The organism is Patescibacteria group bacterium (assembly GCA_023473585.1).
Classification (GTDB): Bacteria; Patescibacteriota; Microgenomatia; order JAMCYU01; family JAMCYU01; genus JAMCYU01.
The window spans coordinates 56,944-170,595 of the sequence record JAMCYU010000004.1 but is presented as its reverse complement, the minus strand read 5'-3'; the positions used below and the strand labels follow the sequence as shown (position 1 = coordinate 170,595).

119 protein-coding genes, 16 tRNA genes and 1 pseudogene (2 of these 136 cut by a window edge) are annotated in these 113,652 nt (G+C 41.3%); 50 read left to right on the top strand and 86 right to left on the bottom strand.

Annotation, left to right across the window (positions count from 1 at the left end; genetic code table 11):
• The 3 genes in view from dnaB to M1575_01960 are tightly spaced (at most 7 nt apart) and all read left to right on the top strand, a layout consistent with a single transcriptional unit that may run on beyond the window.
• Positions 1-473: the end of a replicative DNA helicase gene (dnaB, locus tag M1575_01970; GenBank protein ID MCL5095469.1), read on the top strand. 862 nt of this gene lie to the left of the window's left edge; only the last 473 of its 1,335 coding nucleotides appear in the window; its start codon lies beyond the left edge, outside the window; the stop codon is at positions 471-473.
• Positions 474-480: 7 nt separating this feature from the next.
• The gene (locus M1575_01965; protein MCL5095468.1) at positions 481-948 is read left to right on the top strand and encodes a nucleoside deaminase; all 468 of its coding nucleotides are present in this window, start codon (positions 481-483) and stop codon (positions 946-948) included.
• Positions 938-1,357 (top strand): hypothetical protein, encoded by a 420-nt coding sequence (locus M1575_01960; GenBank protein ID MCL5095467.1) that lies wholly within the window; start codon positions 938-940, stop codon positions 1,355-1,357. The genes M1575_01965 and M1575_01960 overlap by 11 nt, the downstream gene beginning before the upstream one ends.
• A gap of 358 nt (positions 1,358-1,715) precedes the next feature.
• Here M1575_01960 and M1575_01955 read toward each other — a convergent pair whose 3' ends face one another.
• Positions 1,716-2,657, bottom strand: a complete 942-nt coding sequence (locus tag M1575_01955) for a hypothetical protein (GenBank protein ID MCL5095466.1) — start codon at positions 2,655-2,657, stop codon at positions 1,716-1,718.
• Between the two features lie 36 nt (positions 2,658-2,693).
• Positions 2,694-2,780: transfer RNA gene (locus M1575_01950), tRNA-Leu, on the bottom strand.
• A 66-nt stretch (positions 2,781-2,846) separates the two neighbouring features.
• Between M1575_01950 and M1575_01945 the strand changes: the two genes are divergently transcribed.
• Positions 2,847-4,328: a leucyl aminopeptidase gene (locus tag M1575_01945; GenBank protein ID MCL5095465.1), complete on the top strand. Its 1,482-nt coding sequence runs from the start codon at positions 2,847-2,849 to the stop codon at positions 4,326-4,328.
• The gene (efp, locus tag M1575_01940) at positions 4,325-4,888 is read left to right on the top strand and encodes an elongation factor P (protein ID MCL5095464.1); all 564 of its coding nucleotides are present in this window, start codon (positions 4,325-4,327) and stop codon (positions 4,886-4,888) included. The genes M1575_01945 and efp overlap by 4 nt, the downstream gene beginning before the upstream one ends.
• Before the next feature lie 25 nt (positions 4,889-4,913).
• Here efp and M1575_01935 read toward each other — a convergent pair whose 3' ends face one another.
• Positions 4,914-5,354, bottom strand: coding sequence for a hypothetical protein (locus M1575_01935; GenBank protein ID MCL5095463.1), 441 nt, complete (start codon positions 5,352-5,354; stop codon positions 4,914-4,916).
• 94 nt (positions 5,355-5,448) lie between these two features.
• Here M1575_01935 and M1575_01930 point away from each other — a divergent pair, with 94 nt between their 5' ends.
• The 9 genes from M1575_01930 to M1575_01890 all read left to right on the top strand — a co-directional run bounded on the left by M1575_01930 (position 5,449) and on the right by M1575_01890 (position 13,087).
• The gene (locus tag M1575_01930) at positions 5,449-6,672 is read left to right on the top strand and encodes an MFS transporter (GenBank protein ID MCL5095462.1); all 1,224 of its coding nucleotides are present in this window, start codon (positions 5,449-5,451) and stop codon (positions 6,670-6,672) included.
• An 85-nt stretch (positions 6,673-6,757) separates the two neighbouring features.
• Positions 6,758-7,573 carry a prolipoprotein diacylglyceryl transferase gene (locus M1575_01925; protein ID MCL5095461.1) on the top strand — a complete coding sequence of 272 codons (816 nt, stop codon included), beginning with the start codon at positions 6,758-6,760 and terminating at the stop codon, positions 7,571-7,573.
• Positions 7,566-7,928, top strand: coding sequence for a TraR/DksA C4-type zinc finger protein (locus M1575_01920; GenBank protein ID MCL5095460.1), 363 nt, complete (start codon positions 7,566-7,568; stop codon positions 7,926-7,928). The genes M1575_01925 and M1575_01920 overlap by 8 nt, the downstream gene beginning before the upstream one ends.
• Positions 7,925-8,662, top strand: coding sequence for an RluA family pseudouridine synthase (locus M1575_01915; protein ID MCL5095459.1), 738 nt, complete (start codon positions 7,925-7,927; stop codon positions 8,660-8,662). Before M1575_01920 ends, M1575_01915 begins: the two co-directional genes overlap by 4 nt.
• 12 nt (positions 8,663-8,674) lie before the next feature.
• Positions 8,675-10,402 carry a cation:proton antiporter gene (locus M1575_01910; protein MCL5095458.1) on the top strand — a complete coding sequence of 576 codons (1,728 nt, stop codon included), beginning with the start codon at positions 8,675-8,677 and terminating at the stop codon, positions 10,400-10,402.
• Positions 10,403-10,404: 2 nt separating this feature from the next.
• Entirely contained in the window at positions 10,405-10,719 is a 315-nt protein-coding gene (locus M1575_01905) for an RNHCP domain-containing protein (protein MCL5095457.1), read from the top strand.
• A gap of 9 nt (positions 10,720-10,728) precedes the next feature.
• Positions 10,729-11,895 carry a tRNA guanosine(34) transglycosylase Tgt gene (tgt, locus tag M1575_01900; protein ID MCL5095456.1) on the top strand — a complete coding sequence of 389 codons (1,167 nt, stop codon included), beginning with the start codon at positions 10,729-10,731 and terminating at the stop codon, positions 11,893-11,895.
• 23 nt (positions 11,896-11,918) lie between these two features.
• Positions 11,919-12,065, top strand: coding sequence for a hypothetical protein (locus M1575_01895; protein ID MCL5095455.1), 147 nt, complete (start codon positions 11,919-11,921; stop codon positions 12,063-12,065).
• A 2-nt stretch (positions 12,066-12,067) separates the two neighbouring features.
• Positions 12,068-13,087 carry a LytR C-terminal domain-containing protein gene (locus tag M1575_01890; protein ID MCL5095454.1) on the top strand — a complete coding sequence of 340 codons (1,020 nt, stop codon included), beginning with the start codon at positions 12,068-12,070 and terminating at the stop codon, positions 13,085-13,087.
• On the opposite strand, the gene M1575_01885 is transcribed toward M1575_01890, so the two are convergent.
• Entirely contained in the window at positions 13,084-13,848 is a 765-nt protein-coding gene (locus M1575_01885) for a tetratricopeptide repeat protein (GenBank protein MCL5095453.1), read from the bottom strand. The two genes, M1575_01890 and M1575_01885, sit on opposite strands and share 4 nt — an antisense overlap.
• Before the next feature lie 76 nt (positions 13,849-13,924).
• Between M1575_01885 and M1575_01880 the strand changes: the two genes are divergently transcribed.
• The 5 genes from M1575_01880 (at position 13,925) to M1575_01860 (ending at position 18,285) form a co-directional block, all read left to right on the top strand.
• Positions 13,925-14,680, top strand: coding sequence for a YebC/PmpR family DNA-binding transcriptional regulator (locus tag M1575_01880; protein ID MCL5095452.1), 756 nt, complete (start codon positions 13,925-13,927; stop codon positions 14,678-14,680).
• Complete coding sequence (ruvC, locus tag M1575_01875) at positions 14,677-15,150, top strand: crossover junction endodeoxyribonuclease RuvC (protein MCL5095451.1); 474 nt, start codon at positions 14,677-14,679, stop codon at positions 15,148-15,150. Before M1575_01880 ends, ruvC begins: the two co-directional genes overlap by 4 nt.
• Positions 15,134-15,952, top strand: a complete 819-nt coding sequence (locus tag M1575_01870) for a hypothetical protein (protein MCL5095450.1) — start codon at positions 15,134-15,136, stop codon at positions 15,950-15,952. The genes ruvC and M1575_01870 overlap by 17 nt, the downstream gene beginning before the upstream one ends.
• Before the next feature lie 1,096 nt (positions 15,953-17,048).
• Positions 17,049-17,978: a tyrosine-type recombinase/integrase gene (locus M1575_01865; GenBank protein ID MCL5095449.1), complete on the top strand. Its 930-nt coding sequence runs from the start codon at positions 17,049-17,051 to the stop codon at positions 17,976-17,978.
• A 52-nt stretch (positions 17,979-18,030) separates the two neighbouring features.
• Positions 18,031-18,285: a hypothetical protein gene (locus M1575_01860; GenBank protein ID MCL5095448.1), complete on the top strand. Its 255-nt coding sequence runs from the start codon at positions 18,031-18,033 to the stop codon at positions 18,283-18,285.
• A 218-nt stretch (positions 18,286-18,503) separates the two neighbouring features.
• Here M1575_01860 and gyrA read toward each other — a convergent pair whose 3' ends face one another.
• The 5 genes from gyrA to M1575_01835 all read right to left on the bottom strand — a co-directional run bounded on the left by gyrA (position 18,504) and on the right by M1575_01835 (position 26,035).
• On the bottom strand, positions 18,504-20,987 hold the full coding sequence (gene gyrA / locus M1575_01855; GenBank protein ID MCL5095447.1) for a DNA gyrase subunit A: 2,484 nt from the start codon (positions 20,985-20,987) through the stop codon (positions 18,504-18,506).
• A gap of 5 nt (positions 20,988-20,992) precedes the next feature.
• The gene (locus M1575_01850) at positions 20,993-21,145 is read right to left on the bottom strand and encodes a hypothetical protein (protein MCL5095446.1); all 153 of its coding nucleotides are present in this window, start codon (positions 21,143-21,145) and stop codon (positions 20,993-20,995) included.
• A gap of 35 nt (positions 21,146-21,180) precedes the next feature.
• Positions 21,181-23,208 (bottom strand): sodium-translocating pyrophosphatase, encoded by a 2,028-nt coding sequence (locus tag M1575_01845; GenBank protein MCL5095445.1) that lies wholly within the window; start codon positions 23,206-23,208, stop codon positions 21,181-21,183.
• Between the two features lie 28 nt (positions 23,209-23,236).
• Complete coding sequence (locus M1575_01840; protein ID MCL5095444.1) at positions 23,237-25,195, bottom strand: type IIA DNA topoisomerase subunit B; 1,959 nt, start codon at positions 25,193-25,195, stop codon at positions 23,237-23,239.
• A gap of 108 nt (positions 25,196-25,303) precedes the next feature.
• Positions 25,304-26,035: a hypothetical protein gene (locus tag M1575_01835; GenBank protein MCL5095443.1), complete on the bottom strand. Its 732-nt coding sequence runs from the start codon at positions 26,033-26,035 to the stop codon at positions 25,304-25,306.
• Between the two features lie 94 nt (positions 26,036-26,129).
• Between M1575_01835 and M1575_01830 the strand changes: the two genes are divergently transcribed.
• From M1575_01830 to pilO, 16 genes are all read left to right on the top strand, one after another.
• On the top strand, positions 26,130-27,836 hold the full coding sequence (locus tag M1575_01830; protein ID MCL5095442.1) for a GspE/PulE family protein: 1,707 nt from the start codon (positions 26,130-26,132) through the stop codon (positions 27,834-27,836).
• Positions 27,837-27,883: 47 nt separating this feature from the next.
• Complete coding sequence (locus tag M1575_01825; protein MCL5095441.1) at positions 27,884-28,945, top strand: type IV pilus twitching motility protein PilT; 1,062 nt, start codon at positions 27,884-27,886, stop codon at positions 28,943-28,945.
• A gap of 2 nt (positions 28,946-28,947) precedes the next feature.
• The gene (locus tag M1575_01820) at positions 28,948-30,156 is read left to right on the top strand and encodes a type II secretion system F family protein (protein MCL5095440.1); all 1,209 of its coding nucleotides are present in this window, start codon (positions 28,948-28,950) and stop codon (positions 30,154-30,156) included.
• A 32-nt stretch (positions 30,157-30,188) separates the two neighbouring features.
• Positions 30,189-30,593, top strand: coding sequence for a four helix bundle protein (locus M1575_01815; GenBank protein MCL5095439.1), 405 nt, complete (start codon positions 30,189-30,191; stop codon positions 30,591-30,593).
• 53 nt (positions 30,594-30,646) lie between these two features.
• Positions 30,647-31,066 carry a type II secretion system GspH family protein gene (locus tag M1575_01810; GenBank protein MCL5095438.1) on the top strand — a complete coding sequence of 140 codons (420 nt, stop codon included), beginning with the start codon at positions 30,647-30,649 and terminating at the stop codon, positions 31,064-31,066.
• Positions 31,067-31,149: 83 nt separating this feature from the next.
• Positions 31,150-31,911: a prepilin peptidase gene (locus tag M1575_01805; GenBank protein MCL5095437.1), complete on the top strand. Its 762-nt coding sequence runs from the start codon at positions 31,150-31,152 to the stop codon at positions 31,909-31,911.
• Complete coding sequence (locus M1575_01800; protein ID MCL5095436.1) at positions 31,881-32,405, top strand: prepilin-type N-terminal cleavage/methylation domain-containing protein; 525 nt, start codon at positions 31,881-31,883, stop codon at positions 32,403-32,405. Before M1575_01805 ends, M1575_01800 begins: the two co-directional genes overlap by 31 nt.
• Entirely contained in the window at positions 32,341-32,964 is a 624-nt protein-coding gene (locus tag M1575_01795; protein MCL5095435.1) for a type II secretion system GspH family protein, read from the top strand. The genes M1575_01800 and M1575_01795 overlap by 65 nt, the downstream gene beginning before the upstream one ends.
• Positions 32,965-33,013: 49 nt before the next feature.
• A complete protein-coding gene (locus M1575_01790; GenBank protein ID MCL5095434.1) occupies positions 33,014-33,703 on the top strand; it encodes a prepilin-type N-terminal cleavage/methylation domain-containing protein in 690 nt (229 codons plus the stop codon).
• A 1-nt stretch (position 33,704) separates the two neighbouring features.
• Positions 33,705-34,181 (top strand): type II secretion system GspH family protein, encoded by a 477-nt coding sequence (locus M1575_01785; GenBank protein ID MCL5095433.1) that lies wholly within the window; start codon positions 33,705-33,707, stop codon positions 34,179-34,181.
• Complete coding sequence (locus M1575_01780; GenBank protein MCL5095432.1) at positions 34,153-34,560, top strand: hypothetical protein; 408 nt, start codon at positions 34,153-34,155, stop codon at positions 34,558-34,560. The genes M1575_01785 and M1575_01780 overlap by 29 nt, the downstream gene beginning before the upstream one ends.
• A complete protein-coding gene (locus M1575_01775; GenBank protein MCL5095431.1) occupies positions 34,557-35,063 on the top strand; it encodes a prepilin-type N-terminal cleavage/methylation domain-containing protein in 507 nt (168 codons plus the stop codon). The genes M1575_01780 and M1575_01775 overlap by 4 nt, the downstream gene beginning before the upstream one ends.
• A 56-nt stretch (positions 35,064-35,119) precedes the next feature.
• Positions 35,120-35,956 (top strand): hypothetical protein, encoded by an 837-nt coding sequence (locus M1575_01770; GenBank protein ID MCL5095430.1) that lies wholly within the window; start codon positions 35,120-35,122, stop codon positions 35,954-35,956.
• A 1-nt stretch (position 35,957) separates the two neighbouring features.
• On the top strand, positions 35,958-36,989 hold the full coding sequence (locus M1575_01765; protein ID MCL5095429.1) for a pilus assembly protein PilM: 1,032 nt from the start codon (positions 35,958-35,960) through the stop codon (positions 36,987-36,989).
• Positions 36,986-37,531, top strand: a complete 546-nt coding sequence (locus tag M1575_01760; protein MCL5095428.1) for a hypothetical protein — start codon at positions 36,986-36,988, stop codon at positions 37,529-37,531. Before M1575_01765 ends, M1575_01760 begins: the two co-directional genes overlap by 4 nt.
• Positions 37,528-38,232 carry a type 4a pilus biogenesis protein PilO gene (gene pilO / locus M1575_01755; protein ID MCL5095427.1) on the top strand — a complete coding sequence of 235 codons (705 nt, stop codon included), beginning with the start codon at positions 37,528-37,530 and terminating at the stop codon, positions 38,230-38,232. Before M1575_01760 ends, pilO begins: the two co-directional genes overlap by 4 nt.
• Here pilO and trmD read toward each other — a convergent pair.
• The 9 genes from trmD to M1575_01710 all read right to left on the bottom strand — a co-directional run bounded on the left by trmD (position 38,225) and on the right by M1575_01710 (position 44,794).
• Positions 38,225-38,920, bottom strand: a complete 696-nt coding sequence (gene trmD / locus M1575_01750; protein MCL5095426.1) for a tRNA (guanosine(37)-N1)-methyltransferase TrmD — start codon at positions 38,918-38,920, stop codon at positions 38,225-38,227. The genes pilO and trmD overlap by 8 nt on opposite strands.
• Positions 38,917-39,153 (bottom strand): KH domain-containing protein, encoded by a 237-nt coding sequence (locus M1575_01745; protein MCL5095425.1) that lies wholly within the window; start codon positions 39,151-39,153, stop codon positions 38,917-38,919. Before M1575_01745 ends, trmD begins: the two co-directional genes overlap by 4 nt.
• Complete coding sequence (gene rpsP / locus M1575_01740; GenBank protein MCL5095424.1) at positions 39,150-39,377, bottom strand: 30S ribosomal protein S16; 228 nt, start codon at positions 39,375-39,377, stop codon at positions 39,150-39,152. The genes M1575_01745 and rpsP overlap by 4 nt, the downstream gene beginning before the upstream one ends.
• Before the next feature lie 31 nt (positions 39,378-39,408).
• The gene (gene rnc / locus M1575_01735; GenBank protein MCL5095423.1) at positions 39,409-40,092 is read right to left on the bottom strand and encodes a ribonuclease III; all 684 of its coding nucleotides are present in this window, start codon (positions 40,090-40,092) and stop codon (positions 39,409-39,411) included.
• Positions 40,082-40,453 (bottom strand): transcription antitermination factor NusB, encoded by a 372-nt coding sequence (nusB, locus tag M1575_01730; GenBank protein ID MCL5095422.1) that lies wholly within the window; start codon positions 40,451-40,453, stop codon positions 40,082-40,084. The genes rnc and nusB overlap by 11 nt, the downstream gene beginning before the upstream one ends.
• Before the next feature lie 3 nt (positions 40,454-40,456).
• Positions 40,457-40,663 carry a 50S ribosomal protein L32 gene (gene rpmF / locus M1575_01725; GenBank protein MCL5095421.1) on the bottom strand — a complete coding sequence of 69 codons (207 nt, stop codon included), beginning with the start codon at positions 40,661-40,663 and terminating at the stop codon, positions 40,457-40,459.
• A gap of 14 nt (positions 40,664-40,677) precedes the next feature.
• Positions 40,678-42,708: an ATP-dependent DNA helicase RecG gene (recG, locus tag M1575_01720; protein ID MCL5095420.1), complete on the bottom strand. Its 2,031-nt coding sequence runs from the start codon at positions 42,706-42,708 to the stop codon at positions 40,678-40,680.
• A gap of 129 nt (positions 42,709-42,837) precedes the next feature.
• Positions 42,838-44,061 (bottom strand): tyrosine--tRNA ligase, encoded by a 1,224-nt coding sequence (gene tyrS / locus M1575_01715; GenBank protein MCL5095419.1) that lies wholly within the window; start codon positions 44,059-44,061, stop codon positions 42,838-42,840.
• A 34-nt stretch (positions 44,062-44,095) separates the two neighbouring features.
• Positions 44,096-44,794 carry an amino acid racemase gene (locus M1575_01710; protein ID MCL5095418.1) on the bottom strand — a complete coding sequence of 233 codons (699 nt, stop codon included), beginning with the start codon at positions 44,792-44,794 and terminating at the stop codon, positions 44,096-44,098.
• Positions 44,795-45,009: 215 nt separating this feature from the next.
• Here M1575_01710 and M1575_01705 point away from each other — a divergent pair, with 215 nt between their 5' ends.
• Both M1575_01705 and M1575_01700 read left to right on the top strand, forming a co-directional pair.
• Positions 45,010-47,661, top strand: a complete 2,652-nt coding sequence (locus tag M1575_01705; GenBank protein MCL5095417.1) for a PBP1A family penicillin-binding protein — start codon at positions 45,010-45,012, stop codon at positions 47,659-47,661.
• Between the two features lie 62 nt (positions 47,662-47,723).
• Positions 47,724-48,089, top strand: coding sequence for a hypothetical protein (locus M1575_01700; protein ID MCL5095416.1), 366 nt, complete (start codon positions 47,724-47,726; stop codon positions 48,087-48,089).
• On the opposite strand, the gene pheT is transcribed toward M1575_01700, so the two are convergent.
• From pheT to M1575_01600, 20 genes and pseudogenes are all read right to left on the bottom strand, one after another.
• Positions 48,090-50,105: a phenylalanine--tRNA ligase subunit beta gene (gene pheT / locus M1575_01695; GenBank protein ID MCL5095415.1), complete on the bottom strand. Its 2,016-nt coding sequence runs from the start codon at positions 50,103-50,105 to the stop codon at positions 48,090-48,092.
• 3 nt (positions 50,106-50,108) lie between these two features.
• Positions 50,109-51,134: a phenylalanine--tRNA ligase subunit alpha gene (gene pheS, locus M1575_01690; protein MCL5095414.1), complete on the bottom strand. Its 1,026-nt coding sequence runs from the start codon at positions 51,132-51,134 to the stop codon at positions 50,109-50,111.
• Positions 51,135-51,207: 73 nt separating this feature from the next.
• Positions 51,208-51,555 carry a 50S ribosomal protein L20 gene (gene rplT, locus M1575_01685; protein ID MCL5095413.1) on the bottom strand — a complete coding sequence of 116 codons (348 nt, stop codon included), beginning with the start codon at positions 51,553-51,555 and terminating at the stop codon, positions 51,208-51,210.
• A 152-nt stretch (positions 51,556-51,707) separates the two neighbouring features.
• Positions 51,708-51,899, bottom strand: coding sequence for a 50S ribosomal protein L35 (rpmI, locus tag M1575_01680; GenBank protein MCL5095412.1), 192 nt, complete (start codon positions 51,897-51,899; stop codon positions 51,708-51,710).
• A complete protein-coding gene (gene infC, locus M1575_01675; protein ID MCL5095411.1) occupies positions 51,874-52,368 on the bottom strand; it encodes a translation initiation factor IF-3 in 495 nt (164 codons plus the stop codon). Before infC ends, rpmI begins: the two co-directional genes overlap by 26 nt.
• A 32-nt stretch (positions 52,369-52,400) precedes the next feature.
• Positions 52,401-54,152 (bottom strand): threonine--tRNA ligase, encoded by a 1,752-nt coding sequence (gene thrS / locus M1575_01670; GenBank protein MCL5095410.1) that lies wholly within the window; start codon positions 54,150-54,152, stop codon positions 52,401-52,403.
• A gap of 3 nt (positions 54,153-54,155) precedes the next feature.
• Positions 54,156-54,229, bottom strand: a tRNA-Val gene (locus M1575_01665).
• A gap of 46 nt (positions 54,230-54,275) precedes the next feature.
• On the bottom strand, positions 54,276-54,863 hold the full coding sequence (locus tag M1575_01660) for a DUF5660 domain-containing protein (GenBank protein MCL5095409.1): 588 nt from the start codon (positions 54,861-54,863) through the stop codon (positions 54,276-54,278).
• Between the two features lie 11 nt (positions 54,864-54,874).
• Positions 54,875-55,750, bottom strand: coding sequence for a hypothetical protein (locus M1575_01655; GenBank protein MCL5095408.1), 876 nt, complete (start codon positions 55,748-55,750; stop codon positions 54,875-54,877).
• A gap of 20 nt (positions 55,751-55,770) precedes the next feature.
• Complete coding sequence (locus tag M1575_01650) at positions 55,771-56,922, bottom strand: replication-associated recombination protein A (GenBank protein MCL5095407.1); 1,152 nt, start codon at positions 56,920-56,922, stop codon at positions 55,771-55,773.
• A 105-nt stretch (positions 56,923-57,027) separates the two neighbouring features.
• Positions 57,028-57,402, bottom strand: coding sequence for a hypothetical protein (locus M1575_01645; GenBank protein ID MCL5095406.1), 375 nt, complete (start codon positions 57,400-57,402; stop codon positions 57,028-57,030).
• Positions 57,389-58,171, bottom strand: coding sequence for a hypothetical protein (locus M1575_01640; protein MCL5095405.1), 783 nt, complete (start codon positions 58,169-58,171; stop codon positions 57,389-57,391). Before M1575_01640 ends, M1575_01645 begins: the two co-directional genes overlap by 14 nt.
• A 14-nt stretch (positions 58,172-58,185) precedes the next feature.
• A complete protein-coding gene (locus M1575_01635) occupies positions 58,186-59,394 on the bottom strand; it encodes an ABC transporter permease (GenBank protein MCL5095404.1) in 1,209 nt (402 codons plus the stop codon).
• The gene (locus M1575_01630; GenBank protein ID MCL5095403.1) at positions 59,378-60,055 is read right to left on the bottom strand and encodes an ABC transporter ATP-binding protein; all 678 of its coding nucleotides are present in this window, start codon (positions 60,053-60,055) and stop codon (positions 59,378-59,380) included. The genes M1575_01635 and M1575_01630 overlap by 17 nt, the downstream gene beginning before the upstream one ends.
• Positions 60,052-60,795: pseudogene (locus M1575_01625) on the bottom strand (efflux RND transporter periplasmic adaptor subunit). Before M1575_01625 ends, M1575_01630 begins: the two are co-directional and overlap by 4 nt.
• A gap of 66 nt (positions 60,796-60,861) precedes the next feature.
• Positions 60,862-61,101, bottom strand: coding sequence for a hypothetical protein (locus M1575_01620; protein ID MCL5095402.1), 240 nt, complete (start codon positions 61,099-61,101; stop codon positions 60,862-60,864).
• Between the two features lie 4 nt (positions 61,102-61,105).
• Positions 61,106-62,620, bottom strand: a complete 1,515-nt coding sequence (locus M1575_01615) for a hypothetical protein (protein MCL5095401.1) — start codon at positions 62,618-62,620, stop codon at positions 61,106-61,108.
• Positions 62,621-62,630: 10 nt separating this feature from the next.
• Positions 62,631-62,712: transfer RNA gene (locus M1575_01610), tRNA-Leu, on the bottom strand.
• Between the two features lie 18 nt (positions 62,713-62,730).
• The gene (locus M1575_01605; protein ID MCL5095400.1) at positions 62,731-63,273 is read right to left on the bottom strand and encodes a hypothetical protein; all 543 of its coding nucleotides are present in this window, start codon (positions 63,271-63,273) and stop codon (positions 62,731-62,733) included.
• Between the two features lie 231 nt (positions 63,274-63,504).
• The gene (locus M1575_01600) at positions 63,505-64,098 is read right to left on the bottom strand and encodes a hypothetical protein (GenBank protein ID MCL5095399.1); all 594 of its coding nucleotides are present in this window, start codon (positions 64,096-64,098) and stop codon (positions 63,505-63,507) included.
• A gap of 79 nt (positions 64,099-64,177) precedes the next feature.
• Here M1575_01600 and M1575_01595 point away from each other — a divergent pair, with 79 nt between their 5' ends.
• From M1575_01595 to M1575_01575, 5 genes are all read left to right on the top strand, one after another.
• On the top strand, positions 64,178-64,789 hold the full coding sequence (locus tag M1575_01595) for an MBL fold metallo-hydrolase (GenBank protein MCL5095398.1): 612 nt from the start codon (positions 64,178-64,180) through the stop codon (positions 64,787-64,789).
• Between the two features lie 69 nt (positions 64,790-64,858).
• Positions 64,859-64,930, top strand: a tRNA-Arg gene (locus tag M1575_01590).
• A 37-nt stretch (positions 64,931-64,967) separates the two neighbouring features.
• The gene (locus M1575_01585; protein MCL5095397.1) at positions 64,968-65,234 is read left to right on the top strand and encodes a GIY-YIG nuclease family protein; all 267 of its coding nucleotides are present in this window, start codon (positions 64,968-64,970) and stop codon (positions 65,232-65,234) included.
• Between the two features lie 55 nt (positions 65,235-65,289).
• Positions 65,290-65,362 (top strand) — tRNA-Lys (locus M1575_01580).
• A 46-nt stretch (positions 65,363-65,408) separates the two neighbouring features.
• The gene (locus tag M1575_01575; protein ID MCL5095396.1) at positions 65,409-66,347 is read left to right on the top strand and encodes an NAD-dependent epimerase/dehydratase family protein; all 939 of its coding nucleotides are present in this window, start codon (positions 65,409-65,411) and stop codon (positions 66,345-66,347) included.
• Here the strand turns inward: M1575_01575 and M1575_01570 are convergent.
• Positions 66,336-67,151 (bottom strand): HD domain-containing protein, encoded by an 816-nt coding sequence (locus M1575_01570; GenBank protein ID MCL5095395.1) that lies wholly within the window; start codon positions 67,149-67,151, stop codon positions 66,336-66,338. The two genes, M1575_01575 and M1575_01570, sit on opposite strands and share 12 nt — an antisense overlap.
• A 180-nt stretch (positions 67,152-67,331) precedes the next feature.
• Here M1575_01570 and M1575_01565 point away from each other — a divergent pair, with 180 nt between their 5' ends.
• Complete coding sequence (locus M1575_01565; GenBank protein ID MCL5095394.1) at positions 67,332-68,375, top strand: 50S ribosome-binding GTPase; 1,044 nt, start codon at positions 67,332-67,334, stop codon at positions 68,373-68,375.
• Here the strand turns inward: M1575_01565 and M1575_01560 are convergent.
• The 3 genes from M1575_01560 to M1575_01550 are packed head-to-tail and all read right to left on the bottom strand — an operon-like array spanning position 68,359 to position 70,713.
• Positions 68,359-68,919: a dTDP-4-dehydrorhamnose 3,5-epimerase family protein gene (locus M1575_01560; protein ID MCL5095393.1), complete on the bottom strand. Its 561-nt coding sequence runs from the start codon at positions 68,917-68,919 to the stop codon at positions 68,359-68,361. The two genes, M1575_01565 and M1575_01560, sit on opposite strands and share 17 nt — an antisense overlap.
• 4 nt (positions 68,920-68,923) lie before the next feature.
• Positions 68,924-70,030, bottom strand: coding sequence for a DegT/DnrJ/EryC1/StrS family aminotransferase (locus tag M1575_01555; GenBank protein ID MCL5095392.1), 1,107 nt, complete (start codon positions 70,028-70,030; stop codon positions 68,924-68,926).
• Positions 70,027-70,713: a glycosyltransferase family 2 protein gene (locus tag M1575_01550; protein MCL5095391.1), complete on the bottom strand. Its 687-nt coding sequence runs from the start codon at positions 70,711-70,713 to the stop codon at positions 70,027-70,029. The genes M1575_01555 and M1575_01550 overlap by 4 nt, the downstream gene beginning before the upstream one ends.
• A gap of 42 nt (positions 70,714-70,755) precedes the next feature.
• Here M1575_01550 and M1575_01545 point away from each other — a divergent pair, with 42 nt between their 5' ends.
• Positions 70,756-71,874 carry a hypothetical protein gene (locus tag M1575_01545; protein ID MCL5095390.1) on the top strand — a complete coding sequence of 373 codons (1,119 nt, stop codon included), beginning with the start codon at positions 70,756-70,758 and terminating at the stop codon, positions 71,872-71,874.
• Between the two features lie 569 nt (positions 71,875-72,443).
• Here M1575_01545 and M1575_01540 read toward each other — a convergent pair.
• The 10 genes from M1575_01540 to M1575_01495 all read right to left on the bottom strand — a co-directional run bounded on the left by M1575_01540 (position 72,444) and on the right by M1575_01495 (position 74,540).
• A tRNA-His gene (locus tag M1575_01540) sits at positions 72,444-72,515 on the bottom strand.
• A gap of 121 nt (positions 72,516-72,636) precedes the next feature.
• Positions 72,637-72,710, bottom strand: a tRNA-Arg gene (locus M1575_01535).
• A 323-nt stretch (positions 72,711-73,033) separates the two neighbouring features.
• Positions 73,034-73,285: a GIY-YIG nuclease family protein gene (locus M1575_01530; GenBank protein ID MCL5095389.1), complete on the bottom strand. Its 252-nt coding sequence runs from the start codon at positions 73,283-73,285 to the stop codon at positions 73,034-73,036.
• A 66-nt stretch (positions 73,286-73,351) separates the two neighbouring features.
• A tRNA-Gly gene (locus M1575_01525) sits at positions 73,352-73,423 on the bottom strand.
• Positions 73,424-73,472: 49 nt separating this feature from the next.
• Positions 73,473-73,549: transfer RNA gene (locus M1575_01520), tRNA-Pro, on the bottom strand.
• Positions 73,540-73,965, bottom strand: coding sequence for a hypothetical protein (locus M1575_01515; GenBank protein ID MCL5095388.1), 426 nt, complete (start codon positions 73,963-73,965; stop codon positions 73,540-73,542). Before M1575_01515 ends, M1575_01520 begins: the two co-directional genes overlap by 10 nt.
• A gap of 58 nt (positions 73,966-74,023) precedes the next feature.
• Positions 74,024-74,109, bottom strand: a tRNA-Leu gene (locus M1575_01510).
• A 34-nt stretch (positions 74,110-74,143) separates the two neighbouring features.
• Positions 74,144-74,214 (bottom strand) — tRNA-Gln (locus tag M1575_01505).
• Between the two features lie 65 nt (positions 74,215-74,279).
• Positions 74,280-74,350: transfer RNA gene (locus M1575_01500), tRNA-Gly, on the bottom strand.
• Between the two features lie 117 nt (positions 74,351-74,467).
• Positions 74,468-74,540, bottom strand: a tRNA-Phe gene (locus tag M1575_01495).
• A gap of 90 nt (positions 74,541-74,630) precedes the next feature.
• Between M1575_01495 and M1575_01490 the strand changes: the two genes are divergently transcribed.
• The gene (locus M1575_01490; protein ID MCL5095387.1) at positions 74,631-75,491 is read left to right on the top strand and encodes a DUF4349 domain-containing protein; all 861 of its coding nucleotides are present in this window, start codon (positions 74,631-74,633) and stop codon (positions 75,489-75,491) included.
• 61 nt (positions 75,492-75,552) lie between these two features.
• On the opposite strand, the gene M1575_01485 is transcribed toward M1575_01490, so the two are convergent.
• The 11 genes from M1575_01485 to uvrB all read right to left on the bottom strand — a co-directional run bounded on the left by M1575_01485 (position 75,553) and on the right by uvrB (position 87,286).
• A tRNA-Val gene (locus tag M1575_01485) sits at positions 75,553-75,625 on the bottom strand.
• Positions 75,626-75,758: 133 nt separating this feature from the next.
• Positions 75,759-75,845 (bottom strand) — tRNA-Leu (locus M1575_01480).
• A 5-nt stretch (positions 75,846-75,850) separates the two neighbouring features.
• Positions 75,851-75,937: transfer RNA gene (locus tag M1575_01475), tRNA-Leu, on the bottom strand.
• Positions 75,938-75,990: 53 nt separating this feature from the next.
• Complete coding sequence (locus M1575_01470) at positions 75,991-77,331, bottom strand: ABC transporter substrate-binding protein (protein MCL5095386.1); 1,341 nt, start codon at positions 77,329-77,331, stop codon at positions 75,991-75,993.
• A gap of 9 nt (positions 77,332-77,340) precedes the next feature.
• Complete coding sequence (gene secG / locus M1575_01465; GenBank protein ID MCL5095385.1) at positions 77,341-77,556, bottom strand: preprotein translocase subunit SecG; 216 nt, start codon at positions 77,554-77,556, stop codon at positions 77,341-77,343.
• Positions 77,553-78,563, bottom strand: a complete 1,011-nt coding sequence (locus tag M1575_01460; GenBank protein ID MCL5095384.1) for a YvcK family protein — start codon at positions 78,561-78,563, stop codon at positions 77,553-77,555. Before M1575_01460 ends, secG begins: the two co-directional genes overlap by 4 nt.
• Positions 78,560-78,961 carry a phage holin family protein gene (locus M1575_01455; protein ID MCL5095383.1) on the bottom strand — a complete coding sequence of 134 codons (402 nt, stop codon included), beginning with the start codon at positions 78,959-78,961 and terminating at the stop codon, positions 78,560-78,562. The genes M1575_01460 and M1575_01455 overlap by 4 nt, the downstream gene beginning before the upstream one ends.
• A gap of 30 nt (positions 78,962-78,991) precedes the next feature.
• Positions 78,992-80,284, bottom strand: coding sequence for a GIY-YIG nuclease family protein (locus M1575_01450; protein MCL5095382.1), 1,293 nt, complete (start codon positions 80,282-80,284; stop codon positions 78,992-78,994).
• Positions 80,266-82,065 (bottom strand): transglutaminase-like domain-containing protein, encoded by a 1,800-nt coding sequence (locus M1575_01445; GenBank protein ID MCL5095381.1) that lies wholly within the window; start codon positions 82,063-82,065, stop codon positions 80,266-80,268. The genes M1575_01450 and M1575_01445 overlap by 19 nt, the downstream gene beginning before the upstream one ends.
• 9 nt (positions 82,066-82,074) lie before the next feature.
• The gene (gene uvrA, locus M1575_01440; protein MCL5095380.1) at positions 82,075-84,990 is read right to left on the bottom strand and encodes an excinuclease ABC subunit UvrA; all 2,916 of its coding nucleotides are present in this window, start codon (positions 84,988-84,990) and stop codon (positions 82,075-82,077) included.
• Positions 84,991-85,303: 313 nt separating this feature from the next.
• Positions 85,304-87,286 carry an excinuclease ABC subunit UvrB gene (uvrB, locus tag M1575_01435; protein MCL5095379.1) on the bottom strand — a complete coding sequence of 661 codons (1,983 nt, stop codon included), beginning with the start codon at positions 87,284-87,286 and terminating at the stop codon, positions 85,304-85,306.
• Between the two features lie 65 nt (positions 87,287-87,351).
• Between uvrB and lexA the strand changes: the two genes are divergently transcribed.
• Complete coding sequence (lexA, locus tag M1575_01430; protein MCL5095378.1) at positions 87,352-87,978, top strand: transcriptional repressor LexA; 627 nt, start codon at positions 87,352-87,354, stop codon at positions 87,976-87,978.
• Between the two features lies 1 nt (position 87,979).
• Here the strand turns inward: lexA and M1575_01425 are convergent, their stop codons facing one another.
• The 21 genes from M1575_01425 to glmS form a co-directional block, all read right to left on the bottom strand.
• Positions 87,980-88,600, bottom strand: a complete 621-nt coding sequence (locus M1575_01425; protein ID MCL5095377.1) for a DedA family protein — start codon at positions 88,598-88,600, stop codon at positions 87,980-87,982.
• Positions 88,601-88,624: 24 nt separating this feature from the next.
• A complete protein-coding gene (acsA, locus tag M1575_01420) occupies positions 88,625-90,331 on the bottom strand; it encodes an acetate--CoA ligase (GenBank protein ID MCL5095376.1) in 1,707 nt (568 codons plus the stop codon).
• Positions 90,328-91,431: a fructose-1,6-bisphosphatase gene (locus M1575_01415; GenBank protein ID MCL5095375.1), complete on the bottom strand. Its 1,104-nt coding sequence runs from the start codon at positions 91,429-91,431 to the stop codon at positions 90,328-90,330. The genes acsA and M1575_01415 overlap by 4 nt, the downstream gene beginning before the upstream one ends.
• Positions 91,432-91,458: 27 nt before the next feature.
• Positions 91,459-93,084 carry a 2,3-bisphosphoglycerate-independent phosphoglycerate mutase gene (gene gpmI / locus M1575_01410; GenBank protein MCL5095374.1) on the bottom strand — a complete coding sequence of 542 codons (1,626 nt, stop codon included), beginning with the start codon at positions 93,082-93,084 and terminating at the stop codon, positions 91,459-91,461.
• On the bottom strand, positions 93,081-94,346 hold the full coding sequence (eno, locus tag M1575_01405) for a phosphopyruvate hydratase (GenBank protein MCL5095373.1): 1,266 nt from the start codon (positions 94,344-94,346) through the stop codon (positions 93,081-93,083). Before eno ends, gpmI begins: the two co-directional genes overlap by 4 nt.
• Positions 94,334-96,637, bottom strand: coding sequence for a phosphoenolpyruvate synthase (gene ppsA / locus M1575_01400; GenBank protein ID MCL5095372.1), 2,304 nt, complete (start codon positions 96,635-96,637; stop codon positions 94,334-94,336). The genes eno and ppsA overlap by 13 nt, the downstream gene beginning before the upstream one ends.
• 32 nt (positions 96,638-96,669) lie before the next feature.
• A complete protein-coding gene (locus M1575_01395) occupies positions 96,670-97,722 on the bottom strand; it encodes an SIS domain-containing protein (protein ID MCL5095371.1) in 1,053 nt (350 codons plus the stop codon).
• Between the two features lie 6 nt (positions 97,723-97,728).
• On the bottom strand, positions 97,729-99,114 hold the full coding sequence (locus M1575_01390) for a phosphomannomutase/phosphoglucomutase (protein ID MCL5095370.1): 1,386 nt from the start codon (positions 99,112-99,114) through the stop codon (positions 97,729-97,731).
• A gap of 10 nt (positions 99,115-99,124) precedes the next feature.
• Positions 99,125-99,820, bottom strand: coding sequence for a hypothetical protein (locus M1575_01385; protein ID MCL5095369.1), 696 nt, complete (start codon positions 99,818-99,820; stop codon positions 99,125-99,127).
• The gene (locus M1575_01380) at positions 99,817-100,191 is read right to left on the bottom strand and encodes a metallopeptidase (GenBank protein ID MCL5095368.1); all 375 of its coding nucleotides are present in this window, start codon (positions 100,189-100,191) and stop codon (positions 99,817-99,819) included. Before M1575_01380 ends, M1575_01385 begins: the two co-directional genes overlap by 4 nt.
• A gap of 5 nt (positions 100,192-100,196) precedes the next feature.
• Positions 100,197-100,619: an NUDIX domain-containing protein gene (locus M1575_01375; GenBank protein ID MCL5095367.1), complete on the bottom strand. Its 423-nt coding sequence runs from the start codon at positions 100,617-100,619 to the stop codon at positions 100,197-100,199.
• 94 nt (positions 100,620-100,713) lie between these two features.
• Complete coding sequence (locus M1575_01370) at positions 100,714-100,965, bottom strand: hypothetical protein (protein ID MCL5095366.1); 252 nt, start codon at positions 100,963-100,965, stop codon at positions 100,714-100,716.
• A gap of 43 nt (positions 100,966-101,008) precedes the next feature.
• Entirely contained in the window at positions 101,009-102,115 is a 1,107-nt protein-coding gene (metK, locus tag M1575_01365; GenBank protein MCL5095365.1) for a methionine adenosyltransferase, read from the bottom strand.
• A gap of 353 nt (positions 102,116-102,468) precedes the next feature.
• Positions 102,469-102,906, bottom strand: coding sequence for a DUF1295 domain-containing protein (locus M1575_01360; GenBank protein ID MCL5095364.1), 438 nt, complete (start codon positions 102,904-102,906; stop codon positions 102,469-102,471).
• Positions 102,907-103,194, bottom strand: coding sequence for a hypothetical protein (locus tag M1575_01355; GenBank protein MCL5095363.1), 288 nt, complete (start codon positions 103,192-103,194; stop codon positions 102,907-102,909).
• A gap of 17 nt (positions 103,195-103,211) precedes the next feature.
• Positions 103,212-104,024 (bottom strand): glucosamine-6-phosphate deaminase, encoded by an 813-nt coding sequence (locus M1575_01350; GenBank protein ID MCL5095362.1) that lies wholly within the window; start codon positions 104,022-104,024, stop codon positions 103,212-103,214.
• 61 nt (positions 104,025-104,085) lie between these two features.
• Positions 104,086-104,796: a hypothetical protein gene (locus tag M1575_01345; protein MCL5095361.1), complete on the bottom strand. Its 711-nt coding sequence runs from the start codon at positions 104,794-104,796 to the stop codon at positions 104,086-104,088.
• The gene (locus M1575_01340; GenBank protein MCL5095360.1) at positions 104,793-106,034 is read right to left on the bottom strand and encodes an aspartate aminotransferase family protein; all 1,242 of its coding nucleotides are present in this window, start codon (positions 106,032-106,034) and stop codon (positions 104,793-104,795) included. The genes M1575_01345 and M1575_01340 overlap by 4 nt, the downstream gene beginning before the upstream one ends.
• Positions 106,027-106,476 carry a hypothetical protein gene (locus M1575_01335; GenBank protein MCL5095359.1) on the bottom strand — a complete coding sequence of 150 codons (450 nt, stop codon included), beginning with the start codon at positions 106,474-106,476 and terminating at the stop codon, positions 106,027-106,029. Before M1575_01335 ends, M1575_01340 begins: the two co-directional genes overlap by 8 nt.
• A complete protein-coding gene (locus tag M1575_01330; GenBank protein ID MCL5095358.1) occupies positions 106,460-106,750 on the bottom strand; it encodes a methyltransferase in 291 nt (96 codons plus the stop codon). The genes M1575_01335 and M1575_01330 overlap by 17 nt, the downstream gene beginning before the upstream one ends.
• Positions 106,751-106,762: 12 nt before the next feature.
• Complete coding sequence (gene glmS / locus M1575_01325) at positions 106,763-108,532, bottom strand: glutamine--fructose-6-phosphate transaminase (isomerizing) (GenBank protein MCL5095357.1); 1,770 nt, start codon at positions 108,530-108,532, stop codon at positions 106,763-106,765.
• Between the two features lie 681 nt (positions 108,533-109,213).
• Here glmS and M1575_01320 point away from each other — a divergent pair.
• From M1575_01320 to M1575_01310, 3 genes are read left to right on the top strand one after another with little or no spacing between them, the layout of a single operon-like run.
• Positions 109,214-110,176 carry an MBL fold metallo-hydrolase gene (locus M1575_01320; protein MCL5095356.1) on the top strand — a complete coding sequence of 321 codons (963 nt, stop codon included), beginning with the start codon at positions 109,214-109,216 and terminating at the stop codon, positions 110,174-110,176.
• 6 nt (positions 110,177-110,182) lie between these two features.
• On the top strand, positions 110,183-111,199 hold the full coding sequence (locus M1575_01315; protein ID MCL5095355.1) for a hypothetical protein: 1,017 nt from the start codon (positions 110,183-110,185) through the stop codon (positions 111,197-111,199).
• Positions 111,196-111,936, top strand: a complete 741-nt coding sequence (locus tag M1575_01310; protein MCL5095354.1) for a hypothetical protein — start codon at positions 111,196-111,198, stop codon at positions 111,934-111,936. Before M1575_01315 ends, M1575_01310 begins: the two co-directional genes overlap by 4 nt.
• Here M1575_01310 and M1575_01305 read toward each other — a convergent pair.
• Positions 111,908-112,108, bottom strand: coding sequence for a hypothetical protein (locus M1575_01305; protein MCL5095353.1), 201 nt, complete (start codon positions 112,106-112,108; stop codon positions 111,908-111,910). The genes M1575_01310 and M1575_01305 overlap by 29 nt on opposite strands.
• Positions 112,109-112,119: 11 nt before the next feature.
• On the bottom strand, positions 112,120-112,515 hold the full coding sequence (locus tag M1575_01300; protein MCL5095352.1) for a hypothetical protein: 396 nt from the start codon (positions 112,513-112,515) through the stop codon (positions 112,120-112,122).
• Positions 112,516-112,705: 190 nt separating this feature from the next.
• On the opposite strand from M1575_01300, the gene M1575_01295 reads away from it, so the two are divergent.
• Positions 112,706-113,652, top strand: the 5' portion of a protein-coding gene (locus M1575_01295) for a glycosyltransferase family 9 protein (protein MCL5095351.1). Its footprint extends 88 nt past the window's final position; 947 of the gene's 1,035 nt are visible here — the first part of the coding sequence; it begins with the start codon at positions 112,706-112,708; its stop codon lies beyond the right edge, outside the window.

Here is a 113,652-nt window from a genome sequence, read left to right as displayed (position 1 = left end):
ACGATACGCCGGGCGCCAATATTTTGGAGATCAGAACCAAAGCCAGAAGACTCCAGGTTCAACAAAATGTTCAGCTTCTGGTTGTTGATTATCTGCAGCTTATTGATTCAGGGAGAAGGTTTGATAACCGGGTGCAGGAGGTTTCCTTAATCTCGGCGGCTTTAAAAAACTTAGCCCGTGAACTTAAAGTGCCGGTTCTGGCCGTTTCCCAGCTTTCCCGGGCGGTTGAATCACGGGGAACCAGGGTGCCGCAGTTGGCCGATCTTCGGGAGTCGGGGGCGATTGAACAGGATGCCGACGTCGTCATGTTTTTATATCGGGAAGAAGAACCGGAAAAGTGGGGCGAGCAGATTTTAACCAAACTTTTAATTGCCAAACACCGAAACGGGCCCTTGGCGGAAATTGATCTTCTGTTCCGCGGCGACCGCATTAGATTCTACGGAGTTGAGAAGAAGAGAGAAAAAGAAAGCTAAGAAAATTATGGATGATAAAGAATATTTGAAACTAGCCGTAGAACAAGCTAAGAAATCAGTTGAAGAAAGTGGGTTTCCCGCCGGTGCGATAATTGTTAAAAATAACGAAATTATTGCCGAAGGTGTTAGTTTAGGGTTTAAACTGAATGATCCTACCAGCCATGCGGAAACTTCTTCCATCAGGGAAGCGTGTAGAAAATTACAAACAACAGATTTAACAAGCGCTACTCTTTATGCTTCTCTACAACCATGTTTAATGTGTTTTAGTGTTGCGAATTGGGCTGGAATTACAAGAATAGTGTTTGGTTGTAAAAAGACCGAAGAGATGGCTAAAAAAGGATATTATGAAGGTATGACAGATATTTATAAAGTAAACAAAGAAAACAATCGACAGGTTGAAATTGAATACTTACCCGATTTTGAACAAGAAATGCTTGAGTTGATTAAAAGTTGGGAGCAGAAAGATGGACACTAATCTAAAGGTCGATTTGGACAAGTTCTTGAAGGAGCGTCTTGATCCGATTAATAAGACAATGGTTGAACAGGAGATGGTTAGGCATAAACAATTCATGGAGCGACATTTTGAGAAATACGACCTTCTTGCAGAGATGCACAATTCCTACATATCACAGCTTATTACCCTTGAAGGAGTTATTTTTGGTGCAGTTATTATCTTTACAAATTCTCAACAGATTACTATTTGGCTTATATCAGCTGTTTGTTTAATTCTCGTAAGTTTGATTTTTGGAGTCTGGAGACAAAACATCTCGATTCAAGCTAATTATCAGTCTCACGAATGGAATTACTATCAAGAGTTAAAAAATCATTGGTGGACGAGGGAACTTTGGGAAGATGAAACAGTGAAAACAGAGAGAGGTCATTGAGCCCAATTTAGAGAAACAAGAGGATGCGTATAAAAAGAAACTTGAACATAAAGTTCTAAAACTCCTTAGACTTAATGCAGATAGGATAGAAAATATCTTTGTGATTAGCCTCATCTTTTCGTTGTTTTTATTGATTTTACATTTGCTTTTTAAAACACCTGTTCTACTAAACCCATCAGTTGGTAGTTAGACACCAAGTTGTAAAAACTTGTTTATTTCTTTAGTAGTAAGCTCCGGGTATTCAAGGTAATTTACCCAGTCATCCTTCGATCTTACTCAAGATGATGCTGGGCAGAGTCGAAGCATCAAGTTCTCAACAATAGTTTTATCCTGCGCGGGGTTGCCAATCCAGCCTAGTTTATTTCTTCAGAAGTGTAAGACGAAAGTTTTCTTCAATTTCTGCTAGTTGTTGTAGGGTATCAACGGTCGCATTCCAATCTTTTCTAACAGCTAAAGAATGGGCTTTGCCAAATAAATCTGCCTGTTTTATTTTCAGATTTGCTAATTCAACGTCATAAGAATCAAAGAAATTAGCGTAGTCAAGTGCTCTTTTGGCCCCTAGGGCAAGAACAAAGCATGTAAGCTGTTCTATCTCGTCTTTGGTAGCTTTTCTATCTTTCAGTCGATTAGCGAAGGAAATAATCGCTTCTTTACTGATTATCCAACCTTCCTTTTCAGATTTTTGTTGGCTGTGATTATAGAGAAATTGAAACATTTTAACGGCCGATTTGTAAATATCTTCTTCTGTCGGATTATCAATGCGTTTAGGAGCTGTCCAATATCGATAATACTGTTTACTATAATCGACTCTTTCTGCTTTCCAAGCAACTTTTAACTTATCTAGAGATAGCGATACGCACGGGAATCCTGCTGGGTCATGGATTCTGATTTCGTTATTGTCCATAGAGTAAGAGACAATAAAGTGGTCAGCGCCACCCAGCGACCGGTGAAGCGGATTGTAAACAAGATAGCCCATATCAAGAGGGCCAAGAACGACAGGACTTTTCTGTAAATCTTTTCTTAGTGTTTCCAAAGGAGCAGGTTCTGTCTTTGGAATCTTTTCTGCCTTACAACTAAATCCTAATAGCTTTAAGGCGTTATCGATTCCATTATCCGGTATCTCCCAACCAAAGAATAAAAGATTAGTACCTTTTAAAAGACAAGCGCCTAATCCAACACCGGAGAGAACTTCAATAGTGGATGGAGGAATTTGCTCACCGATAGAAGCTAACAACATTGAGACGGAATTGGCATAGCAATAGGCACAATTTCCCATATAGGGAATAATCTGCATTTTCATAAAGTTTTTGGCCGAAAGTCTACGAATGGGCATCGGTGCCAAGAGGGGGAGTCGAACCCCCAAGCCCGTTTAAGCGGGCACAGGTTTTTGAGACCTGCGTGTTTACCGTTTCACCACCTTGGCTTAAGCGTTATTTTAGCATAGCCCGGCTTGTAAAGTCTACCTTTTTTTGTTAGAATTAAGCCTCTTATGAAATTTACTCTTAAGATCGGGAGTCTTGAGCAAGCCCAAACCGAAGCGATCGCTCTTTTTGTTTGGGAAGAAGGTTTTACTCCTTATGCCGACCAAATCGACCGGGTTTTGGGAGGTTTTTTAAAAAAAGAAACTCTTCGCCGTCAGTTTAAGGCCGAAACGGGCAAATTTCTTATTGTTCCTTCATACAAAAAACTTTTCGCCGAAAAAGTCATTCTTCTCGGTTTAGGTAAAAAAGCCGATTTTAATGCCTTAAAAGCCCGTCAGGTGTTTGCCGCCTTAGCCAAGAAACTTAAGGAAGAGGGGATCGAGAGTCTGGGTTTCGCTAATCAGGCTGATTTTGAATTTGTACAGGCCTTAGTTGAAGGAATAACGTTGGGAAGTTACCAGTTTGGGAAATACAAGTCGGTTGGGCCTTCAAAAGAAAAAGAAACGGAAAAAGAAATCGTTATTTTGGTCAAAGACGCCCGGGAATTGGTGTCTTTAAGAGAGAAGTTAACCAGGGGCGAAATTTTGAGTCAGGCGACAATTTTCGCCCGAGACTTGGTTAACGAACCTTCCTCGGTGACGACGCCGACCTATTTGGCTTCTTTAGCGGAAAAAATCGGCAAAAACAGCAAATTTCTTTGCAAAATTTACGAAAAGGAGGATTTAAAGAAATTAGGCATGGGAGCCCTTTTGGGCGTGGCCCAAGGCTCTGATGAGCCTCCTAAATTAATTAGACTGGAATACAACCCGCCTTCGCCAAGGCTTCGGCGGGCGAGGAAAATCGTTTTGGTCGGCAAGGGCATCACTTTTGACACCGGCGGTTTGTCCTTGAAAAAACAAAACGAGATGGAAACGATGAAAATGGACATGGCCGGAGCGGCCGCGATTTTGGCCGTTTTTTCGGTTTTGGAAAAAATTAAACCCCGAGTTCATATTATCGGTTTAATGCCCGTGACCGAAAATATGCCCTCCGGCAAAGCGATTAAGCCCGGTGATATTGTTAAAGCCTATAACGGCAAAACCATCGAGGTTGTCAATACCGATGCCGAGGGCCGGCTGATTTTGGCCGACGCCCTGGCTTTTGGTGAAACCTTAAAACCCGACCTTATTTTGGACATCGCCACCCTGACCGGAGCTTGTCTGGTCGCTTTGGGCGAGGACATTGCCGGCATCTTTTCCGACGAGCAAAAATTAGTCAAAGAAATAAGCCAAGCGGGCGAGGCGGTCGGCGAAAAATTCTGGCCGATGCCGCTTGAAAAAACCTATCGGGAGCTTTTAAAATCGGAAACCGCCGATTTAAAAAATGTCACCGGCAGACACGTTGGCGGCGCCATCACGGCCGCGCTTTTTTTACAGGAATTTATTTCCAAAACGCCATGGGCCCATTTAGACATCGCCGGTCCGGCCTGGCAGGAGAAAGGGACTGATCTTTTGCCTCGGGGCGGAACGGGCTTTGCCGTTCGCACGATTTTAAATTTTTTGGAGGCATGATGATTCCGGTTACTAATTTACGCACCGGTGCTTGTTTTACTGACGGTAAAGATCTTTTTTTGGTCTTGACCTATGAACATGTCAAAATGGGTCGTGGCACAGCGACAATTCGGGTTAAAGTCAAAAACTTAAAGTCGGGGGCAACCACGGAGAAATCCTTTATTTCCGGGGCTAAAGTTGAAGAAGCGTCGCTTGCCAAAAAAGAAATGCAATATCTTTACAAAGCGACCAATTTCGTTTTTATGGATCCGCAAACGTTTGAACAGATTGAGCTTTCGGCCGAAAAAATTGCAGACAGCGCCCCTTATCTTCAGGAAGGCATGACCGTCAAAATTCTTTTTCATCAGGAGGAGCCTTTAACCTTAGAATTACCGATTAAAATGGAGTTTACCGTTGCCGAAACCGAACCGGGGATCAGGGGCAATTCGGCGACGAACATTTTTAAAGACGCCGTCCTTTCTAATGGGTTAAAAATTAAAGTCCCTCTTTTTGTCAAGTTAGGTGATCGGATTTTAGTAGATACGAGAACGGGAGAATACGAAGAAAGAGTAATGAAATAGTTCTTTTACGAAGTAAAAGCCTTGTTTATCTTGACAAAGCGAGCCAGACGAGAGGTAAAATCACGACGACCTGCGTTACGACGCCCCGAATTGTTCCATCCCGGCCGTGAAACCTTGATTGAACTCGATAAAGCCAGTTAAAGGGCGGAAAATCCCAGTTTAAGAAAATATAAGGCGCCTCAATCCAGTCAGGTAAAGTTGCGGCAAAAATAACGATTAAAAGATAAAGGGGATTGACGGTTGAGGAAAAAAGCCACCAGCTTAAAACAAGTCCCACAAAGACATCAAGGCCGGTTATCAGAAAAGTGATGATTTTCGGCCGGTGGTGCCAGCCCGTTCCCGTATCCCAATGAGGGATAAAATCCAGGGCAAAATTAGAAAATAAGGCCAGCGGTATCGCCAGATAAGGATTAGGGATTAATTTAGCCAGGGAAGCGCCCGCTAATGAATGACTGGTTGCTGTCATATAAGATCTATCATATAATGAGCGAACGAATTAATCAAAGAAATCTTTGATATAATCAATATACAGGAAGTTTACCATAGGTTGTCAACCCCATATGAATTCACCAATTTTAAGCGTTATCAACAATAAACACTTCCGTAATCTTTGGCTGGGTCAGATAACTTCTCAAGTGGCGACAAACATGTTAACTTTTGTTTTGGTTTTACGAATTTATCAAACCACCGTTTCCAATACCGCGGTTTCCCTTTTGATTTTAACGCTGGGTTTACCGGCGGTTGTCGTCGGTATTTTGGCCGGAACCTTGGTTGATTCCTGGGACAAAAGGAACGTTTTAATTGTCACCAACTTATTGCGGACGATTCTTATTTTGGGTTTTTTCTTTTCTTCGGAAACGCTTCTTTGGGTTTATCTTTTGATTTTGGCAATTTCCATAACCACCCAATTTTTCGTGCCGGCGGAAGCGCCGACCATTCCCAGGCTTATTTCTAAAGAACTCTTATTGCCAGCCAATTCGCTTTTTACTTTTACTTTTTATACCTCGATGGTTATTGGTTATATTTTTTCCGGGCCGGCCCTGCGGTTTTTCGGCAATCACAATGTCTTTTTATTTTTGTCAGCCCTTTTAGCCCTGGCGGCCTTTTTTGTTTCGCAAATTCCCGGTGAGGTTAAAAAAGCCCAGGCCAAAATGAAATTTGACAAAGACGAGGCCGTAAAGATTTACCGGGATTTTTTAAGCGGCCTAAAATTTATTAAAGAAGACAAAAAAGTCGGATTGGCGATCTTTTTGCAAACCGTGGCGCAGGCTTTATTCGTTTGTCTGGCGACTTTAGCGCCCGGCTTTGCCGATACCGTTTTAAAAATTGAGGTCAGCGACGCTTCGTATATCATTTTAGGGCCCGCCGGAACAGGGCTCATTTTGGGCGCTTTGCTGGTTGGGCAATTCGGCCAAAGATTTCCCAAAGAAAGATTAGTTAATATCGGGATTGTCTGCGCTGGCGTTTTACTTTTCCTTTTAGCCATTTTAGCGGGTTTGGGCGGTTTAGTGGTGGTTCTTTTTCTCTTAGGTCTTTTAGGCGTTTTCACGGCTTTCGTGACGGTTCCCTCCAGCACGATGCTGCAGGAATATACACCTTCGGCCCTTCAGGGTCGGGTTTATGGTTTTGTGACCGCTTTTGTCGGCGGCGCGGCCATTTTACCCGCCATTTTCACCGGTTTAGCCGCTGATCTTTTCGGCATCAGGGTCGTTATCCTTTTTCTGGCTCTTTTAGTTTTAGCTTTTGCAATTTACAGATTGGATAAAGCAAGATATAATGAGTGAAACGAATTAATCAAAGAAATATCAATAATTTCACTCATTTTTTACAAAGTAAAAGCTTGTCTTATCTTTGCTATAATAAATAATTATGTACCCGATTCTTTTAACGATCGGTCCAGTCAGAATTTATTCTTTCGGACTTTTTCTGGCCTTGGGAATCATCATGGGGAGTTTTGTGGTTTGGCGTGAAGGCAGAAAGGCCAAGCTAGACGAGCAAAGAATAGTTGATTTTCTTTTGGCCGAGCTTTTCTTTGGTCTTATGGGTGCCAGAATTTATTATTTGATTCTTCATTTTTCTGATTTCGGTTTAGCCCCCTTTAAATGGTTTTTGTTTTTTCATTTTCCGGGGCTTTCCTTTATCGGTGCCATTTTCGGCGGTTTAATCGGGGCTTTAATTTTTGCCAGGCGTCAGAATTGGTCTTTTTGGCAACTGGGCGATTTTTTAGTCTTGGGCTTAAGTTTGGGCGAGGCCATTGGGAGAATTGGTGCTTTCTTGGGAGGATCGGCTTATGGAGAAATAACTAATCTGCCTTTGGGTGTTCCCATGATCGGACTTCTCGGTAAACGCCATCCGACGCAAATTTACGAGCTAATCGCGGCCATCCTTACTTTTGTTTTGTTAGTAAAATTAGAAAAAAAATGGCGAGAGAGACAGTTGCCGACGGGTCTTAATTTTCTTTTCTATTTTCTTATTTTTGGAATCACCAGATTTTTTCTTGAAATCCTCAGGGGTGATAGTGTATACTTCTTGGGTTGGCGAACAACACAAATAGTTTGCCTCTTTTTTATTTTAAGCGCAACTGTTTTTTTGTTTCGCCGTTTAGGCAGAAATCTCAAAACGGATTTCTTGGTCGTTTTAACAAAAATTAAAAATCTAAAATTTAAGAAAGGCAATTATGTTTAAATTTCCGATTAACATCTTAAAACCGATTGAGGAACATCTTAAAAGACAAAAAGAAGATACGGAAAAGAAAATGGCGAATTTGGCAAAAGAAGATCCGTTTTCGGATACCGACCGCTTAATTGATAATGCCTCTATTGATACCGAGGTTAAGGAACAGATCGGTCATCAGCGGATTGAGGCGATTAAATTCGAACTTTCCCGAAACTTGGTCAGGATCAGAAAAGCCCTAACGAAAATTAAAATCGGTAAATACGGCATTTGCGAAAAATGCGGGAAAATGATTGACACAGATAGATTGGCGGTTATGCCCACGGCGGAACTTTGCCTTGAGTGCGAAAAAAAGAAACAAAAGTGAACCTTTCCCCGAAAATTCTTTACGAAGACGAAGAAATTCTAGTAATAGATAAACCCTCCGGTATGATCGTTAATAAGGCCGACACGACAAAAGATCTGGAAACAGTGCAGGATTGGGTTGAGAAAAAATTTAAAATTCACAATTTAAAATCTACAATCGGGGACAGTGACTTTGTTAAAAGAGCGGGAATTGTTCATCGAACTGATAAAGAGACAAGCGGCCTACTTTTGATTGCCAAAACCGAAGAAGCTTTTTTAAACCTCCAAGCGCAATTTAAGGAAAGAAAAGTTAAAAAGACCTATCTTACGTTGGTTCACGGCCAAGTTGCGCCCGAGGAAGGTGAAATCAAGGCGCCTATCGGTCGGCTTCCTTGGCAGAGAGAACGTTTCGGTGTTTTTCCCGGCGGCAGGGAAGCGGAAACCAGGTATAAAGTATTAAGTATAAAGTATAAAGTTACAAACGGAGACAGGGAGCCTTTAACGTTTCTTGAAGTTTGGCCTTTGACTGGGCGGACGCATCAAATTCGGGTTCATTTAAAATATCTCGGTTTTCCCATTGTCGGTGACGAGTTTTACGCGGGCCGAAAAAGAGGAAGAGACGACCGGAAATTTTGTCCCAGAGTTTTTTTACACGCCGCTTCGATTGAATTTCTTCATCCGGCAACCGGAAAATTATGCAAAATGGAAGCAAAATTACCGGAAGATTTGCAGCAAATTCTTTCATCTTTGATATAATCAATTTAGAGCATGGAAAATTTTTCTTTTACGCGTGATTTAATTTTGGTTTTGGGCACGGCTTTTTTGGGTGGCTTTTTAGCAAAAAAGTTGCGCCAGCCGCTTTTAACCGGTTATATTTTGGGCGGTTTGATTATCGGGGGTCTTTCTTCACAATTTATCGCTCCCGATCGTAATTTAGCCAGTTTTTCTCAAATAGGGGTGGCTTTTTTAATGTTTACCTTGGGTTTGGAGTTTTCGTGGAATAAGTTTAAAAGAATCGGCAAGGAACTTCTTTTTGCCGCGATTTCGCAAATCTTAGGCACCATTCTTTTTGGTCTTTTCCTTTTTCCCCGGTTTGGCTTTGATTTTTATGCCTCATTTTTCTTAGCCTGCTGTTTTTCTTTGTCTTCAACGGCGGTTGTGGTTAAGATTTTGTCGGATCGGGGCGAAATTGATAAATTGTCATCGGAATTAACCGTCGGCTGGCTTTTAATTCAGGATTTAGCCGTTTTGCCCATGGTGATTATCCTACCGGCCTTGGCCAACAATTTAAAAAACGGGGAAAGCCTGATGGTTTCCTTGCTGATTTTCGGCCAAGCCCTTTTAAGGGCCACAATCCTTCTTTTTTTCGTGGTTCTTATCGGCAAAAAATTGGTTCCCCTGATCACGGAAAAAATCCTGAAAACCCAATCCAGAGAACTTCTTTTGTTGTCGGTTGTGGCTCTCTGCCTGATTTTGGCTTTTGGTACGGCCAGTTTGGGTTTGTCCTTTGCTTTGGGCGCTTTTTTGGCCGGATTTTTGGTTTCTGACATGGGGATTTCCGCTTCTATCTTTGGCGAAATCAGACCCTTACGGGATATTTTTGCCGTGATTTTCTTTGTAACTTTGGGTTTTTTGGTTTACCCGCAATTTTTATTAGAAAACTGGGTGATGATTTTAACAATTAGTTTACTGGTTATCGCTTTTAAATTTCTTCTGGTTTCGGCTATTGTTTTGTATTTAGGCTACCACACAAAAACCGCCTTTATGACCGGTATCGCTCTGACCCAGGTAGGGGAGTTTGCCGCGGTTTTGGCGCAGATGGGGTTGGCGACCCAGATTATTTCTCAAGAACTTAATTTTTTAATTATTTCCGTAACGCTTCTGACGATTATTCTTACTCCCTGGATTTTTAATCTTGCCCCTTCTTTTTACAAAAAAATTAAAAATCAAAGTTCCCGCTTCCCGGCTTTGGCCTCGTTTTTTAATACTTACGACAAAAAACCGCTTAAGGAGGAATTGCCTTTTGCCGACCATGTCGTTATCTGCGGTTATGGCCGTGTCGGCAGATATATCGGTCGGGCTCTGGAGATGGAAAAAATTCCCTTTGTCGTCGTTGACTATAATTATCAGGTGGTCAAAGAGCTTAGAGATAAGGGCTTAAAGATCATTTATGGTGATCCGGCGGAAATCGATGTTTTGGATTACGCCCAAGTTGATAAGGCTAAAACCGTCATTATCGCCATTCCTGATCGGCAGAGCCAGGAAATGATTATTGCCAACGCCCAAACGTTGCGGCCGGGGATCAAAATTATCTGCAGGACTCATCATGAAGAGGACCAGCCGAAGCTTAGAGCTTTGAAAGTTGAAACCATTATTCAGCCCGAATTTGAAGCCGCTTTGTCAATTGTGACCAAACTTTTGAGTGACTTCGGCGTGGCCGGAAATGACATTGATGGCAAAATTAAACGCTTAAAAATTGAACACGGGATGGGGTAATTATGATCGCTCGTAATGATCCTTTTATTTGTGAGAACTGCCAAAAAAAAGTTAAGCCTCTTCAATACGGCGGTTCTTCCCGAAATCATTGCCCTTATTGTCTTTGGAGCAAGCACGTTGATGAAGATGAGCCGGGGGACCGAAAATCAGATTGTCAGGGATTAATGGAGCCCACCGGTGTCTTTACCAGAAGAACAGGAGAGTACGTCTTGGTCCACCGTTGCACGAAGTGTGGATTTGAGCGCTACAACCGTATTGCCGGCGATGATGACTTCGCCCTGGTGACAAAATTATCCACGGTTCCGGTGAGAAAATAAAACTCCATCATGGAAAATTTTTCTTTTAAAGTTTTAAAAAAAGATCATAAAACGCAAGCCAGAACAGGTGAAATCACCACGCCTCATGGAAAAATTAAAACCCCCGCTTTTGTGGCCGTGGGAACCCAGGCGACCGTTAAAAGTTTAACCCCGCCGGAACTTGAAAAGATCGGGACTCAGGTTTTTTTCGTGAATACCTATCATACCTATCTTCGGCCGGGAGCTGAAGTTATCCAAAAAATGGGCGGTTTGCATCAGTTTATGAATTGGAATGGGCCCTTAATGACGGATAGCGGCGGTTTTCAGGTTTTTTCTTTGGCGCGTAGTAATTGGTCGGCGGCAACGAATTTTTCCGTCGCCACTCCTACTGTAGTTAAAATCGACAACGAAGGTGTGACTTTCAAATCGCATTGGGATGGGACAATCCATCGTTTTACTCCGGAGAAATCCATTAAAATCCAACAACAGTTAGGGGCAGATCTCATCTTGGCCTTTGATCAATGCGCGCCTTACCCCATCACTTATGAAAAAGCCCATCTGGCCATGTCCAAAACTCACCGTTGGGCCAGGCGTTGTTTAGAGGCTCAAAAGCAAACTAGGGGGAGTCAGCAAGCTCTTTACGGGATTGTCCAGGGATCGGTTTATCAGGATTTACGGATTGAGTCCGCAAAAGATATCGGTTCTTTGCCTTTTTGGGGGATCGCGGTCGGCGGGATGGCGGTAGGCGAAACAAAAAAGGAAATGCAAAAAGCTCTTGACTGGATAATGCCTTATTTTCCGGAAGAAAAACCTCGTCATCTTTTGGGAGTAGGCGAGGTTGATGATATTTTTGCGATTTGCGAGCGGGGGATTGATACTTTTGACTGTGTCATGCCGACCAGATTGGGGCGAATGGGGCAGGCCCTCATGAAAATTAAAAAGGCAAAATTTAAAATTGATATCACCAAAGCGAGATATGCCAACGACGTAAATCCGCTTGAAAAAGATTGCGGTTGTTTTACTTGCCAAAACTTCTCACGAGCTTACCTCAATCATTTGTTTCGGGTTCGCGAACTTTTGGGCTATCGTCTTTTGACCATTCATAATCTTTATTTTCTTAATCACTTAGTCGAGGAAATCAGAGAAGCCATTGAACAAAACCAACTGCTTGAATTAAGAAAGAAGTGGTTGATATAATAAAGATAAGACGGAGGTGAAAAATGGGTAACTTTGGCGGATTTTACACGGGCGATAAAAAAAAGCCCAAAAAAGACAAGCTGGAGAAAAAAGCCCAGCAACTTTCTTATCAAAAACCTTTTGTCTTGCCCAAGGTTGAGATTATCAGCAAAAAAAAGAGAGAAGAATAAAGATGAAGCGTCTGCCCCGATGGCGGCAGGAACAAAGAAATAAACGTCGCCGTAAAGTTTCTGTTTTGATAAAATTAGTCTTCTGCCTTATTCTTTTGGGCTTTATCCTTTTTTTGGCTTTTTCGTTTTTAAAGTTAACGAAAGAGAGTCCTTTTAACAAAGATTCGCGGTCAACCATTATTCTGGCGACCAAACCGCTTCTTCTCCTTTCTTTTGAACCGGGTTCTGATCTGACCGTTATCTCAATACCGGAAAAAACTTATCTTGAGGTCAACCGCGGTTTTGGTTCGTACCGTTTAGGGGCGGTTTGGGAATTGGGAGCGATGGAAGGATTAAGGGGCAAACTTTTGGCGGAAACCGTTGGGGAGTTTTTAGGGGTTCCTGTTGATGGCTGGGTAGGACCCAAAAATGGCTCATGGTCGGTTTCCTTCAACCGGGAAAACTTTCTTCAGCAAAAAAATGAGCTGATTTCCCTGCGATACTTGCTTAAACCCCAAGAACTCATCCTTTCTTTCCAAAATTTGGAAACTAATCTTAATTTTGTCGATCTGACGAGACTTTGGTTTTCCGCGAAATTTACCCGTTTTGACAAGGTTAAATTTGTTGATCTGGAAAACGGTCCGGCCTTAAACACCCTAACCCTGGCTGACGGGACGAAAGTTCTTACTGCTGACCAAAAATTGGTTGATAGTCTTTTAGTAGGTTTATTTAAGGAGCAGAAAATCGTTCAGGAGCATTTAACCGTGGAAATTTTAAACGGTACGGAAAAAGCAGGCTTGGCCAATCGTTTGGCCAGACTAATCACGAATCTTGGCGGCGACGTCGTCAGCGTGACCAACAGTCAGGAAAAAATTAGCCGTTGTCAAATTAAAGGAAAAAGCCAGGCTCTGGAAAGTTATACGGGGCAACTTCTTTTTAAAATTTATAATTGTGTCAAAATTGCCGATCAGAATGAAGCTCGAGCTGATTTGCAGGTAGCAATTGGCCAGGATTATTGGCAAAAACTTTTTGAACGCGACTAGTAAAGAGCCTCTTCTTCATTAACAGGTTCTGCCAGCCGCGTCGTCTTGGGGACAATTTCTGATTCGGTCTCGGTTTCGTTTTCCGTCTCTTCTTCGGTTCCCAATTCATCTTCTGTTCTTTTTGATAAAGTTGTTTTTCCTAATGCCAGCGAAAAGGTCGGTTGATTTTTAAAACGCTGACCCCGGCAAATTTCTCTGATAAAAATTGATAAATTATTTTTGCCGACGGTTTTGACAAAGGCTTCGTATTTATTGCCGGCCTTAAGAAATTTGATTAATTTGGCGGAAAGATCATCGGGCAAAGCGGCTAAATAAGTCCCGTTTCCGCTCGTGATGACAACCGATCTTCTTTTAATTTCCAGTCCGACCGGCATGCCGCAGGAAATACCCAAAATAACGGAGCATGGCGCTAAATTAACCAAGCTGACAATCTTGGTTTTGCCGGATTCCTCCAAAAATTGCGCCTGACAGGGTAAACCGTGATTATTTTCTTTTTCCTTCTTAAAAGATTTGGGCAGTGATTCCAAAAGCTTCAGGTTTTTATTGGCAATAGGATTAAAACGGTCAAGACTCAAAACCCGGCGGTAAATTTTTTGCGCCAACTTAATATTGCCTGATTCTTTGTAAGCGTGGGCGAGGCGATTTAAAGCTTCGATGCTTTCTTCGTTCTCATCGAGGATGGCCAGGTTAATTTTGATAGCTTCATGCCAATCATAATTTAGGGCAGCATTAATGGCTTGAGTAATTAAATTAGAAGGCATAGAAAACTAGTGCCTAAGAATATAAAGTTTGGAAAAGATTGTCAAGGGGGAAAATTTATATGGTATAATAAGCTTTATGTCAGGACATTCCAAATGGAGCCAGATTAAAAGACAAAAAGGCGTGGCTGATCAAAGACGCGGTCAGGCTTTTACCAAGATGGGCAACGCGATCACGATTGCCGTTAAGGCCGGCGGAGGGATTGCTGATCCGGCCGCCAATTTCAAACTCCGGTTGGCCATTGAAAAAGCCCGCCAAGCCAATATGCCCAAGGAAAATATTCAAAGGGCCATCGAAAGGGCTAAGGGTTTAGAAGCGGGAAAAATTGAAGAGATTAATTATGAAGGCTTTGGTCCGGGAGGAGTGGCGATCTTGGTTGAGGCCGCGACCGATAACCGCCAAAGAACCGCCCAGGAGATTAAAAGTATTTTTGAGACTGCCGGAGGGGATTTAGCCGGTCCCGGAGCCACGGCTTATCTTTTTCAAAGCGTGGGTCTGATTTCCGTTCTTAAAAACGGCAAAACAACGGACGAAATTATGGATTTGGTCGTTGAGGCCGGGGCTCAAGATTTAGAGGAGGCAGGGGGGGAAATCCTTGTTTACACGAAGCCCGAAGAACTTCATCGGGTTATGGAAAAACTCCTGACCGCGCAAATTAAAGTCGAAGAGGCAGAATTAAATTTTAAGCCGCTTTCCACCGTCCTTATTAATTCCCCTCAAGAAGCCGCGAAAATCCTTTCCCTGATGGAGAAATTAGAAGAAAACGAAAGCGTGCAAAAAGTCTTTGCCAACTTCGATATTCCCGACGCGATTCTGAAAGGTTTGTCTTCATGATTATTTTAGGCATTGACCCGGGCACCGCGACGACGGGTTATGGTTTGATTAAAGGCCAAAAAAAAATAGAATATCTGGCTCACGGCGTCATCAAAACGCCGGTAGGCATGCCTATGGGGGAGAGACTCCTTCTCATACGCCAACAATTAAAAAAAGTTATTGTGACCTATAAGCCGATGACGGTCGTCATTGAACAATTGTTTTTTGGCAGAAACGCGAAAACCGCCATGATGGTGGGTCAGGCGAGGGGAGTCATCTTAATGACGGCTTCCGAAGCCAAGCTGCCCATTTTTGAATATCAGGGTCTTTGGGTTAAAAGAAAACTTTCGGGAGACGGTCATGCTTCCAAAAAAATGATTCAGCAAGTGGTGAGAAAGACCTTGGGGTTATACCGTTTGCCAAAACCTGACGATGCCGCTGACGCTTTGGCTTTGGCGATTTGTTATTTAATCCATGAAAAAAAGGTTTAAAAAAATCTTGAGATTTTTTCGGAAAAGGTTAAGCTTCACGAAAAGAGAGAAGTTTGGGGTGGTGGTTGGTCTTTTGACGCTGGGTCTTTTGGCGGTTCAGTTAGCTGCATCCAGTTTTCGCTACCAACTGATTATCGTTTTGGTTGTTTTAACCTATCTTCTGTCGGCCTGGAGTTTGCGCGAGGATTTAGCCGGGGTAGAGTGGTTAACGTTGTTTATCTTGCCGGCGATGTATACCGCGGCGATTAATCTTTTTTATTTTTTACTGCCGGTGCGTTGGCTGACGAGACTGCCGACGGCTTTTCTTTTTGCCGTCGGGATGTACGCCATTTTACTCGTTGAGAATATCTATAATGTCGCGGCGGAACGGACCATTCAGCTTTTAAGAGCCGCTCATTCGGTTGGACTTTTAATCACTCTTTTTACTCTCTTTTTGTTTTTTAGCGTTGTTTTTTCTTTACACTTACCGGCTTATTGGAATGTCCTTTTGGTTTTTTTAATTTCGCTGCCTTTAAGTTTGCAATCTCTTTGGTCCATGAGACTTGATCCCCGAATTGACGGGGAAATTCTTATTTTTACTTTTCTTACTTCCTTATCTTTTGCCGAATTCGCTTTTGTTTTTTCTTTTTGGCCAATACAGGGCGTGATCGAAGCTTTATTTCTGACCACGATTTACTATACCATTGTTGGTCTTATCCAACAGAACCTGGTTGAAAGATTATTTCGCCAAACCATTACGGAATTTGTTTCCGTCGCCGGCGTCGTTTTTGTTTTAGTTTTGATAACGACAAGCTGGGGTTAAAAAATTAAAGAGTTTGGTTGGGGAGTGGGGGAGGTTTAAGGGCGTGAAGCTCCTGATATAGTTTGATATATTTAGGTCTTTTAATAAGCCTATAGTAAAATAACTAAAAACTGATTTCTTGTTGTGGATAACTTCTCATGATTAAACTTTATTTCACGAAATTCGGGTATTCTTTTCACGCCCCGACTCGCTCGTTGCCGCAAACTCTTCTTCTCCAAAGCTGAACACTTAATTTACGCATTAAAATTGACTTTAGCGCGTTATTATGCTCTAAAACTAAATGATGATCAAAATTCTTTCAAAACTTAGCCTTAAAATTAATGATTTAGACCGTTACAATGGGCTAAACTAGTTACGTACATGATTGATCCGGTTAGATCAGCAATTGCTTCTCTTGGGTGCTGGGGACTGGGAAGAATTATGAGCTTTAAAAATAAGAGTTTAGAGCTTTATGATCGCCTAAATCGTCTTTATCCTTAAGAAGACTCATGAGAATAACAGCCTCAAAATTACAAGTTTAGGGCGTTAATATGCGCTAAATATCGTTAAAATACGGACGACCGAAAAAAAGCCGAAAGAGCCGAGACAGAGACGTAGCCTTAAAATAAACAGTTTAGCGCGTTATAATCTGCTAAACTTGCGTGTCACTGTAAGGGATAAAGAGGGCTCTTCTTTTGACCGAAGACTTCCTTGGTCCTTTGATTCAATGATCTCTTTCTAAAATCTTATCATCTTTTTCAATCTTCAAAGACTTTCGGAGAAGTCCTTCTTTTCTCCTCCAAGAGTTAACCAGATTAAAGATCCGGCTAACCCCGGTTCTTATAAAAAAGAGGGACTTGACAACGGGGAGGAAATAATCTAATATGTCGTATAACTACACTTTTACGACGTTAACCAGGCACAGATCCGGAGAAGTGGTCAAAAAAAGAAAAAATTAAAAGATAGAAAAATTTAAGAAAAAAAATTAAAATAGAATTATGTTTTCATTTTTTAACCCCCATTACCCTGTTTTCCCAAAAAGGGCCCCTGGCCTCGTTTTTAGCCCTCCCCTATTAAAACCCAAAAAAATAAAAACTTTCTTTGTTAAAAATAATTTATGAATTTTTCCGAGGCTATTAATAGGTACCTGGAATATTTGGAAATCGAAAAAGACTGTTCACCCCTGACGGTGCGCAATTATAAACTTTATCTGGACAGATTTGACGGCTGGCTTGAGGCTAATTTTCCCGGTACAAAGCCGGAAAATTTAACCCTGGAGATGGTGCAAAAATACCGGGTTTATTTGGCCAGATTAACCGAGCGTAATTTGCCCTTAAAAAAGTTAACGCAGACTTACCATATTATTATTTTACGGGCCTTTTTGGGTTATTTGGAAAGACAGGAAATCAAAAGTTTGGCGCCTAAAAGAATTGAATTGCCTAAACGCAGCCAGGAAAGAATGATTAAGTTTTTGGACCCCGATCAAATCGAAAGACTTTTAAGTCAACCGGATCTTTCCAAGCCCCAGGGTTTCCGCGATAAAGCCATTATGGAGGTTTTGTTTTCGACCGGTCTTCGGGTTTCCGAATTGGTCTCTTTAAATAAGGACCAAATTAATCTGGAGCGCCGCGAATTTGGGGTTGTCGGAAAGGGCCGCAAAGTCAGGGTTGTTTACTTGTCTAAAAGAGCCACGGAATGGTTGAGGAAATACCTGGGAGCCCGCCAGGATGCCTACAAACCCTTATTTATTCGTTACGGCGGCAAGAAGGCTGACCCGGGTAAAGACGGCGAAACTTTACGTCTGACGGTAAGATCGGTCGAGCGTTTAATCGAAAAGTACGTCGCCAAAGCCAAGCTGCCGGTTTTGGCGACGCCGCATACTTTGCGTCATTCCTTTGCCACCGACCTTTTGATGGCCGGAGCGGATTTAAGAAGCGTCCAGGAACTTTTAGGCCACGAGAGCATTAACACAACCGTGATCTACACTCATGTGACCAACCGCCGTTTAAAAGACGTTCACGAAACTTTTCATCGGGGTAATAAATAAAAAAGGCCATTTCACTTGACAAAATAAAATTATAACCTATAATTTAACCATCATGCCGCCACATATTGAATTAGATATTAGGGAATCCGGAAACGAAATTGTCAGACGTCGTTTGGGAAGTACCGAACATAAAACTAATGAAAGCTCTTTTCCAGCCTATCTAGCTGCCCATATTCTGCATGATTCTTGTTTTGAAGGGTTGCATCCAGAAGAAGTGGCTGATGAGTTTGGTCCAGTTTGTTCTTCTGGGCATCACCAAAAAGTTTTAGAAGAACAGAGTTTAGAAGTTACCTTTACTTCTAGGTAATACCATTTTTATCCCTGTTCATAAATGATATATCGATATATCATATAAAATGATTAGATTCTTCCGCCGGCGGCTTTAATACCATAATTAGCAAATTTAAGTGATAGGATTTTAAGTTTTTCCAAGGCTTTCTGTTTTTTGATTTTTGTAATCGCTTATTGATAACCTACCCACTTTGTTTCTAGATGAGGATCTTTTAGATTGTCTTTAATCTTTTCTTAGTCTTTAGCCATACAAGTGGCTGTGGCTAAAGAATCTTTGCTGTCGGCAAACCTCATCAAAATGACCCCTTGAGTCGCGCGGGAAAGTTTGGGGACCTGATCAATTAAGACCTTAACAACCTGGCCCTTACTGGAATTTAAGATGAGAGTTTCGGTTTTTTCCGGAATAATCTGGGCAAAAACGACTTTGCCGGTTCGCGGTGTCACTTCGGAGGCTTTAACACCCATACCGCCACGACCTTGTTTGGGGAAATCAGACAAGGGACTGCGTTTGCCGATGCCTTTTTCCATGACGACTAGAAGGTTAGCTTTAGGATCGTCAATGACATCCATACCAATGACAAAATCTCCTCCAGAAACGGCAATGCCCCGAACGCCCATGGTGTCTCGGCCCATGGGTCTGACCTGTTTTTCGTTAAATCTAATCGCTTTTCCTTTGCTGGTAATTAAAATCACTTCTGAAGCCCCGTCGGTTAATTTCGCCCAGGAAAGAGTATCGCCCGGAGAAAGCTTGATGGCGGTTAGGCCGTTTCTGCGGATATTGGTAAATTCGGAGATGGCCGTTTTTTTAACCGTGCCGCCCTTGGTGGTTAAGAAAATAAATTTCTTCGGAGAAAAGCTCTGCTTCTTTTCTTTGGCGTTTTCGCTGTAGGTTAAGACCGAGGAAACCAATTCTCCCTGTTCGGTATTGATCAAATTGACAATCGCCTGACCCTTACTGATCCTTGTTCCTTCGGGCAGATCCCAGACTTTAAGTTGATAAACTTTGCCTTTATTCGTAAAGAAAAGGATATTTTCGTGGGTATTTGAGAAAATTAAGTGTTCAATTTCGTCTTCTTCCTTTGTTACCATGCCTATAACTCCCTTACCTCCTCGCCCCTGCGTCTTAAAAGAGAGAGGGGATAATCTTTTGACATAACCGCCGCGGGTAATGGTGACAATGGTCGTTTCTTTTTGAATTAATTGTTCGTCGGAAAATTCCCCAACCTTGCTTTTAACCACGCGGGTTTTTCTTTCGTCGCCGTATTTTTCCTTAAGATAGGTTAATTCATTTTTGATGATTTTTAAGATCTTTTCCGGATGAGTAAGCAAATCTTCAAGGTAAGCGATGGTTTCCTTAATCATCTGATATTCGTCTTCAATTTTTTGGCGTTCCAAAGCCGCTAAACGTCGAAGCTGCATGTCTAAAATCGCCGTGGCCTGAATTTCGGTTAATTTAAACTTTGTCATCAAAGCCGATTTGGCCGCTTCCGCGTCTTTGGCTTTTTTGATGGTTTCAATCACCGCGTCAATATTCTCGACGGCAATTTTTAAGCCTTCCAAAATATGAGCCCTGGCCCGGGCCTCCCTCAATTCAAATTCCGATCTTTTACGGACGACTTCACGGCGGTGTTCAAGATAGGCTTCCAAAATCATTTTCAGTGTTAGGGTTTGAGGGGTGCCATCGACCAAAGCGACGACATTGACCGGAAAAACGGTTTGCAGTTCGGTGTGTTTATATAAATTATTTAAAACCTGCTGGGGTCTGGCGTCGCGTTTCAATTCAATGTAAACCCTGATGCCGCGCCGGTCGGATTCGTCGCGCAAATCGGAAATTCCCTCCAATTTTTTCTCTTTGACCAGCTCGGCAATTTTGGCAACAAACATGGATTTATTAACCTGATAAGGCAGTTCGGAAACGATGATCGCGGCCTTGCCCTGACCGATATCTTCAATTTCCGCTTTGCCGCGGATTAAGATTTTGCCCCGTCCGGTCGCGTAGCTTCCGATAATTTCGTTGATATCATAAATGGTGCCGCCGGTCGGAAAATCCGGGCCTTTAATAATTTCGACCAAATCCTCGACCGTGGCTTCGGAAACAAAATGATCGTCTTTATCAACCCGGCCTTTTTCAATCATAAAATTGACGGCGTCTAGGACATCAGTTAAATTATGAGGCGGGATCTTCGTGGCCATGCCGACGGCAATCCCTTCGGAACCCATTAAAAGCAGGTTTGGGAGTTTAGCCGGTAAAAAAACCGGTTCTTTAAGGGTCGCGTCAAAATTGGGCAAGAAATCACAGGTTTCTTTTTCCAAATCGGCAAGCATTTCCTGGCTGATTTGGGCCAGTCTGGTTTCCGTGTACCTCATGGCGGCCGCCGGATCGCCGTCAATCGAGCCGAAATTACCCTGTCCTTCAACGAGCGGATAACGCATGGAAAAATTTTGGGCTAATCTGACCATGGCGTCATAAACCGCCATATCCCCATGAGGATGATATTTGCCCAAGACTTCTCCGACAATCTTGGCGCTTTTGGCAAAATGAGCGCTGTGGGTTAAATTCATCTGGTGCATGGCGTAAAGAATGCGGCGATGCACCGGCTTTAAACCGTCGCGGACATCAGGCAAAGCCCGGGCCACGATAACCGACATGGCATAGTCCAAATAGGACTTTTGCATTTCCGTAGTTATGTCCGTTGCTTGTACTTTACCGATATTCATAAATCTTATTCTTTTTCAGGAACGGGCGGTTTTAATTGCGCCGATGTAAAATCTTTAGGTTCAAAAATTCCCCTTCTGATGGTTTCGGCTACCTCCTCCGGAGTCATCTCCGGCCTTCTAATTTGATCCATCGCTGCTTCGTATTCTGCTTCCTTCATAATTTCACCTCTCTTTCACTTTTGGGCAGGCGATTTTATTTACCGATCATCGCCATGACAAAGGGGGCGATTAATAACGCCACGATATTAATGATTTTAATCATGGGGTTAATCGCCGGTCCGGCCGTATCCTTTAAAGGATCCCCGACCGTATCCCCGACCACGGCCGCTTTATGAGCGTCAGAGCCTTTACCGCCCAAATGGCCGTCTTCAATATATTTTTTAGCGTTGTCCCAGGCGCCGCCGGTATTGGCCATGAAAAAAGCCAGCAAAAGCCCGGAAGCGATGGTGCCGCTTAAAAAGCCTCCCAAGGCTTGAGCCCCTAAAAGACTGATGGCGATGGGCGAACCGATGACTAAAATGGCAGGAACCACTAATTCTTTTTGGGCGGCAACGGTTGAGATTTCCACACACTTGGCATAATCGGGTTTGGCCGTTCCCTCCATAATCCCCTTGATAGTTTTCCATTGGCGTCTGACTTCTTCAACCATTAAGAAAGCCGCCCGGCCGACAGCCGAGATAAGTCTGGAGCTAAAAAGGAAAGGAACCGCTGCTCCCAATAACAAACCCACAAAGGTTTTGGGATCGGCAATATTAATGGCTGACAAGCCGGTGATTTCAAAGTAAGTCGCGTAAAGAGAAACCGCCGCGACCGCGGCCGAACCGATGGCAAAACCCTTGGTTAGGGCTTTGGTCGTATTCCCGACCGCATCCAAATCATTCGTGACTTTGGCGGCTTTGCCGGTCGTTAAACCCGCCATTTCCGCAATTCCCTGGGCGTTATCGGAAATGGGGCCAAAAGTATCCAAAGACATGATGATTCCGGTGGTCGCTAACATTCCCATTCCGGCCAGGGCAATGCCGTAAAAACCCATCAGGGTGTAGCCGGTCAGAATGGCAAAAACCACAACCAAGACTGAAGGAATCGTTGATTGCATGCCCAAAGCCAAACCGGCGATTAAATTCGTGCCGGCGCCGGTGCTTGAGGCGTTAGCAATCTCGACCACCGGTTTTTCGCCGGGACCGGTGTAGTACTTGGTAATATAGAGAAGACCCAGCATGGCTAAGATACCGGCGACCGAGGCGAGGCCGGCTTTGGGTTCACCCAGAAGAAAAATCGCCAAAGCCATAAAAATGACGATGGCGGCGACGGCTGACAAGATGAAACCGCGCATTAAGGGATTTAAAGGATTTTCCTGATCGTTTTTCGCTTTCACAAAGAAACTGCCTAAAATGGAAGTCCAAATAGCTCCGGAACGGGCCAAAAGCGGAAAAACCACGCCCGGAAGTCCGAACATGCTGCCGCCTAAAATCATGGCGGCGACGATGGTGATGGCGTATGACTCAAAAACATCCGCGCCCATGCCGGCGCAGTCGCCGACGTTATCACCAACCTGGTCAGCAATAACCGCGGGATTTCTGGGATCATCTTCGGGGATGCCCTTTTCGACTTTACCGACCAAATCCGCTCCCACATCCGCGGCTTTGGTAAAAATCCCTCCCCCAACCCGCATAAAAAGCGCTAAAAGGGCGGCCCCAAAACCGTAACCGACTAAAACATCAGTGGCGAGTTTAGCCACCGCCTGTGGTCCTTGGGCGATCTTTAAAAAATAAGCCGCGACATAAATAATCGAAACGCCCAAAAGGCCTAAACCGACAATCAGCATCCCGTTAACCGTACCGGCGCCGAAAGCAATTTTTAAAGCCGGATTTAAACCCAAAGTTGCGGCTTGCGCCGTTCTGACGTTGGCCTTAACCGCAATCCACATGGCCACATAACCGGTAATGGCGGAAAAAACCGCTCCCAAAACAAAAGTTCCGGCGACGCCCCAGCCCAAAGTTAAACCCAAAATCAAAGCTAAAATGCCCAAAAAAAGGCTAACGACCCTAAACTGGCGATAAAGATAGGCCATGGAACCATCACGAATCGCCTGACCGATTTCCCGCATTTTTTGGGTTCCTTCTTCTTCCGAAGTCACCCTTTTGACCAAAAAAGCACCGTAACCTAAGGCGACAATGGCGGTTAAGGGAGCCAAAGTCAAGGCCAGAATTTGAATATCCATAAATAATCTCCTTTCAATTGTTATTATATTATATGTCTAGAGTTGCTGTTTTGGCGTGCGTTTGGATAAAGCGTTTTCTGGGCGGAACTTCTTCACCCATGAGCATCGTAAAAACCTGATCCGCCGAACCGGCGTCAGCAATATTAACCTGTCTTAAAATGCGAGTTTGCGGATCCATGGTTGTTTCCCAAAGTTGGCTGGGGTTCATTTCTCCCAAACCTTTATAACGTTGAACCGTTAAAGTGCCGCCGCTTTTTTGATCTTTTAAAATCTGCTCTTTTTCCTCATCGGAATAAGCGTAAAAAATTAATTTACCAATTTGGATTTTGTACAAAGGCGGTTGCGCCAAATATAAATGGCCGTTTTGGATAATATAGGGAAGATGGCGATAGAAAAAGGTTAAAAGTAAGGTCGCGATATGCTCGCCGTCCACATCCGCGTCCGACATGATGATAATTCGGTGATAACGCAGTTTTTCCGGCGTCAAACTTTCGCCGATGCCCATACCTAAGGCAATAATTAAATCCTTAAGCTCTTCAAATTCGATGATTTTATCCAGCCGGGCTCGTTCGGTATTTAAAATTTTGCCGCCCAAAGGCAAGATGGCCTGAAATTTGCGGTCCCGGCCTTGTTTGGCCGAACCGCCGGCCGAATCACCCTCAACAATAAAAAGTTCCGATTGCTCGGGATTTTTTTCCTGACAATCGGCAAGTTTGCCAGGCAAAGTGCTGCCTTCCAAAGCGCCCTTTCTGATAATGGCGTCTTTGGCGGCTTTAGCCGCTAACCTGGCTCTGGCCGCTAAAAGCACTTTTTCCAAAATTCTTCTGGCCTCGCCGGGATTTTCCTCGAAATAAACGTCTAAAGTTTCCTTGACCGCGTTTTGGACTAAAGGTTGGACTTCGGCATTGCCTAATTTGCCCTTGGTTTGTCCTTCAAACTGGACGTTTTGCGAAGGCATTTTGACAAAAATGACTGCGGTTAAGCCCTCCCTGGTGTCTTCGCCGGTAATCCCCTCCTCGCCGTCTTTGATGGCGCTGATTTTTTTGCCGTAATCATTAATGGCTCGGGTTAAGGCCATACGGAAGCCGGTTAAATGCGTGCCGCCGTCGGCCGTATTAATGACATTGACAAAAGACTCGACGGTTTCGGTAAAGCTGTCGTTGTATTGAATAGCGACCTCAACTTCCATGGAATCAACCTGTTTATGAAGATAGATGGGTTTGATTAAAACTTCCTTATTTTGGTTAAGTTCTTCGACCAAAGACGAAATTCCGCCCTCAAAATAAAAATTAAACTCTTCATCCGTTCGTTCGTCCAAAAGATGGAAAAAAAGTTTAGAAATAAGATAAGCTCTTTCCCGGACCGATTTTTTCAAAATTTCCAGATCCAAATCAATCCCCTCTTTAAAGATTTCCTTATCGGGTAAAAAGACGGTTTTCGTGCCGGTTTCAGAAGGTAAGGTTTCTTGGGTGGTTGGTTTAACCGGACCTTGCGGGATGCCGGCTTTGTACTCTTGGGTATAAACTTTGCCGTCTCTTTTGACATAAACCTTCATAAAGGCAGAAAGAGCGTTGACCACCGAAGCACCGACGCCGTGTAAGCCCCCGGAAACTTTATAAACTCGGGAGTCAAATTTGCCGCCGGCGTGAAGCTTGGTCATGACAATTTCCAAGGCGGATTTTTGATATTGAGGCATAAGGTCAACCGGAATCCCCCGGCCGTCATCCATAATCGTGACCGTTTTATCCTGATGAAGGGTAATCCAGACATGATGGGCAAAGCCAGCCAAAGCTTCATCCACGGAGTTGTCAATAATTTCGGTGACGATATGATGGAGGCCTCTTTTGTCGGTCGAGCCGATATACATGGCCGGTCTTTTGCGAACCGGCTCAAGGCCCTCTAAAACGACAATATGTTTACCGGTATAAGCAGAGCTTTTCTGGGAATAAGCAGAGCTTTTCTGGGAATAATCTTGAGATTTAGGCATAAGTCCTAAAACAAAAAAAGACACCTGTCTTTAGACTGATTTTTAAAGATTAGATAGGTCTATTTTAGCAAAAATTTTAGCGTAAATCAAGGAGAAAAAGGACTTTTTTTAAGTTTTAGGAAAAGCGAGCAGAAGATTTTCTAAAGCTAATCTGGGATTGACATTTTGCTCAAGCATGGTTTTTGTTTGGTTAATTTCCTTAATCGTTTGCAGTAAATCCGCCGTTGTTAAAAGTGCTGGGGTTTTTCCATATTGTGTTAACATGTTAACACGTTGCGGGTCAACCCTGGCGCCGCTTTTTAATAATAATATTTCCCGGCAGACAGTTAGTAATTTAATAAGCCAAAGTTTGATTTCTTCCCGATCTTTTCCCAAAGTTTCGGCAAATTTTAACCTTTCCCCTACTCCTGATTGGATAATAGATAATAGATCAAAAATCATTTTCTTAAATTCTTCTTCCTCTAAAGAAATTTCGGTTTTGGGAGCTAATTTAATGATTTGGCAGCGGGAGGTCACAGTGGACAACAAAAGGTCAATTTGCGGTGTGGTTAAAATGATGAAGGCCGTTTCTCTGGCCTCCTCCAGCATTTTTAAAAGGGCATTCTGGGCCTCGACGGTCAAGAGTTCTCCGGGATGAACAATCGCCGACCTGGCTTTGGAATTATAAGGTTTTAGACTTAATTCATGAAAGAGTTGACGGATCTGGCCGATGCCGATTGAAGTTTCACCCCCAATAATAATAGTATCAAACTTGGAGATTTTTAAATCCTGACCGTTAAGGTCCAGAGCTTTTTTTAGTCTTTCTTCTTCTGACCCGCCGACAAGAATAAAACTTTGCATTTTAATAATTGACATTATACATGAAAGATCTAATAATAAGTATAGTGCTAGGTTTATTGACCAGTTACTTTGTCATAACCCTAGAAATAAATTTATGGTTGATTCTGCCCAAACACTGGTTGATCTTTTAGCTGCGGATAAAGTTATTACTCCGGAAATTGCCTCGAGTGTTAAGGTTGAAAGTTTAAACAGCGGGATTTCGATTGAAGAGATCGTTACCAGAAAAAAACTGACCACCCCAGAACAAATAGGCAAAGCGAAGGCAAAACTTTTAAATGTTCCTTTTGTCACCTTAACCGGTAAAGGTGTTTCGCCGGAGATTTTAACTTATATTCCCGAGCCTGTCGCCAGGCGCTATAATCTTTTCCCCTTTAATTTTGACGACAAAAAAAATCTTTTATCGGTAGCCATGGCCGACCCTTTAGATTTGCAGGTGATTGAATTCGTGGAAAGAAAATCCGGTAAAAAAATTGTGCCTTTTTTGGCTTTGCCCGAAGAAATTAAAGAAATCATTGATCAGCAGTACTCTCAAAATTTAACGACTGAAGTCACGGCTGCCTTAAAAGAAACTTCCCTGCCGTCGGTAAGGACTTTTGAGGCGGGTAAATTGGGTGAAGTTATCAGAGAAGCGCCGATTGCCAAAATAGTTTCGACTCTTCTCGAATTTGCCATTAAGTCAAGGGCCTCTGATATTCATATCGAACCGGGTGAAGACAAAACGAGGGTTCGTTATCGAATTGACGGTATTTTGCACGAAAAAATCGCCCTGCCCAAATCAGTTCACGAGGCCGTGGTTTCCAGAATAAAAATTTTATCGGATATGAAAATTGACGAACGCCGGGTGCCCCAGGACGGCCGTTTCAATTTTAAAATGGGTGAAGAAGAGGTTGATTTGCGTATTTCCACCCTGCCGACGTCTTTCGGGGAAAAAGTCGTTATGCGACTTTTGAAAAAAAGCGGTGGCGTTCCTTCTTTGCCGGAACTAGGTCTTCGCGGTACGGCTTTGAAAAATTTGGAAATTGCCATTTTGCGGCCGCACGGTATTATTTTAGTCACGGGACCGACCGGTTCCGGGAAAACCACGACTTTATACGCGGTTTTGTCAAGATTAAATACCATCAGGGTCAATATCGTCACTTTGGAAGACCCCGTTGAATACCAAATTGCCGGTGTTAATCAGGTGCAGGTTAATCCTCAAGCCGGCTTAACCTTTGCTACCGGCCTAAAAGCTTTCTTGCGTCAGGATCCGAATATTATTTTGGTGGGAGAAATTCGGGATAGCGAAACAACCGGCCTGGCCATCCAGGCGGCCTTAACCGGTCATTTGGTTTTTTCGACCCTGCACACCAATAATGCCTCGACAGCCCTGCCCCGGCTTTTGGATATGGGGGCGGAGCCTTTCTTGGTGGCGTCCTCTTTAAACGCCATTGTCGGCCAGCGGATTTGCCGTAAAATTTGTCCGGAGTGCAAAGAATCTTACGAACCGGCACCCGAAGTCGTTGAAGATATTAAAAAAGTCTTGGGTAATTTATTTCCGCCTCTTAAAGGGGCGGTTAAACTTTACAAAGGTAAGGGTTGCCAGGAATGTAACGGTACCGGTTATTTCGGCCGGGTGGGCGTTTTTGAGGTTTTACCGATTTCGGAAAAAATCGGTCGGATGGTTTTGGAAAGAGCGTCCGCGGACCAAGTGGAAAAACAAGCGGTTGAAGAAGGCATGATCACGATGAAACAAGACGGTTACTTGAAAGTTATTGAGGGGATAACGACAATAGAGGAAGTTTTAAGAGTCGCCCAAGATTAGTATTTAGTATTAAGTATAAAGTATTAAGTATGAAATAAGGAGGGAAAGTGAATATTCAAGAATTATTAAACGAAACAAACCGCCGAGGGGCCTCGGACCTTCATCTGGTGGTGGGGATGCAACCGACCCTAAGAATTGACGGTTTCCTTGTTCCCCTTTCTGACAAAGAACTTCTAACCGCCGAAGAAGCCGAGTCGTTGATTTTGGCGATTTTAAGTCCGGAACAAAAAGAACTTTTTTTAGCTAATAAAGAGCTTGATTTTAGTTACGGAACCGATCAGGCCAGGTTTCGGGTAAATGTCTATTTTCAAAAAGGTTCGATGGCGGCGGCTTTCAGATTAATTCCTTTTAAAATAAGGTCAATTGACGAGCTTAATTTGCCCCAGATTTGTCATACTTTTGCGTCTCTAAGACAAGGTTTTATCCTCATGACCGGTCCGACCGGCCACGGTAAATCAACGACCTTGGCGGCGATCATTGACGAAATTAATCAGACTCGGGCAACGCATATTATTACGATTGAAGATCCGATTGAATACGTTTATCCTAAAGGTAAGTCCATGGTTTCACAGCGAGAAATGCATCTTGACAGTCATTCCTGGGAAGTTTCTCTGCGTTCGTGTTTGCGTGAGGATCCTGATGTTGTTTTAATCGGCGAAATGCGCGATTATGAGACGATTTCCGCGGCCCTAACGATTGCCGAAACCGGTCATTTGGTTTTTGCGACTTTGCATACCAACTCCGCCGCGCAAACCGTTGACCGTATTGTTGATGTTTTTCCCGAACATACGAAAGCGCAAGTGAGAATGCAATTATCAGCAACTTTGGAAGGAATTTTATCACAAAGATTATTGCCGGCGGTCGGCGGCGGCCGCATTCCCGCCTGCGAGATTTTAACGGCAACCCCGGCCGTGAAAACGACGATCCGGGAAGGCAAAACACATTTGATTGATAATATTATCCAAACTTCGGCGGAACTGGGGATGATTTCGCTTGAAGGAACCCTGGCCCGTTTAGTTAAGGCCGGAAAAATTACCCTGGAAGTTGCCCAAAGCTTTGCTTTAAAACCGGAAGAGTTGGATCGTTTAACCAAGGGCAGACGCAGTTAAATATGGCGCTTTTTAATTATAAAATTAGGGATCAATACGGGAAGCGCGGCACCGGCGTGGTTGAGGCGCGGACCGATCGGGATGCGGCCAATCTTTTAAGAGAACAGGGTTTTTTGGTCATCAATATCGTCCCGGCGACCGGCAAATTCTCTTTTTCCGCTTTAACCAATAACCTCAAAGGCGTGGGTTTTAACGATATCGTCAATTTTACCCGACAATTGGCGACCATGTTTGTCGCCGGTTTAACCTTAACCGACGCTTTAAATATTCTGCGTGGCCAAAAAATGAATCCGGCTTTTACCAGGGTTTTAGATGATGTACAGCATGAGGTTGAGGCCGGCAATAATTTTGCCAATGCTTTGGAAAAATATCCCAGGTATTTTTCCCGAAGCTATGTTGCCTTAATCAGAGCCGGCGAAGCCGGCGGGATGCTTGATCAGGTTTTGACGAGACTGGCCGATAACTTGGAAAAAGAAAAAGAATTTCAATCAAAAGTTAAAGGAGCGATGATTTATCCGGTTATTATTTTAATCGGCATGGTCATTGTTATGTTCTTGATGATGGTTTTGGTGGTGCCAAGACTGACCGTGATGTATAAGGATTTTAACGTTGCCCTACCATTAACCACGAGAATTTTGATAGCGATTTCGGATTTTTCGGTTTCCTTTTGGTGGCTTATTTTACTTTTGGGAGTTTTGAGTATTTTTCTTTTTAATCTTTGGAAAAAAACTTCCATCGGCGCGCATCTTTTGGATAAATTTCTCTTCAGTTTACCGGTAATGGGAAAATTAAGACAGGAAATTATTTTAACCGAATTCTGTCGGACTTTAGGTCTTTTGGTGAGCGCGGGATTGCCCATTATTGAAGCTTTAAATATTGTCTCTGGGTCAATTGAAAGTATCCTTTATCAGGAGGGCTTAAAAGAGGTTGCCCTTAAAGTGGAAAAAGGTTTTCCTATGGGGGTGCTTTTTGCCCAGAATCCTCTTTATCCGGCCATTTTGGGACAAATGACGAAAGTCGGCGAAGAAACCGGCAAACTTGACGACTCGCTGCTTAAATTGTCTCATTATTTTGAGACCGAATCGGAACAAATGGTTAAAGGCTTGACAACCGCGATTGAACCCATAATAATGGTTGTATTGGCCGTCGGCGTTGGTTTCATGATCTTTTCGATCATCATGCCGATTTATCAGTTAACAAATGCTTTCTAAAAAGAAAGGGAAAACGCGGAGTATAAGGGAGAATGACGGAATATCAAGGAGGATTTAGAAAATTAATCGTTTGGCGAAATAGTTATTCTTTAAGAAGTTTAATTTATCAAATTACTAAAAGATTTCCTAAAATTGAATTTAGAAGAGTAAGCCAAATGAGAGATGCAGCACGAAGCGCAAAACAAAATATACAAGAAGGATATAAACGAGGAACAGCAGGAGAATATATACAATTTCTTAATATCAGTCGAGGATCTTTAGGAGAATTATTAGGAGACATAGAAGATTGTCGAGAAGACAGATTAATAACAGAAGATGAATATAAAAAATTAGACGAATTATGTGGCAAGACAGATTATTTATTAACTCGTCAGATACAGGCAATCTTGAAAATGCAAAGAGAAGGAACGTGGCGAACTTTTCGTGATAATCCCTGATTATCCATAATTTTCCTTAATTATCCGTGAGTTAGAAAGAAAGGGGGTGAATAATGAAAAGAGGTTTTACTTTAATTGAGCTTTTGGTTGTGATCGCTATTTTAGCCGTTCTTTCAGCCGGGTTGTTTATGGTTATTGATCCTTTAGATAAGATACGCTCGGCCAACGACGCTAAAGCGATGAACGATATCGGGCAGATTGCTACCGCTATGGAGGCGTATGCCACAGCTCACAGTTCGGTTTACGTTTTGACAACAGCCGATTTGGTCACATTTGGAGAGTTAAAAACTGCGCCTACTCCACCAACAGGATATACGTATACGATTGGGGGAACGACTAGCGCGCCGATTGTTTCCACAAACTTGCTGTCTAAAAAATATACGGGTGGAACGTCGCCGACGCCTGCTTTTGTTTGGTGTGCGTCAAACGGGAAGATTGGAACAAGTACGGGAGTTGGTGTCTGTCCGCCATAATTTAGGTAAAGAGAAATAAATCCACAAAGAATTCAGCCTTGTATAAGGTTGAATTCTTTCAGTGTAAAGGTGTTAATTTTCTTATGATTTTTTTGTTTCCACTTTTTTTCTTTTGTTTTGGTTTGGTATTCGGTTCGTTTTTGAATGTTTTGATTTATCGTTTACCCAATTCCCTTCCCCTTACCGGCCGCTCTTTTTGTCCTAAATGCAAAAAGAAAATTTCCTGGTATGATAACCTTCCGCTTCTTTCTTTTCTTGTTTTGGGCGGTCGTTGCCGGCATTGTCACTTCCCTATCAGTTGGCAATATCCTTTTGTGGAATTAGTGACGGGAGTACTTACAGTATTAAGTATTAAGTATTTAGTATTAAGCAGACAAGACTTAATACTTACTACCTACTACTTAATACTTATTTACGCTTTAATTGTCATTTTCTTTATTGATCTTTACCACGAAATAATTCCCGACGAAATCGTTTATCCGGCCATCATCATCACTCTCATCTTCTCCTTATATCCCAATATCCTTATATCGAATCTCATCTCCGGCTTTTTGGCCGGTCTCCTTTTTTTAATTTTATTTTTATTAACTTCCGGCCGGGGTATGGGTTTTGGGGATTTCAAATTAGCCGTTTTGATGGGTCTTTTTTTGGGCTATCCGAAAATTATCGTCGCTTTATACCTGGCTTTCTTGACAGGGGCCGCCATCGGTGTAATACTGATTTTAAGAGGCAAAAAAAAGTTAAAAAGTCATATTCCTTTTGGACCGTTTTTGGCAGGAAGCACGATTTTTGCCCTGTTTTACGGCCACCTTTTATGGGAAAAACTGATCGCGGCTTTACTTTAATCGAACTCCTAATCGTTCTTGTCCTGGTTGGGATCGTGAGCAGTTTCGTCATTTACACAAACGTCCAGACCTCTCTTAAAAAAACCCGCGACGCAACGAGAAAAAATGATTTGTCGCAATTAAAAAATGCCTTAGAGATGTACCGGGAAATTAATAATAACTATCCATCATCTGGAGGTTCTTGGCAGGGATCAGGATGCGGATATGGAAATTATTCAACCAGTGGAGCAACTGGTTATATTCCTAATTTGGCTCCGACTTATATTGCGAAATTGCCGCTTGATCCCAGAAATGGGCAATCTTATCCGCCTTGTAATGATAGCGCCTCGACTTGTTATCTTTATCGTTCTGATGATGGGCAAAATTATAAACTCTTAGCCCATTGTTCTCCGGAAGCGCCCGGTGCTTATAGTTCAAATGATCTTTTCTATGATTCGGCAAGACCAACATGGGCCTGGCAAGTTCACTCTGGCCCGGGTTCTGCAGGTTGGTAGTCTTTATAATAAAGAAATGCTAAAACTTAAAAAAAACAGAGGTTTTACCTTAATTGAACTTTTAATTGTTTTGGTGATTATTTCCATCACCATCGGGATTTTGGTGATAACGAATATCCAGACGCAAATGCAAAAATCCCGCGACCTGCAAAGAAAAGCAGACTTAACGAAAATAAAAACGGCCTTGGAAATGTATAAGACAGATAACAATACTTATCCCGTTGCGGGATCGTGGCGGGGGGCCTGCGGCGATAACGGAGGATCTTATGATCTCAGTGGCCCAAATGGATACATTCCTAATCTTTCTCCTCAATACATTGAAGAACTACCAAAAGATCCCCGGAGTGGACAGACTAACCCCCTTACTGTCTCAATTTGCGGGACTTCCTGGAAAAGTTGTTATCTTTATCTTTCTAACGGGCAAAATTATAAACTCTTAGCCCATTGTTCTCCGGAAGCTCCTGGTGCTCTTAATAATCCAAACGACCTTTTTTATGATCCCGTTAGACCACAACATGCTTGGCAAATTAGCACGGGTTCGTTTTTGAGATCAAATTAAGTAGTTATAAAGATTGAATTTAAAGTAGATTATAATATAATAAAAAGAGATGTTAAAACTTAAAAAAATTGCCGGTTTTACCCTCATTGAGCTTTTGGTGGTTCTTGTTTTAATCGGCATTTTGGCGAGTATTGGAATTTTGACTAATTACCCCCAGCAAATGAAAAAAACCCGCGATTCCAAAAGAAAAGCGGATATGGAAAAAGTGAGAAGCGCTTTGGAAATGTACCGGGCCGACAGCAATTGCTATCCGGAAGCTCTTAATTTTAACGGAACAACAGCCTTAACGTACAGCGGGCGTACGTATTTGGACCCTATCCCCGGTGATGCAACTCGCTATAGTTATACTTCTTCCGGGCCTGTTCTTTGCAGAAATGGTTTTCTTTTAAACGCCAGTTTGGAAACCGGCGGGGTCTATCAGGTGACGACCGAAGGTTCGAATGTCATTATTGTTACACCCACGCCGACACCAATACCAACGCCAATACCAACGCCGCAACAGTGCAAAACAATAAATGTGAGTTGCACCTATGATGGTGATTGTTGTGCCGGACTAGCGTGTTCTCCCGGGACTAGAACTTGCCAGTACTCTTGTAGTGTTTATGGCGGAGGGACATGTAACACGACATCTGGTTGTACCGGGCTTGGGAAAATATGTAGCGGTACATACTCGTATCCTAACTCTTGTGTTTCTAGTAAACCCTGTTGTTGCGTTGCGGGTAGCGATGGTGGTTTTTAAAATGTTAGCCAAAAACCGTGGTTTTACCTTAATCGAGCTGCTTTTGGTGATCGCCGTGGGCGCGATTCTTTTTACCGTCGGTTTGGCCAGATACAATGATTTTAATAAACGCCAGACCGTAAAACAGGCCGCCTTTGACTTAAGAAATGACTTACAATCGGCCAAGACGAAAGCCTTTACCGGCAATAAAAGTTCCTGCGCGACTCTTGATCGTTACCGGGTAAGTTTTACGGCTAATAATTATCAAACTAACGCTGTTTGCGTTTCGCCTGCAGGTTCTGGGACGACAACAACTTTTCCCTTACCTGCTGGCGTAAATATTTCCAATTCACCCCAACCCATTGAATTTAAGATATTAGGACAGGGCGTTGAAACTCAACGGACGATTTGTCTTTTTGGTTTTAATTTATACTATAAAATCATCGTTACCACGACAGGAGAAATTCAGGATGGCGGTTTTGTCACCTCTTGCTCATAAAAACGGTCAATCATTAATTGAGGTTGTCGCCACCATGGCGATTGCGGTTTTGATTATCACCGGCCTGGTTTTTACGGTCGGAGAAGCGATCAAAAACGTCCAATTTTCAAAGAATCAAGCTTTGGCAACGAAATATGCCGAAGAAGGCATGGAAAAAACCAGGGCCTTTCGTGACCAAAATACTTGGAGCAATTTTAAGACGAGTTGTCCGACTTATAATCCAGGTGCTGTTCCTGTTCCCTTTACCAGAACCATAAATTGTCTGGACGAAGGCGATGCGGAAAAACGGAAAATAACCATAACCGTTTCCTGGCTTGACAGTTCGGGCTCACATCAATCTCAATTAACATCATTTCTTTCAAATTGGGTGACCAAATGAGAAAAAGAATTAACGGTTATACCCTAATTGAGCTTTTAGTCGTGGTGGCAATTTTAGGCACGGTCGGCTTTATCGTGACGCAAATTTTCTTTACGGTTTTACAAAGCACGGCTAAAACCGACCTAACCAGGGAGGTTAAGCAAAACGGTGATTACGCGCTTTCGGTGATGGAAAAGATGGTTAGAAACGCCATTGGTTTAGATAACGTGGTTAATCCTTGTCCTTTTACCAATCGTAATTCTTTGCAAATAACCAACCCCGGAAATCCCTCGACAACAACAACCTTTTCGCTTTCGGGTAACCAGATCGCCTCAACTGGCGGCATGTTGACGAATACTAAAGTTAGAGCCAATAATTTATTTTTTACCTGTACGAGAACTTCGGGTAAGCCCGATCTTATCATGATCAGTTTTGCTTTAACTCAAGCCAATGTTTCAGCCACGCGTCCCGAAGAAAAAGCCTCAATAAATTTCCAGACGACAGTTTCTCTAAGAAATTACTAAGAAGCTTGACAGGAAAGTTGGCAGTCTCTAAAATAAACTTAAGGAGAAATCTTCCTATGGTGGAAAAAAATCGTCTTTATGAGTCTGGTCAGGCTCTTTTAATCATTCTTTTGGTGATGACCGTCGGCTTAACCGTCGGTTTGTCATCCATTGGCCGTTCTTCAACCGACATTAAGATTTCAACCCAAATGGAAGACTCGGCACGCGCTTTTGCCGCCGCCGAGGCCGGTATCGAAGCCGCTTTAAAAGGAGAAACTTCCGGTAATGGGACCTTTAGCGATAATAAAGCTACGTATACTTTTACCTCTGCTGCCGCTGGTAACAGCAGGCAATTCAGGGTTAATAACGTCGGTGTCGGTGATACTTACACGGTTTGGTTAGTTAAACACAATGATACAGACGGAACCCTTGATCCAAGCACGGGTTTTTATAATTCTACCGCTAAAAAGATTAATATCTGTTGGGAAAAAGCTGAAAGTGTTGACCCCTCCATGGAGATAACCTTAGTTTATCAACAAACAGGCAGTAACGGTCCCTACCAGATTTTCAGAGGTGCCTATAAAGCACCTTCTGACCTTCATTCTAATAATTTTGCTGCCAGCGGATCATATAATTGTGAATTAGGTTTTAATTACGGTGTGGAATTCAACTATTCAACCGCACCTTTATTTTATAAAGCTTTTGCTTTACGTTTGCGGCCGTTCTACGGTTCTGCCAATATCGGTGTTCAAGCCGTGGGATCCGAAGCCGCTTTCCCCCAACAAGGAATCGAAATTACTTCAACCGGAACTTCGGGCGAGTCAACCCGCAAAGTCAAGGTGACCCGTACTTATCCGGTTTTACCGGCTATTTTTGATTATATTCTCTTTTCAGGAGGGTCCTTGACGAAATAATATGGCGACAAACCTGCCCCTTGGTTTAGATATTGGTTCCCACACGATCAAAATTGTCCAACTGGAAAAAAAAGACAGGGGTTTTATCTTAAAAGCTTCAGGTCTTGTTCCCACCCCGCCAAAAGGTTTGGTTTCCGAAGCGAAAATCGACCTTGAAACGGTCGGTATTGCCATTAAAAAACTCTGGACTGATATTAAAGTCAATAACCGTCGGGTTAATCTTTCTCTGCCGGAATCGCAGATTTTTAGCCGCGTCATCGAAATGCCGCCTTTAAACGAAGAGGAGATGGCCAGCGCGATCAAGTGGGAAGGAGAACAGTATATTCCCATGCCTCTTTCGGAGGTTAAAATTGATTTTGCCATTTTAACCCCGGAAGAAAAAATCGGTAAGGATAAAATTGAGGTTCTTTTGGTTGCCGCCCCCATAGGTTTAATCCAAAAATACCGGAGTGTCACCGAGGCGGCCGGTTTGGATTTAGTTTCTTTGGAACCGGAGATTATCGCTGTCTCAAGATCTTTAGTGGGCAAATCCCCTACCCCGACCCTTCTTATTAATTTCGGCGCCGCGACGACCGATCTCTCGATTGTGAGAAACGGCTTCTTAGGTTTTACCCGTTCAATCGGGACCGGCGGCGAAGCTTTGGCTAGAGCCGTGGCTCGGGAAATGGGCTTTGAACTTTCCCAGGCCGAAGAATACAAAAGAACTTACGGTTTAGAAGAAGATAAGCTTGAGGGGAAAATTTTGCAAGCCATCAAGCCGATTTTTGATACCGTTGTTGAGGAAATCAAAAGAGCTCTTTTGTTTGATCAGGGAAAACATGCCGAAGAACCGATTAAAGTCATCAGTCTTTGCGGCGGGACCGCCAGATTACCCGGTTTGGTTACCTACTTAACCCAAAATTTGGGGATCGAAACGCAAATAGGTAATCCCTGGACGGACGTGGAAAAAGACGTAAAAGTTTATCCCCAAGTTGAAGAAGAAGGACCCGTTTACGCGGTGGCTGTCGGTTTGGCCATGAAAGAAACAGTATGAAAACTTCAATCAATCTCTTTGAACGGGAACCGGAAAATCAACAAGAGAAAGAGCGGAAGAAAAAAATTCTGCAATTGTCCGAGTTTCTGATTCTTCTTTTTTTTCTTTTTAACCTTATTGTTTTCGGCTTTTACTGGTTTTTGGTTAAAAATACCGCGGATACCAGAGAAGCCATTAAAAAAGAAGAAGAAAAGATTGTCTCCTTGGCGCCGACGGAAAACCTTTATCGAGCCCTTATGGCCAAAATATCTCTTTTGGGGACGATTTGGCAAAATCCGCTTAAGCCCGAAGACGTCTTAAAATTCTCCGAATCTTTAAGTTCGGAAAGAGTGATTATCAATACCGTTTCTTTTACTAAAGAAGGCCTAACGACAATGAAAATTAAGGTTTCTGACTCTCAGGTTCTTGAGGACTTTGTTAATCTTTTGGCCAAGAAGGAGAAAAGCGGCCTGGTTAAAAATATCGTTATTAACGGGACTCAAATGAACGACAAAAAAGAATATAGTTTTACTCTGACTTTTAAATTTTTAGAATTTAAATGAAAACAAAATTACTTAACTTTTTTTATAAGTATGGTCTTTTTCTCTGGCCTTCCTTGGTTTTTCTGGTGATGATTGTCCTTTTTGTGAAGGTTGATCTTCCCAAAATCGGAGAGATAGACGTTACCAGACGAGAACTTTCCGGTATTCAAGAAAGGCTTAGTCGTTTGGTTACAAAAAGCAGTCTTTTGGCGAATCAGGATAATCGTAAGCTTCAAGAAGATCTTAATAAGATTAATTTCGTTTTGCCTGACGGTAAAGACGCCCCGAGCATTTTACGAATCGTTGATTTTGCCGCTTCTTCCTCGGGCGTGACTTTGCAAAAGCTTGATTTAGCTCCGGGGAAAATCGCTTCTTTTTCCGCCGCTTCGGGAGAGCAGGACATTTTACCCGTGCAAACGGCGGTTGAAGGCCGTTATGATCAGCTCGAGACTTTCTTTGAAAAACTTTTTCATACCGGGAGAGCTTTAGGTTTGCAAAAAGCGGAAATGACCTTTACCGAGACCACCGGATCCGCCAAGCTTGCCATAGATTTGGTGGCTTATTTTCTGCCGTTTCCAAATCAGGAAAAAATGAAGATTGACGATCCCCTGCCAAAGCGAAGCGATAAAGAAGAACAAATTCTAAAAATAATTTACGAAAGAGAACTGTTGCCGCCAACGCAAACTAATTTTCCACAAGGCAAACCCGACGTGTTTAAATAACTTCTTCTTTAAGAAGATCGGGTCTTCTTTTTTTGGTCAGTTTATAAGCTTCTTTTTCCCGCCAGACTTCAATCTTTTGATGATCTCCGGAAAGAAGGACCGGGGGAACTTTCATCCCCTTGAATTCCGGCGGTCTGGTGTATTGCGGATACTCTAAAATAAATTCTGGGTTATGAGTTTGGAGTCGGGAGAAAGATTCGTAACGGGTTGCGTCTTTTTTAGAAAGGACTTTCGGGAGGAGACGACAAACAGAGTCGGTAATGACCATCGCCGGAATTTCTCCTCCGGTTAAAACGTAATCACCGACGGAAATAGTTTCATCAATAATTTTTTTAACCCTTTCGTCAACGCCCTCGTAATGCCCGCAAATTAAGACTAAATGATCTAATTTAGAAAAATTCCAAGCCATTTTCTGATTGAAAACTTTGCCTCTGGGATCAAGTAAAACGATTTTTCCCCGATTCTTGACCTTTTTAAGAGCTTCATCAATAACGTCAACTTTTAAAATCATCCCCGCTCCCCCGCCATAGGGTTTATCGTCAACGGTTTTATGTGGTCCTTCGCCAAAATCACGGAGATTAACAAAGTTTATCTCTAAAAGTTTATTATCTAAGGCTCTTTTAATAATGGAGTGATCAAAAGGTCCGACAAACATTTCCGGAAAGAGGGTTAAAATAGTGATTTTCATTCTTCCACGAGTTGAACATTGACGACTTTATTTTCCTTAATGCCCCTGATTCTTAAAAGATGACGCAGGCTTTTGATGATTTTTCCGCCCTTGCCGATGACTTTACCGATATCATCATTAAAAACTTTAATTTCTAAATTTACTTGGTTTTCCCCGCCGGAAACTTCGGTTACCGTGACCTCGTCGGGATGATCAACAATTCCCTTAACTAAATATAAAAGAAAATCTTTCATTTGATGATTTTTTTAGCCGATAAACTTGTTTGCGCGCCATGTTCTTGCCACCATTTAATTCTTTCCCGATTGACTTTAATAAGCGGAGGTTTAATTTGCGGATCGTAGATACCTAAAACCTCGATAACCTTACCGTTTCTTTTGACGGTTTCCTGTTGGACGACTAAACGCCAGCGTGGTTTACCTTTGGTGCCGACTCTTGTTAATCTGATTTTAGCTGTCATAAATCAATTTATTTCGTAATAGATGGAAATTTTACTTGATTTTTTCTAATTTTTCAAGAGCCATCTTCGCCGCTTCCTGCTCGGCCTTCTGTTTTGAGTGGCCGGTCCCCTGCCCGTATTGTTGGTTGTCGATGTAAACGCCAATAGAAAAAATTCTTTTATGAGCCGGACCTTCGGTTTGCAAGACTCGATATAGCGGCGCCACTTTTTTTTGCCTTTGGACCTTTTCTTGAAGTAGACTTTTATAATCACGGATTGATTCGCTGCTGATAATTTCCTTAAGTTGGGGAAAAAGATTTTTGGAGATAAAATCGGCGGCTGTCTCCAGTCCGTCGTCAAGATATAGGGCCCCGATTAAAGCTTCAAAAGTATCAGCCAAAATACCAGGATTCGTTCTGCCCCCTCCCTCTTCTTCGCCACGGCTTAAAAGCAAATACTCGCCCAGATTAATTTTTCCCGAAACAATGGCTAGAGTTTGCGTGTTAACTAAAGAAGCCCTTAAGTTCGTTAAATCGCCTTCTTCTAAGTTCGGAAATTTCTCGTATAAAAACTTCGACGTGACCAAAGAAAGAACCGCATCGCCTAAAAATTCCAACCTTTCGTTACTTGGCAAATTCTTATTTTCGGCTTCGTTAAGATGCGATTTATGAGTCAAAGCCTCAGTCAGAAGCTTTTTGTTTTTAAATTTAAGATTTAAATCAGCGCTATCCTTCATAATAAGTTTTAACGACCGTGCCCAAAACGCCGTTAACAAAAGAAAAGGAAGTTTCACCGCCGAGTTCTTTGGCTAATTCCACGGCTTCGTCAATAATGACTTTGGGCGGAGCGGTTTTTTCCAAGAGCTCATAAATGGCTAAACGCAAAATGGCTAAATCAACTTTACCGATTTTATCTAAAGGAAACATCGGTGCCGATTTGCTGACAATCTGGTCAATTCTTTCCAGATTATCAAAAACGCTATCAGTTAAAGCTTCTTGGTTGGGTAGTTTTGTTTTTTCTTTTTGAAAACTAAGGGCAAAAAGTTCCTGAACGACCTTACGTCGTTTTTGATGTCTGGGGTCGGCTAGTGTCTTCATTAATTAAGGATTTTTTTGACTTTTTTCTTTCGGTTTTTGGGGGATCACGACTTTTTTATTATATTGTCCGCAAGACGGACAGACAAGATGGGGTTTGGTCAATTGGCCGCAATGAGGACAAGTCACCAAAGAAGTACGAGCTAACTTAAGAGCCCTGGTTCTTTTGCTTGATCTGGCTGTTGATAAACGTCTTTTTGGTAGTGGTGTCATAAAATCTTGCTTTTCTAATCAGATGAAACCGCTTTTATTGTAAATCTTTCAAGCTTTTCTTTCAAGAGGGGAAATTTCTTCAAAGACAAATCTTCATTGATGGTTTCTTGAGCGGCCAACCTCGTTTCGGTAATCAAAAGCTTATCGGTTAAGGAGGCAACTCTCAAATCAGGGATGCCGTGTTGTTTGGTTCCTAAAACTTCACCCGGACCGCGCATCTGCAGGTCGACTTCGGCCAAATTGGCGCCGATATGGATTTTTTCCATGGCCTTAAGTCTTTGATTTTGCTCGGATTCACTAAAAAGAAGACAATAAGAGACAAGATTTGCCCGGCCGACCCGACCTCTTAATTGATGCAGTTGCGCCAAGCCGAATCTTTCCGCTCCCTCAATCATCATGATGGTTGCCTGGGGAATATCAATCCCGACCTCAACGACCGGCGTGGCAACCAAAATATCCAATTTGCCCGACCGAAAGCGTTCAATTTCCAAATCTTTATCCCGAGCTTTCATCCGGCCATGAAGAAGGCCCAAGCGAAGATCCGGAAAAATTTTCTTTTGCAGACTTTCAAATTCCTGAGTGGCCGCCCTAACGGAAACTAAAGTTTCCGACTCTTCAATTAGGGGGCAGATAATAAAAGCCTGTTCTTTGGTTCCTTTTACCCGTTTTTTTATCCAGGCATAAGCCGCCTCTCTTTTTAATGAGGGGACAACCCAGGTTTTGACCTTCATTCGACCCTTGGGCATTTCGTCTAAAAAAGACAGATCAAGATCGCCGTATAAAGTCAAGGCTACGGTTCGGGGAATAGGGGTGGCGGTCATCGACAAAAGATGCGGATTAACTCCTTTCTCTCGAATTTGTTTTCTTTGCTCAACCCCGAAGCGGTGTTGTTCGTCAACAACAACCAGGCCTAATTTCTGAATCTTAATTTTTTCCGATAAAAGAGCGTGAGTCCCGACTAAAATATCAAATTCTTCCTCTTTTTTGAAGCTTCCGCTTCGCAAATTAACTTTCACGCCGAAAGGAGAAAGCAGGTCTTTCAGGGTCTTAAAATGCTGGTTGGCTAAAATTTCGGTCGGTGCCAGCAAAAGGGACTGACAGCCGTTAAGATAAGAAAAATACATGCTGATTGCGGCGACCACCGTTTTTCCGGAACCGACGTCGCCCTCAAGCAGACGATTCATAGGTTTGGGTTGAGCAAGATCATGAAATATCTCCCGTACGACTCTTTGTTGCGCTCTAGTTAAGACAAACGGTAATTTTTTGATAAAGGTTTCGATTGAGGTTTGGTACGGGTCTATTTTAAATTGATATTTAACTTTTTCTTTTTCTTGCCTTTTTTTTCTTTTAAGAGAGGCCAGTTGAATAAGAAATAATTCGTCAAAAGCCAGTCTCTTTTTAGCCGCATCCGCGAAATATTGATTATCGGGGAAATGAATTTGCCTAATCGCTTTTTGGTAAGCCAAAAGTTGATTTTTACTGATAACCTTATCCGGCAGATATTCGGTAAATAAAGGCAGGTATTCATTTAAAAGGGGGGCAATTCTTGAACGCAACCATTTGGAGGTAACGCCGTAAGTTTCCGAATAGATGGGAACGAGTCTGCCGGTATGAATTGAGCCCAAAGTTTCATATCTTTGACCCGAGACCTGTTCGTATTCGGGGCTGATTAAGCTTACTTTATGGCCGAACCAATTGACTTTGCCGGAAAAATTGTAGGTCTCCCCCACTTTAATCGTTCTTATCAAAAAAGGCTGATTAAACCAGGTAACTTCTAAAATTTTTGTCCCGTCAGAAACTAAGGCTTTTTGGATTTTTTTGCCGTTTTTCGTGTATTCATTTTTAATTTCGTTAACGATTCCCTGAATGGTAACTGTTTCTCCGGGTTTAATCTGGTTAATTTTGGAAATTAAAGAATAGTCTTCGTAGCGGTGGGGAAAATGAAACAGCAAATCCTCGACGGTTTTAAGACCTAATTTTTCCAGTCTTTTTGCGTAAGTCGGACCGACCATGTAGACGTTTTGAACGGGCGTTGCGAGCTCCATGAGGCTAGTATAGCACAAGGTTTTAACGCAAGGTTAGCAAAGGTAAAAAGGAGGTTAAGATTAAAGCCAGCGAGGCAAAAATAACAATGATTGTCCAAACCCAGTGATATTTTCTGAATTTATTCATCGTTAAGATTCTATTTTAATAAATTTTGTGGGTCCCTTCTGGATAGTGATCCCTCCGGTAATAGGTTGAGAATTCTCCATAATTGTCCCCTGTGAGATTTTATAATCCCAACTGTTTTTAACAGTTTTACCGTTAACTTTAATTGCCCTTTGTTCGATAAGTCTTTTAGCTTCTCCCCTAGAACTCGCTATCTGACTTTTAACTAACAAATCATAAAAGTCAGTTATCTTGTTTGAGAGTTTAAATATGGAGACTTGTTCTGGAATCTGCCCTTTCTGGTGGACTCTTTCGAATTCCTTTTCTGCTTCTTCGGCCGATGCCTCGCTATTTAGCATGGCCGTGAGTTTGCGGGCGAGCTTTTTCTTGTAAACCATAGGGTTTTCGCCCTTTTTGATTTTTTCCCTAATTTCATTGACTTCATCCAAGGGTAAATCCGTTAAGTATTCAAAACACCTGACGATCACGTCATCTCCCAAACTCATAATCAGGCCGTAAAAGTCATTGGCAGGCGCCGTTAGGGTAATAATATTGCCTGTGGTTTTGCCAATTTTACGGCCGGAAGAATCCGTCAAAAGAGGCGTTGTCATCACGAATTTTTCTTTCTTTTTTAATTTACGCATCAGGTCTCGTCCGGTCATCATGTTAAATAATTGATCGCTGCCTCCAACTTCCACGTCAATATCCATAGCGACCGAATCGTATCCCTGCATGAAGGGATAGAAAAATTCAACGAGCGAAATATCCATCTTTTTCTCAAGCCGCTTTTGGAACATATCTCTTTCAATAACCTGTTGATAGGTTAAGTTTGAGGTTAATCTTAAAAGTTCTTCTGCCGATAATTTGCCCAACCAGGTGCTGTTAAATTTAAGTTGGACCGGATTTTCTCCGCTAAAACGCAGAACTCTTCTCGCTTGTTCTTGATAGGTTTTGGCATTTAATAAAACCTGTTCACGGGTTAGGGGGATACGGGTTTTATCTTTTCCGGACGGGTCGCCAATCATCCCGGTAAAGTCACCGATTAAGAAGATAACTTCGTGTCCCAGGTCTTGCCATTGGCGAAGTTTTCTTAAACCGATCATGTGGCCGAGATGTAATTCCGGGGCGGTTGGGTCAAAGCCCTGATAGATCCGCAATTTTTTCCCGGTTCTCAAAACGGTTTCAAGAGCTTCTTTGGAAGGGTATATTTTCTCTACCCCCCTGGTTAAAAGTTCGTCAATGTTGTCCATAGATAAATTCATTATAAATCAAACTCCTTTTAAATTAAAGCTTCTTTTTAAGAATTTCTCTTGCGGTTGCTTGGGCTAAAATCGACAATGTATCGTGGATTTCAATGCCTTTTATTTTGGGGAAAACAAGTTGTAAATCGGTGCAGGCCAGGAGAATGTTTTTCGTTCCCCTAGCCTCTAGGTTTTTAACTACTCTTCTTAAGGTCTTTTCGGTTTCGCTTAAGTTTTTATTAGTCAGGATTTGGCTAATGACTTTATTAATTAACTTTTGTTCGTTTTCGTTTGGCAAGATGGGAATGATTCCTTTTCTAGATAATAATTGCTGATGCAGACGGCTTTTGATTGTTTCTTGGCTTCCAAGGATCCCGATGCTTTTAATTTTTTTGCGAACCAGGTCTTTGGCCGTTTCTTCAATAAGGTTTATAAGCGGAAGATTAATTGATTTCCGTAAGTCATCAATTAAGATGTGCAACGTATTGCACGGTAGAACCAAAAAATCAGCCCCACCATTTTCTAATTTTTGAGCCCCGTCAATTAAAAAAGGTAAAAATTTTGAGATTCCCTGGCCCTGAAGAATCATTCTTTGTTCAATTTTTACGGGGATAGGTGTTTGCCAAATTAGAAGAGCTGGTCTTTCTTTGATCTTTAAAGCACGAAAAATCTCAACTATTTCTAGTTGAAACTTAGTCGTTGTCTCCGGTCCAAAACCACCGATAATTCCAGCTGTTTTCATAATTCTCCTTTTTCCACAAAAAAACCTCCCTTTTTGGGAGGCTGGTTTTAATTTAATGATTAATGTTTAGTGTTCTATAACCACGTCAACCAACCTCCCTTTTTGGAAGGTATAATAAAACCAAAAAAGAGTTTGGGTGGTTGACAACATGGGTTTAATTATACCGATTGCTTTTTGACTTGTCAAATAGAGCCTTGTTCTGATAAACTTAAAGAATGGAGAAAATCGAAACCAAAATTTCTCCAAGTGAAGATATGCTTGATGTTTTTCAGGAAAAACGCTGGAAACGCTCCCATTTCGGTTCTTCTTCAAGACTGGAACGGATCAAGCGCTGGTCGCAGTTAAGCACCCTGGTTCTTTTGGGAAGTTTGGCTTTAGTTTTTTTCGTGGTTTTCCTTTTTGCCTGGTACAGTAAAGATTTGCCCCGTCCGGATAAGGTTCATCGGGTTGAAGGTTTATCAACGGTTATTACCGACAAAAACGGCGAGGTTTTATACGACATTTACGGGGATCAAAATCGGGTTCCGGTTTCTTTTGCCGATATGCCCCAATCTTTGCGTCAGGCGACCGTGGCCATTGAGGATAAAGAATTTTATAAACATCAGGGTTTTTCCTTTAGCGGTATGGGGAGGGCCTTGGTTAACATCTTTGTTTTTAGAAACCTTCAGGGCGGTTCGACCTTAACTCAACAGCTGGTGAAAAACGTCTTGTTAACAAGCGAACGGACCTTGCCTCGGAAAATTAAAGAGTTTATTTTGGCGATTCAGATTGAAAGAAAATATTCCAAAGACGAGATTTTGCAGATGTATTTAAACGAGGCTCCCTATGGCGGGACGGCTTGGGGGGTCGAGACAGCCTCCCAAACCTATTTTGGCAAACACACCAAAGATTTAAGTTTTTTAGAGTCGGTCATTTTGGCCGGACTGCCGAACGCGCCGACCAAATACTCTCCCCTTTTCGGTTCGGATCCTAAGGCCTATATTTGGCGGACCGGACAGGTTTTGCGAAGAATGCGTGAGGACGGTTATATCTCAAAAGATCAGGAAGAACAGGCCAAAAAAGACATTACTAACGTTAAGTTTTCTGAAACCGATACCAATTTTCGGGCGCCTCATTTTGTCATGTACGTTAAGGAAAAATTGATTGCCCAATTCGGCGAGAAGATGATCGAACAGGGCGGTCTTAAAGTCACAACGACACTAGATTGGAAGATTCAGGAAGAGGCGGAAAAAATCGTCAAGGAAGAGATTGGGAAACTTAAAAGTCTTAAGGTCACCAACGGCGCCGCCGCGGTTTTGGATCCTAAAACCGGTCAGATTTTGGCGATGGTTGGTTCTAAGGACTATAATGCGACGGATTCTTCTGGTTTTAAATTTAACGTCGTGACCCAGGGATTGCGCCAGCCGGGCTCGGCGATTAAACCGATTATTTACGCGACCGCTTTTCAGAAAGGATACACACCGGCCACGCTTTTAATGGATACGGAAACTCATTTCCCTGGTGGCGAGAATAAGCCCGACTATATTCCTAAAAATTATGACGGGAAATTCAGAGGTCCGGTTCAGGTCAGATTTGCTTTGGCTAATTCAATTAACATTGCGGCCGTTAAGATGTTGGCGATGGTCGGGGTTAAAGAAGCTTTAGTGACCGCTTATGATATGGGGTTGACAACGCTTCAGCCGACGAATGAAAACTTGAGCCGTTTCGGTTTGGCTTTAACCCTTGGTGGCGGCGAAGTTAAGCTTTTAGATCTAACCAGCGCTTTCGGCGTTTTTGGCCAAAGCGGCGTTCGGCATGAACCGACCTCTATTCTTAAAGTTCAGGATTCGCGCGGTAAAACTCTTTTCGAAACGAAACCGACCTCCGGACAAAAAGTTTTGTCACCGGAAGTCTCTTTTTTAATTTCTCATATTCTTTTAGACAATGAAGCCAGAAAAGAAATTTTTGGTCCAAGTTCCTGGTTGGTTGTGCCGGGGAAAACCGTCTCGGTCAAGACCGGAACGACCGATGATAAAAAAGACAATTGGACTGTTGGTTTTACTCCCAGTTTTGTGGTTGGCGTGTGGGTTGGCAATAACGATAATTCGGCCATGCATCCTTCTTTGGCTTCCGGGGTTACCGGCGCCGCGCCAATTTGGAATAAAATTATGCGCTTTATTTTAAAAGATAAACCGGACGAGCCACCTATCGTTCCCGCAAATGTTGTTGCCTCAACGATCGATGCTTTTGGTGGAGGGTTGCCTAAAGAGGGTTTTCCGACCAGAAGTGAATATTTTATCTCCGGTACCGAACCGACACAGCCAGCCGCAATTTATCAAAAACTTAAAATTTCCAAAAATAATGGTAAATTAGCTAATCAAAGTGAAATTGCCATGGGAGAATACGAGGAGAAAGACTTTATTGTCTTAACTGAACAGGACCCGGTCTCAACCGACGGGAAAAATCGCTGGCAGGAGGGCATTGACGCTTGGTTAGCTTCAAATACCGACAGCAAATATCATCCCCCGAAAGAAACTTCGCAGGATAAACTTGATCGAGCCATTGTCAAAATTAAGAGTCCCGGCGATCGGTCGCAGATAAACGACAATGATGTCTTGGTTGAAACCGAAGCTTATTCGGCGGTTGGAGAAATTGTCAAACTGGAAATAATTATTGATGGTTTAGTCAATCGGACGCTTTCCACCAATAAATTTTCCGAAAGAATAAACATGGCTAAAGGAACACACACTCTTAAAATTAAAGCCCAGGATTCCAAAGGCAACGCTTCTGATGCGGAAATTAAATTTGGTGTTTTTGTTCCCTGGGATTGGGCGGCGCCGACGCCGACCCCTGTCCCCACCCCGGCGCCGACGCCGTCCCCGCTTTAACTCCTTACCCTAAAATCGTCAAGCGTTTGACTTTTGTGTTAGAATAAGTTCAAGTTAAAACCATGACACTTGAAGCGCAGGATCGATTAAAAAACACCACCATACCTTTGCCCGATACCGAAAGAAAATTTTGTGAACTTCCCCCGTACAAAAAGAACGGTTTTATTCCCGGGTGGGCCGAAGTGATTGGCTATTGCCAGCTTTCAAATTTTGATCCAAGAGAGCTACGGCTTTTAAGAGGTTATTATCGTGCCCAAAGAAAAATCGCCGAGGGCAGCACCAAGAGAGCTTCAAGAATCTTCAGGGGTTTAGATAATAATCAGGATTTTCGGGAATTGGAAAATCGGGAAGGAAGACTTTTAAGTGAGATTGCCTCTTTTGTTAGGGGGCAAACGGAAAAACAGCGTTCCAAAATCGCCAATTATTAATTATTTAAGATAAGCGCCGAATTTTTGTTTGATTTCGTTTATAATTTTGTTTCTTATTTTTTCTGCTTCCTGGCTTTGTAAGGTTTTGGTTCTTGATTGATAACTGATTCGAAACGTTTGGGTGTCTTCAAAACTGCCCAGGAAATCAACCTGGGTAATTAATCTATCAACGGACTTAATGGCCACGATTATTTTGGCCACCTCAATTTTATTTTTAATGACAAAAGAAAGATCCTCGATAATGGGAGGAAAAGAAATAAGCGGTTGATATTTTTTTATTTTTGTCGCGTTTTTTATTAAAGACTCAAGTTCGATATCAAAACCGATTAATTTTGAAGTTACAGAAAAAGAATGTGAGATTTTTTGGTTAATCTCTCCCAAAAGGCCGATTGACTTGCCTTTGATTAAGATTTCGGCTGTTTTTTGGGAATTAAAAATGCTCGTCGTTGGCAACGAAGTTGCAAATTGATAATCGGTTATCCCTAAATTCTCCAAAAGATTTTCAAGAAGTCCTTTAAGAGCAAAAAAATCATGACCGGTATAAAGCCCTGAAAACATTTTAATTTCATCCGGTAAATGATTTTCTCCTTGTGGCAGATAAACATTAGCGATTTCAAAAATTCTCATGGCCGAAAAATTAGCTTGATTTTGAGAAATAATCCGCAGAAGCGAGGGCAGAAGACTTGGTCTTAAATAGAGGAGGTCTTCGGTTAAGGGATTGGCAATTTTCAAATAATCACAAGGTTCAAGATTAACTTTTTTTAACGAGTTCTCATCGATTAGGGAATAATTGGTAATTTCGGTAAACCCCCAATACTTCAAAGCTGTTTTGATGCTTCCCTCCCAGAAAAATTTTTCCTGGCTTTCGTTGTCAGCAAGAACCGGCAAAGGAGTATTCGGGAGTCGGTTGTAACCGTAAATTCTGGCAACTTCCTCAATTAAGTCCTCGGGAATGGAAATATCCTGATAGCGCCAGTGAGGAACCGTCGCCGTTATAAGTGAGGGATCATTCATTTTGAGGAGAAAGCCTAAAGATTCGAGGATTTCCGTAATTTCCTTTTTAGGAATTTCTAGACCCATGATTCTTGCAAGTAAAGTCAGGTCCAGCCGAACTTTTTTCACTTTTTGCTTTTTAGGATAAAGATCAATTAAGCGGCTCACGATTTTAGCCTGGCAATTTTCCTCAAACATCTTTAGGGCTTTGCCAATAGCTAAAGGAACACTTTCAGGATCAACTCCTTTTTCAAACCTTGAGGCGGCTTCGGTTCGGAAACCTAAAAGTTGACAGGTGCGGCGGATTCTGGCGGGATCATAAGTTTGCACAAAGAGAAGAACCCTTCGGGTTTTTTCATCAACCGCGGAATTATAAGCTCCCATAATCCCGCAAAGGTCGATAATTCTTTCTTCCCCGTCTTCAATAATGATTGTTTCCTTAGGCAGGATTCTTGTTTGTTTATCCAAAGTTGTAATTTTTTCTTCCTTTTGGGTTGAGCGAAGAGTCATTTTAGCCCCTTTAATTTTGTCGTAATCAAAAGTATGCATTGGCTGGCCAAGTTCAATCATCAGATAATTGGAGATGTCGACGACATTATTTAGGGCTCTTATGCCCGCTTTTTCTAACCTTTCCTGGACAATCTTTGGTGAGGGGCCAAGTTTTGGGATTTCAAAAATGAGAGCCGTAAATCTCGGACATAAATTTGGGTCGGTAATTTTAACCTCCAGGGGCAAAGCATTTTTTCCTTCAGGTTCTTGAATTTTAGCTACTTCCCCTGCGTTGAATTTTGCCGGAAAGTTAAATCTTGGGAGGATGGCCGCCAATTCTCTGGCCAGACCATAAACGGAAAAACAATCCGGCCGGTTGGTCGTGATTTCAATATCATAAAGAAAATCATGACCAACTTTTTTAATTCTTTCGACCGATTGACTGCATAAAGACAGAGACTGCCCGATTTCGTAAGCCGTAGCTTTAGTTTTAAGAAAATCCCTTAACCATGAGTCACTGATCAAAATATTCATATCTTAAAATTGGTTTAAAAATCGTAAGTCGCCGTTAAATAAAAGTCTGATATCGGGAATGCCGTATTTCATCATCAGAACCCTTTCGACTCCCCAACCGAAAGCAAAACCGCTATAAAGTTTGGGATTAAAACCGCCGTTTCGCAAAACCGTCGGATGAACCATTCCCGCGCCCCCTATTTCCATCCAACCCTCTTTACAGGCTCGGCAACCCTTTCCCTGACAAACCATACAGGTGACGTCAACTTCAAAAGAAGGTTCGGTAAATTGAAAATGAAAGGGACGAATCCTCGTTTTCCTAGTCTTTCCAAAAAATTCTTTGACAAAATAATCCAAGGTTCCCTTAAGATGGGTGATATTAATGTTTTGATCAACAACTAAACCCTCAAACTGATAAAACATGGGGGCATGAGAAACATCCGATTGTCGTCGGTAACATTTGGCGATATTGAGCATCCTTATCGGTGGTTTTTTCTTTCTCTCCATTTCCCGAAGTTGCCCCGAAGACGTGTGAGGCGTTAAAAGACCGACGCCGTATTTTTGATGAAACAAATTTTCAATAAAAAAAGTTTCCCATTCGTCCCTGGCCGGATGGTTTTGGCTCATATTTAAACCCTCAAAAGCGTACCAGTCCCATTCGACCTCAGGATAAGCCACTCTGGTAAAGCCGATTTTTGCAAAAATGAGGTCAATTTCCGCAATCGTTTGGGAAATAAGATGAAGATGGCCCAAGGGAAATTTGAAGCCGGGTTTAGTGACGTCAAACCATTCCTCTTTCTTTTCTTCTCCTAAAATTTTTTCCTTAGTTTCAGTTATGGCGTGTTCGATTGCGGTTTTAACGTCATTGGCCAAAACCCCCAAGCGCCGGCGTTCGGTAATTTCAAGTTTAGGCAACTCTCTAAGGGTGTTGGTTAACTCACCGTTTTTTCCAAAGTATTTTATTCGTAAATTTTCCAAGTCAGCCAAATCTTTGGTTTGCCAGATGATGGCGATTGCCTCGTTTTTAAGAGCCATTAATTTTTCTTCCATACTTTACTATTTTACAACAAAAAACCTACGTTCGTCTAACGTAGGTTAAGTGGTCGAAGGAGGGCCAAAATTTTTAAGCCCTGGCCTTTTCGACCACCTTTTTAAAAGTCTCAAAATCAGAACTTACTAATTCGGCTAAAATTTTTCGGTCAAGAGTAATCTTTGCCTTTTTTAAACCGGCGATGAATTGACTGTAAGAAAGGCCAAGATTTTCGCAAGCGCCGTTAATTCTGGTTATAAACAAACGGCGAAGGTCTCTTTTTTTATTTTTTCGGCCGGCAAAAGCATACTCTCCCGCATGGAGAGCCGATTCCGAAGCGACCTTAATCAGTCTTCGGCGGGTCATCCGGTAACCCTTATTAAGCTCAAAAATCTTTTTATGACGTTGGCGGCTGATCGTGCCTCTTTTTACTCGTGCCATAGGTTTAGAAGCCTCCTTTATTCTTAAGATTAAATTTGGTAAAAAAATCCTTGACCTTGGTAAAAGGCGCCATTCTTTGGAAATGGCCAAAACTTACTGCCGATTTATTAGCCGATCGGCTGGAATTAGTTTGCCGATAATTAATATTTGATTTATTGCCCATACGGTAAAAATCTTCTGACGGATTTAGCTAATTTGCCGGCAACTTTCCCCGGTTCTTTTAAACGGCGCTGATGGGTTTTATTTTTGTTAATTCTTAAATGCCGACCCATTTGTCGGCCGCGAATGATTTTCCCGTTTTTGGTAATTTTAAATCTTTTACTGACGACTTTTTTCGTCTTCATTTTTGGCATATGCTTGTTTCACCGGTGCAAAGTGCGAGATTAAAGCCCGTCCCTCAAAATGAACTAACCCTTGAGGTTCGGCCACTTTGGCCAATGCCTCCGTAAATTTTTTAATAATATTAAACCCGAATTCTTTTTTGGTGAATTCTCTTCCCTGAAATTTAACGACAACTTTGAGACGATTTCCTTCCTTAATAAACCCTTCGGCTTGTTTAACCCTGACTTCAAAATCGTGGTTGCCTATAAACGGTCTTAATCTGATTTCTTTAACTTCAACCTCATGGGTTTTTTTCTTTATTTCTTGATCCCTTTTATTTTCCAGGTACCGAAATTTTTTAAAATCAATAATTTTAGCCACCGGCGGTTGGGCGTTAGGAGCAAACTCCACCAAATCAAGTTCTAAGTCTCTGGCCTTTTGTAGGGCTTCGTCTTTAGTCAAAACACCGATTTGCTTACCCTTTTCGTCCAAAACGCGTAACTTCGGTGATAAGATATATTGATTTAGTCGGTAATACTTTTGGATTTTATTTCCTCCGCGATTTTTAAGATAAATTTATTTAATTCTGTCTCTCCTTGGTCCTGGCCCTTTCTGGTTCGGACCGCAATCGTTTTGTTTTTCGCTTCCTTATCCCCTATTATTACCATATACGGAACTTTTTGTAAAGTCGCTTCCCTCACTTTAGCCTGCATTGTTTCGTTGCGGTCGTCAATTTCCACGCGAATTTTTTGTTCGGCAAGAAGTTTTTTAACCTCAGAGGCGTAATCTGCATGTCTTTCGGCAATGGGAATAATGGTAACCTGCACTGGAGAAAGCCAAAGGGGGAAATTACCGGCGTAGTGTTCAATCAAAAGGCCAACCCATCTCTCTAGGGCTCCCAGGGGGGCCCGATGAATTAAAACCGGTCTTTTCTTCTGACCATCCCTATCAACATACTCAAGATTAAACCTTTCGGGCAGCATAAAATCAACCTGAACCGTGCCGCACTGCCACTCCCGGCCCAAGGAATCTTTAACCATGACATCCAGTTTTGGTCCGTAAAAAGCCGCTTCTCCTTCGGCTTTTTTGGGGGTTAAACCTGTTTTTTTAACCGCCTCTTCGATTTTCGTTTCGGCTTCTTGCCAAATCTCGTCATTTCCCAGATATTTGTCTTTATTTTTGGGATCTCTTAAAGAGAGTCTTAAGTAAAAGTCATTAATTTGAAATGTTTTCAAAAGAAACATAATGTAATCAACGACACCGACGAACTCTTGAATAACCTGATCTTCCCGGCAAAAAAGATGGGCATCGTCCTGAGTGATATAGCGAACTCTGACCATGCCGGAAAGTTCTCCGGTTTGTTCGTAACGATAAACCGTGGCATTTTCGGCAAGGCGCACGGGTAGGTCTTTATAACTTCGCAGTTGGCTTTTATAAACCATCATGTGCATCGGACAATTCATGGGTTTCACTAAATAATCTTCGTTGTCAATTTTCATAGGGGCATACATCTTGTCTCGATACAAATCCCAATGGCCCGAGGTAACCCATAAGGATTTTTTACCGATATGCGGTGTATAGACATGCTGATAACCTCTTTTGGTTTGTTCTTCAATAATGAAATTTTCAACTTCCCTTCTTAAAGTGGCTCCTTTAGGCGTCCAAATAATCAGTCCCGGACCAACTTCGTCGGTGAGAATAAACAAACCCAATTCTTTGCCCAATTTGCGATGATCTCTTTTTTTCGCCTCTTCAATTTGCCAAAGATAACAATCGAGTTCCTCCTTAGTTGCGAAACTGGTGCCATAAATACGGGTCAGCATTTTGTTTTTTTCGTCGCCGCGCCAATAAGCTCCGGCTACGGAGAGGAGTTTAAAATAACCGATCTTTCCGGTTGAAGACACATGAGGACCCGAACAAAGATCAACAAATTCTTGACCTGTCCAGTAAAGACTGACTTCTTCGTTTCTTTTATCAATTTCATCAAGCCATTCTTGTTTGTAAGGATTTCCCTTAAAAAGTTGTCTGGCTTTGGTAACTGTGACTTTTTCCTGTCTGATGGGAAGATCGGCTTTGGCGATTTTTCTCATCTCTTCTTCAATTCTCGTTAAATCGTCTTCGTTAATTTTTATCTTTTGACTGTCAAAATCAAAATAAAAACCGTTTTCCGTCGCCGGCCCCATAGCCATCTTAATCTTTGGGTAAAGTTTGAGCATGGCCTGAGTTAAGACGTGCTCGCAGGAATGTCTTATTTTTTTCAAATCATCATTATCCATGAGTGGGCGCATCAGGACTCGAACCTGAGACCTCTGCAATGTCAATGCAACGCTCTAGCCAACTGAGCTATGCGCCCTTAATAAGACAATTTTATCCGAAAAGAAAGATTTATTCAAGGAGAGTTAACCAGCTTGACTGGCCAGAGCTCTTTCTGAAGATAAACCGAAAGTCGTGCCGTGTTTTTTAAACATGGACCAATATTGTTTCTTTCTTTTTTTCGCAAAGGTCTCTTCCAACCAAACTCGGGATTCGGAAACCTGCTGACGGAAAAGTCTTAAAATGGCTTGGAGCTTTCCGAAAAAGGACAGATGATATTTGCCGGCTTTAACAGGAGTTAAAGCTACAGCCTTCTCAACTTCAATGACGGCCGTATTTAATGCCTTTAATTCCTCAACGGTTCTTTTCAGTTCGGTTCTGACGGCCTCAACTTCATGGGCCAAATTAGCTTCTTGGGCGGTAAATAAAACAAACTCCGGTCTTTGTCCCTCCGGTTGTCTTGGTCGCAAAGTTGTTTCTGAAGAGACAAAAACTTCCTGATTCGGTTTTAAGTCTTGACTTTTTGGGGCAAACAAATCGTTGAGAATACCACCGGCCACGCCGGCCACGAGGTCACTTTGCGCACTTTTGACGACATCCGTACCCAAATCACGCAATTGCTCAAGAGCAGAATCTTTATTGCCGATGGTCTGTTTTTTCTTTGGCGTAGCCATAAACGGCCGTATTATACTATGGGTTTAGAGGCAGTGTCAAGGGAGCCGCTTAATTTCTCCAGCGTTTTTTGTCGACGCAAAATTGTGGCTAAATAATATTTTTGTGATTTTAAGGCGGCCTGTTCTCTCGGGTCTTTAACTTCCTGAATAATTTTTTCAATTTCCGCATCGTTGACTTCAACTTTTTCCTGATCGGCAATCGCTTCCAAAATAAACTCTAGAGCTAAAGTCTGTTGCGCTTGAAATTTATATTCTTCGCGAAGACTCTCCGAGGTTTTATTTTGCGAAACCAAGTATTGTTCAATGGTTAGGCCAAGTTTTTGCGTTTGATCAACCAGTCTTGAAAGCATGCGATTGACTTCGTCTTCGATCAAAAGGTCGGGTACTTGAACCTGACAAACCGAAAGCAGGGCCTTAACGATTTCATCGAGAGTCAAAGCGGCGGGTTTCTCCGGTTTTTCTTCTTTGCCCGAGACCCAGATTTTCGTTTGTTTTTCTTTTTTAAGAGAAGCGATCGCTTCCTGATAATTTCCCAACTTAACTTCTGGTTTTTCACAGGTTTTGGCCCGAAATTGCCAGTCGGTTTTTTCTTTGGCGGCGATTATTTCTATTTGCGGGGAAACAATGGGGGCAAGATTTTCTTGTTTAATGGCCGTCGCGTAATATTGCGGCACGATTTTTTTCAAAACTTCCTCATAAACTTTGCTCTTGTCCATTTTTTCTTCCACGAGGTTTCGCGGGGCTTTTCCTTTTCGAAAGCCCGGTAATTCAGTCTCTTTAATCAGATCATCAACGACCAAATCATAGGCAGATTTAATCTCCGACCAGGGAATGGTGATCGTTAATTCAATAGTCCCGTTGGCTAACTTATTGACGGCAATAGTCATGGGGGGAATTATAACATTTTTTAAAAGTATTTCCTACCCCTTAATTTCTCGGGAAATAAATCTTCTTTGGTGTATTGTTCATAACCCTTACCATACCCAATTTCCTTCATGAGCTTGGTTGGGGCATTTCTAAGATTAAGAGGAATGGGAAGATTACCGTATCTTTTGACATCACTTAAAGCTTGCATGTAAGCGTTATAAGAGGAACGGTCTTTGGAAGCTTTGGCAAGATAAACGGTTCCGGCCGCCAGATTCTCCTGACATTCCGGATAGCCAATTTGCTGACAGGCCGCAAAGACGGCATTGGCGACAACTAAGGCCGTAGGAGAAGCCACATCTTCGGAGGCAAAAACTACCATTCTTCGGGCAATAAACAGCGGGTCCTCACCGGCCTCGACCATTCTGGCCAGATAATAAAGGCTGGCATCAACATTACCGGCTCTCATGCTTTTAATAAAAGCACTGATCGTGTTGTAATGTTCCTCTCCCAAACGATCATAAAGAAGTTTTGACTGTAATGCTTCCTGAACGGTTAATAAATTAATCTTTTTTTGACGGGAAATGATTTTAGCAATTTCCAGGGTATTAAGAACAACCCTGGCGTCGCCATTGGCAAATTCGATCAAAAAGTTTTTAGCATCGTCTTTGAGGCTAATTTTGAGTTCTTTTAGTCCTCGTTCACAAATAATACTCAAATCTTGGTTGTTTAACTGATTTAATAACAAAACCTTACATCTTGATAAAAGCGGGCCGATCACTTCAAAAGAAGGATTCTCCGTGGTTGCGCCGATTAAAATAATCGTTCCTTTTTCGACAATCGGCAAAAAAGCATCCTGTTGGGCCTTGGAAAAACGATGAATTTCATCAACAAAAAGAACCGTTTTTTGTAGGTTTTGGTCTAATCTCTCTTTCGTTTCTTCGACAATCTTTCTTAGATCCGCCAAATTATTAGTGACGGCCGAGAACATAACAAAATGATTTTTTGTCGCATTAGCGATAATTTGCGCTAAAGTAGTTTTACCAGAACCCGGAGGTCCCCAAAAAATCATCGAAACCAACTGGTCGCTATCAATCATTTTTCGAAGAAGGCCATGTGGACCAATTAAATGTTCTTGTCCGACAAAGTCAGCTAAAGTTTTAGGTCGTAGCCTGTCTGCTAACGGCGTTAACATGGAGACAAGTATAACACTTCTCTTTTTATTTGGCGTTTCAAGAATACCCCGCCTCTGGCGGGGATGAGTTGAAACAAAGAAAACATTTAGCCTTAAGGGTGAATGTTATTTTTCGAAACTAATTTTCATTTCCAAAATCGGCAGCGTCAGTTTTGGTTCCGTCAGATCAACGGTGCCAATATTTTTTTCCAAATTATTAAGATCTTCCTCAAGTTTTAAAAAAGCCGCGTCGGTCGCAATCGCCGAGAGATTTCTTTTAGCACTTGGTGTTGCCTCAACGGAAGGATTAGGCGAAGAAGAAATTTCCGTCGCGGGTTTTTTCACAAAAAAAAGAGCGATGCTGCCGATGGCGATTAGGCCGATAAGGATAATTAAGCCTAAAAATATAAAGATTTTTTTCCGATCGGGATGTAAATCTAATCTTATTTTTTCTGAATTATTTACCTCCGGACCAGGAATGTTATTTTCAATAATTTCCATATTTGAGTTCTTCCTTTATTTCCCGAAGATAAGCCGTTGATTCCTTAAGATATTGATTGGCTTCAAAAATCAAAACCTGAACCTTTCTGAAATCTTCAGAGATCTTCGCGGGGTTATTATTTGTTTGAAATTGATCAGCCATCAATTGAGCTGTGGTTAGTTTTTCGTGAGCTAATAATTGTTTGTTTTTTGTTTCTAAAAGCCAGCGTTCCAGGGTGGAAACGTCTTTTCCCTGACTTTTAAGAAAATTAATTTTTTCTTCAAAGCGCGCCATAAGATCGACGATTTGTTCGTCGAAACTTTTTACTTTAGAAAGCAAGACATTGGCGATTGTTTGCCTTAATAAAACTTCAGTGGTGGGAAAACGGTTAGTAAAAGTTTCGGAAACCTGAACGCTGTCTTCCAAAGAAGCGACGGCGGTAACTAATTTTTTATGATCTGAAAAAAAGACAATTTCATCACTTATTAATTTTTTAAAACTTTCCGAAGGATTTTTCTCCAAAATCATGGTCATGAAATTAATTAGGGTTTGGTCGCGGTCCTCAAGAAAAACCTTGGTGGCCGTTAGAGCTTCGGTTTGAGCCGTCAAGGTTTTGTACGTGAGATAACGATTTTTGCTCGTTAAAAAATTAGTCAAACTTATCCGGTACTCGTCATATTGAGAAATATAAGTCTGGTAGGTTTTATCAAAATCAGCAAAAACCGAAGAAGTCACAAAAGGGAAAAAGAGAAGGAAAACCAAGACGAAAACGGGCAGAACTTTTCTCATTAATTTTTAGTCTATCACTCGTATCTTAAAGCGTCAACTGGTGTCAGCCGAGACGCTCGCATGGCCGGCGCTAAGCCAAAAACAATACCGACTAAGGCGGAAACGACAAAAGCGATTAAAATAGACCAAAAAGTGACGGCGCTGGGGATAAATTTACTTAAAAGAAAGCTGCCCCCTCCCCCAATAATAATGCCGATAAGACCGCCCGTTATGGAAAGAATCATGGCCTCAATTAAGAATTGTAATAAAATTAATCGTGGCGTGGCGCCGACGGCTTTTCTTAAACCAACTTCTCTGGTTCTTTCGGTTACGGAAACAAGCATGATGTTGGCGATGCCAATGCCGCCGACTAAAAGAGAAATAGCGGCAATTCCACCTAAAGCTAAAGTTAAGGCACTAAGAATCGTGGCAATCGTATTTAAAAGACTTTTCGTGTCTAAAACGGAAAACTCATCATCTTTAAGAAACTTCAGCATAATTTTTTTAACTTGGGTTTTCGTTTCTTCCATATTTTCTTGTGATTTTGCCTGAACCCAGATGGCGATAAAATGCTCCATGTCGAATTCGCGAAGGGCGGTCGTGGCGGGAATAAACGCCTGATCGTCCATATCAACACCGCTCATTCCTCCCTTTTCTTCCAAGATCCCCAAGACAGTATAACGGCCATCCCCAATCGTAATTTTTTTATTGACGGGGTTTTCTTCCGCAAATAATTTTTCCGCCACGGTTTTTCCCAAAACCACGACTTTTTTAGCCGAATTTTGTTCATTGTGATTAAAAAAGCGCCCGGCGGCAATTTTCTGGTTTCTAATTTCCGGATAATCGACGCTGACGCCGGCGATTTGCGTAATATGGGAATTTTTGCCAAAACGCAAAGTGCTGTTGTTTTCCGTGTAGGGCATAACGAGACTGACCAGATCGGCTTTTTCCAAAGCCTTTACCTGTTCCATGTCAAATTTTGAAGCCATCATGCCGGCTCCGGGAACCCCTCCGCCGCTGCCGCCTTGTCCTAAGCCGATATTTCCCGGCATCAGCATAATGTTTTTTGCCCCCAAATCCTCAAGTTGTTTCGTAATATAGCCCTGTAAGCCGCTGCCGATAGAAACCAGAAGGATGACTGAAGAAACCCCAATAATAACGCCCAGCATCGTTAAAAGAGAGCGCATTTTATTGGCTCTTAAAGCGGTAAAAGCTATTTTAATAATTTCAAACAATTCGTCCATCGCGCATTGAGATTATTCTTTGGGCATAATTAGCGATTTCGATATCATGAGTAACCAAAATAATGGTATTGCCTTGTTTGTTAAGATTTTTCAATAAATCCATAATTTCCTTACCGGCTTTAGAATCGATATTCCCTGTCGGTTCATCAGCTAAAATTAAAGAGGGATGATTAATTAAGGCCCTGGCAATCGCAATTCTTTGCTGCTGTCCTCCGGAGAGCTGATTTGGGAAATGCGAGATTCTATTTCCCAGACCAACTCTTTCTAACGCTTCTTTAGCTTTTTGATGCCTGGTTTCGGAATTTAAATTAGAATAAACAAGAGGCAACTCAACATTAGTTAAGGCTGAAGTTCTGGGTAAAAGATTAAACATTTGAAAAACAAAACCGATTTTTTGATTTCTGATTTTAGCCAGTTCGATTTCCGAGAGTGAAGAAAAGTCTTTGTCCTCAAGAATTATTTTTCCGGAGGTTGGTTTATCAAGACAGCCCAGTAAATACATTAAAGTTGACTTACCGCAACCGGAGGGCCCCATAATCGAAACAAATTCACCTTTTTTTATTTCTAAGGAAACATTATTAAGATCTTTAACCTCAAGACCGTCTAATCGAAAGATCTTGCTTACATTTTGAATCCGCAGGAGAAGTTTGTCATCTGTCATTGGCTGTCAATTTTTTGACCTTCTTTGATTTTGGAGGTTCCCGACTTAATAACAATATCATTCTCTTTTAAGCCACTGGTAATTTCGACGGCTTCTTCTCCCTCGATGCCGGTTTGAACTTCCTGTTTTTTGGCTTTTTTACCGACAACTAACCAAACGTAATTTTTATCGTCACTTTTCATTAAAACTTCCGAAGAGACCTTAAGGACATCATCTTTTGTTTGCAAGATAATTTCGGCATCACCGTTCATCCCTAATTTAAATTTAAAATTCTCATTTTGCGGCAAAGTTATTTCGGTGGGAAAAGCCGTTCCGCCGCCCGAAGTTGTGATTGCCTGGAAAGCAATTTTAGTTATTTCTCCGGCAAATTTTTCTTCAGGATAGGCATCGAGTGTCACTTGGGCTTTAAGACCGGGGACAACGCCGGCAATATCGGTCTCGTCGAGATTAGCCTTAAAAATCATTTTTTCGGGATTAGAGACTTTAAAAACGGCCGTTGACGGGGTAATATTTATTCCCGCGAGAGGTGTTTCCACTTGCGTGACGATGCCCGAGATGGGCGTTACCAAAGTGGCATATTTTAAGGCGATATCCTTTAATTCAACATCCAAAACCGCTTTATCCATGTCCCACTGGTTTTTTTCTAAAATTCGCCTCACGGTATTAGTGAGAGCGGTTGAGGGTGTTTGTCCGCGATAGGTTTCCCGATTCATCTCCTCGAAATCGTTTCTTTGTTTGGCATAATCCCTTAAGTATTTTTCTAAAGTTTTCTGAAGTTCTCTGGTGTCAAGTTGGGCAAGGGCTTGCTAAGCCTGGACTTGTTCACCTTCTTTAACCCCAACCCAGGCAAGTTGCCCTGAGGTTTGAAATTTCAATTCGGCAATTTCTTCCGAGGTTATTTCTCCGGAAGCAGACACGCTTTTCGTAATTGTTCCCCTTTGCACTTTTTCCGTTTTAAGAGCAGAAGTTCCCTGTCGAGTTAATCTGGCAATAAAGATAATTGAAGCGACAAAAATAATAAAAATAAAAAGAATAAATTTTTTCATTTCTTTAAAGAATCTCCTCTTGTTTTCTTCTAATAAAAGCAAACCATTCCTCAATTAATTCAAAAACCATTTTTAAAGGTGTTTCAATTAAAAGATCCAAAATTAAGATAAAAATGTTAAACCGGGAGAGAGCTTTGGAAAAGACCAGACCCAGTCGTATAAAAGGATAAGAGATAAAATTGAAAAGTCCGCTCAAAAGTCCTTCTTTTTCTTCGGCAATCGTTAAATCACCGAAGTTGCGGCGAATTCTAAAAGCAAAAAAGGCAACGGTGGAAACAAAAAAGAAGAAAACGGCCATCGAGGCTAAACTAAATTCAAGTTTCTTTAAGATATAAACGACGGAACCGAAAACCAGGACAAACGTTAAGAGATAAAAAAGCCTGAAAGTCAGATCTAAAAAGGGTCTGACCCGGCTTAAAAGATCAAGATTAATCCTGGGTATGGTTAATCCCGGTTGAAAATAAATCGCCGATTTAAGTTCTCTCATGATTTTTTGGGTATTGCCAAAACCAGGGATCGTCACGGTTTGGGTCGTCATCACCATAAAAGCCGGCGGGAAAAGCAAATTGACAACCAAAGGCAATAAATTAAACCGGCGTAAAATATAAAGATCATAAGGAACCTCGATAATAAAAGCAAAAACCATTTTCGTTAAAAAGATATAAATAAAACTCTGAATGGCGGCCGTCCGTAAATTAGTGGCGGCTTGACGGTAGCGGTTTGAGGCCACTTGAGTGACAACTTTATCCAAAAGATCAGGATTGGCAAAAATACTGGTTAAATCAGCCTCATTTTGATTGATTAAGTCACGCAAAATAACATAGGGAGCGATTTCTTTTCTGACGCGTCTTGCCAGAGGTTCTTTATCCGGGGAAGCGAGTCTATGAGTGATTTCCTGATTAATTTTTTCAAGGCGTTCGGCGTTATCCCAGTTGGGCAAAGAGAACTTGATTAAATGGTAGCGGATTGTCGTTTCATCAGCGCGGGATAGAGCCTCCTCCAGGGCAATAAAAAGAATCGCGTCGTCTTTAACCAAAAGTCTTTCTTTAAAGACCTTCTGGGCAAATAAAAGCAGGGCGGTTTCATGATCGAGCGTTAAAATTTCCTCAATTTCTCTCGCCGCAAAACCGATTAAGAGTTCTTTTATTTCAGGAAGGACCTTAATAAGACCGGAAAACTTATCAATGATTTGAGAAACTGCCAAGATTTTATTTTCAGGAATTTTATTATTGGGAAAATAGCGGGCCCTGATAAGCTCTAAAATTAAAGCTCTGGCCGTTTCTTCGCTTGGCTGAGGAAAGATGAGGCGCCGGCTTAAGGCTCTGGTAATGGCACGACGGCGCAAAAGATGTTCTTCCTGATAGTCCACAAAATTTCTTAGCTTCTCATAAAGAAAAGCAAAAAAAGAAATTGTTTCCTGACTATGAATCTTGGCTTCTCTTTCCCAAGATTGTTTTTCTTGATAATTTTTCGAAACAGCGGCAATCAATTCCTGCGCTGCTGGTGTTAAATTTGTCATAAAGAGCAAGTGCCGCGAGAGGGACTTGAACCCCCAACCCTTGCGGGATACGGTCCTAAGCCGTATGCGTATGCCAATTCCGCCATCGCGGCATGGTTTACGCCATTATATTATAGTGAAAGTTCCAAAGCAATCGTTTTGTTAGGAGCAAAATTTTCAATTTTGTCCATAAAATACAAAACCTTGCCGGCCCAGGTTTGGGAAGGAGGAGCATAAATCGGCGCTATTTTTTCAACGGTATCAGCACCCCTATTGGCATAGTTTTCTCTTAAGGTTTTTGAAACAACCTCAATTGATTCTTCCCAGGACTTAAAAGAGTATTCCCCGTTAGCCCAGCCATAGGCGTTATAGGAGTTAAAAGGAATGGCCTTGCCGAAGGTCGATTCCACACCCGTAATGGCCGGAATCAATTTCCAGTCTAAGTTATACCGAGAAGCCTTTTCAACAAAAACCGGCGCATAGTTTGCCAAAGGCGAATCGTAATAGGCCAAAAACCGGCGCAATCTATCAACATTAGGATTTGGCGCTTGACCCACAAAGATATCAGCCGAGCTGGCGGCTTCTTTACCCTCCGAAGCCATAACAAAGGAGGGAGAGATAAGAATCATTAGGGCAGTTAAAACGAAAACTGCCAACCAGATCTGTTTTTTCATAAGCTTGACCTCTCTTCCTATCCGCCTCCGCTTGCCTCGTCGCAAAGTCTTATGTCCTTGCCTCCGAGGGGCGCTTTGGCAGGATTTGGGCTTGTAAAAACTTGCCTACCGGCTCATTAACAAGCCCATAAAAAAATCCTAAAGTAGGAAGTGAAATACCTCCGTACCTCAGGATCTGGCGGGGATTATATCATAATATTATAGGCTTGTCAAGTTTCGGGGAGGAAATCTTTATTTAAGTTCTTCCATAAATTGGTTAACGCATTTGGCCCAGGGGCCGCCTTTGGCCACTGACGGTGGAGCATATTTGGGCATTATTAAGTCCGGAGTAGTTAATCCCTGATCGATGTAACCTTCTTTTAAAGTTTTGGCGACTTGTTCCAAAGCCTGTTCGAAGGATTGAAAATGGGTTGCGCCATTTTCAAACCCCCAACAATTATAGGATCCTTCCGGTATTCTTTTACAAACATTTGATTCGCATTGAGCGATGGAAACGATCAGACGGAAATCCAAATTATACTGATCAGATAACTTGACGATTAAATCAGCGTAGGGTAAGAGCGGCGAATTGTATTTAGTAAGATATTGTCGAATCAATTCCGGCCGGGCGTCAGCCGCCTCAACGACGGTTGTCAATGAGCCCAAGACTTGAGGGAGGGCGGCATAAAACTCGTATTGATTTTTCAAAGCCAACTCCTTAGCTTGTTTAGCAAAAAGCAAATCTCCGGCCCTGACATTATCGAAGAAATAAAGAGTCAAGAGGGCGCCGCTTAAAGTTGCCATGGTGAGCGGAAACCAAAGAACTACGAGTAGCACTTTTTTCATGTGTCCCTATACTTACATAACTTTTTAAAAGTGTCAAGTCAAGATTCCCTAAAGATTGTCAATATGCTAAAATCAAATCATGAAGGTGCAAAGACTGAGCGTTGGACAGTTGGCAACGAATTGTTATCTTGTCTGGGACGAAAAAACCAAAGAAACCTTGATTATTGATCCGGGCGAGGCGGCCGCTTATATCGAGGCTAAAATTGCCGACCTTAAGCTCAAACCCACGGCCCTTTTGGCAACTCACGCTCATTTTGATCATGTCCTGGCGGCTTTGGAGCTTAAATTAGCCTACCAAATCCCCTTTTTGATTCATGCAAAAGATCTCTTTTTATTAAAACAGGCGCAAAAAAGCGCCCAATATTTTTTAGGCATTAGCGTTGATCCGGCTCCTTCGGCTGACCGTTTTTTAAAAGAGAAAGAAAAAATTAAGTTCGGGCAAGAGGTTTTAAAAGTTATGGAAACGCCCGGCCATACGCCAGGCGGGATCAGTCTTTTGGGTCAAGGGGTTATTTTTTCCGGTGATACGTTATTTGCCAACGGTTTGGGCCGCACGGATTTTTCTTATAGCTCCAAAAAAGATCTGGATCAATCTTTAAACAAAATATTTAAATTACCCAAAGCAACCATTCTCTACCCCGGCCACGGCGAAGTTTCGACCATCGGCGAAGCAAAAAAAGAACAAATTTGATATAATGAGCGAAACGAATTAATCAAAGAAATATCAATAATTTTGCTCATTTTTTACAAAATAAGTTAAGCCCCTGTAGCTTAACGGATAAAGCTCTGGTCTTCGGAACCAGTAATGCGGGTTCGATTCCTGCCAGGGGCGCACTGTAAAATTTTGACGATTTTACAGTGCGAACACGATGAAGTGGTATGTTTATATTGTAGAATGTAGTGATGGGTCCCTTTACACAGGAATAACGACCGATATCAAAAGAAGGATAATAGAACATAATAATGATAATATTAAAGGCGCAAAATCACTTAGACCAAAGAGACCAGTAACACTCAAATATTTTGAAGAATATAATAATCAATCAGAGGCACGAAAAAGAGAAAGCGCTATTAAAAAATGGGCTAGGGATTATAAAATTAAACTAATTTTAAATAAAAAGAAGGGTTTACCCTGAAAATTTACTCGCGAAACGACTTTTGCAAAAAGGATTTTTTGCAAGCAAATTTTTAGGGCGACTAGCTCAATTGGTAGAGCAATTCCCTCTTAAGGAATAGGTTCAGGGTTCGAGCCCCTGGTCGCTCACAAAATATCGTAAGTAATCCGAATTAATATGCGTTAAAATGAACCGATGAAAAAGATACTGGTTACCGGCGCGTTTGGATTAGTTGGTACGGACCTGGTCGAAGCTTTAACTAAAAAGTATTCTGCAAAAAATATCGTTACCCTTGCTCATAAAGCCACAAGAGATTCTCAGACAATTGTTGAAAATGGCGATGTCACCGATCTCCTTTCCTTAGATAAAATCATTAAAAAACACAAGATAAACGAGATTTACCACCTTGCCGGTTTGTTATCGGTTGGCAGTGAAAAAAATCCTCAACTTGCCTGGGATGTCAATTTGGGTGGTCTTAAAAATATTCTTGATTTGGCAGTCAAATATAAAGCAAAGGTTTTCTGGCCAAGCTCTATCGCTGCTTTTGGTTCGACGACGCCGAAAATCAATACTCCTCAATCGACGATTCTTGAACCGACGACAATGTACGGAGTCAATAAAGTTGCCGGTGAACTCTTATGCCAATATTATTTTTTAAAATACGGGCTGGATGTCCGCAGCCTTCGCTACCCGGGGCTTATCGGTTATAAAGCCCCTCCGGGTGACGGCACAACCGAATATGCCGTTCATATTTTCTATGGAGCCATACGGCAAAAACACTACACTGTCTTTTTAAAAGAGAACACGCGTTTGCCCATGATGTATATTGACGACGCGATTGACGGAACCATCAAACTTATGGAAGCGCCGGCAAAGAAAATAACTATAAGAACCAGTTATAATTTTGCCGCCATCAGTTTTACCCCAAGAGAATTAATTGGGGAAATTGTTAAATTGGCGCCTGATTTTACTTATAATTATAAACCTGACGACCGGCAGAAAATTGCCGATTCCTGGCCGAATTCGATTGATGATAGAAAAGCGAGAAAAGACTGGAACTGGAAACCCAAGTATGACCTGGCAAAATTAACTAAGGTTATGTACGAAGGATTAAAAAATAAATTAGGGCGTTAGATCAAACTCGTTGATTAATTTCTTCTCCGCTTCGCCGACGACAAAAGCTTTAATCCCAATATATTGCGAAATACCCGAGTTTTCCAACTTGCTTTTCAAAAGCTGGTCAACCTGGAAAATACCCGAGGAATTATTCATATAAACATTAATCTGGACCGGTTTTTCCTTACCCTCCTTGATTTCGACGTTATCGATGGCGTAGGCGGAGATGGAGTAAATGTCGATATTTCCGGCCTCAAAAGGAATCCGGGAGCGTCCCTGACTCATATCCAAAGCGTCGGCCACTCTCATAATCCCCGCTTCAACGGTAATAGGCCGGCCGTCACTGCGGTGGCTGATAATGGCGTGTAAAACTTCTGATTTAATGATGACTCTTTCCTCGGTCGGTAGAAAAGATAAAAAATCTTTAAGAAGATTTTCCGTCAAAAACAAACTAAAGTCTTCATGGCCTTCCCGATTAATCGACATGCCCAAATCATGAAAAAGACTGGCCAGCAAAACCACAAGTTCGGCGTATTTATGGGAAAGTTTATAATTTTTGGTCACGGACATTTCAATTTTTCTTTTAACCAAAAGCCGCAATAAGCGAAGCCCGCTGTTGGCCACAATCTGAAAATGGACCGAGCCGTGATCGGTCATGTGCAGGCGTTCGATAGCGTTAACGTTCATGACCCGCCAAAGCGTTTTAACCTCAACATTTCGGTTTATTTCCTGAAGAACTTTTTCCAAAAGTTCGTTACTTTCCGTCGGGATGCGGATTAAATCTTGAGAAGAAAAGTTCGCGTTTTTCGTTTTTTTCCTCATGAATCTTTTATACGCTAATTATCGATTCTTTTCAAGAGAGGCTTTTTTGATATAATGAGCGAAACGAATTAATCAAAGTTCACTCATTTATCTTTGATATAATGAGCGAAACGAATTAATCAAAGTTCACTCATTTATCTTTGATATAATGAGCGAAACGAATTAATAATTTATCAACTTATGGAAATTCAGGAAAGAATTGCCCAAATTGAAGAAGAGATCAGAAAAACCCCTCATCATAAGGGAACCGATCATTATCTGGGAAAAATGCGGGCGCGGATTGCCAGACTCGAAGACGAACTGGCCGAAAAACAAAGTAAAAAAGGCGGCGGTGGGGCGGCTTTTGCCGTGGCCAAGCAGGGTGACGCGACCGTCGTTTTGGTCGGTTATCCTTCGGTGGGTAAATCAACGCTTTTAAACCTTCTGACCGAGGCCAATTCCAGGGTGGCGCCTTATGCCTTTACGACCATAACCGTGATTCCGGGGATGATGGATTATAAGGGGGCGAAAATCCAGATTTTGGATTTGCCGGGCTTGGTCGGAGGCGCCGCCAAGGGCAAGGGACGGGGCCGGGAGATTCTCTCCGTGGTCAGATCAGCCGATCTTTTGCTTTTAATTTTGGACATTCAAAAAAGTGAAGAACAGTTAAAAAGCATCGAAACAGAGCTTTATGCCGCCGGTGTCAGAATTAATCAAAAGCCGCCGCTTGTCCTGATCAAAAAGAAAGCCAAGGGTGGTTTAAGAAGTAACGTCAGTCTGGCTTTGGCCATAGCTTCGGAATTTCGTTTGGTCAACGCGGAAATTCAGGTGAAAGAAGACCTAAACGTTAACCAATTAATTGATGCCTTTTTAGGCAACCGGGTTTATCTGCCGGCTTTAACCGTTATCAACAAAATAGATCAGCGGAATAATTATGAAAAAAACCCCGATTTTCTTTATCTTTCCGGACTTTTAGGCCAAGGGGTTGAAGAACTAAAAGAAAAAATCTGGCAAGAATTAAATTTAATCAGAGTGTATTTAAAAACGCCAGGTTGTGAAGCCGATAAAGACAAACCGTTAATCTTAAAAAAAGGGCAAACCGTTAAAGACGCCGTTTTTAAGATTTCTCAAGAATTGCAAGTTAAAGAGGCCAAAGTCTGGGGTCAATCGGTGAAATTTCCAGGCCAAAACGTCGGTCTTAATCATAAACTTGCGGATGAAGATATTCTCACTTTTGGGAGATAAACTGTTCTCTTACCGGTTTCCAAGAGAATGGTGTTCCGTCAGGAAAGACCACGCCTGATTCCGTAAAGGAAATTCTCCCCTCTTCATTGGGATCGTACAGGGTGGAAATATAAGAGATAAGATAACAAGGCTCCCTGCTTACCACGCAAAATCCGTGCAGAACATTACGGGGAATAACCAAAAGATAGTGTCCTTTGTCCCCATTTATATCCCCCATCAAAAAAAGATTTAAATGTCCGCGAGTTTTCGAATCCTTTCGCGAATCGTAAATAGCGAAAACGGCGCTTCCTTTGACAACAACAAATCTATCCGTTTGTTTGGTCGGGTGATAATGCCAGCGATCCTCATCACGGGCAAAACCCGGGTTGGTTACCGAACAATAACTTTGGCCGAAGGGAAGATCCGGACCAAAAACCTCTGGCCAGCTTGTTTTAAAGGTTTCCATGAGGATGCCTCTTGAATCGCGGTTAACTTTGAGTTTAAAGAGCTTAATTCCTTCAATAAGACCATCTTGATTGTTAACGCTAAGAAAATTGATTTTCATGTAATCATTTTAATGAAGATTTAATAAGATTGCAAATATTTGTTATTTGGCTGGTGGTGAGTTCTGGATAGCAAGGAAGGGAAAGTATTTCTTTGCACGCCTTTTCGGCCTGCGGGAAATCTCCCTTTTTATATTTTAAAGAGGAAAAAGCTTTAACAAGATGGACAGGTAATGGATAATGAATGTTTGTTTCGACCCCATGTTTTTTCAGATATCTTTTGAGTCTGTCTCTTTCCCTGGCGCGTATCGTAAAAAGATGGTAAACGTGGCTGCCGTCAGATTTTTCGGGAGGAAGAATAATCTTCTCGTTTTTAAGACAGGAGAAATAATGGGAAGCAACTTTTTGTCGTAATTGATTATAAGAATCGAGTCTTTTAAGTTTAACGCGCAATATCCCAGCCTGGAGTTCATCAAGTCGACTATTTACTCCCGGCCTTAGGCTTTGATAACGTTTCTTTTCTCCATAGGTTCTTAACTGCCGAATTAATGCGGCCAATTTTTTATTATTGGTGACCACCATTCCCCCGTCGCCGCAACAACCTAAATTTTTGGTGGGATAAAAACTGAAACAACCCAAATCTCCTAAAGTGCCTAATTTTTTACCCTCATAACTGGCTCCGTGGGCTTGGGCGACGTCTTCGATGACAAAAAGATGGTGTTTTTTGGCCACTTTGAGAATTGATTTCATTTCCGCGGCCAAACCAAAAAGATGAACGGGCACAATGGCGCGGGTCCTAACGGTGATGGCTTTTTCTATCTTTGAAACATCCATATTAAAAGTCCGCGGATCAATATCGACAAGTTTTGGCGTGGCTACCGAAGCAACCGCAAAAGCGGTCGGGTAACTGTTGGCAGGGATAATAACCTCATCTTCTGAGCGGATTCCGAGTGATTTGAAGGCTAAGATTAAAGCGTCCGTTCCCGAAGCCACACCGATGGCGTATTTTACCCCCAGGTATTGACTGAATTCCTTTTCAAAAAAATAAACATTTTCTCCGAGAATAAAATTACCCTTCCGGAAAATTTTATGAACGGTTTGGTTTATTTCTTTTTGAAGACCTTGATAATTTTTTTGCAAGTTGACAATGGGTATTTTTATTTTGGGTTTCATATTTTTGTTAAATCAAACAAACTTCTAGCAATATTTAAGAAACTAAAAAATTGCGATTTTCCGTATTGTCTTTTATAATGATGCACGGGGACTTCTCGGAAACGAACCTTCTTTTGTTGCAGCTTTTTCATAAAATCAACGTCAAAGGCGCCGCTGGCGATTTTAAAGTTCAGCCCCTGAAGAAGACTTCGGCGGAAAAGTCTAAAGTCGCAATCAACATCACGGACATTAAGATTGAAGAGAATTTTAACGAAATGATTATATAAAAATCCGATTATTCTTCTGAACCATGTGTCGGCTCGATTAAGCTTAAAACCGGTAACTAAATCGACCTTATCATTAAATTTGGCGACTAATTTCTTAAGTTCCAGAGGATCATATTGACCATCACTGTCGGTATAAAAAATAAAATCAGACTTCGCTTTTGCAAATCCCGTTGCGAGAGCGGCTCCATAACCCAAGTTTTTCTTATGGTTAATTACGCTTAAAAACGGAATTTTCTCCTCAAATTCGCTTAATAAGATTTTGGTTGTCTTGTCATCACTGCCGTCATTGACTATAATGATTTCGTACTCGTTGGCGACAAAAGGCAGAAACCCAACGGTTTTCTTAATCAATTGAGAAAGAGAGTAACTGTCATTAAAAACCGGATAGACAACCGAAAGACTAGAAAGTTTTTTCATTTTAGAAACTTATTTGTTGCTGCCATTATACACTATTAAATAATGTTTAAACGAATAGCCTCTTTTTTTATCGGCTGGAAGATTCTTATCTTCTTTTTTTCCCTGCTGGCGGTTTTTATTCTTCGTTTTAATCCGACTCATGGGTTTTCTTTGAACTATCTTAATTCCTTAAACTATTTCTTGGGAATTTGGGCTAATTTTGACGGAGCGAATTATCTTAATATTGCCCGTGATGGTTACCATTATCCGAATTTTGCCTATTTTCCGCTCTTGCCATTTCTTGTTTCAATTCTTCATAAACTAACGTCTTTTTCTTTTCTCACCTCCGGATTGCTGATAACTAATTTTGTTTTTTTTCTTTCTCTTTTCGTTTTTTACAAAATTATTCTTTTCGACTTTGATCAAAAAATCGCTTGGCGAACACTCATCTTGCTTTTGGTTTTTCCGGTATCGTTTTTTTATGGCGCGGTTTACACCGAATCGCTCTATTTTCTTTTTGCCACCCTGAGTTTTTACTGTGCCAGGAAAAGTCGGTGGCCGTTGGCGGGTATTTTTGGCTTAATGGCGGGACTAGCCAGACTTGTGGGTCTTTCCCTGATTGTAGCCCTACTGGTGGAATGGTATTGGCAAAATAAAGACAAACATGGCAATTTACTTGAAAATTTTTTCAAAAGAAAAGTTTATTTTATTTTTCTGATTCCTTTAGGGATGATTCTCTACGGGTTATATTTGCAAATAAACTTCGGCGATTTCTTTCTTTTTCAAAAATCAATGATTCATTGGGGACAGGCAAATTTTATTTCTCCCTTTCAGGTTCTTTTTAGATACTTAAAGATAATTATCTTCGCTTCTAAAAACATTACTTATTTTACTGCCATTTTAGAATTAGGTTCGACTTTTTTTTACTTCTTCTTAGGTTTTTATGTTCTTAAAAAGGTCAGAGTTTCCTATGGGGTCTGGATGATCGTCTCGCTACTGATTCCCACTTTTACCGGAACCTTGCAAAGCATGCCCAGGTATATTCTTCATCTTTTTCCGGCCTTTATCGCCATGGGGCTTTTGACAAAAACAAAATGGCAATTTTACCTGACAATTATTGTTTTCTTAATTCTGCAGTTTCTGTTGGTGGCTCTTTTTACAAGGGGATATTTCATCGCTTAATTCGTGGAAGAAGCCTTATAAACGATCTACGAATTTATTATAACCCAACCGCCAACTTAAAAGATAGCCTTTAAACAGGATTTTTTATTCGGCGCTTCAAGAATACCTCACAATTTATTGCGAGGATGAATTGAAGCAAAGAAAACGTTCTCCTTTAGGGTTGAAACCCTGCAATTTATTACGAAGTAAAAGCTCTGCTTATTGCAGGGAGAATGTTATTTCGAAGGTTTGAAGAGAGGCGGGTTACAACTTAATAACAAGACCACCTTACGTGATTTCTGAGGCAGGTAGAATTCGTGTTTATATCTGATCCCCTTACCTCGTAAGAGCCATAACTGGCACTAACAACGACAGTATCGTTTAAGGGTTCGTCGCGGTCAGGCACAAGCCTTAAACTAACCGTTCTTGGTCCACCCATTAAGGCGCCAAGTAAAGCGCCTTTCGCGCCAACGGTTGTCTCGTGAAAAACTTCTCTTCCCTCATATCTGATTATCATAAAGTGTTTGAATGATAGCAATTAGGAGGAAATATGTCAACTATATGTCGTCGTAACGGCCTAAGTCTTTATGGGTGGATGACGGGTGATGCTCCCGCTTCCTCCCGCTTCACAGGCGGGCGCTCTACTGGTGAGCTACATCCACCATATGGGATAAAACACCTGTCTTTTCCCAACTTATCGTGCGCCTCCAGAGGGACTCCCCGAAGAACTCCTTAAAGTCGTCTACGGGGCAAGCGAACCCCCCAACCGCGCGCTTCTTTTTGCGCTCTCGGCGTGATTCGAACACGCAACCTGAAGGTTAGAAACCCTCTGCTCTATCCAATTGAGCTACGAGAGCAAAAACTAGCGATTTGATTATACCAAATCGCGTTGTAACGCGTCTGCTCGAGGCAATTAAAACTATTTTATCAAGTTACAAGAAGCTTATCAAGCTCTCGGAGAAATTAAATTTTGGGTGTGTTATAATAAGGTATAAATACAAAATCCTCTATCGATGAACTAATCGCTATTTTCTTAAAAAGGGGTGGACGTATTGATAAATATTATCTTCAGGACTGGCATCGGAACAAACACACAATTTTATATCTTAAAGGTTGGTTTGGCGGCAAAAATATCCGGGAAGCGCTCCAAAGAGCCCTCGCTTAAAACATATCTTTTCTGTCATTTCTTGATCTTATCAAAATACTCCTTCAGTTTCTTTCTTCCAATTCCGCTTTTCCACCACAACTCTCGTTTTTTCGCTTCAACTGAATTTTCAAATTCTTCTTCGAAGAGTAATTTAAATGGCGCTCGATTTTTTGTAGATTTTGATTTCCCTGAATTATGCTGTTTGAATCGTCTCTCAAAATTGTCGGTATATCCAACGTATGTCTTGTTATCTTTGAGACTTTGAAGGACGTAAACAATAAACATAAATATAGAGCGGGCCGCCCGCCTTTCAGGCGAGGCGAGCCTCGCTCAAGTCGCCAAAGGCGCTTGAGCGGGAGACGGGATTCGCACCCGCGACCTTTTCCTTGGCAAGGAAACGTTCTACTGCTGAACTACTCCCGCGTAACCCTAGTGAATTGTTCTGCTATGAACCAAACCCTCACTTTTAAGTTGGTCGGAGTGCCCGGACTTGAACCGGGGACCTCCTCGTCCCAAACGAGGCGCGCTAGCCAACTGCGCTACACTCCGTTAAAGAGCTTCAAAAATTTAGTTAAAGAGCTTTCTAGTTTTTTATATACTCTTTTATTGTAAAATCTTAATTTGAAAGTTCCTTTACTCTTTCCAGGTTTATTTCCGATTTTTCTTATGATAGTTTTATTGAATTGACTCAATGGAATATCGGTTATTTTTGACCAATAAATCTCAAGTTCACTTTTATTATCTCCTTCATGAACTTGCAGTTGACCCTTTATACCTTTTTCTGAAACCCCCAATTCTTGTACAAGATAATCTCTAAATATTTTAATAATTTTTGGATCAGTGTTGCTAACCTCTATTGGGCAAAGGACTGCGTTTTTCCACCTCTTATCACGTCTGGGTTTTGTCCCTTCACACCACCATATGATTAGCGGTATAACACTTCTTATTTCCTTAAGGTCTTTCACGTCTTAAGTGTATATTACCTCACGCTATTTAGCAAGTGATAATTATTAACATCCTTTGTGCCGAGAGAGGGACTCGAACCCTCACGATGTGTTAGCATCACAGGATTTTAAGTCCTGCGCGTCTGCCAGTTCCGCCACCCCGGCATAATTAATATGATTCTTTCGCGAGTCGAATCGGCTTCGGGACTAGGATTCGAACCTAGGTTCGCAGCTCCAAAGGCTGCTGTCCTACCGCTAGACGATCCCGAAAACTTTTACGAACCGAGTTTGACTCGGGAGCGGGCCGCCTTTAGCGAGCCTCGCTCAACGACTTGAGCGGGTGAGCAGAATCGAACTGCCGTCAACTCCTTGGAAGGGAGTTATTTTACCATTAAACCACACCCGCACTAAAAAATCTAAACGATTTTTCAGTGTAAACATCTTCTTTTAAAACGTGTTCACACTAGAAATTTACTTGCGAAAAATAATTTTCGCAAAAGACGTTTCCTGAGTAAATTTCTAGTGCCGAGGGACAGAATCGAACTGTCATCTCATGTTTTTCAGACACGCGCCGTGACCGCCTTGGCTACCTCGGCATGTACAAACTTTGTTTTGGAAGTACACGACTTATTCTACCAAATTTGGGTTTACTTGACAAACACTTTATTCAATTTTATCATGAAGTTATGGATTGGATTAAAAATCACAAACTCTCTTCCCTTCTTCTTATAGCCCTGGTTTATTTTATCTTACGGCCCTATTTTGGCGTTTCTCCTTTCGGTTTATCTAGGGTAACCAATTATTCCGAATTTTTTTCTTCCGCTCCCCTTCCTTCGCGTCTTTCTTTTCAGCAAGAATCGGCGCCGACGAACCAGGCTAAAAGAATTATCGTTGAAGAAACCTCAATGTCTTTGGTCGTTTTAAAAGTCAAGGAAGTTGCTGACAAAATCATCGATCTGGCCAAAACGAACGGCGGTTTTATGGTTTCAAGCACTATTAGCCAACCCGAAGAAGCGCCTTTTGCCACAGTTGTGGTAAGAATACCCGCCGATAAAGTTAAAGGGACGATTGACGAATACCGAAAACTTGCCGTTAAGGTTACTTCAGAAAATGTTATGGGAACAGACGTAACCGACCAATATGTTGATTTGGAGGCCCGTTTAAAAACTTTGGAAGCGACCAAAAGTAAATTTGAAGAAATTATGAACAAGGCGGCACAAGTTCAGGACCTCTTAACGGTTCAACGGGAGCTGATTGGTCTTCAGGATCAAATTGATGCTTTAAAAGGCAGGCAAAAATATTTGGAACAAACCGCCAGTTTATCAAAAATCACGATTTATTTATCTTCAGACGAAATGGCTCTTCCCTACGCTCCAAGCCAGGCTTTTAGACCGGCCGTCGTCTTTAAATTAGCCGTCAGATCCTTAATCAATACCGGAAGAGGTTTGGCCGAAAAGGGAATTTGGATTATGGTTTATGGGGTTATCTGGGTGCCGGTTTTGGGTGGAGTTATTCTTTACCGCCGATGGAAAAAAACGAAAATATAAGCTTCTGGTGACCGCTGGTGGATTCGAACCACCAACCTCTTCGACCTGCCCGCCGAAACTGTGGCCGATGGAGGACTCGAACCTCCGACTTCCTCGATGTAAACGAGGCGTTCTACCAACTGAACTAACCGGCCAGTGCAGGCGCGGTGTAAATGTCGCGCTCCACCGTTGAGCTAAGCGGTCATTCTCTATTTTAAGTGCTCTCGGGGAGACTCCCCGCAAAATTGCTCCGCAATCAGCGGGGTAAACGAACTCCCACTTATGCTGTGCCGAGGACAGGATTTGAACCTGCACACCTTGTTTAAGGGTACAGCCTCCTCAAGGCTGCGTGTCTACCGATTTCACCACCTCGGCTTAAGTGGGCAAGAGAGGACTCGAACCTCCATTCCTTGTTAAAGGGAACAGGCTCCTGAAGCCTGCGCGTCTGCCAGTTTCGCCACTTGCCCAAAGGCAAAAAGAATTATATCAGAAAGACGTTTTGCTCACAAACCGCTCTTTTCTAACTTCTTTCAATGGTGTAGAGCTTGGGATGGAAGAGGAAAACCGCGGGAGCTTCTTCAAGCAAGTAACGCTGAAAATCCTTATAAATTAGCGTTCTTTTTTCCTTATCGGTCGTTTTTCTCCCGTCTTCTAAAAGTTTATCAATCTTGGGACTGCCAAAACCGGTGATATTCGTGGTTTGGGTTGAATGCCAGAGGTGATACTGGTCGGGGTCAGGCGGAATCTCCTGACTCATGAGTAAAACGTCAAAGCTTCCCGGAACGGAATTTTCGACCCTGATATTGGTTTTTAGGCCCAGGGAATCCCAGGACTGGGCAATTTTTTGAGCGTAAGGCAAAAAGGAAGTAAAAGTTGAGATGGTCAGGTTAGCCGAGGCCGTGGCGATCCCCTCTTTTATCAATAAACTTTTAGACAGTTCCTGATTTTGCGAATAATTTTTGACATTCGGATTATACGCCCAGGAATGAGGATTAAGAGGACTGTTGGAGGTTTCTTGCGAAAAAGAGGGAACGGCGTAAGCCAAACCTTGGCGAACGGCTCTTTTTTGGAGTAACGGCAGCCGGGTATTGAAAAAAAGAATAATATTGTAATTCTCATAAATTTGTGAGCTTATCTTTAAATTCGGCCAATTTTTAAAACCATTGACGTCGCTGACTCGATCGAGGATATTAACTTCGCCAAGTTTAAAAGCCGTTATCGCCGCCGCTTCCGTAGAATAAAACTTAAACTCAAGCGGAGGAAAATCCGCGGTTAAGGGGGTTAAGGACATATTTTGCAAAGTATCGCCTTTAAGTTTTATTTTCGTGACCTTATAAGGGCCCAAACCGACTAAGCCGCGTTTAAAAATCGGACGGGAAAGAATGGTTGGTAAAGGAGAAAAAGGCTCCTTTAAGCTAATCTTCAGAAGATCTTGAGTGATAAACTCAAAGGTGACATCTTTAAGATTATAATTAATGTCAGAAGCTTTAAACTTTGTTTTATCGTGCCAAAATAAATCGTTTTTAATTTTAAAAAGATAAGTTTTGCCGTCGTCTTTTATTTCCCAATTTAAGGCAATTGACGAAGTTGCTTCGCCTGATTGATCAATGGAAGTTAGACCAAAACTGATAAGATTTTGAAGATAAGAGGGAAGGGTTGTTGGGGTATAATTACCGATAACGGCAATAACTTTGGTTTTTTGGTGAAACAAGGGTTTGATGACAATCGGATAAAGTTCCACAAAAAGTAAAAAGATTAAGAAACCGGCGATAAAACTAAAAGAGATAAGACTTCGGTGTTTAGTAACAAAAGCCCGTACAAACCAAGAGAACAAACGTAAATAACGAACAAAAAACTTCATATTCTCATTCTAAAGCACGAGATTAACCAGAGAAGTTATTAGGAAGAGACCAACCAAAATAACCGTCAACCAAAAAAGAATTTTTTCCAGGCCTCTTTTAGAACGGTAAAATTCGCCGCTGCCGCCAAAACTTGCCGAGAGTCCTTGTCCCCTATTTTGTAATAAAATGGCGGCAATTAAAAGGACAGAGACAATAATTTGGATAATTAACAGGATGTTATTCATAAGTTACCTCTTTCTGATGAAATAATATCAACAAGCGTTTGGGCTAATTTTTTACTGTCATGACGAATTAAACTGCGAACCAAGGCATCGGCCCTAGACTTCTTAAAAGTGCCTCGATTGGCAACGTCAGCTTTAATGATTTTAAAATAGTCATTTTCGCTTAAGTCGTTTAAAACCGGAGATTCGTGATATTTCGCGTAGACCTTTAAAGTCGTTTCGTTTAAACGCCCGTTATTCAAAATAATATAATTGACAGATTTGCCGATCAATTGCTCAATGACTCTTAAATGATCCATGGCCGAGTAATTATAGGTTTGACCGTATTTTGTCATTAAATTCATGACGTAAACAATTTTGCCCCGAGCTTTTTTAAGAGAGTTCGAAATTTCGCCAATTAATAAATTAGGTAAAAGACTGGTATAAAGATCGCCCGGACCTAAAACAATAAGGTCGGCTTCCCTGAGCACATTTAACGCTTCGGGGTTGGCTTTGGCCTTGGGTTTAAGGTAGATATCGGTAATTTTTAAAGTGCCATCATGGGGCGGTTCATCAATCAGATGCTCTTCTTTAAGAACTTGACCATTTTCGTATTCAGCGTATAAATTCGTCTTGGTAAAGGTGACCGGAATCACCGTGCCGTGAATCCGCAAAACTTTGCCGGTTTGCTTGATGGCTTCTTCCTGGGAGCCTAAAATATCAGCAAGCGCCGCCATGAAAAGATTCCCAAAAGTCATTCCGGAAATACCCTGGCCTTTTTCAAAGCGATACATGAACAATTTTCTTAAAAGTCCTACCCCGCCATTTTCCTCGGAAAGAGCCACCAGACATTGACGTAAATCAGAAGTCGGCAACAAACCAAATTCGTCTCTGATTCTTTTATTGCTGCCTCCGGAATCACTCATGCTGACAATGGCCGAAAGCTTATAAGGATGATATTTAAGGCCCCTTAGGACAACAAAAGTTCCCGTGCCGCCGCCGATGCAGACAATTTTGGGTTGATTATTCATTTAGAAAGCCAAACTAAAAAATTAATAAAAAAGCTTAAGATAAGAGCGGAGGCCACAAAAGAAGTCGTCTGGCTGAAATAATAAGAAGGGAGGGAAAATCCCTGATAAGATAAACCAGAAAATTGCCAAGCCGAGATGGTAATTTGGGGAACCATCAGGGTTAACACATATAAAATCGCCACGTTAATAAGCCAAGATAAGAGTCCTAAAGAAAGAAGATTGATGGGTAAAAAAAAGAGTTTTAAGATGGGTTTAACGAAAAGATAAATAAAGGCTAAGGCGGCGCCGGCAATAATTTGCGTTTCTAAACCGCCGGCTATTTTTAAGCCGCCGGAAACAACCTGGGTCAGCCACAGAGCAAAGGTACTGTAGAGAAATAACCTTAATAATGTCTTCATGAACCCCTTAATGCTAACAAAGATCCTATTTTATGTCAAACCCAAAGTTTTCTCTCTTAGCTTAAAATGATAAGCTAAAGCAAAACGGTGCGATTCGTCTCTGATTCTTTTTAAAAGGTTAAGGCCGGCATCGGTTTCGTCCAATTTTAGTTTTCGCCAAAGAAGACCATCTTTATAGATAATCCGCTCCATTTTTTTAGCTAAGCCGATCACCGGAATATCTAAATTGGCCAAATTAATGATTTTTAAGGCCGCGGAAACTTGAGTCTGACCGCCGTCAACCATAATTAAATCTGGATAAGTCCATTCTTGATGCTTAAGCCGCCGGGTTAAAACCTCGGTGAGCATGCCGACGTCGTTAGGCTGACCGATTCTTTTTATTTTAAAGCGCCGGTATTGATCAGGAGCCATGATGCCATCAGCAAAGACGACCATTGAGCCGGAGGCAAAAAGACCGGAAAGATTGGAAAGATCATAACCCTCAATTTTTTTTAACGAGGGCAACTTCAATAATTTTTTCAGAGTTTTTAACTCATTTTGCTGTTCTTCTTCAAAAAAATTGGGTTTTTCCAAATAAAGACCGGTTCGATAATAAGAACCGGTTAACCAGTTTAGTTTTTCTCTTTGATCGCGCAATGTTAAGGCCTGTTCGAAATTTTGTTGTTTGGCTGCCAATTGCATTTGCGAGGTTAAATTTTTGATTAAGTTCTTGGATTCACCCGATAAAACAGCCGCCAAATTTTTTAGATTGCGAAGATAAATTTGTTTTTGTTTTTTCTTTTCTTCCCCAATTAATTTATTAATTTCACCGGGGCAAGGGTCGCAGAGTTTTAGATGATGCCAAAAACACGGTTTTAAGTTTTTGCCTTTCTGGCTGCAGTAAGGAAAAATCTTTCTTAAAAAAAACAAAACCTCTTTAACGGTTTTTGCAGAAGGAAAAGGGCCAAAGAGATATTTGGTTTGGGTCAAATCGTTTTTTCTGACGCTTAAAACCTTAGGATATTCTTCCGGCGTTACGGCGATGTATAAAAAACTTTTATCGTCTTTTAATCTTAAATTATATTTGGGTTGATATTTTTTGATTAAGGAGCTTTCCAGCAAAAGCGCTTCAAATTCCGAAAAGACTTTGATATGGTTGATTTTGGCAACCTGACTGAACAAAAGTTTTGTTTTTGGGTCAAGGACGTTTTTATAACTTCGGACTCTATGCTGAAGATTCAGAGCCTTGCCGACATAAAGAATTTGGTTTTCTTTGTCGGCAAACAAATAAACCCCCGGCGTTTGTGGCAAACCTTTTAGGTCGTTCAAAAGATTCTGGTCCATATTTTTTTCCCAACATGACAAAGGAGAAAACCTAAGCTGACGATTAAAATAACGAGCGGGATGATTAATAATGGCAAAGAAATAATGTTTATCCTGGCCGTGTAAGGTCGGCCATCCAAGCTTAAAGTTACCAAGCCTAAAGCATTAAGGAAAAAATCGTTATTAGGAATTTCTATCTCCATGATTTTTTCGGCTTGAGGCGGCAAAATGGGGATTTCAAGATCATGATTCTTGATTTGGAACGAGGAATTAAGGCTTGGTTTTAAATTATAAAGAGCGGTCCGGTTCGGGTTAGAAATAATAACTTTGCCTTTTAAGGGCAAACCGGCAAGATATTTTTTGGGGAAAACGATTTCGACCTTTGGGTTTTGCGTCGTTTCTTGCGGGATATCATCGCTAAATTCAACCAGGACGTCTTTACCGCCACTTTGGCTTCGATAGGAACCGGCGGGATAGGGTTCTTTAGAACTTAAACCCCTGATGACAAAAGCAAAATGATTAAAATCAAAGCGGTCAAAATAATTCATCTGGCTGGTTTTCCCCCAGGTCGGATCAATTTGCACCCAAAGATTTTTATCTTTATCCCAATATTCCGGCCAGGAATGTAAAACATCGGTGACTAAAGACAGAGGTTTTAGTTTTGAATTGCTGGTGTAAGCAAAACCATCAACTTCACGCGCGGGAAGATTTGAACTTCTGGCTAAAGCAATGAAAAGATCAGTGAATTCCATACAAATAGCCTTTTGAGGCTGGGTTAAAATTGCCGCCGCTCCCAGACGCTTGGTTTCCTGATTAGCGCGTTCGTAATCATAATTTAGAGTTTTAATAACGTAATCATAGATCTCGCGCGGCGTTTTTAATTGCTTAGCAAGCTCTTTTATCTTTTCATTTTGCTCCCAAAATTCTTCCGTCTTTAAATAATTATGGTAAACAGAAGCGCCGTCGTCTTTCGGGTAATCGGGTTGTTCTTGGGCAAAAATCTTCACCGAACCGGAAACCTTAACGTCAAGTTTTTGTTTGGGTAAAAGAAAATACTCGGCTAACCAATTGCCATCATGATCAACCCTGATTTTTTTAGGTTTGGGGTTAATATTTTTAAGAATTATCTTTTGGTAAGGTGTGTCTGCCGGTAAAGCAATTTCCGTTTTTCCGGAAAGAAGTTGCTTATTTTCAAGATGATAATTAAGATCAAATTTAAATCCTTGCCAGTCACCGAAAGCCAGACTGATCCCGTCTTTTGAACCCTCATGAAGCGTCCAGTAATAGCGATTTTTAGGCTGCGGGAAAACATAGGCCGGCTCATTAAAAACCGGAGGGACGAGGAGAGAAACGTTATAGAAGGTCGGGTTCTCTTCGGCAGACAATCTGGGAATGTTAATTTCCCAGATTCTGCCTAATTTTTTGGCAATTTCCAAACTTTGGTATTTTAAAGTCCAGTTTAAAATTTTCCCCAAACCGACAATTTTTTCGTTAAATTGAACATGAATTTTGGTTTGCTCGAAATTTTTTTCCACCTTGATTTTTAATGGTCCTTGACCGTCAAAAGCTTCTATTTGTTCAATTTTATCGGTTCCCAAAATCAGGGTGTATTCGGAAGCGTAATAATTGGTCGTTAAATTTGTTAAATGGATATTTTGTAAAACAAAAGTTTTGGCGTCATTTTTGACCTCGAAAGTCAGATCATAAGCTGAAGAAAATTCATTAGAAGCCCGGGCGTCTTTGGCAAAGAAGAAAAGAAAAGAAAAGAAAAAAGAGAAAACGACGAAAAAAAACTTGATCATTTTTTTAAACTAAAGTATTCTTGCCAGAAATTGGCCTGTTTGAGACTCTTTCCTTTTTAAGGATACCTCGTAAGGTGTCCCGCTGGCAACTAAGTATCCTCCTTTGTCTCCGCCCTCGGGGCCTAAATCAATAAGATAATCGGCGTTTTTGATGACATCAAGATTATGTTCGATGATAACGACCGTATTGCCCTTTTGCACTAATTGTTTGAGAACCAGGAGCAATTTTTCTAAATCGGCAAAATGAAGTCCCGTGGTAGGTTCGTCTAAAATATACAAAGTCTTCCCCGTGGCTCTCTTGGAAAGCTCACTGGCCAATTTAACTCTTTGCGCCTCCCCGCCTGACAGAGTTGGCGCCGGCTGCCCTAAATGCATGTAAGACAAACCAACATCGGTTAAAGTTTGCAGTTTATCAACAAGCGTCGGGATATGGGTAAAGAAAACTAAAGCTTCCTCAACGGTCATGTCTAAGATTTCGGCGATGTTTTTGCCCTTAAAGGTGACTTCGAGAGTTTCATGGTTATATCTTTGACCATGGCAGACTTCGCAATCCACATAAACATCGGGTAAAAATTGCATCTCGATTTTTATTTGACCTTCGCCCTCACAGGCTTCACATCTTCCCCCCTTAACATTAAAGGAAAATCTTCCGGTTTTATAGCCGCGGACTTTAGCTTCGGGTGTTTGAGCGAATAAATCGCGGATAAAATTAAAAGCGCCGGTATAAGTTACCGGATTTGATCTTGGTGTCCGGCCAATCGGCGACTGATCAATCAAAATAATTTTATTGACATAATCCAGACCTTCAAGGCTTTCAAATTTGCCTGGTTTTTCCCGATGGTAGGGATTAATTTTTTGGGCTAAAGCGTGATAAAGGGTTTCCACAATGAGGGTTGATTTGCCGGAACCGGAAACGCCGGTAACGCAAATAAACTTGCCTAAAGGAAAAGAGACATCAATCTTTTTAAGATTAAACTGTTGGCAGCCGTTAATTTTTAAAAAATGAGCGGCGGAAGAAGCGGAAGACGGTTCGACTTTAATCTTTTTCCTTTCCGCCAAATACGCCCCCGTTAAAGAATCTTGATGATTTTTTATCTGGTTTAAAGTTCCCGTCGCCACAATTTGACCGCCATGATCACCGGCACCCGGCCCAAAATCAAAAATAAAATCGGCGGATTCGATCATCTCCCGGTCGTGCTCGACGACGATAACGGTATTGCCTAAATCGCGAAGATTTCTTAAGGTCTCAATGAGCTTGTGATTGTCCCTTGGATGCAAACCAATGGACGGCTCATCTAAAACATATAAAACACCGGAAAGTCCGGAACCGATTTGAGAAGCCAGTCTGATTCTTTGGGCTTCCCCACCGGCTAGGGTTTGGGTTCCCCGATCGACGGTTAAGTAATCCAAACCGACCGAGTTTAAAAAGCTAAGCCGGGTTTTAATTTCCTTGATCACCAAGTGAGCAATGGTTTGCTCCCTAACGGAAAGATGAAGGCTTAGATTGTTAATCCAGGACAAAGCTTCCCTGATTGATAAATTGGTGATTTCAATAATTGATTGCCCGTTAATCGTGATCGACAGGACTTCCTTTTTAAGTCTTCCGCCCCGGCATTCGGGACAAATTTCCCGCCGCATGTATTTTTCTATTTCAAGCCTCACATAATCAGATTCGGTTTCCCGATAGTGTCTTTCTAATTCAAAGATAATCCCGGCAAAAGTTTCATGGATATGAGTTAAACTGCCGAAACGATTTTTTCCTTCAACAACATGGATTTCCTCCCCGGTTCCGTAAAGAAGAATTCTTTTTTGTTCTGCCGATAAAGAAGAAAGCGGCAAACGCGGGTTGATGTTTTGTTTTTGACAGACGTTTAAAATAATTCGGGAAAACCAAGTTTCATGGAAAAAAGCCTTCGCAAAAGGAAGAAGACCGCCTTCGGTAATGGATAAATTGGGATTTAAAACTAAAGTTTCATCAACTTTCAAAAGAGTTCCCAATCCGGAGCATTGAGGACAGGCGCCGTAAGGCGAATTAAAAGAAAAAGTTCGGGGTTCAAGGGGTGGTAAACTTAAGTTACAGACAGGACAGGAGAAATGTTCGGAAAAAAGATGATCGGCAAATTTTTGGGGTTTTTCCGGAAAATTAAAATCAGCATCCAAAACTTCAGCCACGATAACTAAGCCATCGGCTAATTTTAACGCCTGTTCAATACTGTCGTTTAACCGGGTTTTAAGATTAAGTAATTTATCCTGATGCCGCAGAAGGATTTTATCAATCGTCAGCTGGTCAATAACCGCCTCGATCGTGTGTTTATTGGTTTTGATAAGGGTAAGGTCGTCTGTTAGGGAATAAGTTTGTTTGTCAATTCTTATCTTTTGGAAACCTTTGCTTTGAAGATTTTTAAAAAGTTCCTTAAATTCTCCCCTGCGATCCCTGACCACCGGCGAAAGAATCATTAGTCGGACTTGTTTTTTTGAGTCTAAAATTTTTGTGGTTAAACTTAGGGTTTGTTCAACAACCTGTTGACTTGACTGCTGGCTGATTTCCCGACCGCAATTCGGACAATGAGGATGACCGATGCGGGCAAAAAGCAACCTTAAATAATCATAAATTTCGGTGACGGTTCCGACCGTGGAGCGCGGGTTATGAGAGACGGATTTTTGATCAATCGAAATGGCCGGAGAAAGTCCCTCGATAGAATCAACGTCGGGTTTATCCATAACGCCTAAGAATTGCCGGGCATAAGCAGAAAGGGATTCAACGTAGCGTCTTTGTCCCTCGGCGTAAATGGTATCAAAAGCCATGGAAGACTTGCCGCTGCCGGATAAACCCGTAAAAACGACGAGTTTATTTTTGGGAATCTTTGCATCAACGTTTTTGAGATTATGAACCCTGGCTCCCCGGATAATAATTTCATCTTGCATATAAAGGACGTAAAATTATACCAGAAAAGAGAAAGATTAGAAAGGGTTTACGGTTATGTGGTATAATCCGTCAGTAAGAAACTGCATAAGGAGGAAAAGATGGGTCACAATACGAGTGAACAAGGTTATTTTGGCGGTGTTATCTCTCGAAAATGTTCACAAATTTATAATTATTGGAGCCACAAAGACCCAGAAAATCGCTTAGGTCATAAAAACGCTGCTTTAAGAAATAAATGCCTCGGTCTTTGTTCTCAGAATCCGAATTCTGGTGGACTCGAAAAAAGTGAACCAAGAAGAAATCGTTGGCATAAAATCACAATTTCTTAATTTGATCTCTAATTTTTACCGCCAGTTCAAAATCTAAATTTTTTGAAGCCTCCCGCATTTGCCGATTTAACCTTGCCAGTAATCTCTTTTTATCTTCAGGCGTCAGCTGGTCAACTTCAATTTTAGAAAGTTTTTCCTTTTCTTCCTTTATTTTGGGTCTTTTGACTAATTTTTCCCTGATGGGTTTTTTAATTGACGCAGGTGTGATCTTAAATTTTAGATTATAAGCCAATTGTTTTTTTCGCCGGCGCCCAACCTCATCAATGGCCCGTTGCATTGATCCGGTAATTTTATCAGCGTACATGACAACTTGTCCGTGAAGATGACGGGCCGCCCGGCCCATGGTTTGAATTAAGCTTGTTTCCGAACGTAAAAAACCTTCCTTATCAGCATCCAGAATGGCCACCAGCGAAACTTCCGGTAAATCAAGACCCTCTCTTAAGAGATTGATACCAACCAAAACATCATATTTTCCCTCTCTTAAGTCATCAAGAATGTCCGTTCGGTCCAAAGTCTCAACGTCCGCATGAAGATAATGAACTTTGGTGCCTCTTTCCTCCAGATAGGCAGCTAAATCCTCTGCCATTCTTTTTGTTAAGGTCGTCACCAAAACTCTTTCACCGGCTTTAACTCTTTCGTCAATTCTTTGGATTAAATCATCAATTTGTCCCTGGCTTTCTTTAAGAATAATTTCCGGATCCAAAAGACCGGTCGGCCTTATCAGTTGTTCGACAACCTGTTGAGAACGGCTGATTTCCCAAGGAGAAGGGGTGGCGGAAACGTAAATGGTTTGAGGAAGACGTCTTGTAAATTCGTCAAATTTCAGGGGCCGGTTATCCAAAGCCGCGGGTAGTCGAAAACCAAAATTGATTAAGGTTTCCTTGCGCGAGCGGTCACCACGATACATGCCGTTAAGTTGCGGCACCGTCATATGAGATTCATCAATCACGCATAACCAGTCTTTTTTATAAGGCTCGTTAAAATAATCCAAAAGGGTAAAGGGCGGATCTCCTGCTTGCCTACCGTCGAAATATCTTGAATAATTTTCAATGCCGTTGACGAAACCCACTTCCTTAATCATTTCCAAATCGTAGTTAACCCGGCTTTTAAGCCTTTGGGCTTCTAAAAATTTTCTTTCTTTTTTAAATTTTTGCAACTGTTTTTCTAAATCTTCCCTTATCTGACCAAAAGATTTTTCCGTTGTTTCCGGGTCAGTCATATAATGTTTGGCCGGATAGATAACCAGAGTTTTAACTTCTGCCTTGGCACTTTTAAGTTTCTGACTATTTAAAGGGTCAATTTTAGAAATCATTTTAACCCGGGCGTTTTCCAATTCCACACGGTAAGCAAAATCTTCGTAAGCCGGAAAAATATCCAAAGTTTCTCCTCTGACACGATAAGTTCCCTGAATAAAGACATAGTCCGATCTTTCATATTGAAGCCTTACCAATTTTTTTAAAATTTGTTCTCTTTCGATACTTTGGCCTAATTCAAGATTAAGAACAAAATGACCGTATTCTTTCGGCGAGCCGATATTGTAAATACATGAAACCGAAGCCACAATAATCGTATCTTTTCTGGTCATTAAATTCGTCGTTGCCTGAAGCCTTAGCTTATCGATTAAATCGTTGATTTCCGTTTCCTTTTCGATATAGGTATCGGTTTGGGGAAGATATGATTCCGGTTGATAATAATCATAATAAGAAACAAAATAAGAAACGGCGTTTTGGGGAAAGAAATCGCGAAATTCCTGATAAAGCTGGGCGGCCAAAGTTTTGTTATGGGAAATAACCAAAGTCGGTTTTTGAAGATGGGCGATGACATTAGCCAAGGTAAAGGTTTTCCCGGAACCGGTCACACCCAGAAGAACCTGATCAGAATAGTCTTTCTTAAGGCCGTCAATTAGGCCTTTAATGGCCTGCGGCTGGTCGCCGATCGGCTTAAAAGAAGAACGCAACTTAAACATCATTGTTCTATTTTATCATAGTTTGATGATCTTGACATTTCGGGTTTTTTATGGTTTTTTATAGGTATATGCCTCCTATTTTATACAGTAAAGAAAGACATCTTTTGGATTTTATTGGGCAATTTATTCAAAGATACGGTTTTGCTCCGACACTTCAGGAAATGGCTGATGCCGTTGGGGTTCGGGCGGTCGCCACGATTTATGAACATTTAAGAAGTCTTGAAGGAAAGGGCTTTATTAAATTAACGACCGGGACCAAAAGAGGCATTGAACTGATAAGCCGAGCCGGCAAACCAAACAATACTCAAGAAGAGGTAGCGGTCGAATTGCCGGTTTTGGGTTTTATTGCTGCCGGAGAGCCTCTGGAACCCCACACTGACCCCAATCTTTATTTTTCCGTCGCCCCGAGTTTGCTTTCTTCGGGAAAGCCGTCTTATATTTTACAGGTTAAAGGCCAATCTTTAATCGAAGAGGGTATTTTCGACGGCGATTATGTCGTTATCCAGCATCAGGAAGACGCTCAAAACGGCGATATCGTCGTGGCCGTTTTGAGAAACGGTTTGGCCACTTTAAAAAGAATCTTTTTTGAAGAGGGACGAATCAGATTGCAGCCGGCCAACTCGCAGATGTCGCCTATTTATGTTACCGAGGTAAAAATACAGGGCAAAGTCGTCGGCGTCATTCGTAAATATTAATTTAACGCTTTTTTAATTGCTTGTATTTGTGGTAAAGATAAAACAACCCCCCAACCGTCAGTCCTGCCACAATCAAAACATCAAATTGCCGAAAATAGACTTCCAAAGACTGCCAATTTTGGCCTAAAATCATGCCGACAGAGGTTAAAACCAGCGACCAGAAAAAAGAACCGATGGTCGTGTAGAGAATGAATTTGGTTAAATTCATCTTGGCGATACCGGCCGGCAGGGAAATGAAGGTCCGGACGACAGGCAGCATGCGGCTGGCAAAAACAATGATCTCTCCGTATTTTAAAAACCATTTTTGCGCCCGATCATATTCGTGTTCGGAAATTAAAAAATAACGGCCGTATTTGACAATCAAGATTCTCACAATTTTATCCTGACCCCAATAACCCACGGCATAAGCCAAAAGCGATCCGGCCAAATTGCCCAAAGCGCCGATTAGGACGACCATCCATAAATTGAACCTGCCCAAGGCCACCAGTGAACCCGAAAAAGGCATGGTAGCCTCCGAAGGAATAGGGATGCAGGCCGACTCAAGAGCCATAAGAAGAAAAATTCCCAGGTAGCCGGTGTCGGAAATGATATTGATAACAAAAGTCCCTAATGTTTCCAGCATAATTGATCTATTTTAGGAGAAAAATTAATATTCTTCAAGAGTCGAAAGGTCGCCTACCGGCAGACCAAGCTCTTTCGCCTTAAGAACGCGGCGCATGATTTTCCCCGAGCGGGTTTTGGGGAGCTTATCAATAAATTCAACTTCCCGAGGATAAGCATGACCGGCCAAGTGCGTCTTCACATACAAAGAAAGCTCTTCTTTTAATTTTTCTGAAGGCGAAATACCCTTTTTTAAAACGACAAAAGCCTTAATAATTTCACCTCTGATTTTATCGGGTTTGCCGATAACGCCGGCCTCGACAACGGCGTCATGTTCGACCAGGGAAGATTCAACTTCAAACGGTCCAACCCGCTCTCCTGCGGTTTTAATCACGTCGTCGGCTCTGCCGATGAACCAAAAATAACCGTCTTTATCTTTATAGGCCCGATCCCCGCTTAAATACCAACCGTGAGTAAAATAACTTTTATATTTTTTCGGCCGGCGCCAAATTTTAATCATCATTGAAGCCCACCCAGGTCTTAAGGCTAAATTTCCTTCCTGGCCAAGACGAAGTTCTTTGCCATGATCATCAACAATTCCCGCCTCAACGCCCGGCACCGGCTTACCCATAGAGCCAAGTTTGATATCAAGACACGGATAATTGGCAATGCAAATGCCGCCCGTTTCCGTTTGCCACCAATTGTCATGGAACGGAAGATTAAAAACTTTAAGACCCCACCTAATCGCTTCGGGATTTAAAGGTTCACCCACCGAGGCTAAATGTCTTAAGCTTGTTAAGTTATGGTTTTTAAAAAGATGACTGCCGGCCGACATGAGCATTCTGATGGCCGTAGGAGCGGTATACCAGATAGTCACTTTGTATTTCTCTAAGATTTGGTACCAACGCTTAGGATCAAAGCGGCCTTCATAAACGATGGTCGCCACGCCGTTTGACCAGGAACCAAGAATTTCGTAGGCAATTCCCGTTACCCAACCCGGATCGGCCGTACACCAATAAGTATCGGTATCTTTAAGATCTAAAACCCATTTGGCCGTAAGATGTTCCTGAAGAATGGCTAAATGCCGATGAACGACACCTTTCGGTTTCCCCGTTGTTCCCGAAGTGTAAAGCATGAAAGCCGGATCCTGCGGATCCATTTCCAAAACACGAAGTTTAGACGAGGTTTTTTTAAATTTATCCTGAAACTGGGGATCATCAATGACCAGAATGTGTTTGAGATTTTTTAATTTCTGCCTGATTTTTTCAACACGGTTTTTAAGCTTACTGTTGGTAATTAAAATGCTGGCACCGCTATTATCCAAGCGGTCATAAAGAGCCTGTTCTTTAAAAGCGGAAAAAAGAGCTCCGGCGATCGCCCCGATTTTTAAGATTCCCAAAAAAGAGAAGTAAAGTTCCGGAACCCGTGGCAGAAAAATAAAAACTCTGTCCCCACGCCTAACGCCGAGTTTTTTTAAAAAACGACCATACTGGGAAGAGAGATTGGCTATTTCTTCAAAAGTGTATTTTTTTTGGCTGCCGTCTTCACCTTCCCAATAGAGGGCAATTTTATTCTTTCTCCAGGTTCCCAAATGACGGTCAACGGCGTTGTAGGCGGCGTTAATTTTATCGGGGGCAAACCATTTCAGTTCTTGCTGATAATTCTTCCATAAAAAATGGCTATAGACTTTTGTATAATCAGTAAGATTAGGAACAATTTTCGGATTTTTTGGTTTCTTAACGACCTGGATCATTTATTTCTTACTTTAAAACGACTGTCGAGCTCTTTGATATGATCAACGATTTCCGTATATTCAAGCTCATTCATGCCCAGCATCGCCGCACCAAAAAATCCCTGTTTCCTAAGCTCGATGGCTTTGTCGGAAATTTTGCTGCGGACTCTTTCCCAAACCGGATGATCAAAAAGATCCACGGGTTCGGTCAATTTTCCTTCATGGACACAAAAGCCCAATGCCGAAACACAGGCCGGCCCGTCAAAATAAGCCACCGTCGAGCGGGTTTTAATCGGCATTAAAGGCGTATTGTGGCTTCCCCGATTGTCGCCGGCGACAAAATAACCGATGGCATAAGGAGAAAGAATTTCACCCGTATCGGGAAATAATTTTTGCGCCCGAACCAAAGCCACGGGGTCATCTTTTCCCACATAAGTTCCGGCGATATTATGAAGCCTTGAAGTGGAAACCACGGCGGCAATTTCGCCGTTGTCGCGCGAGTGCACCGATTCAATAACATAAGTTTCTAAATCCCTTAGTAAGACAGCAATACTGTAAAGTTCTTCCGGTGCTTTTAAAGTCACAATTTTATCGCCTTCGGTATGGTAAACGTTCATGACCGTAAACTCGAATCCCTTCCTCATTGATTTGGAAATAAAAAGCCCCGGCGAATACATCGGATCAGCAAAACTTAAATAAAGCGGCAGATTAAAAGCTCCCGGGTCGGTTTTATCGGCCTGGAAAAAAACAAAAGGCTCGTTAGGTCTTTCTTCAATTTCCATTTCGCAAACACCCGGGCCCATCCCTTTAACATTGCCCGAAAAAGATTCTTTCAGCAAATCTTGTCCGGCTCCATAAAGACCCTGTTTTTTTGCGACCTCCGTCCCCGCCTTAAAACTATCCCAGGCCAGTTTATGAATATCAGAGTTTCCCTCGCCTTTGGTATGGGTCATTAAAAGAGCAATATCGTCGCCTAAAAAAGTTTGGAAATAATCAATCAGCAACCCCTGACTGTTCTTTTCAATATAGTCTTTGACTGTCTCATAAACAGCCTGACTGGGACATTCATGACCGCCGATGGAACCGATATCTGCCTTGATGACCGAGAGTGTAATTTTCATTTGAAACCTCCTCTTTGATTATTTTAATTAAATTAAACTGCGACCGGAAAGTTCGCTGGGCTTAGGAATTTGTAAGGCTGTTAAAACAGTCGGTGCCACATCCGCTAAGATACCACTTGAAAGTTCCCGTAAATCTCCCTGATATTTTCGGTTAATTAAGATGAAGGGAACCGGATTACTTGAATGCTCGGTGTCAACTCCACCCGTTAAGGGATTAATCATTTCTTCTACATTACCATGGTCTGCCGTAACGATGCAAGTTCCGTTAGAAATATTCACGGCGTTGGCAATTTTGCCTAAACAGGTATCAACGACCTCGCAGGCGGTAATTCCTGCCGGAATAACGCCGGTATGACCAACCATATCGGGATTCGCAAAATTAATCAAAATAAAATCATAAAATTTGTGGTTGATTTTCTCAAGGACGATTTCGGTAATTTCCGTCGCCGACATCGCCGGCTGCAAATCATAGGTCGGAACCTTAGGTGAAGGTACGGTTTTCCACTCTTCTCCTGAATACGGTATTTCTCTTTGACCATTAAAATAATAAGTAACAAATCTTTCTTTTTCGGTTTCGGTAATATGAAGCTGTCTTAGATTACGTTCCGATAAAACGCGGGATAAAGTCATGTTGACGGAAATCGGTGGAAAAGCAACCTTGGCAGGTAAACCCTTTTCGTATTCAGTCATCGTCACAAAGAAAAGATCAGAAAGGACCTTTTTTCGGGGAAAAGTTTTTCTTAACCGAGACGGTTCAATATAGGTTTTTTTAAAATATTTTTCCGCGTAAGGGTCAAAAGTCGGCTTAGTAATGGCGATATGCTCAAGATCCGGTAAAATAAAAGCCTTGGTTAATTGTCTTGGCCGATCAATACGATAATTAAAAAAGATAACCGCGTCTTGATCTTTGATGGGACCTAACGGTTGTCCGTTTTTTTCCACGATTAAGGTCGGTTCGATAAATTCATCGGTTTTGCCATGATCGTAAGCCGCCTGAACAGCTTCTTCAGCCGAAAAGGCTTTTTCCCCTAGACCATCAACCAAAAGTTCATAGGTTTTCTGGGTTCGTTCCCAACGGTTATCACGATCCAAAGCAAAATAACGGCCGCACAAAGAAGCGATTCTCCCCAAGCCTTCTTCTTTAAGCCTGGTCTCAATTTGACTCAAGTAGAGTCTGGCCGAGGTCGGCGGTGAATCTCTTCCGTCAGTAAAAAGCTGCAGAAAAAGATTTTTAAGGCCAGCCTCTTTAGCTAAACGTAAAAGGGCATAAAGATGTTCATTGGACGAATGAACGCCGCCTTGACCGATGAGGCCCATAAGATGCAAAGCCGAATTATTTTTCTTTACATGTTCAAAACAGGCGAGAAAAGCTTGATTTTTGAAAAAGGAGCCGTCGGCAATACTCATATTAATGCGGGGTAGGTCCTGATAAACAATTCTTCCGGCCCCTAAATTGAGATGACCGGTTTCGGAATTACCTCGTTCGCCATGAGGCAAACCCACGGGTTCCCCCGAAGCGGTTAATTTGGCATGAGGATATGAGGCCCAAAACCGGTTAAAATTAGGCACCGAGGCTTGAGAAACAGCGTTTCCCGGACCGGCAGGCGCTAACCCCCAACCGTCTAAAATAATCAACACGACAGGATTAGTCATTTTAAATTTAATTCTTCCTCAATTTCCAAAAGCCGATTATATTTAGCGACCCTTTCGCCTCTGGCCGGAGCCCCGAATTTGACGTAGTCCGAACCAACCGCCACGGCAAAATCGGCAATAAAAGTATCGTTGGTTTCCCCGGAGCGATGAGAAACAATAACCTTAAACCCTCCCGCACGCGCGGTTTTAACGACTTCCAGAGTTTCCGATAAAGTTCCTGCCTGGTTAGGTTTAATAAGAATGGTGGTGCAAAGACGCTTATCGATGGCCTGCTTTAATCTTAGAAGGTTAGTCGCCAACAAATCGTCGCCGACAATTAAAGTTCCTTTGCCCAAGAGTTGAGTCAGTCTTGCCCAATCCTCCCAATCGTCCTCGTCTAAAGGATCTTCTAAAATCAAAAGCTGGTATTCCTTATTAAGATTAATCAAATACTCAATAAACTCATTGGCTGAAAGTGAATTCGGTTTATCTTTAATTTGGTAACCATCAGCCTTTTTGAAATTGGAAGCGGCGATGTCAAGTCCTAAAAAAACATCTCGGCCGAAAACATGGGGCGTTAATTTGACAGCTTCCAGAATGATCTCCAGGGTGTCTAAATTGGTAAAAAGATTTGGCGCAAAACCTCCTTCGTCGCCAACGGAACGAATGGCGTTGCGGTGAATTAAAACCTCTTTTAGTTTTTGGTAGATTTCTTCGCCGATGCGGAGTGCCTCATGATATGGTTTCGTTGTTGCGGGGACGACATGAAATTCCTGAAAATCTAAATTACCGGCTCCGTGTTTTCCGCCGTTAATGATATTAAAAGTCGGGGTAGGCATTTTTTCAATCGTGGTTGGCAATGTCTCCCCATATAAAGAATTAAGATACCGGTACAATGGTAATTTTTGAGACTTAGAAGCAGCAGAAGCTACGGCTAAAGAAACCGACAAGAGACTGTTAGCGCCAAGCTTACTCTTATTTTCTGTGCCGTCAAGATCAATCATTAACCTGTCAATTTCCTGCTGTTTGGTTGGATCAAACCCAAGAAGTTTTGGACCAATGACCTGGTTAACGTTTCCTACGGCTTTCAAAACGCCCAACCCAAAATAGCGGTTCATGTCAGCGTCACGAAGTTCAAGCGCTTCATACTTGCCTAACGAGGCTCCGGAAGGAACAGAAGCGATGCCCAAAATATCGTTATCGAGAGTTATTTTGGTTTCGATCGTGGGATTTCCCCGTGAATCTAAAATTTCCCGGGCTTTAATTTCTTTTATTTTTGGCACAATTTTTTCTCCTCTTCATAAATCGTTTCTCTGGTTCTTTCTACGGCATCGGGGTTTACCGAGACGCTGGTTATTCCCCAGTGTACTAATTTTTCCACCAAGGAAGGGTAATCAGACGGCGCCTGACCACAAATGGACGAGGTTATTTTATATTGATGACAGGTTTTAATAATTTTTTCTAGTTCCCAAAGAACGGCCGGGTCCTGCTCGTTAAAAGCCTGGGCCAGTTCGGCGTTGTCTCGGTCAACCCCTAAGGTTAACATCGTTAAATCATTAGAACCGATCGAAACTCCGTCAATGCCCATTTCGATAAACTTATCCAACAAAATCACGTTGGCGGGAATTTCCACCATCAGCCACAGTTTAAAGGAAGGCGACCGAAGAAGGCCGGCGCTGGCGATAATCTTTTTGACTTCCAAAAGTTCTTGCGGAGTTCGGACAAAGGGCAGCATTAACCATAAATTGGTAAAGCCTTTTTTCTTGCGAACTTCTTTGATCGCTTCAAGTTCCAATTCTAAAACCGCCGGGTCAGATCGGTAGCGATAGGCGCCGCGATAACCGATCATGGGATTTTGTTCTTCGGGTTCAAAATCTTGACCGCCCGTAAGATTGCGATATTCGTTGGTTTTAAAATCAGAAGTTCGATAAACGACAGGACGAGGACTGAACGCCTCGCAGAAAGTGGCGAGGAAAGAAGCGAGTTTCTCAATAAACATTTTTTGTTTTTGATCATGAATAATTTTCTTCGGATGAATGCCGATTTGCGCCATGACAAATTCGGCTCTCAATAAACCCACGCCCTCAACCGGCATTTTCGCCAAATCTTTGACTTTTTCTGCCTCCGCCAAGTTAAGATAAATCTTCGTGGCGGTTTTTATGGGGATCTCGTGTTTTTTTGCTAAGATTTGATCTTGTTTTTTAAATTCATGGGCGATTTTTTGACTTTGCAAAATTCCGCCCCTGAAGACTTCCCCTGTTTCACCGTTGACCGTGACCACCTGACCGGTTTTAAGAAGCTTCGTGGCGATTTTTGCGCCGACCACACAAGGAATACCCAGTTCCCGGCTGACAATGGCCGCGTGGGCGGTTCTGCCTCCCTGATCGGTAACAATGGCCACGGCTTTTTTCATCGCCGGAACAAAGTCAGGATTAGTCATTTCCGTCACCAAAACATCACCTAAAATAACCCGATTTATTTCTTTGGGCGAATGAATTTCCCTAACCGGCCCTGAAGCAATACCCGGTGAGGCGCCAACGCCCGTAAAAATCGGTTTTAATTTTGGATTAATTAATTTAATATCTTTAGCTTCTTCTTTACCCCTGGCAACACTGGCCATCGTGGTTACGGGTCTTGTTTGGACAATATAAATCTTCCCGTTTTCAATGGCCCATTCAATGTCTTGAGGGAAAAAATAATGACGCTCAATTTTTTTGCCCAAAACACCCAGTTCTGTAATTTCCCGATCTTTTATTTTTTGTAAACTCCTATTTTTTTTAGGCACTTCCAAAAGCTTATTCTGATGTTTTTGCCCAACAAGCATTTTATCTTGTGTCGAGATATCTTTTTTTAAAATTTTAAGGTCTTTTTTAGAAATCTCGTAGCGGTCGGGAATAACTTGTCCCTGAACGATCATTTCGCCTAGGCCATAAATCGCTTCGATAATAATTTTTGATTTATCCGAAGAGAGAGGATCAATCGTAAACATGATGCCGGAAGTTTCCGATTGAATCATTTTCTGTATAGGGATCGCAATTCCGACTTTAAAATGATCAAATTTTTGCTCTTCGCGATAAAAAATCGCCCGGGGAGTAAAAAGAGAGGCCCAGGACTGGCGTACTTTTTCCACGACCGAAGCATCGCCGGAGATATTTAAGAAGGTTTCCTGTTGACCGGCAAAAGAGGCGGTCGGCAAATCTTCGGCGGTGGCCGAAGAACGGACCGCGACTAAAGCCGGTTTTAAAAAGGTTCCCAGTTTGGCGTAATTTTCAGAGATCGCTTGCGCTAAATCCCTAGGCACCGGAGAAGTTAAAATCAGTCTTTTAATATGAGAAGAGACCTGTTCCAGGGAGTCGGGTTCATTAAGGTTTAAAGAAGAAAGATAATTCTTAATTTTCGTGCGTAAATTTGCTTTCTCCAAAAAATAAAAATAGGCCTGGGCCGTAACGATAAAGCCTGCGGGAACGGGAATACCAAATTTAGCCATTTCTCCTAAGTTAGCTCCCTTACCGCCCACCAAAGGAATATCATCCTTTCCTACCTCATTAAACCACAGGATAAATTTTCCTTCCATAATTTCAGTATAGCAAGACAAAGGAGAAAGATTCAAGAGGCTTTTGCCAGTTTTTCCTTAAAATAATCAACCCAGGGAATGACCGAGGGATCCTGATTGTAAATTATAGATAAATAGAAACTTAAAAAACTGCCGAAGAGCAGAGTTTGAAAAACTTCCGCCAATTTATTTTCACCGTGGGACTCAAATTCTAAAAACGGCAAATTGTTTTTGGCAATGATTTCCTGTGTTAATTTTAATCGCAACTTAATTTTTTCATCATAAAATAAGGACCTAAGAAAAAGAAAAATTAATTTATTCTGTTTTGGATTTTTTAGTCCTTCCATCAGGTGATGATTCAACTCCGGCAAGAAGAAAAACCCGGCGAAGTTTTTGCTGTTTTCATTTAATTGATTAGCCAAAACGTGGGCATTGCCGGATAAATGACTCGCCCCAATAACTTCAACGATTTTATCCTGTATTTTTGCCGCCATGGCTTTGGCTTCTTTCTTGAGAGTTTCGCTTTCCCGGCTCAATGAGTCAATCGTCTGATAAAAATCATTTTCGTCTAGTTTTAAGAGACCGATTTTTCTTAACAAACCGATTTGGCCGACAATAGAATAGCCTAAACCGATTCTCGGTTGGCCGCAGGGATTAAATTGAGGTTTAAAAATATAAGCGGGAAAATGATTTTCCTCAAGAAAACTGCCTAATTTACCTCCGGTGGTAATCCCGACAATTTTAGCTTGTCTTTTTAGGCCCTCGAAAGCCGTAGAAAGCGTTTCTTCGGTTGAACCCGAGTAGGAAGAAAGAAGGAGAAGGGTTCGGGAATCAACGTATCCCGGCAGATGATAGTCATTAATAATTTCGACGGGTAAAGATAAATCTTGGTGAAAAAGACTTTTAATAATGTGGGCTCCAAGGGCGGAACCACCCATACCGGAAACGATAATTTGCGAGGTTTGCGCCATATAAGAAGAGGGTATTTGAATTTTTTTGGTTTCTTCCCAAGCCTGACGACACTGATCGGGTAGCAACCTGATGGACTCAAGCATCCTCGCCTTATCCAGACTTGACACCAACTTTTCGTCGTTTAAGTCAATCATGGTTTTTTACTCTTTTTCGCCGCCTAAAGATAAAATTATTTGGCTGACTTCTTCTTTTTTTCTTTGCATTTCTTCTTCGGTGTCGCTTTCCAAATTAAACCTTAATAAGGGTTCCGTGTTAGACATGCGGACGTTAAACCACCAGCTCGGGTATTCGATTGATAAACCGTCCAGCTTAAACTGTTGACCGTCTTGATATTTTTTTTCAAAGGCCGCCATGGCCTTTTCTTTATCTTCAATTTTGAAATTAAACTCATTGGTGTGGAAATATTTTCTCAAAGGCTTAATCATTTCCGATAATGGTTTTTTTGCCTCTTCAAGAATTTCCATTAATTTCGCGACCACAAATAAGGGAAACTCAAAATAGGAATCAGGCATGACTTCCAAGTAGAAGTGCCCCGATAATTCGGCGGCAAAATAAGCGTCAACTTCCCGCATTTGTTTTTTAATAAACGAGTGACCCACCCGGCATTTTAAAGCCCTACCGCCGTATTTTTCCACTTCCTCCGCAACGACCTTGCTGCTTCTTAAATCGTAAAGTATGGGTTCTCCTTTGCCCTCGGTAACCGTTTTTCTGGCCAGAAGAGCATTAACAAGGTCAGACCGGACATATTGTCCCTTCTCGTCAATAAACATATATCGGTCACCATCCCCGTCCGTCGCGATCCCAAAATCGGCTTTTCTCTCAAGCACCTGTTTTTTCAAAGTCTCTAGGGTTTCTTCTTTTAAGGGGTTGGCTTCATGGGCGGGAAAAGAACCGTCAAGTTTTTGGTTAAGATAAGTCACTTCTATGTTGGGAAAACTTTGGAAAAATGAAGCCAAATCAATCCCGGCCATGGCATTGGCTGAATCAATAATAATTTTTTTGGTCATCCCTTTGTCTTTGACGTATTGTCTCGCGTGCTCAAGGTAAAGAGCCAGAATCTCCCGATCTTGAACTTTTAAGGGTTTATTTAATTTCTCAAAATTTGAAGATAAAATGGCGTCGCGCATTTGGTAAATACCGTTATCGCCGTTAACCGGACTGGCCTTTTGGCGGGTCATTTTAAAACCGTTATAGGCTTTAGGATTATGAGAGGCGGTAATCTGCATGCCGGCGTCGGCTTTAAAAGTCGCGACGGCAAAATAAAACAGCGGCGTTGAGGCCAGGCCGATATCAATAACCTCAACCTCTTCGTCGGCAAAACCCTGGAGAACTTGCTCGTGCAAAGAAGGAGAAGATAAGCGCATATCGCGCGACAGAACAATGACGATCTTTTTGCCGGGGTTTTCTTTTTTAATCATTTGGGCAAAAACGCGGCCGATTTTATAGGCCAAGTCTTCGTCCAAAGCGACGGGGTAAATGCCCCTGATGTCATAGGCCTTAAAAATTGCAGGGTCGATTTTTTCCATTATTTTTATCTTAGAGGTTCATGATAAAAATTTCAAGAGTTTTCTTTAAATCAAAGGCATTTTGGCCGGTTTTTTGCTGAGAATCAATTTCCAAAAGTTCATGGTAAGAGCTTATTAATTGTTTCTGGGTAAAGTCCTTGGCTTGCCTTGCCAATTTTTCCTTTTGCCATGTTGCCAAACGCTTAAGATCCTCTGCTTCTTCTTTTGTTTCAGTGGTCATCAACAAAAGTAACCTTAATTGTCTGATAAGCAAAGAAAAAATTATTTCGGGAATTTCCGAATCTAAGGCTTTTTTAAGAAGGGCAAGCATTTCTTCTGTGCAACCTGGTTTTAGAGATTCTAAAAACTTAAAAATAACGCCCTCATTCTTAAAAAGCAGGATTTTCGCGCCAGAAAATTGAGCAAGCGTGGTTTTGGCAACTTCCTCATCTTCCCAAAGAAGCAAATTGACCTTTTTTTGATTTTCGACAAGATAGGTGATCATCTTTTGTTTTTCTTCGCTTTTTTTCAAAGAGAAGAAGCGTTCGATAACCACCAGTCGGGAGGAAGCTAGTAATGAAGGCGCTTCAAGAGCCTGGATTAAATCATTTAGGGTGATTTTTTTGCCGTCCAAAGAAAGAATTTCCTCGTTCTTTTGTTCTTTTTTCAAAGCTTCGAGCTGGTTTCTTGAAGCCAAATGATTTTCGCCGTGAAGAATCGTGATCATCTTTTTTTATATTCCTGAAAAAGTTGCTCTACTTTGTGCGTGTCAATCCTTCTTCCTCTTCCCCGGTGGAGAAGAAGCGAGCCGGAAAAGTTTTTAGGAATATGCAAAAGTTCATGAATAAGAATGCGCTTTTGGTCATCGTCGGACAAATGATCAAACTTTTCCGAAATAACCTCCAAAACGTAGTGGGCGGGCAGATTTAAAGCTTTTTGCCAAACGCGCGGCAAACTCCAAATCCTGGCCCTGGCGTGAGCTTTGGAACCCTGGCTTCGGAAACAAATCACTCTTTTGGGATCAACATGACCCATCATTAACGAAGCCACGATTTTTTTAATAGACTCTTGAATGTCTGAGGCAAAAAACCAATCCATAGATTTTAAAGCAATTGTTGTTTAACTTCTTTTAAAATCGGCTCGTTTGTTTTGGGATAACCGATGATTTCAAACGTCTTCTCAAGAGAAACCCACTTGACTTCTTTAATCCCTTCTTCTTCCTGAGGTTTAAGTTTTTCGGTCTCGTCTCCTTCAAAAAGAAAATAATAGACGGTTTTTCTGACAATTTGTTCTTTCCATTTATACCAATATTTAATAGGCGAAAGAGCAACCTTCATCTTTAATCTTTGCAGTCCGACCTCTTCTTTGGTTTCTCTTCTGGCCGCTTCGATCTTTTCTTCGCCCTTTTCAATTAAACCCTTAGGGAATGTCCAATGATTATTCTTATCCAGCAAAAGCAGAATTTTAATTTTTTTTGGGCCTTTTTGAGTATAGATAACACCTCCGGCCGAAATTTCCATTTTCATAAGAGGATTTTAGTCTTTTTGACTTCCATAAGCAAGCTTAAAAAGAGGAAAAGAGGGGCCTTCGCCTAAAACGACCAAAAAGCAGGAAAAACAGCTATTCAACTTTAAAAATTTCGTCGCTTTCCTTAACCGGCTTTTCGACTTTTAAACCGACAATCTGTCCCTTTTTGGCTTCGTTAATTTTTTCGTGTTCTATTTGGATTGACGAGACAGTTTGGGAAAATTCCTGATCGTGTCCGGAAATTTTTATCTGGTCACCAACCTTTAATCCTCCGAACAAGGAAACAACCGCGACTCCGATTTTATCGTAAAAATGAGTTATCTTGCCAATTTTTTTATCGCTCATAATTATCACCTCCTCATCTTTGATTAATTCGTTTCACTCATTATTATACAACAATTTTTTCCCAAGGAAAAATATCCCGGCCAAAATGCCCGTAACAAGCGCTCTGCGCATAAATTGGCTGCCGCAATTTTAAATTATTGACGATGCCCGATACGGAAAGATCTAAGATTTCCAGGCTTAATTTTTTAATTTTGCTGATTTTAACTTTTTCGGTTCCAAAGGTTTCCAGCGCATAAGTTACCGGTTTTTGATAGCCAATTACGTAGGCCAATTGAACCTCACAACGATCAGCCAAATTTTTGGCGACAATGTTTTTAGCGATAAACCTGGCCGCATAAGCACCGGAACGATCGACCTTAGTCGGATCTTTACCGGAAAAACAACCGCCGCCAAGCCTTCCCATGCCGCCATAAGTATCAACCGCAATTTTTCTGCCCGTGACGCCGGTATCGGAGACCGGTCCGCCGATTTCCCATCTTCCCGTACCGTTAATAATCACTTTATCTTGGGTTACCGTGTAACCGTAATTTTTGAGTACAGGACTAATGACCTTTATAAATAAATCTCTTGCCAGTTTTTCTTTTGAAATTTCCGGACGATTGGGAACCGCCAAAATTATTTGTTCGACAGATTTTGGGATGCCGTTTAAATATTTAACCTTAACTTCGCTTTTACCATCGGGCCGAAGATAGGCAAGCACTTTTTTTTCTCTTAATTCATCCATTTTTTCCACCAACCGATGAGCCAAGGTAATAGGCAGGGGCATCAGCTCCGGCGTCTCCCTGCAGGCATAACCGAACATCATCCCCTGATCACCGGCACCACCATCATCAACGCCCCTGGCAATATCCGGCGATTGTTTGTGGATATAAACGGAAATCGGGGATCGATCGGTAAATTGATAGATTTTATCGATGTAGCCCAACTCTTTAATCTTTTTTCTGGCAATTTTTTTAAAATCCAATTTAGCCAAACAGGTTACCTCTCCGGCCAAAACGATTCTTTGTTTGGTCACCATTGTTTCCAAAGCGACGCGGCTTTGGGGATCAACTTTTATCGCCTCATCCAAAATACTGTCGGAAATCTGGTCACAAATTTTATCGGGATGTCCGGCGGCTACGGACTCGGAAGTAAAATATTGATAAGTCATAAAAAAACCTCCTTTAAAACATAAAAAAACTCTCCCTGGAGAGAGTTGTCTGGTTAAGATTGTTACCTGATGGCGGTAACCCTATCTCTCCCCTCGCCGGGGTCTAGATTTAGCACCCGTCTTTACGGGTTGCTGGGTAGATTAACGGGCTAGTTCCCGCGCCCTTCCAAAATCGCTCTTTGAGCCGCAGTAGAAATCTAATAAGGCGAAAAGTAAGATTGGGAGGGACTACCTACCGCTCTTGATAATGAGCAAAGCGAAATTAATCGAAGATATTTGCTCATTTATCTTCGATATAAATATTCAATTAAATTGATGTTATAAAAATAAAGAAACCGTGTCAAGTCTTAATTTTAAATTAGGGTTTTTTCCTGATATTCTAAATACTCTGGGCCGAATTTAGCGATTAAAACTCTTTCTTCTCTTTTGGCTCTTAGAATATTTAAGGGGATAATAATGATTATGGTGTAGATAAAACCCAAAAGCGAAGACGTGCTTAAGGATAAACCCAAAAGAGTTAAAGTAATGCCAAGATAAATCGGATGGCGAAAATATTTATAAAGACCCTTGGTTTGCAGTTTTTTGGCTTTCGGTAAAACCGCGAAAGACGGCCGGCCTAAAAAATAAAAACCCAAGCCCCAAAAAAATAAACCCAAAAAAGTAACTATTAATCCTAAAATCGCCAAGGGGAAATTGGTTATTTTCATGGTTTGTAAAATCACGATTAATCCCAAAAAATACAAAAGAGGAATAAAGAAAGTAAGGCTGAAGTTGACGATCTTCTTTATCATTTATTTGACGGTGACGCTTTTGGCCAAATTCCTGGGTTTATCCGGATCAAGGCCTTTTTCCATGGTTAGATAATAGGCAAGCGTCTGACCGGTAATGATATTCGGAATAATCGTTGCCTCACTGGCGTCATCAACCGGCAGAAAATCATCGAAAAGTTCGTGTTTTTTATACGAGATACCGATGACATAACCGCCCCTGGCTTTCATTTCCATGGCTCCGGCCAAATTGGCGCCGTAAGTTTCATCGTTAGGAAGAAAAACAAGACAAGGAGTGCCTTTCTCCACCAAGGCCAATGGTCCGTGTCTTAACTCTCCTTAAGTTGTGATGCGGCAGCCCGATCAATAAACATTTTAACTTTATGTCCTTGCACACGAAGAGCGGAGGCCGGTCGTCGAACACCGACTTCTCCATATAGGGCCTCCCGAAGTGACATGCCTTTATTCTCTCCATAAGCAATAAGATAAATTTGTTTTGCCTCTAATATATTAGCAATTCCTTGAGTAAGTGCCCGGCTGGGCGTATCTTGACCACGTTCTTGTCTGTCACGCGAAACCGTAACTTCATTGAGTTCGGCAACGTGTGTTCGAGTGCTAAACGGCGTACCCGATTCATTAAGGGCAATATGGCAACCGCTTTGTCTTGTATCAGACCATGGACCGATCCCTAAAATTGCTAAGTCAATGAGCTGAGCGCTCAGAAGACCGTCATATCGACGCACTTCCGCCTCGGGATCAGGAGCAAGACCATTAAGCTCATTGGCCATTGCAATCTGTAACGGACCAAAAACTCGTTGTCTCAAATAACTAACAAAACTATGTGGGTACTTATCAGGTTCCGGTCCTGTAGGATAATACTCATCCAAGTGAAAACCTATAGTTTCGGCAAAGCTGACCTGTCTTCCTTGTACCGCTTGGGTCAAATGCGCATAAACTGGAATCATCGTATCTCCTGTGGCATAAGTTATAGCGGCGGATGGATTTGCTTGAACCACTCTGACAATTTCTTCCGCTGCACCTCTTGCTGTTTCTTCAGGAGTCGGGAACACACGAATAGATGATATTTCGGGATGAGTTATTTCCTGATATGAAAGCGCCAAAGTCCTCTTTTCTGCTAACATACAACCAAGAATATATACCTAATAGGTATACAATGTCAAGTTCCGTTGCCCAAAACTCTTTTTAGAGTGTCTTTTGAATAATAGCCCTAATAGAGTCTTCTATCCCGCCATAATCTGTCCCTTGGAAAAAGGCTATTTTTGCCTCAAGGAAATGTGCGACCAGTTTGGAGTTGCACCACAATCTGTAAGCTAAAAAATCACTTATTAGAGAAATAACCTTATTTTTACCTGAAAGCACTGTGTAATAAACTACTTGGGCAGTCTCAAATTCTTTTGCGCATGACCCAGATATCTCAATATCAAAATCTATATGCATTATGCCAATATTGGGAACAACCAATATGTTTGGGTGCCAACGATCTCCATAGTTAACACCCAAAGTGTGGGCAGCACGAAGATCTTCGAGAAGTTGACCAACTACGATCTCCGGTTGCAAAAATGGTTTCTGGAAAAACCTGTCTAGAGTTTGTGCTTTTTCCATGAATGGATAATAAGTTACTTCTCCATCTATATACTTTGGCGTTAAGACCCGGAGCTTATTGGATGCAGCTTGTTTTGCAAAAAGAGCTTGTTCTTTTGACGTTCTTCTTCTAAAACTCCCCCCAAGAGCAAAAAAGTGTGTCCCCACATACTCGGCTCTTATTCGTTCCAGAAGCGCTGGATTCTCCTTAGGAATTCGTTTAAGAAAAAGATGGCCATTTTCATCGACAACAAAATGTTGGATATTTAATTCCCCGATTATTGGTGGTCTATCGATTTCTTTGAAGCTCATAGAGCCAAGGACCATCTAAGTCTCTCAATCCCTTCTTCAATCTCGTTATTAGTAATTATTAAGGGGGGTTTGATCACTAAGCTTGATCCATAACCATCTTGACTTTTCCTTAAAACAAGGCCGTTTGATAGGGCACGATTATATATTTGTTGTGTACTGAATGGAGAAGTTTTTTTATCAAAATCTACTCCCCAAATTAATCCTTCTCCTCTAATTTCTTTGATAAATGGATAGTCCCTTTGAACATTGGAGAGGAGTTTAAATATTAAATTGCTCTTTTCTAACACCATTTTTTCAATTCCCATTCGTTTAAGAATCTCTATATTCTTCAAGGCCACAATGCACGAAAGAGGATTCCCACCGTTAGTAAATTCGTCTTCTCCATATTCTAAAAGATCATATTGGGGTTGCATGAGAACTGCAGCAAGGGGAAATCCAGGAGAAATTGCTTTACCTAAAGTCACGATATCTGGTGTAATCTTGTATTTTGAAGCAGCAAAAAAGGTGCCTATCCATCCAAAAGCCGTCTGTATTTCATCAAAAATTAGACTCACGTGATATTCATCGCAGAGAGCGCGAAGCCCGCGCAGATAATCTGGAGATAATATATATACTCCAGCATTTACCATAATCGGTTCGACAATAACTGCACATATATCGTTATTCCTTTGTAATAAACTCTTAAGATGTAGAAGTGAGATTTTTTCTGCCTCTTTGGTTGTTTTACATGAAGGTATAAAGTCTGGATGAGGAGGAGGGAAAAACGTAAATTTTTGACTACCCCCGATATAAAATCTATTTTCAAAATTTTTTCCACTTGCAACTATAGTTTCAGACGTTTCGCCTAAATGACTTTTGTATAACGAGGCAATCGTTAACTTTTTATGGTACTTCCTTACTCGTTTAAAAGCGCTTTCGTTTGCATCACTTCCATCTGTTAATTTAATGTTAATTTTGGATAATTCTTTGGGGGCTAGGTTTATAATTACCTCTGACAATTGCATCAAAGGTTCGCAAACAAAGCGTGAAGAAAGAAAATTATATTTCTTAAGTTGGGTAATAACTGCCCTTGTGATCTCCGGGTGACATTGGCCTAAACTCAAATTAAGAGTCTGTGCACTAAAATCGATATAATCCTTACCTTGGCTATCCCAAAAAATGGCACCCAGCGCTTTTTTGACAACGATGTTTTTATTTGATGGAATAATATTTTTAGTAAGGTGACGAAAATTAATCATAAATACCAACTATTACATAAATAGAAAAAAATTCCTGATTTTGATCGTTTCTACGAAATCTATATCCTGTTCTTTCAATAATTTGTTTTGATAAGCGAGTAAGTGTTGTTTCCCTCAACAATTTATCTTTGCTTCCCAGTATCATAGCACGAAGTTGTTGAACTCTAAGTTTTCTTAAACTTTGTTTGACGCCAATAATATCAGAGTGCGCAAAACAAACCATTCCGCCTGGAAGCAAATATTTTGGCGCATTGCTTATGATTTTATCTACTATGCTCCTCCCGTTTTTGCCACCAACACTGGTGGTTAGATGGTATTGTTGAACTTTGGGAAAAAGGTTTTGCACGTCTTGTCTTGTAAGTGGCATTTGCGGAGGAACCGAGACGATAAGATCAAATTTTTGATTCTTTACGGGATTAAACAAACTACCTTTTTTGACCAAAATCTTTTTTTTGTAAATTATTGATAGCTATATTTTTACGTGCTAAATTTACGGCTTTATCATCTATATCGGTAGCTATAATTTTATTTATACGACGATATATTTTAGCCAGAATAATTGATAAATATCCTCTTCCGGTTCCGATTTCAAGTAAAGAATGTATTTTGGGAGTTTTACCTAAAAAGACAGTAAGGTACTCTAAAAGAGTATCAGAATAATAATCAGTTTTATTTACTCCTTCTGTCACAATAATCTTCGCTTTGGGAATACCCATTAAGCTTATATATTACTTCACTGTGACAGACTTAGCAAGATTTCTGGGTTTATCTGGATCTTTTCCAAGCAAAACAGCGATGTGATAACCAATTAATTGAGCAAGAACGACATTGGGTATTATTGTGGCTTCTTGGGCATCATCCACAGGCAGATACCAGTCAAAGATTTTGTTGTTAGTATGAGATATTCCGATAATGTATCCGCCCCTTGCTTTAATCTCCATGGCATTTGACAACATCTCGAGTAATGTTTCGTCATTGGGGGCATAAACTATAACTGGAGTATTTTTCTCGATTAAGGCTATCACCCCATGTTTTAGCTCGCCACCTGCAAAGCCTTCTGTGTGGATATAGGAAACTTCTTTAATCTTAAGTGCAGCTTCTAAGGCAACAGGATAAGACAATCCTCTTCCGATAATATATATGTGTTGCACTTTTGCCAGTCTTTGAACTAGTTTATATAGATATTTCTTATAGTACTGCTTCGAAAGAATTTTATTCGTTACTCTAATTGCTTTTTGTAGCTTTTCTTTTCCTTTAGCTAGGTTTTTACCCAAATCGTGTCCAACAAGAAGTAATATGGCCAGTTTGGCAGTAAAGACTTTTGTTGACAACACACAGATTTCCGGACCAGCTTCAAGAAGTATCTTATGATCTGCAAGTCTATAGAGGGTAGAGCCTAGGTTGTTTACTATCGCCCCAATTTCCAGACCTTTTCTTTTTAGTTCTACTGCAGGTTGGACTATATCTATGGTCTCTCCACTTTGCGATAGAAATATTGGAAAACTGTTCTTATCTAGGAAATTTTGGTAATATGGAAATTCACTCCCTGGAAAAGAATTTGCCTTCTTGTTTGCTAAAAGAGAAAGTAAATATGTACCACTAAGTCCAGCATAGTTTGCCGTACCACAACCAACAAAAGTTACCTGCGATGAACTCTTTATCTTTGCCGAAAAAAAATTTATCTTATCGTCAAAGGTATTCATTATATTCGTCAGAATTCTTGGTTGTTCATAAATTTCTTTAAGCATAAAGTAAGGAAAGTTTTCTTTTGTAGTAGTAGTCTCTTCCCAGGAGACTTTTTGTACTTTAGGCTTAATTTCTTTGCCAGTCTCGACGGAAAAAAGGTTAATATGGCTATCCGTAATCTGCGCCAGCTGACCATCCTCAATAAAAATAACGTTTTTCGTTAAAGATAATAAACAGTTAACATCTGAACCCACCATATTTTCTTCTTTACCGATTCCTACAACTAAAGGAGACCCTGTTTTTACAGCAACAAGAGTTTTGCTACTTGTTTCGGCGACTAAAAATGCAGATAAACCACGCAGCCTTAAAAAGGCTTGCCTGACAGCTTCGTGTAGAGGAAGTTTTTTATGATAATAAAAATCCTCTATCAGATGGGCTACTAATTCTGTATCTGTTTCTGAAACAATTTTATGTCTTCCAGCGAGTAGATTTTTAATCTCCTGGTAATTTTCGACGATGCCATTGTGAACCACGGCAATTTTGCCGGTACAATCCAAATGGGGATGAGCGTTTGTATCAGTAACACCACCATGAGTTGCCCAACGTGTATGTCCAAAAGCAAAATTACTGCTGGGTAAATTTGTCTTGGCAATACCGATTTTACCTGCGTGTTTATCAATAATAAATTTTCTGCCGGCTTCTACGCCTATTCCCCAAGAATCATAACCACGATATTCAAGCTTTTTAAGCGCTTCAAGAGTTAACTCCGCTGCATTATTTTTATTACCAACATAACCAAATATTCCACACATAAAAACCTCCTTTAAGAGAAGAAAATTATTGAATTAATAAAAATAAAAGATTGAAGTTTATTTAGCGGTTATTAGTTAAATTTCTCTTTGTTTCTTATCTTGCGATAAGGTTTTTTAAAAAATTCTTAAGGTTGCTAATCCAACCTGGAGGTTTCCGCAGATACTTTAATTTAGGTTTTGCCTAAATTAAGTCCGATCCCACAGGTCTTTGGCCTATGGCCTCCTCCTCGTCTCCCCTCGACACCGCCAAGTCAGACTTGGCTCCGCTCGGGGCCCCACGCTTGTATTCCTACAAACCGCCCTATAACCTCCTTTCCTCTAAAGTATAACTGTTATTTATTATACCAAAATCCCTGGTAATCTACCAACAAACTATGTACTTTTATCTAAATTTTGTTGTATAATGAGGTTTATGGCAAGAAAAGATACCAAAGTGGGAGCTCGACATAAATCCCACTCACATAAAACGAAAAAAAGGTTGGAGATAAAACGTCAAATGCTGGCCCTAAGGGCAAACAAGCATCGTCAGTGATGAAACTCCTTTTTGAATAGAGGTTCTAAATTCTCGCGGTAGCCCTAACTTTCACTTCTTTGAACACTATATTACTAATCTACTTAAACCGGAAGCACCAGTTACCAGTATTTTTCTCATAATATTCAGCCTAATGATATAATAGGGCCATGGAAAAATCAATTTTTGACCAAATGACCCACATCGCCACAAAAGTCAGACAAGAAAGAAAAAAAAGAAAATTTGAGATAATTAAGAAAAGTCAGAAACAAAAAAAATCTAATTTTATTTCTTTTTTCAAATTTCCTAATTACTTGAGGGATGATCTTGTCCTTTCAACAAAATGGCTCTATGGAGGGTTTATAATCTCTTTAGACAAACTTAAATTGCTTGTCGACCCCGGCGCAGAGCTTCTCGGAAGAATTTCAAAGATCGAAGATCTCCTCTCTATTAACTCTGTTTTCGTCTCTCACAACCATATAGATCACACCGCCGGTATAAATACCGCTCTTGAATTTATTACACTCCAGCCTGACAAAAATATCTGCATTATTGCTCCAAAAACTGTGTTTAAACAAAAAATTGTGGGAGATTATTTTCTAAATGACAACAGAATCTCTTTAATTGAAATTATGCCGAATAAAGAGATAACTTTCGATAATATCAATATTATTCCGGTTAAGCTTTTTCATTCTATAAAAGATACCTACGGTTTTATCTTAGAAAACAAAAACGTCAAAATAGGCTATATTCCCGACACCGGATATTCGAAAAAAATCCAAGATCAAAATGGTAAGTTATTTAATGCGGAAGAATTTAGCTATAAAAATCAGTTTGCTAAAATTGCCTCAATTCATCAAATAATAAAAAGAAAGTTTTCTCAAGTCGATATTCTTATAGTTTGCATCAATGATCCAATCTACACAAAACACTCCAAATATCATCTTTCAGGAATTGACCTAGTTGACATTTTGAAGGGATCTAAAATTAAAGCTTGTTTTATCACTCATTTATATCCGGAAGACTTAATTACAAGTAACTCCAATGAGCTACTTGTAAATTACCTAGAATCAGAAACCAATATATTGGTCCGTATTATTCCATCAGAAGGATTAATAGCCCCCTTATGCTAATAAAATATGAATAAATTCGAAAAGATCCAGCCCCTACCTGACGATTTATGGTCGCACGATAAGTTAATTACCGATGAAAGAGCAGCTGCAGTCAGAGATCCTCTTGTAGTTATAGCCCAGTCAGGGAGACGAATGGTTCCTGCCACTTTTGAATTCAGATCATCTCCAAGCGGAGATAGAAGTTCACCTCTTCTAAACGGGCTTTATGTTAAAGATTACGTACCATACAATAAAAGAGTAGAGGATCTAAAAGATCAAAAACTAGACGATTTTGTCGTCCTAGACGAAGAAGCAGAAATTTCAATTCTTGCCGTACCTCTTGATGAAAAAAACAGAGTTTTCTCGGCAAGAAGAATAATAAATAGGGTTTTAGACACCAACTCCCCCCACTCCGAAATCCTTAAAAGATTAACAGTTTTTTTCCCCGGAATAGACTTTGGATTAATGGGCTCCTGGGGTTTTCTCTTAGCCAAACCTCAGTCAGACCTTGATCTTTTCGTTTACGGAGGAGAAAATTTTGCCTTAGTTGACTCTAAATTAAAAGATCCTTATATTCTGAAGCATCTTGATTTTCAACCAATACCAGAAGAAAGACAAGATGAATATGCCAGAGATTACAGCCAGAGGTTTAACATTTCTTTTGAGCAAGCAAAAAGAATTGCCAAGCTTCGCAATAGATATTTAGCAGGGACGAAAGAAGGATCCATAATAAAAATCGCATTGTCGGGAAGCTTTAACCGCGAGGAATATCGAATGCAAACCGTTCTAGGTTCGAAAAAGATACACGCTGTAAACGAAGAAGGAATAGCAATAAATATTCGTAACTCTGCTTCTTTCCCAAGAGAATATATTGTAGATATCGCCGGACAACCAGTATCTGTCATAAGTATGGAATGGGTTCTCCAAAAAATGGTAGAAACAGGAGATAAGGTAATTGTCAGGGGAATGTTAAGGGCAAAAAACCATCTTGAATTCATTTCTTTGGAAAAAAGAGAAGACATAATTATTCAAACACTTTTATGAATAAAAAATTCACCAAAATTCTCTCCGATAAATACGGACATTTATCTCCACAAAAAGTCCGAGAGCTCTGTCAAGCAATTAAGCTTTTTCGTTCCCAACTGAAACTAGTCAATATCCAAACACCCTATCCATACAAAATTTTGTGCACAAATAAAAAAGTTAAGATTATTGAACCGTTTTATAACAAACTCCTTTCTCAAGAAATGACAAAATGTAACCTCAAAGAATATAAAAATTATGTCAATAAACTCCTGGATTTACTAACAAAAATAAAATCGCAGGAAAAAATTACCGTAAGCATTGATCCTAAACCTGATAACTTCGCGATTCTTAACAATAACTTAATTTATCTTGATGCAACACCCCCTTTAATAAATCATAAACAATTTTATTGGATGTTTATAAGAAAAAACGAGAGGGATCAGAAAATCTCCTGGAAAGTCAACCGATATTTCAACTTTGAAAGACTGACTCTTTCTTGTTTTTTACAAATAGCAATTATAAGACCAGAATTCATTAACCATTTAGTTATGTATTTCCACTTGCCTTTTCCGAAAAAACCCCGGAAGAAATTTGTTTTATCCATCACACCGAAAGATAGAGATTATCTTAGATTGATATATATTATATCTAATAAAGACCGCCTTATAAAGAAAGAGGTTTCAAGATTTTTTAAAATTTCAAAATCCACGAACACTTTTGATGATGCTAAAAAGAAACTTTTATCCACTCTTTAATTACTTCTAAAGCTTCTTTTGTCACCCCTTCTTCGCTTTTCTCTCCATCAATAATTCTGACATTTTTTCCCTCATTGATCGAGTCGATAAAAAATTGCTGTAAAGAAATTAACTTTTTGACTTGCTCCAAACTCGTCTCTCTATATCTTTTTCTGTGTGACGTAGAATTCACCAACCTCTGTCTTAATTTTTTGCGCTCGAACATTTTAAAAAAAGGTAAAGAACATTTTTCCGAAACTTTATAAAAGTTGGTAAAAGCTGAACACCATCAATAATATAATCAACCCCATCATCATGAGCAATTCTCATAATGTAGTTGACAATAGAGCACATCAAGTGGCTCTGTTTTAAAAATGTTTTGTAATCGCATTCATTCCGTTCAAGATTGTCAAGAGTACGGATAGACTTTTTTCCAGGATATAAATACTGTAATGTTTTAGATATTACCCCTACCGAAGTTCTCTGTTTTATTCCTAAAAGACGGGATAAGTTATACGACAGCGTTGTCTTTCCAACTCCAAAAACGCCTCCCAAAAGAATTATTATCGGAAATTTAATTTGCCCAATCTGATAATTCATAGTAGAATTATCTCGATTATACATTAATCGTATGCATACTCAAAAAAATCGCTATCCTTTGAGCTATCTCTTAAATCCTACCTGTAGATTTTTTAACGGCTACAAACCGTGTAGGGTAGCTTTAGCCCATCATACAACATGCCCCAGCCCATACTGTACCCCAATTGGTAAAAGGCTCTTGATAATTGAAATGGGAGGCATCGGAAGCGTATTAAGAACTACCATCGTGGGAGATGAATTTAAAAGACAACATAATCCAAGCCAAATCACGTTTCTGACCAACAAAGAAGGCATACAAATTTTAAAATATTGCCCTTCTGTTGATAGAATTTTATCCGATGATCCTATAAATCTTTTAACCCTTCTGTCCGAAAAATTTGACTTTATCTATAATTTCGAAGTAAATCCCGTTACCCTAAGTTTAACTCACTTGATAGAAAGCCCGATAAAATTCGGTTTTGAAATGAACCATAACGGCCTGCCAAAAATTGCTAGTCCGGTTTCCACAGACTTATATAGATTCCAAATCGACGATAAATTCAGAGAGGAAAATAAAAAACCCATACAACAGCTTCTTTTGGAATCAGTCGGCATGAAATGGAAAAATCAACCCATACATCTTCTGCTTGATAAAAACGACTCCGAATATGCAATGAATTATTTAAAAAAACTTAAAATTCAAAGGTATAAAATTATTGGGTTGAATTTAGGCTCAAAAAAGAAACACGCAAGAAAAAGATGGCCAATAGACTACTTTATAAAACTAGCTGAAGAGCTTAATAAAATTCCAGGCGTCAAACCATTCCTTTTGGGCGGACCTGAAGAAACAGAAATCTATAACCATGCAGTACAAAAACTCCGTAAATTTAATATTCCAGGAAACCAATGCAATAATACACTTGGCCAATTTATGGCTCTATTGAATAACTGTGAAGTTGTTGTCAGTGCAACAACTTTTGCTCTTTTTGCCGCCATCGCTTTAAAAATAAAAACCGTAGCTATCTGCTCTCCGAAGCCTTATTGTGAAATTGAGAATTACGAAATGGGCTTAAAAATAACTTCGCCAGGCAAATATAACCCCCTCTATAGTACCAAAATTGAAAATTTAACTTTAGATGACGAATTAAAAATTGGTCT

Coding starts and splice junctions, on each gene's coding strand:
- M1575_01965 (MCL5095468.1), top strand. CDS start 481: ATGGATGATAAAGAATATTTGAAACTAGCCGTAGAACAAGCTAAGAAA.
- M1575_01960 (MCL5095467.1), top strand. CDS start 938: ATGGACACTAATCTAAAGGTCGATTTGGACAAGTTCTTGAAGGAGCGT.
- M1575_01955 (MCL5095466.1), bottom strand. CDS start 2,657: ATGAAAATGCAGATTATTCCCTATATGGGAAATTGTGCCTATTGCTAT.
- M1575_01945 (MCL5095465.1), top strand. CDS start 2,847: ATGAAATTTACTCTTAAGATCGGGAGTCTTGAGCAAGCCCAAACCGAA.
- efp (MCL5095464.1), top strand. CDS start 4,325: ATGATGATTCCGGTTACTAATTTACGCACCGGTGCTTGTTTTACTGAC.
- M1575_01935 (MCL5095463.1), bottom strand. CDS start 5,354: ATGACAGCAACCAGTCATTCATTAGCGGGCGCTTCCCTGGCTAAATTA.
- M1575_01930 (MCL5095462.1), top strand. CDS start 5,449: ATGAATTCACCAATTTTAAGCGTTATCAACAATAAACACTTCCGTAAT.
- M1575_01925 (MCL5095461.1), top strand. CDS start 6,758: ATGTACCCGATTCTTTTAACGATCGGTCCAGTCAGAATTTATTCTTTC.
- M1575_01920 (MCL5095460.1), top strand. CDS start 7,566: ATGTTTAAATTTCCGATTAACATCTTAAAACCGATTGAGGAACATCTT.
- M1575_01910 (MCL5095458.1), top strand. CDS start 8,675: ATGGAAAATTTTTCTTTTACGCGTGATTTAATTTTGGTTTTGGGCACG.
- M1575_01905 (MCL5095457.1), top strand. CDS start 10,405: ATGATCGCTCGTAATGATCCTTTTATTTGTGAGAACTGCCAAAAAAAA.
- tgt (MCL5095456.1), top strand. CDS start 10,729: ATGGAAAATTTTTCTTTTAAAGTTTTAAAAAAAGATCATAAAACGCAA.
- M1575_01895 (MCL5095455.1), top strand. CDS start 11,919: ATGGGTAACTTTGGCGGATTTTACACGGGCGATAAAAAAAAGCCCAAA.
- M1575_01890 (MCL5095454.1), top strand. CDS start 12,068: ATGAAGCGTCTGCCCCGATGGCGGCAGGAACAAAGAAATAAACGTCGC.
- M1575_01885 (MCL5095453.1), bottom strand. CDS start 13,848: ATGCCTTCTAATTTAATTACTCAAGCCATTAATGCTGCCCTAAATTAT.
- M1575_01880 (MCL5095452.1), top strand. CDS start 13,925: ATGTCAGGACATTCCAAATGGAGCCAGATTAAAAGACAAAAAGGCGTG.
- ruvC (MCL5095451.1), top strand. CDS start 14,677: ATGATTATTTTAGGCATTGACCCGGGCACCGCGACGACGGGTTATGGT.
- M1575_01870 (MCL5095450.1), top strand. CDS start 15,134: ATGAAAAAAAGGTTTAAAAAAATCTTGAGATTTTTTCGGAAAAGGTTA.
- M1575_01865 (MCL5095449.1), top strand. CDS start 17,049: ATGAATTTTTCCGAGGCTATTAATAGGTACCTGGAATATTTGGAAATC.
- M1575_01860 (MCL5095448.1), top strand. CDS start 18,031: ATGCCGCCACATATTGAATTAGATATTAGGGAATCCGGAAACGAAATT.
- gyrA (MCL5095447.1), bottom strand. CDS start 20,987: ATGAATATCGGTAAAGTACAAGCAACGGACATAACTACGGAAATGCAA.
- M1575_01850 (MCL5095446.1), bottom strand. CDS start 21,145: ATGAAGGAAGCAGAATACGAAGCAGCGATGGATCAAATTAGAAGGCCG.
- M1575_01845 (MCL5095445.1), bottom strand. CDS start 23,208: ATGGATATTCAAATTCTGGCCTTGACTTTGGCTCCCTTAACCGCCATT.
- M1575_01840 (MCL5095444.1), bottom strand. CDS start 25,195: ATGCCTAAATCTCAAGATTATTCCCAGAAAAGCTCTGCTTATTCCCAG.
- M1575_01835 (MCL5095443.1), bottom strand. CDS start 26,035: ATGCAAAGTTTTATTCTTGTCGGCGGGTCAGAAGAAGAAAGACTAAAA.
- M1575_01830 (MCL5095442.1), top strand. CDS start 26,130: ATGGTTGATTCTGCCCAAACACTGGTTGATCTTTTAGCTGCGGATAAA.
- M1575_01820 (MCL5095440.1), top strand. CDS start 28,948: ATGGCGCTTTTTAATTATAAAATTAGGGATCAATACGGGAAGCGCGGC.
- M1575_01815 (MCL5095439.1), top strand. CDS start 30,189: ATGACGGAATATCAAGGAGGATTTAGAAAATTAATCGTTTGGCGAAAT.
- M1575_01810 (MCL5095438.1), top strand. CDS start 30,647: ATGAAAAGAGGTTTTACTTTAATTGAGCTTTTGGTTGTGATCGCTATT.
- M1575_01805 (MCL5095437.1), top strand. CDS start 31,150: ATGATTTTTTTGTTTCCACTTTTTTTCTTTTGTTTTGGTTTGGTATTC.
- M1575_01800 (MCL5095436.1), top strand. CDS start 31,881: ATGGGAAAAACTGATCGCGGCTTTACTTTAATCGAACTCCTAATCGTT.
- M1575_01795 (MCL5095435.1), top strand. CDS start 32,341: ATGATTCGGCAAGACCAACATGGGCCTGGCAAGTTCACTCTGGCCCGG.
- M1575_01790 (MCL5095434.1), top strand. CDS start 33,014: ATGTTAAAACTTAAAAAAATTGCCGGTTTTACCCTCATTGAGCTTTTG.
- M1575_01785 (MCL5095433.1), top strand. CDS start 33,705: ATGTTAGCCAAAAACCGTGGTTTTACCTTAATCGAGCTGCTTTTGGTG.
- M1575_01780 (MCL5095432.1), top strand. CDS start 34,153: ATGGCGGTTTTGTCACCTCTTGCTCATAAAAACGGTCAATCATTAATT.
- M1575_01775 (MCL5095431.1), top strand. CDS start 34,557: ATGAGAAAAAGAATTAACGGTTATACCCTAATTGAGCTTTTAGTCGTG.
- M1575_01770 (MCL5095430.1), top strand. CDS start 35,120: ATGGTGGAAAAAAATCGTCTTTATGAGTCTGGTCAGGCTCTTTTAATC.
- M1575_01765 (MCL5095429.1), top strand. CDS start 35,958: ATGGCGACAAACCTGCCCCTTGGTTTAGATATTGGTTCCCACACGATC.
- M1575_01760 (MCL5095428.1), top strand. CDS start 36,986: ATGAAAACTTCAATCAATCTCTTTGAACGGGAACCGGAAAATCAACAA.
- pilO (MCL5095427.1), top strand. CDS start 37,528: ATGAAAACAAAATTACTTAACTTTTTTTATAAGTATGGTCTTTTTCTC.
- trmD (MCL5095426.1), bottom strand. CDS start 38,920: ATGAAAATCACTATTTTAACCCTCTTTCCGGAAATGTTTGTCGGACCT.
- M1575_01745 (MCL5095425.1), bottom strand. CDS start 39,153: ATGAAAGATTTTCTTTTATATTTAGTTAAGGGAATTGTTGATCATCCC.
- rpsP (MCL5095424.1), bottom strand. CDS start 39,377: ATGACAGCTAAAATCAGATTAACAAGAGTCGGCACCAAAGGTAAACCA.
- rnc (MCL5095423.1), bottom strand. CDS start 40,092: ATGAAGGATAGCGCTGATTTAAATCTTAAATTTAAAAACAAAAAGCTT.
- nusB (MCL5095422.1), bottom strand. CDS start 40,453: ATGAAGACACTAGCCGACCCCAGACATCAAAAACGACGTAAGGTCGTT.
- rpmF (MCL5095421.1), bottom strand. CDS start 40,663: ATGACACCACTACCAAAAAGACGTTTATCAACAGCCAGATCAAGCAAA.
- recG (MCL5095420.1), bottom strand. CDS start 42,708: ATGGAGCTCGCAACGCCCGTTCAAAACGTCTACATGGTCGGTCCGACT.
- tyrS (MCL5095419.1), bottom strand. CDS start 44,061: ATGGACAACATTGACGAACTTTTAACCAGGGGGGTAGAGAAAATATAC.
- M1575_01710 (MCL5095418.1), bottom strand. CDS start 44,794: ATGAAAACAGCTGGAATTATCGGTGGTTTTGGACCGGAGACAACGACT.
- M1575_01705 (MCL5095417.1), top strand. CDS start 45,010: ATGGAGAAAATCGAAACCAAAATTTCTCCAAGTGAAGATATGCTTGAT.
- M1575_01700 (MCL5095416.1), top strand. CDS start 47,724: ATGACACTTGAAGCGCAGGATCGATTAAAAAACACCACCATACCTTTG.
- pheT (MCL5095415.1), bottom strand. CDS start 50,105: ATGAATATTTTGATCAGTGACTCATGGTTAAGGGATTTTCTTAAAACT.
- pheS (MCL5095414.1), bottom strand. CDS start 51,134: ATGGAAGAAAAATTAATGGCTCTTAAAAACGAGGCAATCGCCATCATC.
- rplT (MCL5095413.1), bottom strand. CDS start 51,555: ATGGCACGAGTAAAAAGAGGCACGATCAGCCGCCAACGTCATAAAAAG.
- rpmI (MCL5095412.1), bottom strand. CDS start 51,899: ATGAAGACGAAAAAAGTCGTCAGTAAAAGATTTAAAATTACCAAAAAC.
- thrS (MCL5095410.1), bottom strand. CDS start 54,152: ATGGATAATGATGATTTGAAAAAAATAAGACATTCCTGCGAGCACGTC.
- M1575_01660 (MCL5095409.1), bottom strand. CDS start 54,863: ATGGCTACGCCAAAGAAAAAACAGACCATCGGCAATAAAGATTCTGCT.
- M1575_01655 (MCL5095408.1), bottom strand. CDS start 55,750: ATGACTATTGCCGTCAATAAGTTAGCCAACGGGACTATTGAATTAACG.
- M1575_01650 (MCL5095407.1), bottom strand. CDS start 56,922: ATGTTAACGCCGTTAGCAGACAGGCTACGACCTAAAACTTTAGCTGAC.
- M1575_01645 (MCL5095406.1), bottom strand. CDS start 57,402: ATGGAAATTATTGAAAATAACATTCCTGGTCCGGAGGTAAATAATTCA.
- M1575_01640 (MCL5095405.1), bottom strand. CDS start 58,171: ATGAGAAAAGTTCTGCCCGTTTTCGTCTTGGTTTTCCTTCTCTTTTTC.
- M1575_01635 (MCL5095404.1), bottom strand. CDS start 59,394: ATGGACGAATTGTTTGAAATTATTAAAATAGCTTTTACCGCTTTAAGA.
- M1575_01630 (MCL5095403.1), bottom strand. CDS start 60,055: ATGACAGATGACAAACTTCTCCTGCGGATTCAAAATGTAAGCAAGATC.
- M1575_01620 (MCL5095402.1), bottom strand. CDS start 61,101: ATGAAAAAATTTATTCTTTTTATTTTTATTATTTTTGTCGCTTCAATT.
- M1575_01615 (MCL5095401.1), bottom strand. CDS start 62,620: ATGACAAATTTAACACCAGCAGCGCAGGAATTGATTGCCGCTGTTTCG.
- M1575_01605 (MCL5095400.1), bottom strand. CDS start 63,273: ATGAAAAAACAGATCTGGTTGGCAGTTTTCGTTTTAACTGCCCTAATG.
- M1575_01600 (MCL5095399.1), bottom strand. CDS start 64,098: ATGAAAAAAGTGCTACTCGTAGTTCTTTGGTTTCCGCTCACCATGGCA.
- M1575_01595 (MCL5095398.1), top strand. CDS start 64,178: ATGAAGGTGCAAAGACTGAGCGTTGGACAGTTGGCAACGAATTGTTAT.
- M1575_01585 (MCL5095397.1), top strand. CDS start 64,968: ATGAAGTGGTATGTTTATATTGTAGAATGTAGTGATGGGTCCCTTTAC.
- M1575_01575 (MCL5095396.1), top strand. CDS start 65,409: ATGAAAAAGATACTGGTTACCGGCGCGTTTGGATTAGTTGGTACGGAC.
- M1575_01570 (MCL5095395.1), bottom strand. CDS start 67,151: ATGAGGAAAAAAACGAAAAACGCGAACTTTTCTTCTCAAGATTTAATC.
- M1575_01565 (MCL5095394.1), top strand. CDS start 67,332: ATGGAAATTCAGGAAAGAATTGCCCAAATTGAAGAAGAGATCAGAAAA.
- M1575_01560 (MCL5095393.1), bottom strand. CDS start 68,919: ATGAAAATCAATTTTCTTAGCGTTAACAATCAAGATGGTCTTATTGAA.
- M1575_01555 (MCL5095392.1), bottom strand. CDS start 70,030: ATGAAACCCAAAATAAAAATACCCATTGTCAACTTGCAAAAAAATTAT.
- M1575_01550 (MCL5095391.1), bottom strand. CDS start 70,713: ATGAAAAAACTTTCTAGTCTTTCGGTTGTCTATCCGGTTTTTAATGAC.
- M1575_01545 (MCL5095390.1), top strand. CDS start 70,756: ATGTTTAAACGAATAGCCTCTTTTTTTATCGGCTGGAAGATTCTTATC.
- M1575_01530 (MCL5095389.1), bottom strand. CDS start 73,285: ATGTTTATTGTTTACGTCCTTCAAAGTCTCAAAGATAACAAGACATAC.
- M1575_01490 (MCL5095387.1), top strand. CDS start 74,631: ATGGATTGGATTAAAAATCACAAACTCTCTTCCCTTCTTCTTATAGCC.
- M1575_01470 (MCL5095386.1), bottom strand. CDS start 77,331: ATGAAGTTTTTTGTTCGTTATTTACGTTTGTTCTCTTGGTTTGTACGG.
- secG (MCL5095385.1), bottom strand. CDS start 77,556: ATGAATAACATCCTGTTAATTATCCAAATTATTGTCTCTGTCCTTTTA.
- M1575_01460 (MCL5095384.1), bottom strand. CDS start 78,563: ATGAATAATCAACCCAAAATTGTCTGCATCGGCGGCGGCACGGGAACT.
- M1575_01455 (MCL5095383.1), bottom strand. CDS start 78,961: ATGAAGACATTATTAAGGTTATTTCTCTACAGTACCTTTGCTCTGTGG.
- M1575_01450 (MCL5095382.1), bottom strand. CDS start 80,284: ATGGACCAGAATCTTTTGAACGACCTAAAAGGTTTGCCACAAACGCCG.
- M1575_01445 (MCL5095381.1), bottom strand. CDS start 82,065: ATGATCAAGTTTTTTTTCGTCGTTTTCTCTTTTTTCTTTTCTTTTCTT.
- uvrA (MCL5095380.1), bottom strand. CDS start 84,990: ATGCAAGATGAAATTATTATCCGGGGAGCCAGGGTTCATAATCTCAAA.
- uvrB (MCL5095379.1), bottom strand. CDS start 87,286: ATGATGTTTAAGTTGCGTTCTTCTTTTAAGCCGATCGGCGACCAGCCG.
- lexA (MCL5095378.1), top strand. CDS start 87,352: ATGCCTCCTATTTTATACAGTAAAGAAAGACATCTTTTGGATTTTATT.
- M1575_01425 (MCL5095377.1), bottom strand. CDS start 88,600: ATGCTGGAAACATTAGGGACTTTTGTTATCAATATCATTTCCGACACC.
- acsA (MCL5095376.1), bottom strand. CDS start 90,331: ATGATCCAGGTCGTTAAGAAACCAAAAAATCCGAAAATTGTTCCTAAT.
- M1575_01415 (MCL5095375.1), bottom strand. CDS start 91,431: ATGAAAATTACACTCTCGGTCATCAAGGCAGATATCGGTTCCATCGGC.
- gpmI (MCL5095374.1), bottom strand. CDS start 93,084: ATGACTAATCCTGTCGTGTTGATTATTTTAGACGGTTGGGGGTTAGCG.
- ppsA (MCL5095372.1), bottom strand. CDS start 96,637: ATGGAAGGAAAATTTATCCTGTGGTTTAATGAGGTAGGAAAGGATGAT.
- M1575_01395 (MCL5095371.1), bottom strand. CDS start 97,722: ATGATTGACTTAAACGACGAAAAGTTGGTGTCAAGTCTGGATAAGGCG.
- M1575_01390 (MCL5095370.1), bottom strand. CDS start 99,114: ATGGAAAAAATCGACCCTGCAATTTTTAAGGCCTATGACATCAGGGGC.
- M1575_01385 (MCL5095369.1), bottom strand. CDS start 99,820: ATGATCACGATTCTTCACGGCGAAAATCATTTGGCTTCAAGAAACCAG.
- M1575_01380 (MCL5095368.1), bottom strand. CDS start 100,191: ATGGATTGGTTTTTTGCCTCAGACATTCAAGAGTCTATTAAAAAAATC.
- M1575_01375 (MCL5095367.1), bottom strand. CDS start 100,619: ATGAAAATGGAAATTTCGGCCGGAGGTGTTATCTATACTCAAAAAGGC.
- M1575_01370 (MCL5095366.1), bottom strand. CDS start 100,965: ATGAGCGATAAAAAAATTGGCAAGATAACTCATTTTTACGATAAAATC.
- metK (MCL5095365.1), bottom strand. CDS start 102,115: ATGACTTATCAATATTTTACTTCCGAGTCCGTAGCCGCCGGACATCCC.
- M1575_01360 (MCL5095364.1), bottom strand. CDS start 102,906: ATGATAAAGAAGATCGTCAACTTCAGCCTTACTTTCTTTATTCCTCTT.
- M1575_01350 (MCL5095362.1), bottom strand. CDS start 104,024: ATGTTAGCAGAAAAGAGGACTTTGGCGCTTTCATATCAGGAAATAACT.
- M1575_01345 (MCL5095361.1), bottom strand. CDS start 104,796: ATGAGCTTCAAAGAAATCGATAGACCACCAATAATCGGGGAATTAAAT.
- M1575_01340 (MCL5095360.1), bottom strand. CDS start 106,034: ATGATTAATTTTCGTCACCTTACTAAAAATATTATTCCATCAAATAAA.
- M1575_01330 (MCL5095358.1), bottom strand. CDS start 106,750: ATGGGTATTCCCAAAGCGAAGATTATTGTGACAGAAGGAGTAAATAAA.
- glmS (MCL5095357.1), bottom strand. CDS start 108,532: ATGTGTGGAATATTTGGTTATGTTGGTAATAAAAATAATGCAGCGGAG.
- M1575_01320 (MCL5095356.1), top strand. CDS start 109,214: ATGGAAAAATCAATTTTTGACCAAATGACCCACATCGCCACAAAAGTC.
- M1575_01315 (MCL5095355.1), top strand. CDS start 110,183: ATGAATAAATTCGAAAAGATCCAGCCCCTACCTGACGATTTATGGTCG.
- M1575_01310 (MCL5095354.1), top strand. CDS start 111,196: ATGAATAAAAAATTCACCAAAATTCTCTCCGATAAATACGGACATTTA.
- M1575_01300 (MCL5095352.1), bottom strand. CDS start 112,515: ATGAATTATCAGATTGGGCAAATTAAATTTCCGATAATAATTCTTTTG.